Origin of the sequence: Helicobacter pylori, assembly GCF_021062735.1 — a bacterium.
In the GTDB taxonomy this organism is placed as follows: domain Bacteria; phylum Campylobacterota; class Campylobacteria; order Campylobacterales; family Helicobacteraceae; genus Helicobacter; species Helicobacter pylori_DN.
The window spans coordinates 1-109,298 of the sequence record NZ_JAHXLB010000007.1; the positions used below are offsets into that span (position 1 = coordinate 1).

The window sequence follows — 109,298 nt, forward strand, 5'->3', positions numbered from 1 at the left end:
GCTTAGTTTTCAAAGATCGTTTGCTTTTAATCAGCTATCCTTGTAAGGTATCAAGCGGCTTTTTAAAAGCCCTTGCTGAAACAAGGAAATGAAAGTATAGTCATACAAAGCTTAAGGTTTGCTTAAACTATAAAAATTTTTGACAGAGTAAGTTAAAATTTTAAAATAATTGGGTTTTGAGAAATCTAAATACCGCCAAAAACACGCGCACATTCCCCATAAAACCACTATTATAAGTGCTAATTTATCTCTGTTTTCAAAAATCACTCCATAATAGAGAGCAAAAAGTGAAATCATGGATTAGAAAAATCCGCTTAAGCTAACCCTTTTAAATTGGGTGCTTTTTTGTCCCCTTGGTGGGGGAAATACGTTAGTTCTTCTTAAAGAGTTGGTCTTTAAATGGGTTGTTGAAAGGCTCGTTGGGGGAAAAATTCTTTTTCTTGGGGGTGTACTGATTTTTTGGCAAGTTATCTACAATGTCAGCGACACTGTGCTCTCTCACATTGCAAGACTTCTTCAAGTCTGAAGGGACAGAATTGGGACTTTCTTGAATGTTGGCGATGAAGACTTCAAAGCCTTTCTCCCAAGCGGCTTCTAACACAGGCACAAAATCAGTATCCCTACTGAACAGCAAAATACACCCTCCTTGTTTGGTGCAATACAGCTTGGTAATATCGTGCGCCAACAGCGCATCAACTTGTTTTTGACGCAACTTTAAGTAAGGTATGAAAATCTTGGCTTCTAGACCATTATAGACTTCTTTGTCTTCGAACTTATAAACGAATTTGAACTTTATCCGCCCGACTCGTAATTTCACTTGATTTTGTTGGGCGATCGCATGGTTGAAAGATTGGATAATCCCTGATTTATTCACTTTTTCCTCATATTCTTTAGGATTCTTCTCTTTATACTCCTCAAGTTCTTCGTTTTTATTGCCCTTGATTCTAGGTTCAACTTCTGTGAAAGACTCAGATACATAAAATAGATCCGCTTCAATTTCTCTTCAGGCTCCAAAAACGAACGGATTAGCGCTAAGAGTTGATCGGGATTGTTGAAATTAAAATTAGGCTCTTTTAAACGCTCATCCGTTTCTTGGATTGCTTTCAAATCGGCGAGAAGATTTTCCCAATCCACAAAAATCGTGGTTTCAGTTTTTTCCATGCTTTCTCCCAAAATATGAATTTTGCCATAAGGGTTGAGTATAGCATGGGGATTTAAACATGCCTTGTTTTTTAAAATAAAATAAAGGTTCTGTTCTCATCAAGCAGACACTCAAAGCCTTAATTAATTTCTTTCATTTTTTAAAAACTTTATAGTAAAACTTTCTTGAGAATATGAGGGGATATTTCGCACTTTAATGTTCTTTCAAACCCTTTAAATCCCCTAACCCAATCGCTTTTTCAAGGAGTTATCGTTTAACTTGCGTCAAGCTTTTTGTATTTTAATGGTAAAAAACGCTTTTTAACCTTTTTTAAAATTTGACAACCAACGCCCCATTAAAAAACAGAGCCAAAAATTCAGTTTAACAAACAGCAAGCTAGAAAAGAAGCGATTAAAGCTTTGCCTTGAAAAAAAAACGAACACCAACGCTAAAAAGAGTTTAGAGTTTTAAAAAAGTCGGTGGTAAAACTAAAAAGGGATTAAAAAACTCTTTTTCAAGCCAATCCAATCCATTTAAAAAGTTCTACACTAATTTTAAGAGAAGCGGTTAAAAAACGGATTTCAACCCCTAAAGAGCGTTCTACCCATCGGCATTGATTGAAGCATGACTGATAAAAAGCCTTGAAGTTAATGGCGGACTTCTTTAATCCTTGCTGCCTTACCTCTCCTATCGCGCAAGTAGTAGAGCTTCGCGCGGCGCACCCTGCCCACGCGCAACACCTCAACGCTCGCCAAACTTTCGCTATAGAAAGGGAAAATTTTCTCCACGCCGATATTGTTAGCCCCTATTTTACGCACGCAAAAAGTCTTATCCACGCCATTGCCTCTAATCGCAATGCACGCGCCCTCAAAATACTGAGTTCGTGTTTTTTCGCCTTCTTTAATGGTGATACCCAATCTCAAAGTATCGCCGGCTTTAAATGCTGGCATGGTCTTGCCTTTTAATTGAGCGTCTTCAAACTGCTGAATGTAGCGGTTTTTCATGTGTTTTCCTTAATGTCAATTTCATGATTTGTGCTGTTTGAATAAATCAAGGCGGTAGAATTTCGTCCTTAATTTTGACAAATCAAGTTTTAGTTGCTTGATTTTAGCATGATTTCCTTTAGAATATTCTAAAGGGGCAGGGATTTTATTGATTTCTTTGGATTTAAAAACAGCGTTAGCGAAATTAGGGGCTTCCAAATAATGGTTTTCAAAGCTCTCATTTTCTAAAGATCGGGCGTTACCCAAAACCCCTTGAATGTAGCGAGCGATACTATCTATCAAGCACAACGCCCCAAGCTCGCCCCCTGTTAAAATAAAATCGCCTATACAAAAAACCTCATCAGCGTCAAGTTCAATAGAGCGTTCATCAAATCCCTCATAACGCCCGCACACCAAAACGACATGCTTTTTTTGAGCCAAACGCATCGCATCTATTTGCTTGAAAGGCTTACCCACCGCGCTTAAAAAAATCGTGTGTTTAGGGTTTTTAACAGAATGGAGCGCGTTTTCTATCATCTCAGGGTCTAAAATTTGCCCCGCACCCCCACCAATGAGCGTGTGATCCGCTTTTTGATATTTATTGGCGCTAAAATCCCTAAGGTTTAACACTTCCAATTCAAAAAGATTTTTTTCTAACGCTCTTTTTAAAATAGAATCTTCAAAATAAGGCCATACGAGTTGCGGGAAAAGGGTTAAAACGCTGAATTTCACTCAACTATTCTCTAAAAGCGTTTTAGCGTTATGGGTGGTTATTTTTTTGTCTTGCAAAAGGATTTCTTTGATATAAAAATCCCTATAAGGGATTAAAAAAATCTTAGCCAAACCTTTTTCAACCAAACTTCTCGTGGTTTCAACCATGAAATAATCTGTTTGAGAAATCCTTTGGATTTCTATGACTTTCCCTAGAATCTCGTTTTCTTCCACCACGCTAAGCCCTACTAAATCGCAATAAAAAAACTCCCCCTCTTTTAAAACACAGAGTTTCTTGCTCTCTGCTTCGCTCATAAAAAGCCCTAAATTAGTCAGCTCTTTAGCCTTTTCGGGCGTGTGGATAGTTTCTAAAAACAACAAATTTTTGGCATGCTCATAAGAATGGATCACATAGTCTTTAAAAGAAGAAACACAAGAGAAAGCGTTGATTGGAGCGACACTCACCTTAACGCCCTTTTTTAAGCACTCCGGAAAATCGCTCTCTAAATGAAGCTTTAACCCCCCATTAAGCCCCACGCTTTTACCAATTCTACCCACTAAAAGCATAGAAACCATTCAAGGCGTTTGATCGCCTAAAACATGGGGATTTTTACCGCCGTTTTTACTAGCAAAAACAACAATCTTATAAGAAAATCCGTCTTTGGCTTTCACACCAGAAACAAACGCCTTAATCGCGCTCACCATTTTGCCCTCTTTACCGATCACATGCCCCATGTCTGATGGGTGGGTATAAATAGTGATTTGTTTGACTTTATCTTCTAAAAGCGTGTGCTCTACGCTCAAAGCTTGAGGAAAAGAAACAACCTTTTTTAAATATTTTTCTAAAAAAGTTGCCACGCAATACGAATAGTCCTTACACTCAGCTTGAGAAAAAGGCGTGTTCAAAGGATCTAATTCGCACATTTAGCCTCACAAAACCTTAGATTTTTTGAGAAAGTTTTTCCACCCTCTCGCTCATTTTAGCCCCCACGCCTTTCCAGTAATTCAAGCGCTCCTTATCAATTTTAATATCTTTAGGCTCGCTTAAAGGGTTGTAATACCCAATGGATTCAATCCAACCTCCATCCCTTCTTTTCCTAGAATCGGTTACCACCACTCTGTAAAAAGGCTTTTTCTTTCTCCCAATGCGCGTGAGTCTGATGACTGTCATTACAAAAATCTCCTAAAATATTCATATTAAATTTGAGATTATACAACAAAAGCGCCTAAAACATGCTTAAAAATCAGTGCATTTTAGGGGGTGTTTGATTTTTAGCCTGACTCATTAGATTCATCAAATCGCTAATGCCCTTTTTATTCGTTAAGCGTTTCGCCATTTTACTCGCTTGATCAAAGCGTTTGATGATGCGATTGATTTCAGACACTTCTAAGCCGCTCCCTAAAGCGATCCTTTTTCTTCGGCTGCCGTTTAAAATCTCGGGATTTTCTTGCTCTTTTTTGGTCATGGAATTGACCATAGCCTTGATTTTTTTCACTTCTAAAGAGCTTTCTAAATCCGTGTCTTTCAGCGCGCTTGCCATATTCCCTAAACCTGGAATCATAGAGATTAGAGAACTCATAGAGCCTAATTTTTTCACCTTTTCAATTTGGTTTAAAAAATCGTTGAAAGTGAATTGCCCTTTTTTGAGCTTTTTGCTTAAATCTTTGGCTTCATTAGGGTTTAAAACGCTGGCGGTTTTTTCAGCGAGCGAGACAATATCTCCAGCCCCCATCAAACGCCCCACAATCCTTTCAGGCACAAACACATCTAAATCAGGGATTTTTTCCCCGCTCCCAATAAACCGCAAGGGTAAGCCCAATTGATAAGTAATGCCTAAAGCGATACCCCCTTTAGAATCGCTATCAAATTTGCTTAACACCACCCCACTCACACCTATTTCTTCATTAAAGGTGTTCGCGCTTTTGACCCCATCTTGCCCGCTCAATGCGTCTGCAACATACAGCACTTCATGGGGGTTTAAGACTTCTTTGACTTCTTTTAATTCTTGCATAAGCTCTTTATCAATGGCTAAACGCCCCGCGCTATCCACGAGCAAAACATCAAATTGCGCTTCTTTAGCCCTTTTTAAAGCGTTGTTGGCGATTTCTTTCACGCTTTTATTTTCTTCATAAAACACTTCCACGCCCACCTGTTCGCCCAAAACCTTTAATTGCTCCACTGCCGCTAAGCGTTGCAAATCGCATGCGCATAAAAGCACTTTTTTATTTTTGGTTTTTAAATAATGAGCGAGTTTAGCGGTGGTGGTTGTCTTACCGCTCCCTTGCAAACCGGCCATTAAAACCACGGTGGGGGGCGTTTGAGCGAAAGTGAAACCACTGCTCCCTTTAGCGCTTAAGATTTCTAACAAACTCTTTTCTAAAGCGTCTAAAAATTGCTGCTTGCCAATGCCACTCGCTTTAGTCTGGCTTTCCACTTTTTTGAGCAATTCTCTAGCCACTTTATGATGCACATCGTTTTTTAAAAGCGTTTTTTTCAATTCGTCTAACGCTCTGTCTAGCGCTTTTTCATCATCTTGAAAGCGGATTTTATTGAGCGCGTTTTTAAACCCATCGCCTAATGCTTGAAACATTTTTTATCCTTTTATTATGGTTGTTCTAACAAATCCAATTCTTGCTTAATTTTACTTTCTTTTTCTAAAAGCGTTTTTAAACTCTCTTTGGCTTTTTCTAGCACGCTTTTAGGCGCGTTTTTGACAAAATTTTCATTGTGCAAATTGAGTTTTAGTTTTTCTTTTTCCAATTTTTCCAACTGCTTTTTTAAACGAGCAATGAGCGGGCTTAAATCAAGATTTTCTAAATCCGCATAAGTTTGGCAAAATTCCCCCACATCGCTCACGCTTTTTAAAGGCTTATAAGTTATCACGCTGACTTTTTCTAATTTCGCTAATTTTTGGGCGTAAGTTTGCAAACGCTCTGTATTTTCTATTTTCTCCCTTAATCCCACGCTCGCTTCTTTTAAAACAATCGGTGGGGTTTCTAGCATGATTTTCAAACGCCTTAAAGACACAATGCAATCTTTGATCACTTCAAATTCATGCTCTAATTTTTCATCTTGCGCCAAATCTTTAGGGTAAGGCATGACCATGATAGATTCAGTGCTTTCTAGATCCGTGTTACTGAGCTTGTGGTATAAAGATTCGCTGATAAAGGGCATGAAAGGGTGCAAGAGTTTTAAGGCCTCTTTTAACACGCTCCCTAATTCGTCTATCGCTTCATTTTCCACTTTAGAAAATTCAATGAACCAGTCGCAAAATTCCCCCCACAAAAAGCGGTACAATAAAGTCGTGGCGTCATTAAAACGATAATTATCTAAAGCGTTACGAACCTCTTTAGTAACAAGATTCAAGCGCGATTTCGCATAACGCCCCAAAGGCGTTTGGTATTCGTTCAAACGCTCTTTATCTTTGAAAGATTCTTGTTTGAGCTTCAAGTAACTCACCGCATTGAAAATCTTGTTGGCAAAATTCTTGTTATTTTCTAAATGCGTAGTAGAAAGCTTAATGTCTCTGCCCGTAGCGCACAAATTGGCTAAAGTGAAACGCAAACTATCTGCACCGTATTTTTCTATCATCTCTAAAGGATCGATCACATTGCCTTTAGATTTGCTCATTTTTTCACCCTTTTCGTCCCTAACCAAGGCGTGCAAGTAAATATCTTTAAAAGGCAATTCGCCTAAAAGCGACTCGCTGCAAAAAAGCATTCTGGCCACCCAAAAAAAGAGGATGTCAAACCCAGTAATGAGCGTTGTGTTAGGGTAGAAATCTTTCAAATCGTTTTCATTAAACAAATCGCTTTTTTCTTGCCCCCACCCCAAAGTAGAGAACGCCCATAGCCCTGAACTAAACCATGTGTCTAGCACATCTTTATCTTGCTCTAGTTTTTCACTCTTACAAGTAGGGCAGCTTAAGGGGGTGTCTAGGCTTACAAACTGGTGGTTATTTTCACAAGTAAATACCGGTATTTGATGCCCCCAAAACAATTGCCTGCTGATACACCAAGGGCGTAATTCTCTCATCCAAGCGTTATAATTATTGATCCAATTAGAAGGGTAGAATCGCGCCAAACCCTGTTGGATTTTTTCAATAGAACTTTGAGCGATCTCAGGCTTGACAAACCATTGCTTAGACACATAAGGCTCTACCACATTATGACAGCGATAGCAATGCCCCACTTGATGCGTGTGCTCTTCTATCTTTTCCAATAAGGCGTTTTCTTTTAATTTTTCTATGACCTTATCTCTGGCTTTTAATCGTTCTAAATTTTCAAACTCCCCGCAATGCGCGTTTAAAATCCCCTTTTCATCAAAGATTTTAATCATCTCCAAATGGTGGCGTTTGCCCACTTCATAATCGTTAAAATCATGCCCAGGGGTAACCTTCACACACCCTGTGCCAAACTCCATTTCCACATGCAAATCAGCGATAATAGGGATCTTGCGATTAATTAAGGGCAAGATCACTTTTTGCCCCACTAAATGCTTGTATCTCTCATCATTAGGATTGACCATGAGCGCGCTATCGCCAAACAAGGTTTCAGGGCGTGTGGTAGCCACCACTAAATAATCTTTTTGATTTTCTAAATAATATTTAATATAATACAACGCCCCCTTACGCTCTTCATACTCCACTTCAATATCGCTTAACGCCCCATCTTTAGTGCACCAATTCACCATGTAATTATCTTGAATGATTAAGCCTTTTTCATACCATTTCAAAAACGCCAATTTAACCGCTCTTTGCAAGCCCTTATCCATCGTGAAACGAGTTCTAGAAAAGGCCGCGCTCACGCCTAAACGCTTCATTTGCTCTAAAATCGCTCCCCCGCTCTTTTCTTTCCATTCCCACACTTTTTGAACGAACGCTTCACGCCCTAGATCTTCTTTTTTAATCCCTTGATTTAAAAGTTGCTTTTCTACGACATTTTGCGTCGCAATGCCGGCGTGATCCAACCCTGGCTGATACAAAGTCTTATACCCGTCCATGCGTTTGTAGCGCACTAAAATATCTTGCAAACTTAAAGTTAGGGCATGCCCTATGTGTAAGATGCCAGTCACATTAGGAGGGGGCATCATCAAGCAAAATCGTTTGTTTTTTTCTTGGATCGCTTCATTGCCATCAATTTCAAAATACCCCCTATGAGAGCAAATTTCATAAATCTTTTTTTCTATCTCTTCTGGTTGGTAGGTGGTGGGTTCTTGTTTCATTATTATCATTATCCTAAAATAGAGCGTTCCTTAAAAAATGGTTGGATTTGGAACGCCTTTTGCTTTTACGCTTTTAATTGTTGCGTATTTTTTAAAAATTATACAACAAAGCATTTAAATTAAAAAGGATAGTCCAGTGAATTACTTTTTAAAAGCCCCTATTTTAGGATTTGAACATATCCATGAAGTGCGTTTGGAAAAAATTGATTCCTTATTCAGCCGATTAATTGGCCAAACCAATTCCCCCATGGCGTTGGATATGGTCTTAGTGAATCCTTATTGTTTGAGAGAATACAGCTTTGTGATACCCAAATACATAGAATTACTGCTAGAATTAGATTCTCATTCCAAAGTTGAGGTGTATTGCGTGGTCGTGTTGCAAAAAAATTTGGAAGATTCTATGGTTAATTTCTTAGCCCCTTTGGTGTTTAATTCCAAAAATGGCTTTGGCGCTCAAATCGCACTTTCTATGATGGATTATCCGGATTTTGGCTTTAGAGATCCTTTAAAAAGCTTTGTGATTCAAGAAAGAGAACGAGCTTAAGGGTTTTTAGCATGAAATTCGCTCTCACAGGGGGAGGCACAGGCGGGCATCTCTCTATCGCTAAAGCCTTAGCCATAGAATTAGAAAAACAAGGCATAGAGGCTATTTATTTAGGCTCAACTTATGGGCAAGATAAAGAATGGTTTGAAAATAGCCCCCTGTTTAGCGAACGCTATTTTTTCAACACGCAAGGCGTGGTCAATAAAAGCTTTTTTAAAAAAATAGGCTCTTTATTCTTGCAAGCTAAAGCCACATTTAAGGCTAAAGAAATCTTAAAAAAACACCAGATCACGCACACCATTAGCGTGGGAGGGTTTAGCGCAGGGCCGGCGAGTTTTGCAAGCTTACTCAATAAAATACCCCTTTATATCCATGAGCAAAATGCGATTAAAGGCTCTCTTAATCGCTACCTTTCCCCTAAAGCTAAGGCGGTGTTTTCAAGCTATACCTTTAAAGATAAGGGAAATCATGTTTTAACCTCCTATCCCGTGCAAAACGCTTTTTTTGATTTTGCTAGGACTCGCACTGAAATCAAGCATATTTTATTTTTAGGCGGTTCGCAAGGGGCAAAAGCGATCAATGAATTCGCTTTATTAAACGCTCCTAAACTCACCAAACAAGGGATTAAAATCACGCATATTTGCGGCTCAGACGCTCATGAAAGAATGCGTTTTTTTTACCAGGAATTGGGGCTGTTGGATAAGGTAGAATTGTTTGCTTTCCACAATAACATCACAGAAGTCATGCACAGGGCGGATTTGTGTGTGAGCCGAGCGGGTGCTAGCAGCGTGTGGGAATTGTGCGCCAATGGCTTACCCACGATTTTTATCCCCTACCCTTTTGCGAGCAATAACCACCAGTATTACAATGTCTTAGAATTTGAAGAAGAAAACTTATGCTATGTCGTGCCTCAAAATGAATTATTGCCTAAAAAACTCTTTGAAGTCATTAGAAAACTCAACCAAAAAGATGATCAAGGCAATAAAAACCTCACCACTATCAGCAACAAATTGCAACAAAAAATCGCTAAAAACGGCGCAAAAACCATCATTGAAACGATTTTGAGCGCCTAAAATAGCCCATTTTAATCAACAATTAAGCGACCAACCATTAAACTTAAGCGACAAATAAGATAAAATTTAGGATAGCTCAAATCTTTTAAAGAGAAAAGGATAACCCCTTGCAAGACTTTATTTTTAATAAAAAATGGCTTATCTGTTCTAGCCTACTCCCCTTATTTTTTCTTAATCCCTTAGCGGCTGAAGATGATGAGTTTTTTATGGGGGTGAGTTATCAAACTTCTCTAGCCATTCAAAGGGTGGATAACTCAGGGCTTAACGCTAGTCAAGACGCATCCACCTACATCCGCCAAAACGCTATCGCTCTAGAATCTGCGGCAGTGCCTTTAGCCTATTATTTAGAAGCGATGGGGCAACAAACTAGAGTTTTAATGCAAATGCTCTGCCCTGATCCTTCTAAAAGATGTCTGCTCTATGCGGGGGGCTATCCTAAAGAAAATAGTGGCGATACAGGCAACAACCCCCCAAGAGGCAATGTCAATGCCACCTTTGATATGCAATCTCTGGTCAATAATTTAAACAAGCTCACCCAACTCATCGGCGAAACTTTAATCCGTAACCCTGAAAATCTTTCTAACGCCAAAGTCTTTAATGTCAAATTCGGCAATCAAAGCACTGTTATTGCATTGCCTGAAGGTCTAGCTAGTGTCATGAACGCTTTAAACAATGATATTACCAACGCTTTAACCACGCTCTGGTATAACCAAACCTTAACGAATAAATCTTTTAGCACCCCTGATGGCAGTCCTGTAAATTTTAGCCCTAAAGTCTTGCAACACCTTTTACAAGACGGCTTAGCCACAGCAAGCGGTAATCAAACCATTTGCAGCACTCAAAACCAATGCATGGCTACTAATGAAGCTAACTCTATCGCTCAAAACGCCCAAAACATCTTCCAGGCTTTAATGCAAGCAGGGATTTTAGGGGGCTTAGCCAATGAAAAGCAATTTGGATTCACTTACAACAAAGCCCCTAATGGCAGCAATTCCCAACAAGGCTACCAAAGCTTTAGCGGCCCAGGTTATTACACCAAAAACGGCACTAACACCACGCAAGCGCCCTTAAAAGTATTACCCGCTGGAGCGACAATTGGATCAGGCAATGGCCAATACACCTACCACCCTAGCTCGGCAGTCTATTATTTAGCGGATAGCGTCATCGCTAATGGCATCACCGCTTCTATGATTTTTTCAGGCATACAAAATTTCGCCAATAAAGCCGCTAAACTGACAAGCACTTCAAGATATAGCCAGATTCAAGAAGCGATCAACTATGGGGAAAGCTTACTTAATAACACCGTAGCGTATGGGGATTTCATCACCAATTGGGTCGCCCCCTATTTGGATTTAAACAATAAAGGTTTGAATTTCTTGCCTAATTATGGAGGGCAATTGAATGGCACTAATAATCAAACCCCACAAAATCATTTAACCCCACAACAAGCCCAACAAGAGCAAAAAGTCATCATGAACCAGCTAGAGCAAGCCACAAACGCCCCCACCCCCGCGCAAATAGACAAGATCTTAGCCAACCCCTATTCCCCCACGGCAAAAACTTTAATGGCTTATGGGCTTTATCGCTCTAAAGAAGTGATTCATGGAGTGATTGATGAAATGCAAACTAAAATAAATCAAGTCTATCAAATGGGCTTTGCTAGGAATTTTTTGGAGCATAACTCTAATTCTAATAACATGAACGGCTTTGGCGTGAAAATGGGCTATAAGCAATTCTTTGGCAAAAAGCGCATGTTTGGGCTTAGGTATTATGGCTTTTATGATTTTGGTTACGCGCAATTTGGCACAGGACCTTCTTTGGTGAAAGCCACTCTCTCTAGCTATGGGGCAGGCACAGACTTTCTTTATAATGTTTTTACCCGAAAAAGGGGGACTGAAGCGATAGATATAGGTTTTTTTGCCGGTATCCAACTTGCAGGGCAAACCTGGAAAACGAATTTTTTAGATCAAGTGGATGGCAACCATCTTAAGCCCAAAGACACTTCTTTCCAATTGCTTTTTGATTTAGGCATAAGGACTAATTTTTCCAAAATCGCTCATCAAAAAAGATCCCGTTTTTCTCAAGGGATAGAATTTGGCGTTAAAATACCGGTGCTTTATCACACCTATTACCAATCAGAAGGCGTTACAGCGAAGTATAGAAGAGCCTTTAGTTTTTATGTGGGCTACAACATAGGCTTTTGATTAAACAAAATAAGGGAAAAATATGATAAAAAAAGCTAGAAAATTTATACCATTCTTTTTAATTGGCTCCCTCTTAGCTGAAGACAATGGCTGGTATATGTCTGTAGGCTATCAAATCGGCGGCACGCAACAATTCATCAATAACAAACAACTTTTAGAAAATCAAAACATCATCAACAGCATAACCCAAAGCGCGATCAATATTGCAGGGCCTACTACCGGCCTTATCACTTTAAGCTCTCAAAGCGTCATTGACGCTTTAGGCTATGGCGTGAGTAACACCGTGGGCAACCAATTAGAGGGCATTTCTAATATCTTGAATCAAATTGGCAAAAGAAAAGACTTTTATTCTAGCCATCAAATCTCTAGCATTTCTCAGCAAATCATAGGGCTTAAAGGGAGCTCTGATCCCTTAAAAGCCCACTCTTCACAAATCACAGCCAAACTCCTTTCCAACACCCAAAGCACCTTTAATCAGGGCATAGCCCTAAGCTCTAATATTATTAGTGCAGTCAATAGCCTAAACCCTAGCAACAACTCCCAAGAAGTTAAAAAACAGCTCCAAAACACCGCGCAATCCATGGCAGAATTGTTGCAACAAGTTGAACACAGCATCACTAAAACCACTAGCACCACTTACGCGCAATCCTTACTCTCCAATCTGACCGATGCGGTGAATGCCTCTAGCAATAATACCGCTTATGTGAGCGCTTTAAAAAATGCTTTAACCACTCTTGGGGTGGGGTATTTCCCTACGACAACCACAACGCATGTGGTGCTAAACCCACCGGGACAAATCGTATTTTATCCCACTAATTCCATTTTAGGCTCTACTTCTTCAAACAGCAATAACCAACAACAATACAACAATACCCTTTTAATGAACACCTTACAAGGGGAATTAAGCACTAATAATCAAAATAACCCCAATGGTTGCGCCAATCAAGTCCAATGCTTAGAGCAATTCATCCAAAATTTAGCCCCTTTAGCCGCAACCCCCACTTCAAATAACCAAGCCAACCAACAAGTCCAAGCCATCGCTCAAAAGCTTCAAAGCGTTGCTATCAACACTTTAGACAACAATGCGATCAACAACACTACCTATAATTTAAACAACTTGCACAACGCTTTGAATTTCCAAGCCTATGAAAGCACGATAGAACAATACAATAACGCTTTAAAACAAATTTCTTGGATTAGTTTTACTGAGCCTAAAAACTTGCTCAAAAACACTTCTAATAACTACCAAATCGGCACCGTTACCAACGCTCAAGGGCAAAATATCAGCACCTATGATTGCACAAGCGCTACCGGGAGTCTTTCTGGCGATACTTCTAATGGGATTTCATGCTCAGCCACAAGCTCCACAAACAACACAAATAGCTTTGACAATTCTTTAGTCGCTACCTCCAAAGTCCAAACCATAGGGGGCAAAGAGCAGATCGGCGTGAATTCTTTTAACCTTGTTTCTCAAGTGTGGAGCGTTTATAACTCTTTAAAAACTTCAGAAGCCAATTTGCAAAAAAACGCTCAGATACTATGCCCAAGTGGCAGTAACGGATCGCAAGGTACATGCAATAACAACAATTCTTCGGGGGGTTTGAGCATCAGCGGGAACTCCCAATTGCAAAATATTTTAAGCTCTACTAGTGGGACTAGCACTACCACTCAAGCTAAAAGCAACGCTCCCAAACTAAAAGCGATGGTGGTGGTGAATAATGAAGAAGAAGCTAAAACGACCAATTTAGCTCAAAGCAGTGGGCCAACCACTCAATCCCCTAACAGCACGGTGATGGGCGCTTTAAACACCGTATTGCAAAATGTCAGCAATTTCCAACAAAGCATTCAAAGCGCTTTTCAAAACCAAGAAAGTAATATCCAAGCTTGGGCGAATGCGATTTATAACACTAATGGGAGTCAGTCGCAAGAGACGACACCTAACACTAACCAAGATTTACGCATCCAATTAAGAGCGAATTTCTACCAACTCATCAATACCATTAACCAGCAAGTGCCTACAGGCATGAGCACTTTAATCGCTCAGAGCCAAGCGCAAGCGAGTGCAACAAGTGGATCAGCAAGCACCACAAATAACGCATGCGCGAGCGGAATGAGTGGGAGTGGTAATAACTGGTGCTATCAGCAATGGTCCGATTCTAAGGCTTATTACAGCGGGTTACAAAGTGCTTTAGGGTATCAAACACAAGCGACAACTCAAAGCGGGAGCAGTGATTGGAACAGCATCACCTACAATGTCCAACAAATCACGCTCACTAGCGGTGGTTTGCTCAATCAAATCATCACAAATCTTAAGGGTGTTAATGGGGGCAATGGAGGAAGCAATGGAAACGGAAATGGCACTAATCAAATCAACACAGCCTACCAAATGCTCACAGACGCCAGCGATGGGAAATTAGGGACTTATAGTAGTAGCAATAGTGGCAGTAATAACGGCTATACGCCATGCAATAGCACTAACGGGAGCAATGGAACGAGCAATTGTTATGAACCCAACAAACAACAAAACGCCACCACCGCAACCACCGCAACCACTAGCGAAACCAACTTGCAAAAAGTCTATAATGACGCCCAAAAAATAGCCAACATTATCGCTAGCTCTGGGAATAATAAAGGCGTTGAAAACGGCTTAAAACAATTCTTTGAAGCGTTAAAAAATAATAGCAGCAGTCTCAGTAATTTGTGTAATGGTAGTAGCGGTAGTAGTGGTGCTACTTGCTCCGGTGAGCTTATCAACCTTTTAGGGGCAATCCCCACAAATGGGGTGAGCGATACGAACAATTTAATTAATTTGCTCACTGAATTTATTAAAACCGCCGGGTTTATCCAAAATAATGATAGTAATGTATCTACTAGTCTTATAAGCGCTTTTCAAGCCATTACGAGCGCTATTTCTCAAGGGTTTCAAGCCTTACAAAACGACATTAGCCCTAATGCGATTTTAACCTTGCTCCAAGAAATCACTTCTAACACCACCACCATTCAGTCATTCTCGCAAACCTTACGGCAGCTTTTAGGGGATAAAACATTCTTTATGGTGCAACAAAAACTCATTGATGCGATGATTAACGCTAGAAATCAGGTTCAAAACGTGCAAAATCAAGCCAATAACTACGGCTCTCAACCCATTTTAAGCCAGTATGTGGCCGCTAAAAGCACCCAACACGGCATGAGCAATGGCTTAGGGGTTGGTTTGGGCTATAAATATTTCTTTGGTAAAGCGAGAAAATTAGGTCTTAGGCATTATTTTTTCTTTGATTACGGCTTTAGTGAAATAGGCTTAGCCAATCAAAGCGTGAAAGCGAATATCTTTGCTTATGGGGTAGGCACGGATTTTTTATGGAACTTGTTCAGGAGGACTTACAACACTAAAGCGTTGAATTTTGGGCTATTTGCTGGGGTCCAACTGGGCGGTGCAACTTGGCTTAGCTCTCTAAGGCAACAAATCATTGACAACTGGGGGAACGCTAATGACATCCATTCAACGAATTTTCAAGTGGCGCTGAATTTTGGGGTGCGCACCAACTTTGCGGAGTTTAAGCGTTTCGCTAAGAAATTCCACAATCAAGGGGTTATAAGCCAAAAGAGCGTGGAATTTGGGATTAAAGTGCCTCTCATCAATCAAGCGTATTTGAGAAGCACTGGGGCTGATGTGAGTTACAGGAGGCTTTATACTTTCTATATCAATTACATCATGGGGTTTTAAAAAAGGGTGTGTCATGGAAATCTTACAATTCATCGGCTATGGGAATATGGCTCAAGCGATTTTAGAAGGCTCTCATGAAATTTTATCCAAGCGTTTTATTTTAGAAATTACCGGGCGAAACCCTGAAAAGATCGCCCCCTTTTTACAAGAAAAAAACATTCAAGCGCGCATCGTTCCCTATAAAGACGCTATTGACATACACCAAAAATTCGTGTTTTTACTTTTTAAGCCTTATAACCTTAAGGATTTTAATTATCAAGGGCAAGCCAAAAGCGTTTTGAGTGCACTAGCTGGCGTGGGTTTTAAAGCTTTAAGCGATGCGATAGATTCTTTACATTATCTCAAATGCATGCCCAATATTGCGAGCAAGTTCGCCCTTTCTTCTACGGCGGTGTGTGAAAAATCACCCATGCCCTTAATAAGCCAAAAGGCCTTGAGTGTTATTGAGAGTTTTGGGAATTGCGTGCGAGTGGGTAATGAAGAGTTGGTGGATGCCAGCGTGGCGACAAACGGGAGCGCGCTCGCGTTTTTAAGCTTGGTAGCGAGCAGTTTGAAAGATGCCGGTATTAGAGAGGGCTTGAACGCTAGAGATTCTTTAGAATTGGTGAAAATGAGTTTTAAAGGCTTTGCCAAGCTGTTAGAAAAAGAACGCCCAGAAATGATTATAGAGCAAATTTGCACCCCTAAAGGCGCAACGATTGAAGGCTTGAGCGTTTTAGAAAAAAAAGGGGTTAGGGGAGCGTTTATAGAAGCTTGCCATGAAAGCGTGAAAAAAATGCACCTCTAAAAATTACACTCTTAAAAAACAGTGCGATGCATTTAGACAGACAGAGTTTAGAAAAAGCCAAGCATTTGATCCAAAGCGGTCTGATTGACACCATAGAAGTAGGCACGATCAAGGGCTTGCAAGAAATCCATCGGTTTTTGTTTGAAGGGCTGTATGAATTTGCCGGGAAAATCAGGGATAAAAATATTTCTAAAGGAAATTTCAGGTTCGCTAACTGCTTGTATTTGGATTTGATTTTACCCAGAATTGAGAGCATGCCGCAAAATAATTTCAATCAAATCATAGAAAAATATGTGGAAATGAATATCGCTCACCCTTTTTTGGAGGGTAATGGCAGAGCGACTAGAATATGGCTTGATTTGTTGCTTAAAAAGGAATTGAAAAAAATTGTGCTTTGGGATAGGATTGATAAAGCCGCTTATTTGAGTGCAATGGAAAGGAGTCCTGTGAATGATTTGGAAATCAAAACGCTTTTAAAAAAGCATTTGAGTTCTAATACCAACGATCCCTTAACTCTCATTAAAGGCATCACGCAGTCGTATTACTATGAAGGGCTTTGAAAAAATACTAAAATCATTTTTTATAATCCAATACGAAAGAGTTTGACGCTAGTCAAGAGATAGTTTTTTATAATGCGATCTTAGGGGATTAGTGGGATTTAGTTGGGGGTTGTAGGAGGAAATGTTTTATCTCCTATCCCCCCTTTACTATAAAATAAAATTTAAAATATAAGACAAAATAATTAAAGCCCCATTTTAAAAGAAATTAAAAGCTTTATTTGTCAGCATTAAAGCAATCTAAAACTAATCTTGTGCCCGTTCAATCAAACTCAAAGGCAAGTTAAACGCTTTAATGAGTTCGCCCTCTTTTTGACGTTGTTCGCCCTTATCTTTTTCATGGTCATAGCCCAACAAGTGCAACACCCCATGAATGAATAAAAGAGCGATCTCCTCTTCTAATCTATGCCCTAATTTCAGGGCGTTTTCTTGAGCTAATGGCGCATTAATCACCACGCTCCCTAAAGGGGTGTGAGGGATCGCTTCTAAAGGGAAGCTCAAAACATCGGTAGCGTAATCGCAACCCCTTAAATCCCTATTGATTTCTCGCATGGTTTCATCGCTCACTAAAACAAGCTCAATGATTTGAGTGGGGGCTAAAACATCTGCGATTTTTTCTAATAATAAAAAGTCTGATTCTAGTGGGGTTTGGTTGTCTATTTCTAGCATCAATAAGATATAAAAAGAAGTTTAAAAAAGCCCTAAAATTTAGGGCTTATAAAGATTAAGCGAAAGAACCTTTAACTTGTTCTACCCATTTTGAAATCCTCTCATCAGTGAGATCATCTTGATTGTCTTCATCAATCACTAGACCCACGAATTTACCGCCTTCTACCGCTTTAGAAGCTTCAAAATGATAACCATCAGTGGGAGTTTGCCCTACCACTTTGCCGGCTTTAGCTTTTTCATAAATGTGGAAAATGCCTTCTGCAAAAGTTTCGCTGTAAGTGTCTTGATCGCCCAAGCCTACAAGCCCAATGGTTTTATTCGCAAAGTCGCTCGCTTCTAGTGTGCCTAAAAAGTCTTCCCAATCTGTTTGCAAATCGCCCGCACCGGCTGTTGGAGCGACTAAAATAACCTTTGTAAAGCCATTAAATTGCTCTTTAGAAGCTTTAGCCACATCAATCACTTCCGCATTACCAATAGCCTTGCTGATTTTTTCAGCGATAGCTTCAGCGTTCCCGCTGTCTGTCCCAAAAAAGATACCAATTTTTCCCATATTCCAATCCTTGTGTTTAAAGATATTAACACACCCGCTTCATGCGAATGCTTGTGGGCGTAGTCTAGCGCATTTAATTAAACATCTTGCTTAAAAACCCATTTTGCGCGAATATCGTTTCAACAAAAACCATATTAAAAGCACTATAAGAACAAAACTTATGACAAAAAACGAAGTGTAATGAGAAAGCCTTTCATACAGCGTTTTCACCCAATCGCTCGCTTGAAAAGAAACGCTCCCCACGATTAACGCCCACAAAAAACTGGATAAAACATTAAGCCATAAAAATCTTTTTAAAGGGTATTTGCTAAAACCAACCGCCAAAGGCACAACGCTTTTAATCCCATACAAATATTTATTGACAAAAATCATGAGCAAGGCGTAGCGTTTCACCCACAAACTCGCTAAAGCAAGCTTTCTTCGGTGCTTTTGGAAATACTTTAAAAACTCTCTTTTTTGATAGCGGGCAAAGATTACAAGAGCCCCACTCCCTACCATATTCCCTAAAAAAGCGACAAAAATGGTTATTTTTATATCCAAAGCGTGCGTGGTAGCGCTCAAAATGGAAGCGATGACAATCCCCACATACCCACCCCCTAAAGAATATAAAAATAAAATAAGATAACCCCACTCCTTAAAACCCTCTTGAAAACGCAACAACGCTTCTTGCATAAAAACCCTCTTTTTAGTTTTCTCATTTTCATGTTATCCAAACTTATTAACCTGTTGGTGATTTAAACGCTATCTTTTAGTATAATGACAGCATTATCCTAATAACCTAAAAGATATAGAGATGAATACAGAAATTTTAACCATCATGTTAGTTGTCTCAGTGCTTATGGGATTGGTAGGCTTAATAGCGTTTTTATGGGGGGTTAAAAGCGGTCAGTTTGACGACGAAAAACGCATGCTTGAAAGCGTGTTGTATGACAGCACGAGCGATTTGAACGAAGCGATTTTACAAGAAAAACGCCAAAAGAATTAAAAAGAATTAAAATAAAAGGATAGGAATGGACCAAGAAATTTTAGATGTATTGATAGTGGGTGCAGGGCCTGGGGGCATTGCCACGGCCGTAGAATGCGAAATAGCCGGCGTTAAAAAAGTGCTTTTATGCGAAAAAACCGAAAGCCATTCAGGCATGTTGGAAAAGTTTTATAAAGCCGGTAAAAGGATTGATAAAGATTATAAAAAGCAAGTCGTAGAGCTTAAAGGGCATATCCCTTTTAAAGACAGCTTTAAAGAAGAAACTTTAGAGAATTTCACTAACCTTTTAAAAGAGCACCGCATCACGCCAAGCTATAAAACCGATATTGAGAGCGTGAAAAAAGAAGGCGAATACTTTAAAATCACCACCACTTCTAACACAACCTATCATGCTAAATTTGTGGTGGTTGCGATCGGGAAAATGGGCCAGCCAAACCGCCCTACTACTTATAAAATCCCTGTCGCGCTCTCTAAACAAGTGGTTTTTAGCATCAATGATTGTAAGGAAAATGAAAAAACCCTTGTGATCGGCGGAGGCAACTCAGCGGTGGAATACGCTATTGCTTTGTGCAAAACCACCCCTACCACTCTCAATTACCGCAAAAAAGAATTCAGCCGCATCAATGAAGACAACGCTAAAAACTTGCAAGAAGTCCTAAACAACAACACGCTTAAAAGCAAGCTTGGAGTGGATATTGAAAGCCTAGAAGAAGATGGGGCTCAAATTAAGGTTAATTTCACCGATAACACGAGCGAGAGTTTTGATCGCTTGCTGTATGCGATCGGCGGCTCTACCCCTTTAGAGTTTTTTAAACGCTGTTCTTTAGAATTAGATCCTAGCACCAATATCCCTGTGGTGAAGGAAAATTTAGAGAGCAACAATATCCCTAATTTGTTCATCGTGGGCGATATTTTATTCAAATCAGGAGCGAGCATCGCTACCGCATTAAATCATGGCTATGATGTTGCTGTAGAAATCGCTAAAAGGTTACAATCTTAAAGCAAATTCACTCATCAAGTGGCTTAGCCTTATACAAAAAGAAAAAGAGTGCTATAAGCGTAAGGGCAAAATGCATGGTTATGATAGTTAGGGGCGAAAAGTAACGCAGTTCCAGGCTACTGAGCGATAAGATTAGCACAGAGACCACACGCACACAACTTGATAAAAGCGATGAGAGCGATGAAATGTTGTTTTTAGAAACGAATTTGGAAAATTGATACCCCAAGCAATAACTCATGTAAGCAAAAAACGCCACCATGAGTGCATACACCCCTATGAAACAATAAGGGATATTCATAAGCAATAAGGGGCTAACGCTAAGCAACACCAAAAGCGAACTTAGGGCGATTTTTTGGCTGTAATTTGAAGCTTTTAAAAAATGAATGAGGATGGAAATCACTTGAAAAGCGATATAAAACATAAAAAGGTATTGCTCTTTAACGCCTTGTTTTAAAAAATACGCTTGCCACATTTGAAAATGGCTCATAAAAAAGATAGGCGTAATCAAATGCCCCACTAACAAAATTTTAAGCTTGGGGTTATCTTTAAGCTCTTTAAGACTGCCTTTGACTTGCTCTTTAAGGAGTTTCAAACTTTTTTGGCTTTTAAAATCTTCTTCTTTTTCTTTAAAATAAATGATGATCGTTAGCGCACAAAGCATGATTAAAAAAATCCCCACGACATACAGCATCGCATGGACTTTGAGATACAAAAACGACCCCAAAGAACTCCCTATAATCATGCCTAAATAAGCGATTTGATTGTTTTTGGCTAAAAACTTGGACAAATCCTTTTTGTTTTCTTTAATGTCTGTGATGAGTGAAGCTTCAATCGTGCCGCTAGAGCATGCATTATACAAACCATACAGCCCCCACGCTAAAAGCATGAGAATAAAGCTATCAAAAAACAGAACCAACGAAAAACTAGCGATTAAAAAGGCATTAGAAACCAAGAATAAATTTTTTCGGCTCATCAAATCCGCTAAAACGCCGCTTGGGTATTCAGCCACCAGCACGCAAAAGCTAAAAAAGGTTTGCACGAGCAGGATTTCACTCAAACTAAGCCCTTTAGAAAGCAACAAGGGGGTTAAAATCGCATGGGGCAAGCTTTGAGCGATGATCAAGAGAAAATTCGCCCCATAGTAAGCTAAAATGTTTTTCCTTAACATTTGAAAATTGTAATTAAAACTAGCTTATAATACAGCGTTATATCTTTTAATTAAGGGGTATTGATGCTAACCCAATTAAAAACTTATCCAAAATTACTCAAACATTATGAAGAAATCAAAGAAATGCATATGCGCGATTGGTTTTCTAAAGACAAGGAGCGAGCGAGCCGCTATTTTGTGCAATTGGAAAGCTTGAGCTTGGATTATTCCAAAAACCGCTTGAACGATACCACTTTAAAGCTTCTTTTTGAATTAGCAAAGGATTGCTCTTTAAAAGAAAAGATTGAAGCGATGTTTAAGGGCGAAAAAATCAACACCACCGAAAAAAGGGCTGTTTTACACACCGCCTTAAGAAGCTTGAACGACACAGAAATCTTGCTAGACAACATGGAAGTGTTAAAAAGTATTAGGAGCGTTTTAAAACGCATGCGAGCCTTTAGCGATAGCGTGAGGAGCGGTAAAAGACTAGGCTATACCAATCAAGTGATCACCGATATTGTCAATATCGGCATTGGGGGGTCAGATCTGGGCGCTTTAATGGTTTGCACCGCCTTAAAACGCTACGCCCACCCGAGATTAAAAATGCATTTTGTGTCTAATGTGGATGGCACACAGATTTTAGATGTTTTAGAAAAACTCAATCCAGCCAGCACGCTTTTTATCGTGGCTTCTAAGACTTTTTCCACTCAAGAAACCTTAACCAACGCCCTAACCGCTAGAAAATGGTTTGTAGAAAGGAGCGGCGATGAAAAGCATATCGCTAAACACTTTGTAGCGGTATCCACCAACAAAGAAGCCGTGCAACAATTTGGCATTGACGAGCATAACATGTTTGAATTTTGGGATTTTGTAGGGGGGCGCTATAGCTTGTGGTCGGCCATTGGCTTATCCATTATGATCTATTTAGGGAAGAAAAATTTTAACGCTCTTTTGAAGGGGGCGTATTTAATGGATGAGCATTTTAGAAACGCCCCTTTTGAAAGCAATTTGCCCGTTTTAATGGGGCTAATTGGCGTGTGGTATATCAATTTTTTCCAATCCAAAAGCCATTTAATCGCTCCTTACGATCAGTATTTAAGGCACTTCCCTAAATTCATTCAGCAATTAGATATGGAAAGCAATGGCAAACGCATCAGCAAAAAAGGCGAAACCATCCCCTATGACACCTGCCCTGTTGTTTGGGGCGATATGGGCATTAACGCTCAGCACGCCTTTTTCCAGCTCTTGCATCAAGGCACGCATTTAATCCCCATTGATTTTATCGCTTCCTTAGATAAAAAGCCTAACGCTAAAGGCCACCATGAGATTTTATTCAGCAATGTTTTAGCGCAAGCGCAAGCCTTCATGAAAGGCAAGAGTTATGAAGAAGCGCTTGGGGAATTGCTCTTTAAAGGCTTAGACAAAGATGAAGCCAAAGATTTAGCCCACCACAGGGTGTTTTTTGGCAACCGCCCCTCTAATATCCTTTTATTAGAAAAGATTTCACCAAGCAATATTGGGGCGTTAGTGGCTCTTTATGAGCATAAAGTCTTTGTGCAAGGGGTTATTTGGGATATTAACAGCTTTGATCAATGGGGCGTGGAGCTTGGGAAAGAACTGGCCGTGCCGATTTTACAAGAATTAGAAGGGCATAAAAGCAACGCTTATTTTGACAGCTCCACTAAGCATTTAATAGAATTGTATAAGAATTACAACCAGTAGGCTTTGTTTTATAACAAGATAAAACCTAAAAACAATAAAACAAAGCTTAACCCCATTCTCAAGCGATCCATTCAAAATAATCCGTTACTCGTAACGGATTTTAGCACCATATATTAGCCATTTGAATTTAAAGAGAGTAAATTTTCCACAAATTAATCGTTTTTAGCTTTTAAAAGCTTGACTTTCTCATCATACGCATTATTTTACATATTATAATTATTTCAAAGCTAAGAATAATAAAAATCAAAGAATAGATTTATCTTTAAAAATATTTGCATTTATCAATCTCATTTTAGGAGGCATGCATGAAAAAGGCAAGTCAGGTTTTATTCTTTGGGGCATTTTTAAGCTCTTCTTTGCAAGGTTTTGAAGCTAAGCTCAACGGCTTTGTGGATCAATCCAGCACTATCGGTTTTAACCAGCATAAAATCAATAAAGAAAGAGGCATCTACCCTATGCAGCAATTCGCAACGATTGCGGGCTATTTAGGGCTTGGTTTTAGCCTGTTACCCAAAAAGGTTTCAGACCATGTTCTAAAAGGCAAAATAGGGGGCATGGTGGGATCTATTTTCTATGACGGCACGAAGAAATTTGAAGACGGATCTGTAGCTTACAATCTCTTTGGTTATTACGATGGGTTCATGGGGGGCTATACGAATATCTTACAGACCGATAGCCTTGAAACACAGAACATGAAACACAACAAAAATGTCCGCAATTATGTCTTTAGCGATGCGTATTTAGAATACGCTTATAAGAATTATTTTGAAATAAAAGCCGGGCGCTATTTATCCACTATGCCTTATAAAAGCGGTCAAACGCAAGGCTTTCAAATTTCTGGGCAATACAAGAAAGTGCACTTGACTTGGTTTAGCTCTTTTGGGAGGGCGTTCGCTTATGGTTCGTTTTTAATGGATTGGTTTGCCGCACGGACCACTTATAGCGGAGGCTTTACCAAAAACGATAAAGGAGGTTATGATAGCCATGGGCGAAAGGTGCTTTATGGCACGCATGCGGTGCAACTCACCTATAAACCTCATCGTTTCCTCATAGAAGGCTTTTATTACCTTTCGCCTCAAATCTTTAACGCTCCGGGCGTTAAGATTGGTTGGGACTCTAACCCTAATTTTAGCGGCACAGGCTTTCGCTCTGATACAGCTATCATAGGGTTTTTCCCCATTTACTACCCTTGGATGATCGTTAAATCCGACGGGAGTCCGGTCTATAGATACGACACGCCTGCCACTCAAAACGGGCAAAATCTCATTATCCGCCAACGCTTTGACATCAATAATTATAATGTTTCAATCGCTTTTTATAAAGTCTTTCAAAACGCTAATGGTTGGATAGGCAATATGGGGAATCCAAGCGGTGTGATAATGGGGAGTAACAGCGTCTATGCGGGTTTTACAGGCACAGCTCTTAAAAGAGACGCCGCTACCATTCTCCTTTCTTGTGGCGGCACTCATTTTGCCAAAAAATTCACATGGAAATTCGCCACACAATATTCCAATTCAGTGGTCTCTTGGGAAGCGAGAGCGATGATCTCTTTAGGTTATAAATTCACTGAATATTTGAGTGGTAGCGTGGATCTTGCGTATTATGGCGTGTATACTAACAAAGGCTTTAAACCGGGTGAAAACGGGCCTGTGCCTAAAGACTTCCCCGCCCTTTATTCTGACAGGAGCGCGTTATACACGGCCCTAGTAGCATCATTTTGATGCTGTCTCTGTGGCGGGCGTTTTTGACACCGTCTCTCTAATCTCTATCATACAAAACTCAAGTAAAAACTCTTTTTGTAAATCGCATAAGCAAAAATCCATCATCTTTAAAATCTAAAGCATGCTTTTAGCATTTTTATAATCTAATAGTAAAGAGCTTGATTTTAATCAAACAATAACCTCTCTTAAAAGCAGTCTTTGATTAGCGAGATCTTAAGGGGGTTAGAGGGGAGAATGATTTCAAAATACCCCCTATCCCCTTAAGAGTTTTACATAAAAGATTACAAATATAGCAAAAGTTTAAATGATTTTATTGGGTTTGTAGCAAAAGGAGGTTTAAGCCCCCTTTATTCAAGTAGCTTTAATGTAAGGGGTTTCAGCCAGTGGCGGGTAAATTTTGTTTTTAAAATAAGCGTTTGAGCAAATCCTAACGCTCACGATCAGCACTAAAAGCGCTACAAGCATGAAAAACACGCACAAAATCGCATCAATCGCATGGTTAAAAAGGGATTTTTGGAGCGTTTTTAGCGCTTTTTCATCGGTAGTGAGCACGATTTTTTCTTTGATGATTTGCATTTGCGCCACATGCGAAACATTATTAAGCACGCTATCATCACTCTTTGGCATTACTTTTAAAATACCGCTATAAAAAGTGATAAATAAAATCAAAACTGCCGGCAAGGCGCTTATTATCGCCCCCTTAAAACGCCCCATTTTAAACAACACCACCGTAACCAACAACAACGCCATGCCCGCTAACATCTGATTGCTCACGCCAAATAAAGGCCATAGCGTATAAATCCCTCCTTTAGGATCGATCGTGCCTTGATACAAGAAATACCCCCACCCTGCCACGCACAAAAGAGTGGCAAAAATCCCAGCCTTATAAGAGCTAAGATTACCCAAAGGTTTATAAACATTACCGAGCAAATCTTGGATCATGAAACGAGCGGTTCGTGTGCCAGCATCCACAGCGGTTAAAATGAACAAAGCTTCAAACAAAATCGCAAAATGATACCAAAACGCCATCACGCTTGGATCCCCTAAAATGTGATACACAATCATCGCTAAACCGATCGCAAAAGTGGGCGCCCCACCGGTGCGGCTCAAAATAGAGCTTTCGCCGATGTTTTTGGTCATTTCACTGATTTCTTCAGCGCTGATATTAAACCCCCATGAGCTAATCACTGAAGCCGCATCAGCTATATCTTTACCGATGCTCACTTCTGGTGAATTGATAGCGAAATAAAGCCCTGGGTGCAAGATCCCTGCGCACACCAACGCCATAAGAGCCACAACGCTCTCCATCACCATAGAGCCATAGCCCACTAGCCTTGCGTCGCTTTCTTTAGCGAGCATTTTAGGGGTCGTGCCTGAAGAAATTAAAGCATGAAAACCGCTAATCGTCCCGCAAGCCACCGTGATAAACAAGAAAGGGAACACGCTTCCTGCAAACACAGGCCCACTGCCATCTACAAAGGGCGTGATTTTAGGGATTTGTAAAGGCGGAGCGACAAAAACAATAGCCACAACCAACACCCCTATCACGCCAATTTTTAAAAAAGTGCTTAAATAATCTCGTGGAGCGAGTAAAAACCATACCGGTAAAATAGAAGCCACAAACCCATAGCCCATGATCATCCACGCTAAAGAACTGGCATCAAAGGTGAATATTGACGCTAATTTAGGATCTAAAGAAACGTATTTACCCGCATAAATCGCTATAATCAATAGGATAAAGCCGATAACAGAAACTTCTAAAATCTTATGCGGCCTGAAAAACCGCATGTAAAGCCCCATAAGAATCGCAATGGGAATAGTCATTGCGATCGTAAAAAAGCCCCAAGGCGAATGCGCTAAAGCCTTCACCACCACCATCGCTAAAATCGCAATGATAATGAGCATGATCCCTAAAATGCCCAGACTTGCGATCATGCCTACAAATTGACCCATTTCAAGCTTGATCATTTCGCCTAAAGACTTGCCATCGCGCCTAATGGAAGCAAAAAGCACCACAAAATCATGCACGCAACCCCCTAAAACTGAGCCTATCAAAATCCATAAGATAGAGGGCAAGTAACCCATTTGAGCGGCTAGTATCGGGCCTACTAAAGGGCCAGCCCCAGCAATAGCGGCGAAATGATGCCCAAAGGTGATCGCTTTATCGGTTGGCACAAAATCCTTGCCGTCATTCCTTACGCATGCGGGCGTGGCTCTGCTATCATCTAGCTTTAACACCCTATAAGCGATAAAATGGCTATAAAAACGATAGCCTATGCTATAAATGCAAGCGCTCGCTACTACAAGCCATAGCGTGTTAATGCTCTCACCCTTGTGTAAGGCTAACACCCCTAAACAGATCGCCCCTAAAATAGCGACAAAAACCCAAGCCAAAGAAACTAAACTTTTTTGCATGTCCTCTCCATTTAATGATTGTTTAATCATTGTTGTTAATTTCAGCCAGTTTTTTTATTATAATCCAAATTTTCTTTGAATAGTGGCAAAATAGCTCATAAACTTCCCGCTTAAAGGCTTGGGTTTTCCAAACTTCTAACAATTAGGGTGAATAAGAGCTGTTTTTAAACATGATGCTTTAAAGCGTCATTAATTTTAAGGTTTAGCGTTATGGCATTAGATTGGGATTTTATGTTTCACTCCATCCCTATGTTTCTTAAGGGGTTAGAACTCACGCTTTATATTTCTTTTTTTGGGATTTTACTCTCTCTTTTGGTGGGGTTTTTGTGCGCGATCATTTTGTATTTTAAAACGCGCTTTATCTCCCCTATTATCTATATCTATGGCGAAATCGCTAGGAACACGCCCCTACTCATCCAGCTTTTCTTTTTGTATTACGGGTTGAATGAAATCGGTTTGAGCGCTTTAGAGTGCGCGATTTTAGCGTTAGGGTTTTTGGGTGGGGGGTATATGAGTCAGAGTTTTTTGCTTGGGTTTAAAAGCCTAGCTTCCATTCAAAGAGAAAGCGCTTTGAGTTTGGGGTTTGGCCCTTTGAAAATGATGTATTACATCATTCTGCCTCAAAGTTTAAGCGTTTCTATGCCTTCTATAGGGGCGAATGTGATTTTTTTACTCAAAGAAACTTCTGTGGTGGGCGCGATAGCCCTAACCGATATCATGTTTGTGGCGAAAGATTTTATTGGCATTTATTACAAAACGACTGAAAGCCTTTTGATGTTAAGCCTCACTTATTTGATCGCTTTGCTCCCTTTAAGCGTTTTGTTTGTGATCTTAGAGCGCTTCTTTAAAAAGAAAGTGGCTTAAAATGGGAGTTTTGTTAGAATTAGACAACCTTAAGCGTTTGTTAGAAGGGTTTGAGATCACTCTTTTGATCGCTCTTAGCTCTGCAATGATTTCAATCATTGTTGGAATGCTTTTAGGGAGTTTGATGGCGTTTGGCTCTAAAATAATGGTTTTGGCGTGTCGTGTGTATTTAGAAAGCATTCGCATCATCCCGCTTTTAGCATGGCTTTTTATCGTGTATTTTGGGTTAGCGAGCTGGTTTGATTTGCATATTAGCGCGGTTTTGGCGAGCGTTATTGTTTTTAGCTTGTGGGGGGGCGCTGAAATGATGGATTTGACTAGAGGGGTTTTAACTTCCGTGAGCAAACACCAAGTAGAAAGCGCTCTGGCTTTAGGCATGGATTCAAAAAGGGTGATTTTTAATATTATTTTCCCTCAAAGCTTTTTGTCTTTATTACCCTCAAGTCTTAATTTATTCACGCGCATGATTAAAACCACAGCCTTAGTCTCTCTCATTGGAGCGATTGATTTGTTAAAAGTGGGCCAGCAAATCATAGAGCTTAACCTCTTACGCATGCCCAATGCGAGCTTTGTGGTTTATGGCGTTATCTTAATGTTTTATTTTAGTTTATGCTATAGTTTGAGCCTGTATAGTTCCCATTTAGAAAAAAAATTCCAACACATTAGAGGGTAAAATGAGCGCGATTTTAGAAACCAAAGGGTTAAAAAAAACCTATCAAAACCATTTGGTTTTAGACGGCATCAATTTCACTTTAAATAAGGGTGAAGTGGCAGTGATTTTAGGGCCTAGCGGGTGCGGGAAAAGCACTTTTTTAAAGTGTTTGAACGGGCTTGAAAAGATTGATGAAGGTGAAATTCTTTTTGAAAACACTAACCTTAATACGCCAGCCACTAACTGGAATCAAATGCGCCAAAAAATAGGCATGGTGTTTCAAAATTATGAATTGTTCCCGCATTTAAATGTGTTAGATAATATCTTACTCGCTCCTATGAAAGTGCAAAAACGATCCAAAGATGAGGTCATTTCTCAAGCCATAGAGCTTTTAAAACGAGTGGGTTTGGAGCATAAACAACAAGCTTACCCTAAAGAATTGAGCGGCGGGCAAAAACAGCGAGTAGCGATCGTGCGTTCTTTGTGCATGCGGCCAAAAATCATGCTTTTTGATGAAGTAACCGCCTCTTTAGACCCTGAAATGGTTAAAGAAGTTTTAGAAGTGATTTTAGAATTAGCCACAACGGGCATGAGCATGGTGATTGTAACGCATGAAATGAAATTCGCGCAAAAAATCGCTCATAAAATCGTGTTTTTTGATAGCGGTAAAATCGCTGAAGAAAACAGCGCTAAAGAATTTTTTAACCACCCGAAATCTCAAAGAGCGCAAAAATTTTTAGAAACTTTCCATTTTTTAGGGAGCTGTTAAATAAAGTTTGCTAAAAAGATGATTTTAATTTCAAAAAAAAGGTGTTTTTATGAAAACGAACGGGCTTTTTAAAATGTGGGGGCTGTTTTTAGTTTTGATCGCTTTAGTCTTTAACGCATGCTCTGATAGCCATAAAGAAAAAAAGGACGCTTTAGAAGTCATTAAACAAAGAGGGGTTTTAAAAGTGGGGGTTTTTAGCGATAAGCCTCCTTTTGGATCTGTGGATTCTAAAGGGAAATATCAAGGCTATGATGTAGTCATCGCTAAACGCATGGCCCTTGATTTATTGGGCGATGAAAATAAGATTGAGTTTATTCCTGTAGAAGCCTCAGCTAGGGTGGAATTTTTAAAAGCCAATAAAGTGGATATTATCATGGCTAATTTCACGCGCACTAAAGAAAGAGAAAAAGTCGTGGATTTCGCTAAGCCGTATATGAAAGTCGCTTTGGGGGTGATTTCTAAAGATGGGGTCATTAAAAATATAGAAGAGTTGAAGGATAAAGAGTTGATTGTGAATAAAGGCACGACAGCGGATTTTTATTTCACTAAAAATTACCCCAATATCAAACTTTTGAAATTTGAGCAAAACACAGAGACTTTTTTAGCCCTTTTAAATAATAAGGCTACCGCTCTAGCCCATGACAACACTTTATTGCTCGCTTGGGCGAAACAGCACCCTGAGTTTAAATTAGGCATTACAAGCCTTGGCGATAAGGATGTGATCGCTCCAGCGATTAAAAAAGGCAACCCTAAGCTTTTAGAATGGCTGAATAACGAGATGGATTCTCTCATTTCTAGCGACTTCTTAAAAGAAGCTTATAAGGAAACTTTAGAGCCTGTTTATGGCGATGAAATCAAACCGGAAGAAATTATTTTTGAATGATTTCTTTAGGCTTTGAATTCTTGACAGGGTGCGTTTTTGTTGCTAAATTAGCAATTTTGTGATCTTTTTGTTTTTCATTTTGGGATATATTTGTTTGATTTTACATTGAAAGGATTTGTTGATGAGTTGTTTTTATAAGCGTTGTTTGAAATTTTCATTAATTGGGTTGCTAGGGCTTTTGAGCGTTCAGCTTGACGCTAGGAGTTTTGTTGATGGGGATTTAGACATTCAAAAATTCAGTTATGAAGATTCTCTGCTTAAAAAGGGAGATCCTAATGGCGTGCATAAGGTTCAGGTGCGAGATTATAAGGGCAAAATGCAAGAAGCTGAGATCCACTCAGAAATACGCATTGCGCTTAAACCGGGGGTTAAAAAAGAAGTTAAAAAAGGCAAAATTTATAGCGCTCAAATCAATGATGGCATGTGCTATGCTTTTAGAATGCTCCAAACCGGCGATAATACCACAGGCCTTGATTCTAAAGAGTTCCCTAAGCAAAGCCGTGAAAAAAAGGGCCGAGTGATCACTTTAATCGGTAAAGATGAAGTGCCTTATCTTATCTTAGAAACCGATTGTCAAGTGGGTGATATTGCAAAGATCTCTTTAGTGGGTAATTTTGATGGCACTGGGTTTCTTACGGAATATAAATTCAAAGACGCTAAACCCATTTACTAGTCTTTATTCTTCGCTTCATTCTTAAAATCTCTTAATCTTTTGTAATTAGGAGATTTTTTTATTCATTAGCAATGTTTTTGATCGCGTCTTAAAAATTTTAAAAACCCTGTTTGTGTTTTTGCCTCAAGTTGTTAAAAAAAGCTCTGTCCTCATCAAATACTGACAAATAAAACCTTTTATAGAGTGCTTGCTTGATTAAAGTCAAGTTTTTTAATTATTGATTTTTAAAACAAGCTAAAAGAAAGAAAATAAAAGAGAAACCCCCCCTTTTTTAGGAGTTTTCTTATTGCTTATACCCTTTAAGCGCAAAGAAGAGGATATAAAAATAGCACAATAACGGCACACCATAAGCGTAGAGCAAATTTGATTCGGTCGCTGTTAGCATGTCTGTAACCGCACCTTGAATGGGGGGGATTAACGCTCCTCCTACAATCGCCATGCTAATCACTCCAGAAGCCTTAGAAGTGAGATGCCCTAAATTGAGTGTAGCCAAAGAAAAGATGGTAGGGAACATGATAGAGTTGAAAAAGCCCACAAAAGTCAGAGCGAATAAAGCGATCTTGCCTCCAATGAGAATAGCCAAAGCGATAAGCACGATAGAACTTAAGGCGTTGAAAGCCAGGTATTTATTAGGGGCAATTTTATTCATCAAAACACTGCCTAAGAAACGGCCCACCATCGCGCCTCCCCAATAATACACCAAGTAATGCGCGCTTGATTGAGGGTCTAAATTCAAAAGCTTTTCAAAGCTTAGCACCAAGAATGAGCCAATCGCCACTTCTCCCCCCACATAAAAAAAGATCCCCAAAGCCCCAAAAACAAAGTGTTTGTGCGAAAACAGGCTTTTTTGCGTCGTTTCTTTAGGCATTTCTTTTTCCACATCAGGCAATTTCAAAAGATACATGATGAACGCTAAAATGAGCGAAAACACCGCCAAGCCCAAATAAGGCATTTGAACGCTTTTAGCGTCCGCTAATTTGTCTATCAAACTTGCATTATCGCCCATTTTAGTCGTACTAAAAATCAACAAGCTCCCAAAAATAGGCCCTAAAGTCGTGCCAAGCGAATTGAACGCCTGGACTAAAACCAGGTTTCTGGCTTCTTTACCTTTAGAAAGCAAGGTTACAAAGGGATTACCAGCGGTTTGTAAGCACACAATCCCGCTCGCTAAAATAAACAACGCTCCTAAAAAAAACCCATAGGAGCCAAAATGTGCCGCCGGATAAAACAACGCGCACCCCGTCGCTGTGATCACAAAACCAAGCACCACGCCAAAAGGGTAGCCGATTTTACTGATCACATTCCCAAAAACTCCTCCCATGATGAAATACGCCCCAAAAAAGCAAAATTGAATGAGCGAAGCTTCAAAATAGGTCAAGTCAAAAATGGGCTTTAAGTGTGGGATTAAAATGTCGTTTAAAACCGTGATAAAACCCATTAGAAAGAATAGCGCTGTCAAACTCCCCAGCGCCAAAGTGTTAGAAGTTTTTTGCATACCTTCTCCTTTTTTATTGAGTTGATATAATAATAATGATATTACAATTATTTTAAGATAATAATCTGTCTAAATAAAGAAAAAGAGGCATGAAATGAGTAAAAAATGCAAAGCCCCTTAAAAAGAGCTTAACGAAAGATAAATACAGAAACAGAAATGATGCAGAGAATGATAATGCCTGAATTGAGCGCTTTGAAGTCTTTTTGAACCAATTTGATGATACTATAAGACAAAAAGCCAAAGGCTAAGCCATCGGCAATGGAGAAGGTTAAGGGCATCATCACCACGGTTAAAAAAGTGGAAACGCTAATGGCCATGTCTTTAAAATTCACCCCCTCTAACACGCTAAACATCAAAACCCCTACTACCACCAGCACCGGATAAATCGCATTGCTAGGAATAGCTTTTAAAAGAGGTAAGCAAAAGAGCGTTAAAACAAAAAATAATCCGGTAAAAACCGCTGTAAGCCCTGTGCGGCCCCCCTCTTCAACCCCACTCGCGCTCTCTATAAAAGCGGTCGTAGTAGAAACGCCCACCACCGCGCTCCCTAAAGAAGCCACCGCATCCGCTTCTAAAGTCCTTTCTAATTCCTTATTTTTTTCTTCATCATTGAAAAAATCAGTCTTGTGGCCAATCCCTGCAAGCGTGCCTAAAGAATCAAACAAATCGGTTACAAAAAAAGTGATGATGACTGGCACTAACGCTAAAGTGAAAGCCCCACTCGCATCAAAAAAAATGCCCTTAAAGTCTAATTGAAAGGCGATAGGGCCAATGCTAGCGGGCATGGAAAAAAACTCGCTAGGGTAAGGGGCTAGCTTTAAAACCCATGCGAGAATGGAAGTGATTAAGACTGCTATAATGAAAGAACCCCTGATTTTGAGCGTGTAGAGCGCGAAAGTTAGAATGATCCCCACAACCCCCAATAACACATGCGGATCTCCAAAATCGCCTAAAGTTACCAGCGTAGCCTTATGGGTAACGACGATATGCATTTCTTTAAGACCAATAAATGCGATAAAAGCCCCTATCCCCGCGCTCACCGCACGCCTTAAATCGCTAGGAATGCTTCGCATGACCCAACTTCTAAATTTAGTGAAAGACAAAATCACAAAAATCGCTCCCGAGAGCGCTACGATGCCTAAAGCGCTCTGCCAAGGGAGTTTTAGCCCCTGAACTAACCCAAAGCTAAAATAAGCTGATAGCCCTAGACCCACGCTCATAGCAATAGGGGTGTTTGCCCACAATCCGTTAAACACGCTTGATAAGATAGTGATAATGGCCGTTGCGCTCAAAAGGGCTTCATAAGGCATGTTGGCGTGAGAAAGGATAAGAGCGTTTAAGGGCACGATGTAAATCATGGTGATAAAGGTCGTTAAACCCGCTCTAAACTCGGTGGCAATGTTAGTGTTGTGTTCTTTAAGCTTGAAAAACCCCATGTTAGATAACTCCTTACTATTTGGTATAGATTAATTTAATAAGGGGCTTTGGGGTCATGCTAGCACTATTTTATTTTAAATTGCCTTAAGACGCTTGATTGTGTTGTGTAAATCAAGAGAAGTGAGTAAAAAACCCTTGTTTTTAAAACCTCCGCTAAAAAATTTTTTAATGGAAACCACAAAAAAGCTCATCTTGTAAGGTCATTTTACTCTTTAATAGTTTTTAAAGAGAGCATTTTTTAAATTTGAAAAGATTGTTGTAAGACAAACGCCCCCATAAAAGCGGTTATGGGGGTAAATTCTAAAAAGGAGTTTGCCATGGAAAACTAAAAACGAAAAATAAAAATGGCGGAAACATTATACCTTAAAATTTCTTTTTTAGGGTTTAATGATTGTTTTTTGAAAATTTTTAGCTTTAGGGGTTTTTTAGAAGTTTAACCCCCCCTTTTTTTAAAAAGAGAGCTTTTAATAAGCGAACACATAATTGAGATACACGCTATAAAGCCTTCTATATTCTAGTTTGGTGTCTAGAAAAGAATAGTAATTCGTGTTAATGGTAGGGATTTTCACGCCCAATTCCATGCCATGTTGAGCCGCATGATGACTATCTTTTTTCTTAGGTCTAGCGAGATTGGTTCTCAAGCCCAAATTGAATAAAAATTGGAAGTTAGCCGTATTCACTTTAGCGCTATAGACATTGCTGATGGTTTTTAAATTCACGAATTGAGAATTAAGCCATGAAGTCCCTGCTAAGGCGATGCCTCCAAAAAGCCCAAAAGAAATCTGGTTATTCTTGCCTAAAAAGTTGGTGTTTTTATCGTTGATGAAATTAAACAATAAATCGCTGCCCACCCCATAAGTCCAAACATCAGAAGCCGAGTTAAAGAAATTGGATTTGATATAGGCGTGGTTGTAATCAAAGAAACCATAATACCTTAACCCCCATCTTTTCTTTTCTCCAAAAAATTGCTTATAACCCACTTGCACCCCAAGGCCATTCATCGCTCCGTTATTGGTTTGAGAACTAATGATGCCCACCCGTTTGAAAGGGTTATGACCGAGTTCTTGAACAATGGTGTTGGCTAGGGTTTGCGCTTGATTGATTTGAGGCGTTTGGTTGTTAAAATCAGCGGCGCTTGTTTTTAATGAAGACAGAGTTTCTTCCACGTCAGCACACCCGTTCCCCCAATTGTTCTTTTGATTTTGCATTGTCATATTCGCACTGCTTATAGCGCTCGCATCGCATTTCCCTATGTAGTCTTTAAGATGGCCTGAAGAAAGTTTGTTAAAATCGCTCTCCACTTGATTGGCTAGTTTTAAAATTTCTGCTTGAGATTGCACGTTTTTGAGCATTTTTTGAGCTAAAGCCGTAAGACTGCTAGGGGTGTTAAGGTTGAGATTATGGGGTTGTGTGATATTTTTTGGTTGGTTGGTGCTGAGTTGTTGGGTTTCTTGAACGATTTTTTGCGCATTATTAATCATGTCTGAAGCGGCACTAAACTCCGCACCAAAAGTCGCGCATGAATTTTTGCCGCCACCGGCTGTTTGCCATGAAGGGGTGTTTGTAGTAGCTCCGCCACTACTTCCACTACTAGATTTCGCTATCAACATGGGGCAATAATCTTTAAGGGTATTGACAATCGTTTGCGCTTGAGTCAAAAGATTTTGCGCATCATTAGTCGTATCAATAACAGAAGTTGTCGTTTTAGTTTGATTATCTTGTTGATACTTTGATGTGGTTACATGTGCTTCTAATTTTTCCCCTTTGCTATTTAAAGGAGCAAGCCCAGCTTGTTTTAAAGCTTTTGAAAGAATCTGATAAGCTTCATGGATTTTTTCATATTGCTCAATAGATAGAGAAACATTTTTGTCTGCTTTTAATGTATTTGTGCCACTAGAACTATGAGTGCCATTACTATTTGTGCTCCCACCGCAATTGATTGTAGTGCCGTTGCCATTCTCATCGGTGTAGTGGAAATTTTTTTGATTGTTTTCGCCTGGACTTTTGGTATAGCCTCCGCATATGACCGCATAACCCATGCTATTCCATAGCCCTAACACCGATCTCAACGCTAAAAGCGTGGCTTGATAGGCAGGGGAATTGGTTGTCCCACCGGCTAAAGTTTTTGCGCGTTCGTTCAAATTATTAACCGCTTGGTTGATCGCTTGCGCGCTTGTCTTTGAGTTTGTGCCACTATCGTTGGTTAAAAGCCGGCTTAATTGTTCATAAGCGTCTGAAAGTTTTTGCACCTTGTCGGCGTTTTTCACTTTTTGAACCGCTTCACCGATTTGATAGCCCACGCTTAAAAAAACGCCGTTGTCTTCAGCATGCAAGAGTGATGCTGCAAGAGTTAGAGAAAGTAGAATCGTTTTTTTCGTTTTTTTCATAAGATGTTCCTTAAAGTAATGTTTTATTGCAAAAATGTATCAAAATGAGAATTTATTTACAATGCGTTTAATTGTAGCATAAATTTATTGAATTTCAAAAAAAGTTTTAGGGTGTTTTGACATGTTCAATCAAGCTTTATAAGAGTGTTTTTAGAAAGATTGTTGTAGAATAAACACCCCCATAAGTCGGATTATGGGGATAAATCCATAAAAGGAGTTTGTCATGGCTACCAAACATGGCAAAAACTCTTGGAAAACATTATACCTTGAAATTTCGTTTTTGGGGTGTAAAGTTGTTGTTTTATTGAAGCGATAGTTTTGTAAAACGAAGTTTCTGTAAAACGATAGCTTTTGTTTTTCAAAAGTTCCCTTAAGGCTTTTAGCTTTAAGGGTTTTCCTTTAAATTTTATCCTTAACTTATGGGGTTATAAAACTCTTTAAATTAGCCCTAATATTCTTTTTAGCGTTCTTTACTTGGAATACTAGATTTTAAAAAACTCTGCCAAAAAACGATAGATTTCTTATAAAAGATAATCAAAAGCTTATTTCTTAAAAAATAGAAAATAAACACTAACGAAATTATAAAGGTGGATATGATATAATGGACTTAGGAAACGCCAATAAAATTAAAAAGGTTCAAAAATAGTGTTAGCTCTCCCTTTGATAGAAAAACGCCCTTTTTTAAATCACGAACGCATCAAATTACATAGTTTTTCGCAAATTAAAGCGTATTTTGACACACTCAATTTTGACACAAGTCATTTTGTTAATTCTAATGATATTTGCACCCCATTAGATTGTGTGAAAGAAATGATAGACACTATCCCAAGCGATTTTTTTAAACAAGAACATTTAAAAATTTTAGATTGCTGTTGTGGGAATGGGAATTTTTTTGCTTATTTAGAGACTAAGACTTCTTTAAGCAATCTGTATTTTAATGAGATTAACCCTAAACGCATTGAGCATGTTAAAAAATATTTTGGGAACAATATCCATTTAAGCTGTAAGGATTTTTTAAAATTTGATAGGGCTACTCTTTATGACTTAATCGTGGCTAATCCGCCTTTTGCTAAATTTAATGCACTAGGTCGCACTTCTAAAAATCATAATCTGGCAAGAGACTTTATTAAAAAAGCCTTAGAGCTTACAAAAAATGGGGGTTATATTTTATTTATTGTGCCTAATCATTGGATGAGTTTTTCAGATAGGAATGTTTTACCCAACTTACTCTCACAATATCAATTTATCCATCTTAATATTGGTGGAGCTAAAAAATACTTTAAAAAAGTCGGATCATCTTTCACTTGGTTTTTATTACAAAAAATCCCTAATCAAAAAAGTTTTATTGTTGAAAATCATTACACCTTAAAAGACAAACAAAGAGTATCTCTTAAAACTCGTTTGAATTTTATTCCATTATATTTAAATGAATTGGTTTGTAGCATTTTAGATAAGACAATCAATAACACTCATTTACCCACCTACAAAATAGAAACAACAAGCTTTCTACACAGAACAACCAAAAAGGAATTTTTATCGCCCATTCAAAATAAGGACTATCCTTATAAGCTTATCCATACCCCTAGTCAAGTCGTATATAGTAAAATCCCTCACAAATATCAAGAAGGCTATAAAGTCTTTTTATCTTTAACTAATCAATACAGCACATTTATTGATAATTGCGGTATGACACAAAGCATTGCGTTTGTGCGTTGCAAAAACTACGAAGAGGCCTTAAAAATTAAAACCGAATTAGATAATGAAATTTATTTATTTCTTAATAATCTCACTCGTTATGGAAATTTTAATAACATTAGAGTGTTACAGCATTTACCTTTATTGGAAAGTATTGTTCTAAACAAGCAAGAATTAGAATTTATCCAAAAATTTAATGGGGCGTATTATGGCAAAAAGAAAGAGCGATATAATTTTAAAGAGTGTTAATGATTTAAAAGATGAAATTGATTACAAGGACTTTGAATACAAAGAGTATTTTAATTTGTTATGCGAATTAGTCCCCAATAATAGTTTGGAAAAATTAGAAATCAACGCCATTGATGAAAAGAATATGAAAAACAAAGGACTTGTATATGTGTTTGTTATTCAAGGTAAAATTTTTAAAATCGGTCATAGCATTACACCCATCACGAAGCGAGTACAATCTTATAATTGTGGCAAAGTAGAATATCGTAAAAATGGCACTTGCAGCACAACAAATTATTTTGTATTGCAATCGCTCTTAAAGATTAATAAAATCGTACAAGTGTATGCATTTTTTCCAGAACAACCTACCTATACCCTATTTGGTAAAACTTACCAAGATAGTTTTTCAACTTCTAAAAGGGCTGAGAATGTGATTTTAGAAAATTTTATTAAAAATCATAATAAAAAACCTATCGGATACACACAGACTTAAAAAGAATATTTTTATACATTACATATGTTTTTTAAAGTATGGTCAAAAATAATCTCCACACTAAAGCTATAATATAAAGAGCTAAATTTGATGATTTTACTCAGTAGAGCGAATGAGTTTTTGCTCTTTAAACTTATTTTCAATCGTCATTGCGTCATCATCTCTAAAGCCAAAATTATCATGTTATCAAAGCTTTCTACCCTTTCTTTAGGGCTTAAGGCTTCTTTAGTGATTAAGTGATCTGAGACTGAGCACAAGCATAAAGCCCTAGCGTTCAATTCCATCGCCGTGGCGTATAACCCTGCCGCTTCCATTTCAATAGCCAAGTGGTTGTATTGGGCCATCAAATCAAAGGCATGCGTTTCAAAAGAATAGAAAAAATCGCTTGAAAAAATATTACCCACTTTCAAATCAATACCCAAACGCTTTGCTGTTTGATACGCTCTTAAACTCAATTCAAAATCAGGCGTTGCGCTCAAATCGTGGTTTAAAAAACGCACCCGATTGGTTTTAGAATCCGTTGAAGCTCCAGTGGCCATGATAATGTCTTTCAAGCCAACTTTTGGGCTAATCGCCCCGCAAGTGCCAATCCTTAAAAGCTCTTTAACCTGATAGGTTTTAATGAGTTCGGTTACATAAATCGTGCATGACGCAATGCCCATGCCATGCCCCATTAAAGAAATCCCCTTACCCTTATACTTCCCGCTAAAGCCTAGCATGTTACGCACATTCGTGATCTCTTTGGCGTCTTGTAAGAATTTTTTCGCAATGTAGCTCACCCTTAAGGGATCGCCGCATAAAAAGCATTGAGGATAAAAATCGCCGATTTTGGCGTTGATGTGAGGGGTCATGGTTGTCCTTTAAAGTTTAATAAGTTTTTGCCATAATCTAGGGGGCTTAATCCCAAAAAGTGAGCGATACTCTGCCCAATATCCGCAAACGACTCGCTCTTGCCTAAAAAGGCTGGTTGCAAATCTTTGTGATAGAACAAAACAGGAATGTATTCTCGTGTGTGATCGGTGCCTTTAAAGCTGGGATCGCACCCATGATCGGCACAAAGAATGAGCAAATCGTTTTCCCTTAAATTGTCTAAAACCTCTTTTAAACGCGCATCAAAATACTCTAAAGCGTTAGCATACCCGCTAACATCGCGCCTATGCCCATAATCGCTATCAAAATGCACAAAATTCGTAAAAATCAAGCTGTTATTTGGGGCGTTTTTGACTTGCTCTAAAGTAACATCGCATAATTCCATCAAACTACCGGCTTTGAACTTTTGAGTGATCCCCACATGAGCGTAAATATCAGCGATTTTTCCAATGCTGATGACTTCGCCTTGCTTTTCTTCAATGAATTTTTCAAAAAGCAATTTTTTATGGGGCTTTATCGCATAGTCTTTGCGGTTAGCGGTGCGTTTAAAATCCTCTCTATTTGCGCCAATAAAAGGCCTTGCGATCACTCTAGCGATCTTTAAAGGCTCTAGAATGTGAAACGCTTCTTCACAAAGAGTGTAAAGATTATCCAATCCAAACTTTTCTTCATGTGCAGCGATTTGAAACACCGAATCCGCTGAAGTGTAAAAAATGGGGTATAAAGTTTCTAAATGCTTTTCGCCTAAATCTTTAATGATTTCTGTCCCTGATGCGTGGCAATTCCCCAAATAGCCCTTAATCTTAGTTTTACGCGCAATTTCATCTAAAATTTCTTTAGGGAAGGAATTGTTTTTGTCTTTAAAATACCCCCATTCAAAAAGAACGGGCGCACCCATCATCTCCCAATGCCCAGAAATCGTATCCTTAGCGCTAGAAAGTTCTTGCGCGTAAGCGTAAGCCCCTATTAAATTGGGTTGTGGTTGGAAACCCAAAGGCAATTCATTTGCGGCTTTTAAAGCACTCAACCCTAAACCCAAACTCTCTAAATAAGGCAGTTTCAAAGCCCCACTGCGATCGTTAGAATCAGCTAGGTTATTGAAACAAGCCTTAGCGATATTGCCTAAAGTGTTCGCCCCCAAATCGCCAAAATCTTTAGCGTCTTCGCTAGCCCCTATACCAAAAGAATCCAATAATAAGATTACCACTCTTTTTTGCATGTTTTATCCTTTTAATGAGCGTTTAGCCCTATGAATAACCCAGCGATAGTCGCGCTCATGAAATTAGAAAGCGTGCCCACAAGCACCGCTTTTAAAGCAAGCCTTATAATGAGATCCTTCTTTTTAGGCACTAAACTGCCAAGCCCTCCAATGAGCATAGCGACTGAACTTAAGTTAGCAAACCCGCACAACGCAAAAGTGATGATCGCTTTAGTTTTCTCGCTCAAGATTAAAGGAGGGTTATCGCCCAAATAAGGCAAAAATTGCATATAGCCCACAAATTCATTGAGCGCGATTTTAATGCCTATGATTTCTCCGGCAATCCCAGCCTGACTCCAAGGAATGCCTAACATAAAGGCTAAGGGTTTTAAGAGTGCGCCTAGAATCACCCCTAAAGACAAATGCTCCATGCCTAAAAACCCCCCTACAACCCCTAAAAGCCCGTTAATGAGCGCGAGCATCCCCACAAAGGCTAAAAGCATCGCTCCCACATGCAAGGCTAAATTTAGCCCTGTGCTTGCCCCATTAGCGATAGCTTCTATGGCATTGACATGCTTTTCTACCGAAACATCTGCATGGCTAGAAATGGCTTCGTTTTGCGGGTAAATGATTTTAGCGAACAACAACCCCCCAGGAGCGGACATAAACGAAGCGGCGATCAAATAAGGCAAAGGAATGCCCATGCTCGCATACCCGGCTAACACAGGCCCCGCAACGCTAGCCATGCCCACGCACATGACCGCAAAAATCTCTGAATCGCTCATGCTTTTCAAATAAGGTTTAATGACTAGGGGCGCTTCGGTGTGCGCTACAAAAATATTAGCCGCTGCACTCATGCTTTCTGCTTTAGAAGTGCCTAAGCATTTTTGCAACGCCCCACCGATGAGATTGATAAATAAAGGCATGATTTTTAAATAATATAGAAGTGAAATCAAGCTAGCAAAAAAGATAATGATCGCTAAAACATTGATCGCAAAAATAAACCCCCCTATCCCTTGATCGCCTTTAGCGTTTGGAGCGAGATTGCCAAATAAAAAACGCACCCCCTCATAGCCGTAAGAAATCACGCTTTGTATGCCGCTAGCTAAGCCTTGCAACATTTCCCTACCCAAAGGCACATACAAAGCCAACGCCCCCAAAGCCACTTGAATCACAAAGGCGCTGACAATCGTGCGATAATTTATAGCCCTTTTATTGCTAGAAAACACCCAAGCAATAAGAAAAAGCACCGCCATCCCTACAACACTAAAAAGAGAGCTAAAAATCATCGTCAAATCCCTAATGTAAGAAATTAAAAGATGCAAGGTTATTGTAGTTTAGTTTTGCTAAAAAAAAGATTAAACGGATATTAAATGAAGATTAAATCAAATCATGGTGTCAAGAGGGGGACTTGAACCCCCGACCTCCGGCTTATGAGACCAGCGCTCTAAACCAGCTGAGCTACCTTGACAAAAAATAAAAGAATGAGATTATACAAAAAATTTTCTTAAAAATCCATTAAAATTAAACTTTTATTATCAATCCTACTTTCCTAAATTAATGATAAAAATTAGATATTTTCTTGTAAAATAACCCGCATGTTTAAGAAAATTTTTCCATTAGCGTTAGTGTCGTCGTTGCGGTTTTTGGGGCTTTTTATTGTTTTGCCGGTCATTAGTTTGTATGCGGATAGTTTCCATTCAAGCAGTCCCTTACTCGTGGGGTTGGCTGTGGGCGGAGCGTATCTCACGCAAATTGTTTTTCAAACCCCCATGGGCATTCTTAGCGATAAGATAGGCCGTAAAGTGGTCGTTATGGTGTGCTTGCTGTTGTTTTTAGCTGGCTCGTTAGTGTGCTTTATAGCGAATGATATTATTACGCTCGTTATCGGGCGCTTCATTCAAGGCATGGGGGCTTTAGGGGGGGTTGTTAGCGCGATGGTGGCTGATGAAGTGAAAGAAGAAGAGCGCACCAAAGCCATGGCCATCATGGGAGCGTTTATTTTCATTAGCTTCACCATAAGCATGGCGATTGGCCCTGGGGTTGTGGCATTTTTTGGGGGGGCAAAATGGCTCTTTTTACTCACGGCGATCTTAACCTTATTGAGTTTGTTGATGCTTTTAAAAGTCAAAGACGCCCCTAAAATTTCTTACCAAATCAAAAACATAAAAGCTTATCAACCCAACTCTAAAGCCTTGTATCTTTTGTATCTAAGCTCTTTTTTTGAAAAAGCGTTCATGACGCTTATTTTTGTATTAATCCCTTTAGCCTTAGTGAATGAATTTCATAAAGATGAAAGTTTTTTGATCTTGGTGTATGTGCCTGGAGCCTTATTAGGGGTTTTAAGCATGGGAATAGCGAGCGTTATGGCTGAAAAATACAACAAGCCTAAAGGGGTGATGCTTTCTGGCGTGTTGTTGTTTATTATGAGTTATTTGTGCTTGTTTTTAGCCGACTCTAGCTTTTTAGGGAAATATTTATGGCTTTTTATTGTTGGGGTGGCGTTTTTCTTTATTGGCTTTGCCACCTTAGAGCCTATCATGCAATCTTTAGCGTCTAAATTCGCTAAAGCAAACGAAAAAGGCAAGGTTTTAGGGCAATTCACTACTTTTGGCTATTTAGGGAGCTTTGTTGGGGGCGTGAGCGGAGGGTTGAGTTATCATCATTTAGGCGTTTCTAACACAAGCTTAATCGTTGTAGCTTTAGGGCTTATTTGGGGACTATCGCTCTTTTTACTCCATAACCCTTCCAAGCAAAAAAATGTCTATTTCCCCTTAGACGCTTATAATGAGGAACAATTTGAAACTTTAGGAGATAAAATTATTGAATGGTATGTCAATATTAGCGAAGAAATCATTATTGTGAAATATAATTCCGATCACATTAGTGAAGAAGAAATCATTCGCTTAGCGCGAAACTTTAGAAAATAAAACAATCAAGGATCAAAAATGGCCTATGAAATTTCCAAAAAAGTCTTACACATTGTAGGCAAGACAAACGCCACTTACAAACTCATAGAAGAAGGCGATAAAGTCTTATTAGGATTGAGTGGGGGCAAGGATTCTATCATGCTTGCGTGCATCTTAGCCAGGATGCAAAAACATGCCCCTTTCAAATTTGATTTTAAAGCGGTTACCGTGCATTATGGTTTGGGCGAAGATTTGAAATGGTTGAGCGATTTGTGCCAAGAGCAAGGCATTGAGCATGAGATCATTTACACCCAAATCGCTGCCACCATCAACGAAAAACGCCGTGAAAAAAGCTCATTTTGTTCGTTTTGTTCTCGTTTGAGGAGAGGGACTTTGTATTCTAAAGCTTTAGAAGAAGGCTATAATAAAGTCGCTATCGCGCACCATTTAGATGACGCTGTAGAGAGCTTTTTTATGAATTTCACTTATAACGGGAGTTTGAGGAGCATGCCCCCCATTTATAGGGCTGAAAACGGCTTATTGGTGATCCGCCCTTTGATTAAAGTTCGAGAAGCCAGCAGCATTCATTTTGTCACTTCTCAAAATATCCCGGTTGCTCCTGATTGCAACTGCCCAGCCAAGCAGCCCACCTCTGATAAGCCCCCTATCGCGCGATTAGCCACTAAAAATTTCTTAAAAGAAATGCAAAACTTGCACCCTCATTTCTTTGACAGCTTAGAAAACGCATTCAACAATGTTCAAGCGAACAGCTTTAGCGACGCTAAGTATTTAGACGCTTAAGCTTTCATTTAGGCTTTTTTGTTGAGTATTTTGATCGCAATCGTGAATAATACCCCTTCAAAAATAGCCGCCATGAGCAATGCGTAGTAGGTGTTTTGTGAGATCGCTTGCGCTTTTAAGCCTACTGCTGCGGTGGTTACTAAAAAAGTTAAAGGCATAGAAGCCCCTAAAGCGAATGAAAATAAATGCTTAGCTTCTTTAAAGTATTTACGCCACAATAAGGTTGAAGTGATTAAGTGCAAACTCAACATCGCTATGACAATCAATATCCCTTGGAGAATCAAATGCGGGTTTAAAAACACTAATTTTAAGTCTAAAGTAGATCCTACATGGATGAAAAACAAAGGCACAAGAAACCCAAACCCCACATCATTGAGCTTGTGGATCAATTCTGATTTATGAGGGAAAAAAGTAGAAACGACTAACCCTGCTAGAAACGCCCCTAAAACCATTTCTATTTTGAGCCACACCACGATCGCAACCAGTGAAAAAAAGAGCATGAGCGAAAAACGCACATCCTGGTTAAACTGACTGCTTTTAGGCATCACAAAAAGCTTTAAATGCGGGAACCACCAAAACAAAGTCTTAAAGATTTGAAACGCCACGATAATTAAGATTAAAAAAACAATGAGAATGCCTAAATCTTTAATCAAATCCATGCCCAAACCATGCGAATACACCCCATCCACGACCACCAAACCAAAAATGCTTAACAATTCCCCAATAACGCCCACTTTCAAAACCAAATCAAGCCACAAAATCTCTTTACGATAATCTTTGACTAAAGTCATGATCATGCCCAAACTGATAATAGGGAAAATCACCATGAAAATAGGCTCTAAATTAAGGCTAAAAGTAAGGATGAACGAAAGCGTGTATAAAATTAACAGATAAGCAAAAATGCGTTTTAAAAGAGAAACCCCTAATTTTTTAAACAAATAAATTTCCACTTCCAAACCGCATAAAAACATTAAAAATAAAAAGCCAATCTCAGACATGATTTCAAAACCCTTGGTTGGCTCAATAAAACCCACATACGCCCCAACAGACCCAAATAAAATCTCCACAACCGTGATAGGCAAACGAGAGATTCTAGACATATAAGGGGCCATCACAATTAAAAGCATGATGAGCGCGAAAGTGAAAAATTCTGCATGCATGTCTTAATTTTACCTTATTTATTGATTAAGTTTTCAAAGCGATAGGGTTTTTCTCTTTATAAGCGCTAAAAACCCCTTTTTTGATTTCGCAATAAGTTACCCCTAACGCTACTAAAAACGCTAAAAATTGCGCGATAGGGTAAGTTACCCAAACGCCATTAATCCCATAGAAATGGCTTAAAATCGGCAATAAAATAACCATAAACCCTAGCGTGTGCGAAAGGGTGATAATAAACGAACTTTTAGTGCGTTGGATGGATTGGAAAAACACCGCGCACAACAAAGTCATGCCTAAAAAAACATAGCCAACATAATAAATATTCATCGCTCTTTTGGTCTCTTGCATAAAAAGGGGGTCTTGTTCGCTTGGCTGCAAATAAAGCTTGATTAAAAATTCATCTAAGAAATAATAAGCGCCATAGAAAACAATCCCTATACAAAACGCTACTTTCAAACCAAAGACAAACACCTCTTTCACGCGCTCTAAATTTCTAGCCCCATAGCTAAAGCTCGCAATCGGTTGGATGCCTTGAGAAATCGCAAATAAAGTCGTAAAAAAGATAATCGCATTATACATAACGATCCCATACATGCTCACAAATCTTTCCCCTGCAGTGTGCATGATAGCGGTATTAAACAACAAAATCATAACAGAAGCGCTAAATTCTGCCGTGCTTTGAGGCACGCCGCTTTTGGCTGAAGAAATGACTGAAGACAAAGAAAAACGCTTGATGAAATACAATTGCCCTTTTTTGTGCAAAAAATGCTGCATTAAGACTAAAACCCCTATCGCATGCCCTATCACGGTGGCTATCGCACTGCCTTGAACCCCCACTTCCAAAACAAAAATAAACAAGTAATTGAAAAAGATATTCGCTAACGAGCCAATCAGCATCGCTACCATCGCTAAAATGGGGCGTTTGTCATTCACCACAAAAACATCCGCCAAAGGGTGCAAAACCATAAAAACCGCGCCCATTAAAATGATTTCAATGTAGCGTTTGGACATGCTCAATAAAGCGTCATTGCTCCCAAAAAGGCGTGCGATAGTTTCGCTAAAAGGCAATAACGCCATGCTCAAAATAAAGACGCTTATAGCGACAAAATAAAACACGCTGCTAAACACAAGCCTAGCCCTATGGGTTTTATTTTGACCCAAAAAATACCCCACAATACTCGCTGCCCCAAAACCAAAAAGCAATTCATACGCAATGAGCCCTGGAAAAATAGGCCATGCGATATTGACCGCAGCGATAGCTTCTTTACCCAGTTTCTTGCCCACAAACATGCCATCTATCATAGAGTAAGTGGAAAGTGAAATCATAGAAAAAGCTAAAGGGATAAAGTAATAAAAAAAGAGCTTTCTTATAGAATCTTTATGCAAATCAATCTTTTTTTTTAGCATTTAAACCACACATTAAAATTTATGACAAATTTTTCTATTTTAACATAAAAAGAAAGACAATCTGTCCGTTAGCACACTTAGATTTAAGCAGTATCATTAAATTTTAAAAATGGTTTTTAGCGCGAAAGGGATTTCTTTATTGGGCTAAATTGGGCTAATCCTTTTAACGCTCTTTATGTTTTTTTAAACTTTATCGTAATGAATCTAAGCCAAAACAGCGCCAACAACCCTAAAGCCCCACCCACAAAGCCAATATACCCTAGCCCTAATTGGTGGATCACAATACTGCCAAATAACGCTCCTGCCCCAATCCCCACATTATAGCTCCCCGAATAAATCGCGCTCGCAACATCCGTGGCATCTGGTGCGAGCTGTAACACCCTCATTTGCAAGGAAATCCCAAGCGAAGTGATCCCAATCCCCCATAAGAAAATTTGCAAGAAAACCACCCACTCTGAATTTTTAAACACAAAAAGCAAGAGTTGCGGGCAAATGACTAAGATCATTGCAAAAGCGATAAATTTTCTTGAATTTTTCGCATACAAACGGCCGAATAAAAAACTCCCCACCACGCCTGCTAACCCAAACACAAACAACATTAGCGTCGTAATGTCAGGGGAAAACTGGCTGATTTGAATGATAAAAGGCTCAATATAGCTATAAGTGGTGAAATGCCCAGAAATAACCATGATCACAAGCAAATAAATCCCCATTAAAAGCGGTCGTTTGACTAATACAGGAAGGCTAGATAGAGTGCCTGCGTTTTTACTCGGCAAAGGCGGGAGCAATTTATACATCAGCAACGCTATAAGAGTCGCAACGCCCCCAATCACGCCAAAAGTGGAGCGCCAATCTAGCATTTGCCCAATGATCCTCCCAAGCGGCAACCCTAAAATCATCGCCAACGAACTCCCTAGTGCCAATAACCCTAAAGCTTGCTGTTTCCTGCCAATGGGCGCGACACGAATGACTAAAGAAGCCGTGATGGACCAAAACACTGAGTGGGCTAAAGCGATACCAATACGAGAAACCAATAGCACCCAAAAATTCCACGCTAACGCTGAAAGGATATGGCTGAGAATAAAAAGGGCAAAAAGAAAAAGCAATAAGCGTTTCCTTTCAATTTTAGCGCTAAATAGCATCAAGGGCAACGAGCCAAGAGATACCACCCATGCATAAAGAGTGATCATTAGCCCCACGCTTGCACTCTCCATTTCAAAGCTTTTCGCAATGTCTGATAGAAGCGCAACAGGGACAAACTCCGTGGTGTTAAAAATAAACGCCGAAAGCGAAAACACAAAAACCCGCATTAAGGCGAACTTTTGATACGATTGTTTGGTCATCATCATTTAAATCTTAAGGGGTTAAATTTTATTCAATTTGAAAACTTGTAGTATAAGACAAAAATTTTAATCACTTATAAATTGGGGGCTGGTTAAAACAAATATTTCCGCTCCATAGGCGCATTAATTTAAGGGAGTTGTTACTATATAAAACAGAATTTAAAATCGTTAAGAGCTTGCGGTTAAGTCTCATTTTAATAACCCCACTCATTATAATTTGAGCGCTAGAATTAGCCCATTGCTTTTTAATGTTTTAGAATTTTAGAACAAAGGATAATTAAAATGAAAAAAACTTTTTTGATCGCTTTAGCACTGGCAACTTCTCTTATAGGTGCTGAAAATACCAAATGGGATTATAAAAATAAAGAAAATGGCCCGCACCGCTGGGACAAATTGCACAAAGATTTTGAAGTGTGCAAAAGCGGTAAAAGCCAATCGCCCATCAACATTGAGCATTACTACCACACGCAAGATAAAGCCGATTTGCAATTCAAATACGCCGCTTCTAAACCTAAAGCGGTCTTTTTCACCCACCACACTTTAAAGGCTTCGTTTGAGCCGACTAACCACATCAATTATAGAGGGCATGACTATGTGTTGGATAATGTGCATTTCCACGCCCCTATGGAGTTTTTAATCAATAATAAAACCAGGCCTTTGAGCGCGCATTTCGTGCATAAAGACGCTAAAGGGCGTTTGTTAGTGTTAGCGATTGGTTTTGAAGAAGGGAAAGAAAACCCCAACCTTGATCCCATTTTAGAAGGCATTCAAAAGAAACAAAATTTTAAAGAGGTGGCATTAGACGCTTTCTTGCCTAAAAGCATCAATTACTACCATTTTAACGGCTCTCTCACCGCTCCTCCTTGCACAGAAGGGGTGGCATGGTTTGTGATAGAAGAGCCTTTGGAAGTCTCTGCCAAACAATTGGCTGAAATCAAAAAACGCATGAAAAATTCGCCTAACCAACGCCCCGTCCAGCCTGACTACAACACCGTGATTATTAAAAGCTCAGCTGAGACCCGCTAAAATGAAAACTCTCTCTTTATAAAAGAGGGAGATAAAAATTATTCTAATAAAACGCTGCTAAAAATTGCAACCGCTTGTATTTTGTGAAACGCTCAAACGCTAAAGACGATTGGGATTCCTACTAAGGAGTTTAAAAAAGGCTCTGTTCTAATTGGGTAACATAGAGTTTTTAAAATACCATAAATAAGCTAAAAACGATTTTATGGTGTTTTCTTATGCCTACATCCTTTTACTATAACCATAACCCGCTTTTTCTGCTTTCTTTTCAGTATTAGCCGCTGCTTCTATTTCTTTATTAATATCAGCAAATATTTTTTGAACGAACAAAAGGCTTTGAGAGGTTGAAAGGTGGGCTTGTGGGTTTCTCATTTCAAGCATTTTAGCTTGAGCTTTAGAGCGTATTTTTAGATTTTCTTTTTGCCATTTTTCTGTAACCTTAAAATCTCTAGGGTCTAGTTCTAAATAAGCGATAGAACTTGGTTTATAAAAATCCACTTGTTTAGCGATAGCTTTTTGTGAATAGGGCAGAGATTCTAATTCTTTTTGCAAATAAGCTATAAGCTCTTGCGTTTTTGATCCTCTTTGAGAGTGGGGTTGTTTAGAGTTTGGAAGGTGTTTTGGCTGGATAGGGGTTTGGTTTGTTTTTGTAGGTTTAGGGGTTTTGCATTCAGCTTCTATTTCTATAGCAATACCACCCTTAATTCCTAATTTTTTAATAAAGAATTGACTATGATTTTCTTGGCAATTTTGTTCTGCTTTTTTAACCAAATCTTTCTGTGTATTGTTTGTCTTTTGTTGTTCTTGTTCTACTTTTATTTGATTATTAGTCTCTATATTGCTTGTCTTTTGTTTTTCTTGTTCTGTCTTTTGTTTTTCTTGTTCTGTCTTTTGTTTTTCTTGTTCTACTTTTATTTGATTATTAGTCTCTATATTGCTTGTCTTTTGTTTTTCTTGTTCTGTCTTTTGTTGTTCTTGTTCTACTTTTATTTGATTATTAGTCTCTATATTGCTTGTCTTTTGTTTTTCTTGTTCTGTCTTTTGTTTTTCTTGTTCTGTCTTTTGTTTTTCTTGTTCTGTCTTTTGTTTTTCTTGTTCTGTCTTTTGTTTTTCTTGTTCTGTCTTTTGCTCTTCTTGTTCTAGTTCTATCCCACTCTTGTTCGCTCTATCCCTAGCGTTTTCAGCTTCCTTTTGAGCTTGAGCCACTTCTTTTTTGGATTGGTCATCAGCAAAACACACATTCATAAGCATGGTTGTTATCGTTACTACACCTATTGTTGAATTAAGCCATGAGTTAGGATGCGTTTTTAAATAATCATCCGCAGTCTTAACATTCCCACATATCCAATCGCTTTTTTTAATTTGTTTTTTTATTGAGTCTTTTATCGCTTCCCAAAAAGTAATCCCCATTATAGACACTCCCACATTCTTAAAAACTTTCTTTTCTTTTGCCGTTTTCACTAATTTCATCATCATTGTTGCAAGCATTACTAAAACTCTTATAACAGGCATTTAAATCCTTTCAAAAAACAATCTTACCCATCAAAATCTTATTAGTATATATAGTCATATTTAATCGCTATTAAACGATTGGTTTGAAAAAATTGTAAGGGTCAATCCAATCAGATTTTTCTAATCCATTCCAATAAAACTTGATACAAGTTTTCCTTTATACCTTAAACTCACACCCTTTTAAAGGGAATAATAGGCAATAACTCGCTAGCTAAACATTCACTCTCTGCTTGAGTGTAAGCCTTTCATTCCTTTTGACCTACCAAATATTAGCATTTCTCTCAATCAAGCCTTGAGAAATTCAATTACACCCTTGTTTAACATCGCAAGCCTAGTAACTTAAAGCTCTTTTTTAGAGATTGGGTTAGATTGATCCTTATCCTTAATTCAAGTGCATGCGCATTCATCTTTGTTATCTTTGAATAAACTCAAGCGTTCTTAATGTAATGCAGAGCGATTTTGAGCGCATTGGTGGCTGCCCCCACTCTCAATTGATCCGCCACGCAAAAGCCGTGCAAAGTTTTCTTATCAAACAAATCCTTCCTCAAGCGTCCAATAAAGGCGCTATCCGTGTGGCTCGCTTTTAAGGGCGTGGGGTAGAGATTACGGCTAGGATCATCGCAAACAACCACGCTAGGGGCGTTTTTTAAAACTTCATAGACTTCTTTAAGATCGAATTCTTTTTCAAAAGCGATACTCAAACTTTCGCTATGACTCCTCAATACCGGCACGCGCACGCAAGTCGCGCTGATAGGGAAATCCACGCCCATGATCTTATGGGTTTCATGCACCATTTTTAGCTCTTCTTTCGTGTAGCCATTCTCCTTAAAAGTATCAATATGAGCGATCGCATTGAAAGCGATCGGGTAAGGGAAAGCCCCAGCTTGCAAGACTTGGTTTAAATCAATAGCGGGGTCTTTTTCCAAATGTTCTAAAGCGGTTTTTAATTCATTTTTTAAACTCTCTATGCCCTTGTTCCCTGCCCCACTCACGGCTTGATAGGTGCTAACAATAACGCTTTTTATCTTAAAATGAAGGTGTAAGGGGTTTAAAATTTGCGTCATTTGAATGGTGGAGCAATTAGGGTTAGCGATGATATTTAAAGGAGCGTTAAAAATTTCTTTAGCGTTGATTTCAGGAACGACTAAAGGCACATCTTTATGCAATCTAAAAAAGCTCGTGTTATCAACCACTAAGGCCGTTTTTGCAGCGCTTGTAGCAAATTCTTCGCTCACGCTCCCCCCAGCGCTAAAAAAGGCGATGTCTATTCTTTCTTTTTCAAAAATTTCATGCGTGGTTTCTAAAATTTCATAGTCTTTATTGAAAGCTCTGATCTTTTTACCAGTGCTCCTAGTGCTAGCGAGCGGGACAAATTTTTTAATTGGGAAAGAAGAATTTTCTAAACCCTTAATCAGCTCTTGGCCTACTGCCCCACTAGCCCCAACAATGGCGACATTATAAGTCTTCATCGTTTTCTCCAATGATTTCAAGGGCTTTTAAAAAACTCAAACAATTCAACTGCATGCCTGAATGCATGTTCTTCAAACTTAAGGTTTCGCTTTTAAATTCTTCTTCGCCAATAACAGCCACGAACTCATGCCCTTTATGGTTGGCATAAGAAAAGGGTTTTTTGATTTTTTGAGCTTCTGGATAGACTTCGCTAAAAATCCCGCTTTGCCTTAAAGACTCCGCCAAGCGGTTTGCATAAGAAAAATACTCTTCATGCATGCAAGCGATTAAGACTTTAGCTTGGGTGGAGCACTCGTCTAATAATTGCATTTCACTCAAGGCCACAATCAATCGGTCAATCCCAATAGAAGCCCCTACCCCTTGTAAATTCTCTTTAGAAAAATTTTTAGTCAAATGATCGTAACGACCCCCTGAACACACGCTCCCTAAAGACTTCATGCCATTAAGCGTGGTTTCATACACAATCCCTGTATAATACCCTAACCCCCTAGCGATAGAAAAATCAATTTTATACAGGTTTTGAGAAATCTGTAAATCCCCTAGCAACTGGTATAGCCTTTCTAAATCCTGTATGCCCTTTTTCAGATTTTCATTATAGTCTTTCAAATAAGCAATTTTTTCAAAAAATTCCGCATGGCTTAAATCGTTCTGTTTGATTTGAACCATTTCTAAAAGCTCTTTAATGGTGTTTGAATTCAAATCGCACTCTTTCTTTAATTCTTCTTCAACCCCATTTAGGCCAATTTTTTCCAATTTATCCACAATGCGCAGCGCTTCATTCACTTGAGAAATGCCAAAATATTCGCATATCCCATTCAAAATTTTTCTGTGGTTGATAGAGATGCAAAAATCTTCTAAATCCAAGGCTTTTAAAGAAGCGACAATCACTTGAACGATCTCAGCATCGCACACCAAGCTTTCGCTCCCTATAAAATCAAAATCGCATTGAGTAAATTCCCTGTAACGCCCTTTTTGCGCCCTTTCGCCCCTAAAGACATTGCCTATAGCGTAGCGTTTAAAGGGCATGCCTAATATTTGGTGGTGCAAAGAGACAAAGCGGGCTAATGGCACGGTCAAATCAAACCTTAAAGCCACATCCCTATCCCCATGGTCTTTAAAACGATAAATTTCTTTTTGAATATCGCTGCTCGCATCAGGCAATAACGTTTGAGCGTATTCCAAATGAGGGGTTTCAATCGGCACAAAACCAAAACTTTGAAACACGACTGAAACTTTAGAAAGCAACTGGGCTTTTTGTATCGCATCTTTAGGCAAGCGGTCTTTAAACCCGCTCAACACTTTAGGGGTAATCATTCCATTTCCTTGTATTTGTATGCTAAAATTTTAGCTTAAATTCTTTAAAAAAGGGCTATTGATGAGCGTAAATGCGCCCAAACGCATGCGTATTTTATTGCGTTTGCCTAATTGGTTAGGCGATGGGGTGATGGCAAGCTCGCTTTTTTACACCCTTAAAAACCACTACCCTAACGCGCATTTTATCTTAGTGGGCCCACAAATCACTTGCGAACTTTTCAAAAAAGATGAAAAAATAGAAGCCGTTTTTACAGATGACACCAAAAAATCCTTTTTCAGGCTGCTAGCCACTTACAAACTCGCTCAAAAAATAGGGCGTTGCGATATAGCGATCACCTTAAACAACCATTTCTATTCCGCTTTTTTGCTCTATGCGACAAAAACGCCTATTCGCATCGGTTTTGCTCAATTTTTCCGTTCTTTGTTTCTCAGCCATGCGGTAATGGCTGCCCCTAAAGAGTATCATCAAGTGGAAAAGTATTGCTTTTTATTTTCGCAATTTTTAGAAAAAGAATTGGATCAAAAAAGCGTTTTACCCTTAAAACTGGCCTTTAACCTCCCCACTCACACCCCAAACACCCCTAAAAAAATCGGCTTTAACCCTAGTGCAAGCTATGGGAGTGCGAAAAGATGGCCGGCTTCTTATTACGCCAAAGCCGCTGCTACTTTGTTAGAAGAAGGGCATGAAATTTATTTTTTTGGGGCTAAAGAAGACGCTATCGTTTCTGAAGAAATTTTAAAACTCATCAAAGGCTCATTAAAAAACCCCTTATTGTTCCATAACGTTTACAATCTGTGCGGGAAAACAAGCATTGAAGAATTGATACAACGCATCGCTATTTTAGATTTATTCATCACTAACGATAGCGGTCCCATGCATGTGGCTGCTAGTGCGCAAACCCCCTTAATCGCTCTTTTTGGCCCCACTGATGAAAAAGAGACTCGCCCCTATAAAGCTCAAAAAGCGATCGTATTGAACCACCATTTAAGCTGTTCGCCATGCAAGAAACGAGTTTGCCCTTTAAAGAATGAAAAAAACCACTTGTGCATGCGATCTATCACGCCCCTTGAAGTCCTTCAAGCCGCTCACACCCTTTTAGAAAAGCCTTAACGCCCTTCATGGGCTTTTTTTTAAAAACGCAACCATATTGATAAAACTCTGTATATATAAACTTTACTTTTGAAAGCGTGAGAAGAGCGATAAATCCTATCAAGGGTTTTAAAAAATATGGTAAGATAGTATCTAAAAAAGCGTTTTTAAAAACGCTTTTTTAGAGTCAAAGCCATTAGGCCACTGAGTTTTTAGGTTTTTTAGCGTCTTTTTTGTCGTTTTGAGCCACGACTAATTCTGTGCTAAATTTAGGTTTTTTAGCGTCTTTTTTGTCGTTTTGAGCCACGACTAATTCTGTGCTAAATTTAGGTTTTTTAGCGTCTTTTTTGTCGTTTTGAGCCACGACTAATTCTGTGCTAAATTTAGGTTTTTTAGCGTCTTTTTTGTCGTTTTGAGCCACGACTAATTCTGTGCTAAATTTAGGTTTTTTAGCGTCTTTTTTATCTTTGTGAGCGTATGCAGAACTCACTGCCAAAACTGATAATAAAACGCCTGTCAAGATTTGCTTTTTCATACGAAAACTCCTTGTAATGATCTTAAAAGCAAGAGAATTATATTTCTCAAAAGTAAATGAATAGAAACCAATAGGATTTTCACTAAAGAAATTTGCAGATTGCGTTTTGCTATATAAAAAACGCCTGGGAGCAATCAGCCATTTTTCTTAAAAAATAAAAACGCTCAAAAGCGTTTTTTAAGGTTGAATATAAAAAAGCTTGTTATTAGTCAAGCGGAATTTCTTATAGTGTGCTCTTACGGGTGTTAGGGGGAAAAGTTATTTCAAAATACCCTCTATCCCCTAAAAAATAAGTCTTAAATAAACTCAAGAAAATGAACTTTACCATAAAACAAAGCAACCAAAATCCCATTTTTTAAAAAATTAAAAAGTTTTAATTACTCCTATTTGACAAGAATAGAGTCAAAAATCAATTTCATAAGCAAACTAAAAAAGGTCATTAAAAGAGATAAAAAGAGATAAAAACACTCAAGAAGTCTTTTTAAATCCAAAAGAAAAAAGTTTAAATAGCACCTACAACACCCTCTCACAAGAGAGCGTTATGACAAAATCAGCCTTTGCGCTTTTCTACAATTTCCTTAGCGATATTGCTAGGCACTTCGCCATAATGATCAAACTCCATAGAGTAAGTCCCACGCCCTTGAGTGGCTGATCGTAAATCTGTGGAATAGCCAAACATTTCCACCAACGGCACAAAAGCGTTCACGATTTTCAAGCCTAATCGGTCGTCCATAGAATTGATTTGCCCTCTTCTTCTATTCAAATCGCCAATCACATCGCCCATGTATTCTTCAGGGACTTCCACTTCCACTTTCATCATAGGCTCTAGTAAAACCGGGTTAGCCGCGCGACTCGCTTCTTTAAACGCCATAGAGCCAGCGATTTTAAACGCCATTTCTGAAGAATCCACATCATGGTAGCTCCCATCATAAAGGGTAACTTTAAAATCCACCACCGGATAGCCTGCCAAAACGCCATTTTGCATCGCTTCTTGGATACCCTTATCCACCGCAGGAATATATTCTTTAGGGATCACGCCCCCAGAAATTTCATTCACAAATTCATACCCACTGCCAGGCTCTTTAGGCTCAAGCTTGATAAACACATGCCCGTATTGCCCACGACCACCGCTTTGCTTAGCGTATTTATGCTCTTTGCTCACGCTTGAGCGGATAGTCTCTCTAAAGGCGACTTGCGGCTGACCGATTTCAGCTTCCACCTTAAATTCTCTTTTCAACCTATCCACGATGATTTCTAGGTGCAATTCACCCATGCCACCAATAAGGGTTTGCCCGGTTTCTTCTTGAGTCATCACTCTAAAGCTTGGATCTTCTTCAGCGAGCTTGCCTAACGCCACGCCCATTTTTTCTTGGTCTGCTTTCGTTTTAGGCTCTACAGCGATGTGAATGACTGGCTCAGGAAATTCCATCCTCTCTAGAACAACCGCATTCTTTTCATCGCAAAGCGTGTCCCCAGTCAGCGTGTCTTTCAAGCCCACAAACGCACAAATCTCACCCGCATAAACTTCTTTAATGTCTTCTCTCTTGTTGGAGTGCATTTTAAGCAGTCTTCCCACGCGCTCTTTTTTATCTTTGGTGGAGTTATACACATAGCTACCGGACTCTAGCTTGCCACGATACACGCGCACAAAAGTGAGTTGGCCAACAAAAGGATCCGTCATGATTTTAAACGCCAAACCGGCAAACTCGCCATCATCGCTGGATTTCACAAAAACTTCTTCTTCGGTTTTTGGATCAATCCCCTTAATATCCACAACCTCTGTGGGTGCTGGCAAGTAATCAATGACTGCATCTAATAAAGTCTGCACGCCTTTATTTTTAAAAGAAGAACCACAAAGCATAGGGACAAGGCTCATGTTCAAACAACCTGTTTTAATGCCTTTTTTGATTTCTTCAACGCTTAATTCCTCACCGCCTAAATACTTTTCCATTAAGGCTTCATCTTGCTCAGCTACGGCTTCTACAAGCTTTTCTCGGTATTGTTTAGCCTTTTCTAACAAATCGCTAGGGATTTCTTCCACATCGTATTTGGCTCCCATGGTTTCATTATTCCAAACAATCGCTTTCATTTGGACTAAATCAATCACGCCAATGAAAGTGTCTTCAGCCCCAATAGGGATATTAATAGGCACAGGATTAGCTTTCAAGCGAAGCTTAATCTGGTTTTCTACATTATAGAAATTCGCCCCAATCCTATCCATTTTATTGACAAAAACAATTCTAGGCACGCCGTATTTGTTCGCTTGACGCCACACGGTCTCGCTTTGAGGCTGCACGCCCCCAACTGAGCAAAACACCGAAACCGCGCCATCTAGCACGCGCATGGATCGTTCTACTTCAATAGTGAAATCCACATGCCCTGGAGTGTCAATCAAATTGATTTGGTGATCCTTCCAAAAACAAGTCGTTGCTGCAGAAGTGATAGTGATCCCTCTTTCTTTTTCTTGCTCCATCCAATCCATTGTCGCCGCGCCGTCATGCACTTCGCCAATCTTATGACTCACGCCTGTATAGAATAAAATCCTTTCAGAAGTGGTGGTTTTCCCGGCATCAATGTGAGCGGCGATACCGATATTCCTGATCCTATTTAATGGGGTTTTTCTAGCCATTCTAACTCCAATTACCAGCGGTAGTGCGCGAACGCTTTATTCGCTTCTGCCATTTTATGCACATCTTCTTTTTTCTTAAAAGCCGCACCCTTATCGCTAGCCGCATCCATAAGCTCGTTAGCCAATCTATCCACCATCATTCTTTCATTGCGTTTTCTGGTTGCTTCTAAAATCCAACGGATAGATAGCGACTGCTGGCGGCTCGCCCTCACTTCTACCGGCACTTGATAGGTAGCCCCACCCACTCTTCTGCTGCGCACTTCCACTAAAGGACGCACTCTTTCTAGGGCCTTTTCAAACACTTCAATCCCTTTTTCACCGCTTTTTTCTTCAATCTTATTAAAAGCTTTGTAGATGATTTTTTCCGCCACGCTTTTCTTGCCGTCGAACATCATCTTATTGATAAACTTGGTAACCACTTTGTTCCCATAAACAGGATCGCCCAAAACCTCCCTAACGGGTGCTTTTCTTCTTCTCATGTTTTTGTTTTCCTCTTATTTTTTCTTGTTGTCTGTTGTTTTCTTGTCGGTCGCTTTAGCTTTTTTAGTCCCATATTTAGAGCGTGAAACCGTTCTTTTATTAACCCCTGCAGTGTCTAAAGCACCACGAACGATGTGGTATTTCACACCGGGCAAATCCTTAACCCTACCCCCACGCACTAACACAATGGAGTGTTCTTGCAAGTTATGCCCTTCACCAGGGATGTAACTGATCACTTCAAATTTACTGGTCAAACGGACCTTAGCGACCTTTCTTAAAGCCGAGTTAGGCTTTTTAGGGGTAGTCGTATAAACCCTAGTACAAACCCCTCTTCTTTGAGGGCATTCCACTAATGCAGGTGATTTCGTTTTTTTAACCACCTTTTTCCTTTCTTTTCTAATCAACTGATTGATAGTAGGCACTATTTTTCCTTATTCTAAAAATTTAAAACTAAAAGTTCTCCCATTTTACCCTAATTTTTCTTTTAAAAATCTTAACCGATTTTTTATATCAAAATTTAGGGTCATCTTCAAGCACTCTCATCACGATTTTTTTATTTTTATACATGCCCGTTCCCACAGGGATCATCCTCCCCAACACCACATTCTCTTTCAAGTCTTCTAAAAAGTCTTTTTTCATAGCGATACTGGCTTCTGTTAAAACTTTAGTCGTTTCTTGGAAAGAGGCCGCTGAAATGATACTATCGCTCCCGATAGCCGCTCTAGTGATCCCTAAAAGCACCGGTTCAGCAATCGCTGGCTCGCCTTTTAAAGCGATCACACGAGCGTTTTCTTCTTTGAAGAGTTTTTTACTGACTAAATCCCCTTCAATAAACTTGCTATCCCCGCTGTCTAAAATGCGCACTTGCCTTAGCATTTGAGAGACAATGATTTCAATGTGCTTGTCCGCAATGCTCACCCCCTGCCTGCGATACACTTGCTGGACTTCGCTCACAATGTATTTATAAAGCTCTTTTTCGCCGCTGATCCTTAAAATATCATGGCTTGAAATTACTCCATCCGTCATCGCCTCTCCCGCATGCACAAATTCATCAGCATGCACTAGAATTTGCTTGCCTTTATCCACAAAATAATCCATAGAACGGCCATCTTTAGAAGTTACGATGATGTGTTCTTTATTGCGAATGGGTTTGCCAAAACTCACTATCCCATCAACTTCAGAAAGGATCGCCACATCTTTAGGCTTGGGTTTTCTCGCTTCAAACAATTCCGAAACCCTTGGGAGACCCCCGGTAATATCCCTAGATTTAACGGTCGCTTTAGGGATTTTCGCTAACACTTCAGCCTGCTCCACGCTAGAGCCATCGCTAATAGCGATAGAAGTTTTTGGCTCTAGGAAATAACGCGCTTCTTCGCCATTAGCCCCTTCTAAAAACAAGCTTGGTTTGTATCCGCTTGGAATGTAATCATTCACCACTAAGCTTGTGATACCGGTATTTTCGTCTTCTTTTTCAGCGACCGTAACCCCTGCGATAACATCCACAAAACTCACCTTACCTTTAAAGTCCGCAATGATAGGGGTGTTGTAAGGATCCCATGTGGCAATCGTTTTAAAAGTGTTAGTCGTGGGTTTAGAAATCACGCTATTAGCGCTCACTTCACTATTGTCATCAATCAAGATCTCAGAACCCCTAGCGATATAATGGCGAGCGGCTTCCCTACCATTATCATCAGCTATCACCGCAAACAAGCCTTTTTCACTCACAATATCGCCCTTTTTGATCCCATGGGTGCGCTCTAAATGGTTAGTCTCTAAAACATAGTATTTGATTATGCCTTTTTCTTTGGCATACGCATCTTGCACAATAGGGTCATTATCCTTGACTAGCAATTCGCTCGCGTAAGGGATGCGATTAGGCACATTCCAGCCCTCTTGGATAATATCAGCGATACTTCCCCCCTTATGCACCTTATGCCCACTAGCATAAGGCAAATACACTTTCCCCTCAATCTTACCGCCAACGCCGGCCAATTCGCTTGGCTTGACAATATCGCTTCTTCTTAAAACAAATTTAGCTTCTTGATCGCCATTTTTCACGCTCACAACGACTTCTTCATAGACCATTTCAATGCGTAATTCCCCATCAAAAGGCGCTTTAATCTTAGGCTCTACCACTAAAATAGAAGCGTTGCGGCGGTTAGCGATAATGTTTTTACCCTCTTTATTCGTGTAAGTCCTAAGGTTGTAGAAACGCACAAAACCTTCTTTGCTCGCTACAATTTCGCGCTCATCCTGACTCCTGCTCGCTGTCCCGCCCACATGGAAAGTCCTTAAAGTGAGCTGAGTTCCAGGCTCCCCGATAGATTGCGCGGCTACCACGCCCACCGCTTCACCCGGATAACTCATCTTGCCTTCGCCCAAATTCAGACCATAGCATTTCGCACACACGCCCTTTGGCGCTTTACAAGTTACTGGGGTGCGGATCGTAATGGATTTAATCCCGGCTTCAACCACCTTTTTAGCGCCCTCTTCATCAATCAAAGTGTCCGCATAAAGCAAGATTTCATTCGTAATGGGATCGATCACATCTTCTAATAAAACGCGCCCAAAAATACGCTCTTCTAAAGGTTCAATCAGCTCACTCCCCACCGCAATATCCGTGATTTCAATCCCTTCATGCGTGCCGCAATCATCAGACACCACCTTGACATTTTGCGAAACATCAATGAGTTTTCTTGTCAAATACCCCGCATTGGCTGTTTTTAGCGCCGTATCCGCTAAGCCCTTTCTAGCGCCATGCGTGGAGTTAAAGTATTCTAAGACATTCAACCCCTCTTTAAAGTTAGAAATAATGGGCGTTTCAATGATGCTGCCGTCCGGCTTTGTCATAAGACCTCTCATCGCTGAAAGCTGACGGATTTGCGCCGCGCTACCCCTTGCGCCGCTATCAGCCATCATATAAATAGAGTTAAAGCCCTCTTTATCTTTTGCGATAGCGGTCATCATTTCTTTACTCATTTTGTCATTGACTTCAGTCCAAGTGTCAATGATCTTATTGTAACGCTCTTGGTCAGTGAGCAACCCTTGATCGTATTGTTGCTGGATTTTTTTAACCTCTACTTTGGCTTTTTCCACCATTTTTTGCTTGTCTTTTGGCGTGATAATATCCTCCATAGAGATAGAAATACCAGCCTTAGTCGCATACCTAAAGCCAAGCGTTTTTAAATTATCCAAAAAGGTTGCGGTAATACCGATACCACCGACTTTATGCACATAATCCACAAGCACGCCAATATCTTTTTTCTTCATGGGTCTGTTCCACAAATCAGTAGGGATAAAATCAGGCAAAATGGACTTAATGATCATGCGCCCCGCGCTCGTAGCGATAATATTCCCTTGATCTAAAACCCTAATCTTTGCGTGGATGTCTAATTCTTTCGTATCAATAGCGGTGATGATTTCATTCACGCTAGAAAAAAGTTTATGCTCGCCCTTGACCCCGCTCTTTTCTAAAGAAAGATAATAAAGCCCTAAAACCATATCCTGGCTAGGAATGGCTACGGCTTTACCGCTAGCGGGCAGAAGGATATTCATAGAGCTTAGCATCAGCACCTTGCATTCAGCGATCGCTTCCTGGCTTAAAGGCACATGCACCGCCATTTGATCCCCGTCAAAATCGGCGTTGAACGCTGAACACACTAACGGGTGCAATTGGATCGCCTTGCCGTCAATCAGCTTTGGATGGAACGCTTGAATGGATTGCTTGTGCAAGGTAGGAGCGCGGTTGAGCAACACCGGATACCCTTCTGTGATTTCTTGCAAGCACTCCCACACTTCATTGCTTTTTTGTTCAATCATGCGTTTAGCTTGTTTGAGCGTGGTGGCATAACCTCTCTCTTCAAGCTTGGATAACAAATGCGGCTTGAAGAGTTCTAACGCCATGTTTTTGGGCAACCCGCATTCATCCATTTTAAGATTAGGCCCAACCACAATCACGCTTCTGCCTGAAAAATCCACGCGCTTACCTAAAAGGTTTTGCCTGAAACGCCCTTGCTTGCCTTTAATGATTTCGCTGAGCGATTTTAAAGGGCGTTTGTTAGCCCCTTTAACCGCATTGGTGCTGCGGCCGTTATCAAAAAGCACATCCACGGCTTCTTGCAACATCCTTTTTTCGTTGCGCACAATGATTTCTGGCGCCCCAAGCTCCATTAGGCGTTTCAAGCGTTGGTTACGATTGATGACACGACGATACAATTCATTCACATCGCTGACCGCAAACTTCCCGCCATCTAGCGCGACTAAAGGCCTTAAATCCGGTGGCAATACCGGTAAAACCGTGAGCATCATCCATTCAGGCCTGTTGCCGGAATTTAAAAAGCTTTCTACCACTTTCAAACGCTTAATGAGTTTTTTCTTTTTCGCATCCGAATTAGTGTCTTTCACTTCTTCTTTCAAACTCTGCAACAAGGTGATCAAATCAATTTCTTCTAACAAATCCTTGATCGCTTCGCCGCCCATTTGCGCTACAAAGCCCCTGTCTTCGTATCTTCGTGAGATATTTTGATACTGCTCTTCATTCAAAATATCGTATTTCATCACAAGCTTAGCGCCTTCATTGTCATAAGCGGCTTCGCCTGGTTCTTTAACGATATAAGCTTCATAATACAACACGCGCTCTAAGTCTTTCATCTTAACGCCTAAAAGCGTGCCGATACGGCTGGGCAAGGAATTGACATACCAAATATGCGCTACAGGAGTGGCCAATTCAATATGCCCCATTCTAAAACGCCTGACTTTGGAATGCGTGATCGCCACGCCGCATTTTTCGCATGTGCCAATGTCTTTGAAGCGAGGCTTTTTGTATTTACCGCACAAGCATTCATAATCTTTAGTGGGGCCAAAGATTTTCATGCAAAACAAGCCGTCTCGTTCAGGCTTTAGGGTGCGATAATTGATCGTTTCTGGCTTTTTAACTTCCCCATAACTCCAAGAATGGATCTTTTCAGGGCTAGCTAGTGTGAGTTGGAAAGAGCTAAAGTCTTTAGGCCTGTCATCTTCTTTAATGACAATGGGTTTAGGCGCTCCATCTTCATCCACATCGTCCCCAAAAATATTAATATCCAAAGCGAGCGATTGCAATTCTTTAGTCAAAACATAGAAAGTCTCAGGGATTTCACTCTCACCCACTTGCTCACCTTTAGCGATAGCCCTATAAGCGTTCTCTCTGCCTCTAATATCATCGGATTTAATGGTGAGCATTTCTTTTAGAGTGTGCGCTGCGCCATAAGCTTCTAGAGCCCACACTTCCATTTCCCCAAACCTTTGACCCCCAAAAAGCGCTTTACCCCCAACAGGCTGGTGCGTTACCAAGCTATAAGGGCCTGTGCTTCTGGCATGGACTTTTTCATCCACTAAATGGTGGAGTTTGATCATATACATATAGCCCACATTCACGTGCTCCCTCATTTTTTCGCCTGTGCGCCCATCATACAGATCCATTTTGCCATCCATAGCGATCTTGGCTAATTCAAATAGCTTATAAAATTTTTCTTGCGAGATGCCTTCAAACACAGGGATAGCCATCTTAACGCCCTTGCTCCAATCTTTAGCGTATTCCAAAAGCTCTTCATCAGAGCAATTCTCAAGAACATGGATTGTCAAGGGGTCTTTTTCATTAATGGCGTTAGCAATTTCTAGCATTTTAGCGCGCAATTCTTTGGCAAAATCTTTGGTTTTATCCTCTAACATGCGAGCGATTTGTTTCCCAAATTCTTTCCCCACTAAGCCTAAATGCATTTCTAAAATCTGCCCGATATTCATGCGGCTTGGCACGCCTAAAGGGTTTAAGACAATATCTACAGGTTCGCCATCAGCGGTATAAGGCATATCCGCAACCGGCACGATATTAGACACAATCCCTTTATTCCCATGCCTTCCTGCCATTTTATCGCCCACTTTAAGCTTCCGTTTTGTAGCGATATAGAGCTTGACTTTTTTGATCACGCCATTAGGCAAAATATCATCTTTTTCTAAAATAGAGAGCTTTTCTTCATGCTCTTCACCCAAAACTTTCTTTTGCTCTAAGAAATTGTTTTTAGTGATTTCATAGTGGTTTTGCACTTCTTTAGAATACTTTTTGACCAAACTAGCCAAAGTGAAGCGGTTGATGGAAGCGATTTCTTCTTTAGGGATTTGATCGCCTTCTTTATAGTTCTTACCATTGTGGCTGAAAGGCTCTTCTAAAATCGCTTGAGAAAGGAGCGAGCTAACGCGCAACAATTCTTCTCTATTGAGCATGATCAAGCGGTCAAAATGCTCCATATCAAGCTTGGCTTTTTCTTCTTCATACGCGCTCAAACCCCGCGCGTCTTTCTCATAGCCTTTTTTAGTGAAGACTTTCACATCAATCACCGTGCCTTCCAAACTGGGGGGGCAATACAAACTCTTATTGACCACATGCCCGGCTTTATCCCCAAAAATAGCCCTTAAAAGCCGCTCTTCAGGCGTGCTTTTAATCTCGCCTTTAGGAGAAGTCTTGCCCACTAAAATCATGCCAGCGCTCACATAAGTGCCGACTTTAACGATCCCGCTTTCATCAAGATGAGCGAGCACTTCTTCTTTCACATCAGGAATATCAGCGGTAAATTCTTCCACGCCATGCTTAAGCTCCCTAGCGTCCACTTCTTTTTCATAAATGTGGGTGGAAGTGAAAACATCATCTTTAGTGATGCGCTCACTCACCACGATGGCGTCTTCAAAGTTATAGCCATTCCAAGGCATGAACGCCACGCGCACATTTTTCCCTAACGCTAACTCGCCCCTATCCATGCTAGGGCCATCAGCGATGATTTGCCCGGCTTCCACTTTATCGCCCACTTTAACGATAGGGACCTGATTGAAGCTGGTGTTTTGGTTGGTGCGCAAGTTTTTTTGCAAAGAATACGCATCAATATAGGCTTCTTCTTTGCCTTCGCCTAAAATGTAAATGTTTTTAGAATCAATTTTTTCTACAACGCCTGCACGATTGGCTTTGATCGCTCCCCAAGAATCCCTAGCGATAATTTTTTCAATCCCCGTGCCTACAATGGGAGCGTCGCTTCTTAATAAGGGCACCGCTTGGCGCTGCATGTTAGTCCCCATTAAGGCACGGTTGGCGTCATCATGCTCTAAGAAAGGAATGAGCGATGCGGCGACCCCTACTAGCATGCTAGAGCTTAAATCCATTAAGGTAACTTTGCTTTTTTCGTTTAAAACGATCTCGCCTTCCACGCGCGTTTCAATCAAATCGCCCAAAATATTACCCTCTTCATCAATAGGGGTACTTGCGGGAGCGATGATGTGGCTGTCTTCTTGAATAGCGGTCAAATAAATCGTCTCACCCACTACCTTGCCATCCACAACCTTTTTATAAGGGGCTTCAATAAAGCCTAAATCATTCACCCTCGTGAAAGTGGAAAGGGTGTTGATCAGGCCGATATTTTGACCTTCTGGGGTCTCAATGGGACAAATTCGGCCATAATGCGTGGGGTGCACATCCCTGGCTTCAAACCCTACCCTGTCTTTCACCAATCCCCCTTCACCGAGTGCTGAAAGGCGTCGTTTGTGCGTAACCTCACTCAAGGGGTTAGTTTGATCCATAAATTGCGAGAGCTGACCGCCCATGAAAAATTCCATGATGGTGCTGGTGATCATTTTAGAATTGACCAAGTCATGGGGCATGAGCGAATCAAAAGCCCCGCTCATGGTAGTGAGCTTGTCTTTAATGGTTTTTTGCATTTTCACTAAGCCTGAATGCAATTCATTAGCCAATAATTCCCCTACCGCTCTGATCCTACGATTGCCCAAGTGATCCCTATCATCAATCTTGCCCTGATTGTTTTTGATTTTCATGAGGTATTTAACGGTGGTGATAATATCTTCATGCGTTAAAGTCGTAATGTAATCAGGCACATGCAAGCCTAACTTGTGATTCATTTTCATACGCCCTACCATGGTCAAATCATAGCGTTCTGGATCAAAGAAAAGTTTTTTGACAAATTGCTTAGCCACTTCAGTCGTAACAGGATCGCCTGGTTTCATAATCTTATGGATACGAATCGCCGCTAGAGCGTTTTCATCATCAATTTTTTCAGTTTGCTTGAGCAATTTCAAAGACTCATAATCGGCCAAAAAAGAATGGATAATGGAAGCGTCATGCCCTAACGCTAGATCGTTGATGATCACAAATTCTTGCACGCCTAGATCGTGGATTTTTTCTAATTTGTTTTTATCTAGCTGAGTGAGCATGTCCAATAAGACTTCTTTCCCCACCATAACAGGCTCAGCTAAATGGCGATTGAGTAAAATATCCATAGGGTATTCCACCCATTCTAGATGGTTTTCTTTAAGCTCTTTAATCTTTCTTGAAGTGAGCTTTTTACCCGCTAAAAGAATGATCTTGCCTTGAGGATCTTTCAAGTCAAATTCCATTCTTTGATTGGCGTCTAATGAAGCAAACGGGATCAAATATTTATCGTTTTCATAACGCACTTTAACAAGCGGGTAGAACATTTTAATGATGTCTTGTTTTTGATAATCCATCGCCCTGAATAAAATGGTAACAGGCACTTTACGGCGTTTATTGATACGAGCATACAAAACATCTTTAGAATCGTATTCAAAATACAGCCACGAACCCCTATCAGGAATGATTTGCCCTGTGTAAATGAGCTTGTTTAAAGAAGTGCTGGACTCTTCTTCTTTGAAAATCACACCGGGGCTTCTGTGGAGCTGATTGACCACCACGCGCTCCACCCCATTAATAATAAACGAAGTGCGTTCTGTCATCAAAGGGATCTCACGAATGAAAATGCTTTGTTCTTTAATATCCTTAATGCCGTTCTTTTCGCCACTCTTGGTGTCTTTTTCCCACAAGATCAAACGCACTTTAATTTTGAGGGGGATAGAGTAGGTAATGCCCCTCTCCATCGCTTCTCTAACAGTGTATTTAGACTTGCCAAATTCGCAACCCGCGTATTCTAAAGTGATACGGTTATGCTCATCTTGGATAGGGAAAATGGATTTAAAAACCTTTTCAATCCCGCTCTCTTTACCCTCTTTGGAATACAAGAAAGAATCATAGCTGTCTCGTTGTAATAATAATAAATTAGGAACTTCTAAATCTGTCGGGGTTTTTGTAAAATCAGCTCTCAAGCGGTTTTTTAGGGGAATTTTTTTTGACATATTTCAAGCCTTTGATCAAAAATTTTGAGTTATTTAATGCATTAATTCAAGTAAGCATTGCAAAAGGATCTTTAAACTTTAGAACCATCCATGATAAAAATACCAAAACCCACCTGCAATACTAACCACTTTAGGCCACACGCTCACAAACAAAATCATGGAGCAAAATCATCTGCCACGCTAGAGCAGAGAAAGGCGCAAAGGCCTTTCTGTTTTTAAGTCTTACTTGACTTCAACCTTAGCACCCACTTCTTCAAGTTTCTTCTTGATGGTTTCAGCTTCTTCTTTATTCACGCCCTCTTTAAGCACATGAGGGGTTTTTTCGGTAGCGTCTTTAGCTTCTTTCAGGCCAAGTCCAGTGATTTCACGAACCACTTTAATCACCTTAATTTTTTCAGCACCGCTATCGGCTAAAATCACATTAAATTCGGTTTTTTCTTCACTCTCAGCCGCTGCACCGCCAGCTACAGCCGCACCCGCTACGACCGTTGGAGTCGCACTCACGCCAAATTTTTCCTCAAACATTTTAACCAATTCAGCAAGCTCTAAAACGCTCAATGAACCAATATACTCTAACACTTCTTCTTTTGAAATTGCCATAATCCAATCCTTCAAATTTTTTTTAATTAAAGCCATCATAGGCTCTTAGTTTTCTTCTTTCGCTTTACGCAAATTGTCTAAACCGGTCACAAAATAACGCGCCGGAGCCGTCCAAACAGAAAGCAACATTCCCATAAGCTCTTCTTTGCTTGGGAGTTTTGAAACCGCTTCCACATGAGCTACGCTAACGCTTTCTTTATCAAACAAGCCCGCTTTCAACACAAAGTGATCTTTATGCTCTTTTTGGAAATCAAACACGAGTTTAGAGAGAGCGATTTGATCACCGCCCCACAAAAACACATTGGTTTCTTTCAAATCCAAATCAGAATAGCCAGCCTCTTTCATGGCAATATGAGCGAGAGTGTTCTTAATCACTTGCACTTTAATGCCTTGATTGCGAGCCTTATTCCTTAAAGCTTCCAACTTTTTCACGCTAAGACCCTTATAATCGCAAATTAAAAGGGCTTTGGCATCTGCAAATTGCGATTTTAAGTTAGCGACTAGCTCTACTTTATGCTGCCTTTGATGTTGTTTTTGCATCTTTTCCTCCTTTCTAGACTAGACCTCTGCAAGATTATCTTTTTAAAAAAGAAATTTTAAGCTTTTTAGCTCTTACGATCTTCAGCCTAAGATTAAAAACTCCCCTAACGCTATTTAATATCCATCAATTCCTGCGCGTCCAAACTCACTGAAGGCGACATGGTGAGCGAGAGAGCGGCGTTTCTAATATACTTGCCTTTCGCGCTACTGGGTTTTAGGCGGTTGATCGTTTTAACCAACTCAAGCATGTTTTCTTTGATTTTTTCTTCGGGAAAACTCGCCTTGCCAATAGGGGCATGAACATTGCCCTTTTTATCCACCCTGAAATTCACTTGACCGCTTTTAGCGTTAGTAACCGCTTTAGCAATATCCATCGTAACGGTTCCGGTTTTAGGGTTTGGCATCAAACCCTTAGGACCTAAAATCCTACCCACTTTACCGACAACCGCCATCATATCAGGCGTTGCGATCACCATGTCAAAATCAATACGACCATTTTTGATTTCTTCAGCCAAATCGTCTCCGCCAACGACATCAGCCCCAGCGTTCTTGGCTTCATCTTGCTTAATGTCTTTTGCAAAAACAGCCACTCTTACTTTTTTCCCTGTTCCATGAGGAAGCACCACCGCACCGCGTACCATTTGATCCGCATGCCTTGGATCAACCCCTAGCCTTAACGCTACTTCCACGGTTTCATCAAATTTGGCTGAAGCGAGAGATTTAACCACCTCTACGCCTTGCTCTACGCCATATACTTTATCGTTTTGAATTTTAGAAAAAAGTTTTTCCAATCTTTTAAATACTTTTTTTGCCACGATTCTAATCCTTAAAAATTTCTTTCAATTCCAACAAAACCCAATCAATCCACAACTTCTACGCCCATGCTCCTAGCGCTGCCCATAACGATTTTTTTGGCCGCTTCCATGGTGCTTGTGTTTAAATCTTCCATTTTCAATTGCGCGATCTCTTCCACTTGCTTGTGGGTGAGCTTTGCAATTTTATTTTTGAGTGGGTTGTCAGAACCTTTTTCAACCCCAGAAGCTTTTTTGATCAAATCCGTTACCGGAGGCTTTTTAGTGATAAAGGTAAAACTCTTGTCTTGATAAACCGTGATAATCACCGGGATATTAAAACTCCCCATGTCTTTAGTTCTCTCATTAAAAGCCTTACAAAATTCCATGATATTAACCCCTCTTTGACCCAACGCTGGCCCTACGGGAGGTGAAGGGTTTGCCTTACCGGCAGGGATTTGAAGTTTGATTTCTCCGACTACTTTTTTAGCCATGTTTTCTCCTTAAAAAGTTATATAATTTTTTCCACTTGCGAATGCAAAATCTCTATTGGAGTGTTCCTACCAAAAATAGAAACATTGAGCTTGAGTTTGCGGTGCTCCACATCATACTCTTCCACCGTAGCGGTAAAGTTCGCAAAAGGGCCTTCCACCACGCGCACCACTTCGCCTTGCTCAAAAAAGATTTTGGGCTTGGGGGCCGCTCGGTTATTCATTTTTTCTAAAATATGCCCAATATCCGCTTCACTCAATGGGGTTGGCTTTTTATTTTCTCCAATAAAACGGCTCACTCTTGGCAAAGATTGTATCTTATGCCACAAAACCGTATCTAAATCCACCTTAATAAAAACATACCCAGGATAAAGGCTTCGTTCCGTTACTTTCGTCTTGCTTTTTTTAGAAACCTCTATAATATCTTCAGTAGGCACAATGATCTCTTGTATCCTATCTCTTATATTATGATCGTTCGCTAGATTCTCAATCGCTTTCTTAACGGACTGCTCGCTCCCTGAATAAGTTTGTATAGCATACCAATCCATCATTATTCTCCTTATTTAAAGCCACCAACCTATAGAACACTAGAGATAAAAGCCCCCAGAGAAAAATCCAACAAAGCTAAAAACAGCGTGATAGCACTCACCACCACCAAAACAGAAACAAGCGCATTGCGTATCTGCTCCTTAATAGGAAATATCACTTTAGAAAGCTCTTCTCTAGCTAATTTATATTGCATGAGCCATTTATCCATAGTTTCTTTTCGCCCTCACTTAAACTTAATACATTTATACATTAAAAGAATTTTCAATTTTATCCAAAATAGCTTAAACTAAAATTAAAAAATTCAAAAACAATCCAATTGAAACAAAAATTTGATAGAATAAATTAGTAGATGGCAGGTCAGGAGGGACTCGAACCCCCAACAACCGGTTTTGGAGACCGACGCTCTACCATTGGAGCTACTGACCTAACCTCCCCTCCTTTTAAATCACAACACAAAAGAAAGAGCTAGCTCTTCAATTTGATTTCTTTATGAAGAGTGTGCTTATTTTCCCTTGGGCAGAACTTCTTAAGCTCCAGTTTTTCAGTGTTAGTTTTAGCGTTCTTGGTTGTGCTGTAATTGATGTCTTCACAATCAGAACACTTCAACCCTATTTTAACTTTCATAATGACCCTTTATGGTAACTCTTTTTGCTAATATTATTCAATAATATTGCTCACAACACCAGCACCAACAGTCCTACCGCCTTCACGAATCGCAAATTTAGTTCCCAACTCTAACGCAACAGGGCTAATCAATTCTACAGTAATTTTCACATTATCGCCAGGCATAACCATTTCTACGCCTTCAGGAAGGGTGATAGAGCCAGTCACATCAGTTGTGCGCACATAGAATTGCGGGCGGTAATTGGTGAAGAATGGAGTGTGTCTCCCGCCTTCTTCTTTAGAAAGGACATAAATTTCTCCCTCAAATTTCTTGTGCGGAGTGATAGAACCTGGTTTGCATAGAACCATACCGCGTTCTACTTCTTCTTTTTTAGTTCCTCTTAAAAGCACGCCCACATTATCGCCGGCTTCACCTTTTTCCAACTCTTTCCTAAACATTTCTACACCGGTTACAGTCGTTTTTTGTGTAGGTCTGATACCAACGATTTCCACTTCATCGCCTACTTTCACCACACCTCTTTCAATCCTGCCTGTAACCACAGTCCCTCTACCCGCAATAGAGAACACATCTTCAACCGGCATCAAGAAAGTTTTTTCAGTGTCTCTTTCTGGAGTAGGGATATAGGCATCCACTTCAGCCATGAGCTTAAGCACTTTTTCGCCCCATTCACCCACATTGCCGGCCTTCGCTTCTTCTAAAGCCCTTAAAGCTGAACCCGCTATGATAGGAGTGTCATCGCCAGGGAATTCATACGCACTCAACAATTCGCGCACTTCCATTTCCACAAGCTCTAACAATTCTTGGTCATCTACCATGTCTTGTTTGTTTAAGAAAACAACAATGTGAGGCACGCCTACTTGACGAGACAATAAGATATGCTCTCTGGTTTGAGGCATAGGGCCATCAGCTGCAGAAACAACCAAAATCGCTCCGTCCATTTGCGCCGCACCGGTGATCATGTTTTTTACATAGTCAGCATGTCCTGGGCAATCCACATGCGCATAGTGTCTGTTTTCAGTCTCATATTCAATGTGAGAAGTAGCGATAGTGATCCCTCTTTCTTTTTCTTCAGGGGCGTTATCAATATTATCATAGTCTTTCATTTCTGCAAGACCTTTCAAAGAAAGCACCGCTGAAATCGCTGCACTCAAAGTCGTTTTACCATGGTCTACATGCCCAATGGTTCCAATATTAACATGCGGCTTAGTTCTGTTAAACTTTTCTTTTGCCATTTGATTTCTCCTTAATTTTTTGAAATGGATTTTAGAATTATACTAAACAAAATCCTAAGTATTCCTAAATGCTACCACAAAATTTAAGACATTTTTGTCTTATCGCCATTCAAGAGATTATAAACTGGAGCCTATAAGCGGAATTGAACCGCCGACCTCTTCCTTACCAAGGAAGTGCTCTGCCTCTGAGCTATATAGGCGTCTCAAAAACTAAAATGTTATCCTAAAAATGGAGCGGGAAACGGGACTCGAACCCGCGACCCTCAGCTTGGAAGGCTGATGCTCTAGCCAACTGAGCTATTCCCGCATCTATAAAACAAAATGGTGGTGAGACGTGGATTCGAACCACGGAAGACATAGTCAGCAGATTTACAGTCTGCCCTCGTTGGCCACTTGAGTATCTCACCAAAAACTTTGCAAAATAACATTTCAACTGGAGCTGGCTAAGGGACTTGAACCCCCGACCTGCTGCTTACAAGGCAGCTGCTCTACCAACTGAGCTAAGCCAGCAACTAAAATAATCAAAGACTTGGGATTATAGCAGTTTTATACTTGACTTGTCAAGAAATGATGACAGAAAGCTAAATTATTCGTATGGCACAGAGCATGGTTAAAATTTTAGCTATAATCTAGCTCAATTTGGCTTAACACAGCTCAAAGCTCATTACATATAAAAGAATTTATGGACACTTAAATTATGGCGAAAAAAAAACATAAAATTTCTACTTTAAAATACTTTTTACGCTCTTTAAAGCAAATCTACATGCTCATCACTTTCAAGGAAAAAATGGTTTTTTTCCTGCTTGTGCTGATGGCGGTTTTTTCTTCTTTTGTGGAAGTGATGTCCCTAACCCTCCTGATGCCTTTTATCACTCTCGCTTCCGATCCTAGTAGGGCTTTAGACGATAAAGATTGGAAAATGGTCTATGATTTTTTCCATTTTTCATCTCCCGTTCGCCTTATGTATTTCTTTAGTTTTTGCTTGGTGGGGATTTATTTGTTCAGGATGTTTTATGGGGTGTCTTTCACTTATTTGAAAGGGCGTTTTTCCAATAAAAAAGCTTATCAAATCAAGCAACAACTTTTTTTACAGCACATTAAAAGCAACTACCTCTCCCACCTTAACCACAACTTGGATTCTTTAAGAGATATTATCAATAATAAAGCGGATGGCATGTTTATGAGCTTTAACGCTTTTTTGAATCTACTCACTGAATTAACCGTGATCGTTTTTTTCTATTCCACGCTATTAATCACTAACTGGAAGCTAACGCTTATATTCACTCTAATCATCTCTATACAAATTTTTATCATCACTAAAAAAATCACCATTCTTATTCAAAAAAAGGGCGAGATAGCGGCAAAATCTAGGGCGCAAACGCTTAAAGTTTTTTCCAAATTTTTCAGCAATTTCAAAATCACTAAACTCAAAGACAACCACGAAGAAGCCCACAAGCTTTTTGGAGAAAATAGCCGTAAAGCCCATGACACCGAGATTATTTATTCTACTTTGCAAGTAGTCCCCAGGTATTCATTAGAAACGGTGGGCTTTAGCTTGTTGATTTTAGCGGTCGCTTACATTTTATTCAAATACGGCGAAGCTAAAATGGTGCTTCCTACCATTTCTATGTATGCTCTAGCGCTTTATCGCACGCTCCCTTCTGTTACTGGCGTTTTGAATCAGTATAATGAAATCGCTTACAACCAGCTTGCGACTAACATTGTGTTTAAAAGCCTTACTAAAACCATCGTTGAAGAGGATTTAGTCCCTTTAGACTTTAATAAAAAAATCACTCTCCAAAACATTTCGTTCGCTTATAAGTCAAAACACCCGGTTTTAAAGAATTTTAACCTCACCATTCAAAAAGGTCAAAAAGTCGCTCTCATAGGCCATAGCGGGTGCGGAAAATCCACGCTGGCGGATATTATTATGGGGCTTACCTACCCTAAAAGTGGGGAAATTTTTATTGATAACACCCTTTTAACCAACGAAAACAGGCGCTCATGGCGTAAAAAAATAGGCTATATCCCCCAAAATATTTACCTTTTTGATGGCACTGTAGGGGATAATATCGCTTTTGGGAGCGCCATAGATGAAAAACGCTTGATTAAGGTGTGCAAAATGGCTCATATTTATGATTTTTTATGCGAGCATGAGGGCCTTAAAACCCAAGTGGGCGAAGGGGGCGCTAAGCTTAGCGGCGGTCAAAAACAGCGCATAGGCATTGCAAGAGCCTTATACGATAACCCTGAAATTTTGGTTTTAGATGAAGCCACTTCGGCCCTAGACAACGAAACCGAGAGTAAAATCATGGATGAAATCTATCAAATCGCCAAAGATAAAACCCTAATCGTTATCGCCCACCGCTTAAGCACGATTGAACGCTGTGAAGTCATCATTGACATGAGCCAGCACAAAGACAAGCTTGGCTAATCAAGCAGCTTCACTCTTTCATGAAATTTTGCAAATCAAACCTCTTAAAGCTCTGCAAATACTTCCCTTGATAGCCGTTTTGACCCACTAAATTTTTCAAAACCTTGCTGTTGTAACCCAAAAACGCCACTTCATTAGCCTTAGCACTTTCATAGTCATTGACGCTATCGCCTATCATTAGCATGCGGCTTGGGTTATAGGCGTATTTTTGAATGATATTAGCGATGATTTTAGGTTTATTGGGCGGACTCCCTTCAACGCTCTTAAAATACTTAGTAATCCCTAAAAACTCGCACAACACTTGCAATTCGCTATGCAAGGCCGCTGAAGCGATATGGAAAATATAATTTTGATAATGCTCATCAATAAACGCCATCACTTCGCTATTCAAATGCCCCCTATCAAAAAGCTTTTGTTCTATGATAGTGCCAAATTCTAGGGCTAATTTATCCACTTTTTCTTGAGCGATAGGGGTTTTTAAAATCTCGTTATAAAAATATTGGATTTTTTCATTCCTTGAAATCCCCCCACTTTGATAATGATAAACTTCAAATTGCTTCAAATCCTCTTGATTCTTGTTGCCATGCTTTTGAAACAACGCCTTAAACCCTTCATATTTTAAATGCATGCTGTCAAAAATCACGCCATCAAAATCCCATAAAACCACTTCAAGTGCCATGATTTCCCCTTTTTTATAGGCTTATTTTGGTTTCATTTTACCTTATTTAAGCGGTATTTAAGCGATTATTTTTGCCATTTAAAGGTTGGGCTATTTTGACTCTTATTTGACAAGAATATGCAAACACTCTTTGGTGTGCGCGGCTTTATGGGCGCGTTTGTTATCCGCTTTAAAACGCATGTAAGTTGTGGTAGTTAAGGAGTAAGCACCGTATTTTTTTAAGATATTTTTAATCTCTGTCTCGCTCATAAGCCCTTCATTGTTATAGCTTAAAAAGATATATTTGAATCGCGATTTTTTGATCAAGTTTTCAAAAGCGTTTAAGATTTGAGAACGAGAGCAAAAAGAGGATTTCTGGTAACTGGGCAAGCCGGTTTTACCTTTTGGAGTAAAGGGCGTATAAATAGCAATCGTGTTCAATAAATGGTAATTCGCCCCGTATTGCCTCGCATTGTAAGGGGGGTCTAAATACAAAATATCCCCTGAAATCTTTCCAATCAAATCATTAGAATCCTGCTGATACACTTCATTAGCGTTTAAACTCACATCAAAATGAGCGCCTTTTAAGATGAGTTCTTTTTGAGCGCTTTTTTTAAGGCGTTTTAAAAAAGCCCCATAAACTGAAGCGGTGTTAGCCACCTTGTCTGCGCTCTCTAATAGTGATGCAAGCAAAAAATAATACGCGCAATTATCAATGTTTTGAGAAAGTTTAAGCTCTTCAATTTTTAGACGCATCGCATCAATTTTTTGAGCGTTTGTTTCGCTAAAATACTGCCTTGAACCCCCCCCTAAAGAATAATGCGAATGGATAAAGCCCTTTTTTAAAGCAACGCTATTGAGCCTATCAATAAGCTCTTCTTTATTGGGGATTTCTTGAATGTTGCCGATATAATTTTGATTCAAAACAAAGCTATAATATTCCAAATCATTAGAAATAACCTTATTAACGGCTTTTTTAAACGCGCGCCCCACAATGCCCGTCCCAGCGAACAGATCACAAAAAATCGCACCAGAGAGATCATGGCCTACAACCGCATGGATATTTTCTTTAATAAAGGGAATGAGCTTGTATTTAGAGCCGATGTAGTTCATTGATCTGTGTTTGTATGCTTCTTTAAAATAAGTATGGCTATTATTAAAATTAAATTTTATGTATTGTAACATAACTTGATTATGAATAAGTCTTAAACCCCACGATTAAAATAATCTTAAAACCAACTAATCAATCCTATGTGAAACGATGATCGTTTTTTAACACCGCACGCCCTACCAATCGCTTCATTAAAACAACGAAACAACCCCCCTATTGCCAATAAAGACTTTTTCTATCGCAACTGCTCATTAAAATACCGCCAAAAAAACAGCGACACCCCCCACTAGCTGAATGCATCAAAGCTTTTGTCGCTATTACCCTATTTTCTAGTAGGTTCTTTTATAACTACCATTTTTATATTCTTCCACTTTACCTTTTGATGTGGTTACAGCCACTACACCACCTGAAACTTGCACATTAATAGCGTTACTACCATAAGTTCTCTTATAGTTACCATTCTCATATTCTTCTACCTTACCCTTTGCAGTAACAGCAGCAACAATATGCCCATCAGTATCTGCAGCTACGATATTACTACCATAAGTTCTCTTATAGTTACCATTCTCATATTCCTGTATTTTGCCATTAACGACTTTAACTACAATCGCCATTATAAACCTCCTAAAATATAAATTGTGATATACCCAACATCAAACTACCAGTCTAGTCTATAGCACAACTAACAGATAAACCTTAATTTGAGTATTTGAGTATTTGAGTATTTGAGTATTTGAGTATTTGAGTATTTGAGTATTTTATCACAAAATCCCTAAAAAATAGCTTAATAACAAACCCGCTTAACTCTCATAAAATCAGTCTCATTGATCAATTTATCTCAAAATAACCCGCATCGCGCAAATTAGCTCAACCGCTTGTCTAGAATTAACGATCTTTTGTGATGGTTTTAGCTTTAGCGCCTACAGCCGTAGAACCCGTGGGTAAATCTGAAAGCACCACCGCATTAGTCCCAATCCTCACATCATCGCCCACGCAAATCGCGCCCAAGACCTTAGCCCCTGCCCCCACTACCACTCGGTTGCCTAAAGTAGGGTGGCGCTTGCCCTTAAACTTGCCCGTGCCCCCTAGAGTTACGCCATGATAAATGGTAACATCATCTCCAATCTCTGTGGTCTCGCCAATCACCACACCCATGCCATGATCAATAAAAAGCCCTCTCCCAATCTTAGCACCCGGATGGATTTCTATCCCAGTGATAAAACGCGCCAACTGAGAAAGCGCGCGCGCAGTAAAATAAAACCCTTTCTTGTGCAACGCATGCGCTAGGCGGTGGCAAAGTAATGCATGAATGCCCGGATAAAGCAAAAGAACCTCCCACTTATTCCTAGCTGCCGGGTCTTCTTGCAAGACACGCTCCAGGCTATAAGACAAATCTAGCATGATAGAGTCTCCGGTTAAAATATATTTGGATCAACATGACTTAAGCAGATTTTTTCTCATCCATTCCAATAAAACTTGATAAATTTTTCTTGCCATTATACACAAACTCACACTTCTTTTAATGGAGTAAAATCAATAGAGTAAAACGCTCTCTTTTTTAATTTTTTCAAATTCTATTAACAACCCTTTAAAAAAGGTTTAAAGAACCCACTAATCCACATTGATTTGGCATTTATTTGGGATAAAACTATTTTAAACGAAAAAGATAAAAAGCAGATTGAAAAAAATTACTAGTAGTGGTGCCGAAGGTCGGACTCGAACCGACACGGGATTGCTCCCACCAGATTTTGAGTCTAGCGTGTCTACCAATTCCACCACTTCGGCGTTATCAGAACAAAGAGTGAGATTATACCCACTTATTCCTTAAAAAAACTTAATGGTGCACTGGGCGAGACTCGAACTCGCACGAGATTGCTCCCACCACCCCCTCAAGATGGCGTGTCTACCAATTCCACCACCAGTGCTAAAAATTTAAAACAGACATTATAGCTAAATCATGCTTTTTAAGCAATAATTTAGCCCATCAAAAAACCCTTAACTTAAGAATGGGTTACTATAAATAGCGATAATAGCAAACACTAGAGTATAAATCACTTGCGCTTCAATCATCGCCATGGCTACGAACATGGTTGTGAGCAATTTACCGCCCACTCCTGGGTTTCTCGCTGTGCCTGTAATGGTCGCTGCAGCCGCATTCCCCATGCCGATCGCCCCACCAAAAGCGGCAATCCCTAAACCAATCATCGCCCCTAAGATAGAATAAGATTTAATCATATCCATCCCACCCATTCCACCATCATGAGCGAAAGCAACGCCCGCTAAAGCCAGAAAAAATAACGCTAAAAATTTCATTTTCGCACTCCGTTTCAAAAATTAGGCTTGATTTTCATTTCGAATCGTTCCTCTACTTTCAAAAATACAAGCAAGAATTTATTTTAATACAAACTAGCTTAAAAACGCTTTTAAAAAACGCTTTTTAAAATTTTAAGCCAAATCCAAGGCGATTTTACCCTTATTGAAACTAATCACCCTACACCTGATGCTATCGCCTTCTTTTAAAACCACTTGACACCTGTCCATGTTTTGTTTTCTTAACAAGCCTTCGCCCCCCTTAGGCAAGCTTAAAAACGCCCCAAAATCCACGATTCGTTTCACTTGAGCTTCTAACACCTCATCAATAGCGTATTGCTCCAATTCTTGATCTAAAGAATGCAAGTAGTTTAAAATAAATTCCTTAGTCTTCAAAACGCGCTCTTTATTCCCCATGATTTTCACTTCACCGCTCGGTTTATTCAAATCAATTTTAACTTCAAACTTTTCCACTATCTCTTTAATCACACGCCCCCCTTGACCGATAATTTCTACAATTTTATCGGGCGCGACATTAAAAATTTCAGTTGTGGGCAAGTTAGAAAAATTGATCACAATCTTTTCTTTCGCTTCATGCATGATTTTTAAAATATGTTTCCGCGCTTCTTTGGCTTGGAGCAAGGCTTGGTATAAAATTTCTAGCTGGATACCGCTCATTTTGGTATCCATTTGCATGGCCGTAATGCCTTCTAAATTCCCAGCAATCTTAAAATCCATATCGCCTTCTGCGTCTTCTAAGCCGCTAATATCGCTTAAAATAGCGTGATCTTGCCCTTCGCTCACCATGCCCATAGCCACCCCAGCGACTAAATCATAAATTTCCACACCGCTTGCATAAAGGGCTAAAGACCCTGCGCACACGCTCGCCATTGAGCTTGAACCATTGCTTTCTAAAATCTCAGAAACCAATCGTATCACCTGCTCTTTATTTTTAATGCTCGTTTCTAAGGCTCTTTTAGCCAAATTCCCATGCCCTAATTCACGCCTTGAAGCCGCGCCAATAGAACTCGCTTCGCCCACGCAAAAAGGAGGGAAATTGTAATGAAACATGAAGCGCTCTTTAATGGGAGCTTTATGCTCCAAACTCTCATGGGTTTGAGCGTCATTATCCGTTCCTAAAACCCCTACCACTAAGCTTTGAGTTTGCCCCCTAGTGAATAAAATGGAGCTATGCGCCATAGGGAGCAAATCGCTCTCTATCAAAATGGGCCGCACTTCTTCTAACGCGCGCTTATCCGGGCGGATTTTATCCTTAATGATCATGCGTCTTATCTCAGTTTTTTTCACTTTTTCTAAAGACGATTCAATTTCTTCTAAACTGAATTCTGAGTGGGCTTCACTGATTTTTCTGGCAATTTCATTGAAAACGTTTTCTCGCTCGCTCAAAGCAGAACTTTCAATGCCTTTGATGATTTCATCAAAATACTGATTTTTCAATAAATCTAACAGCCTTTCATTAAAAATTATTCCTTGGCTCTCTTTAAAAAGTAGCTCGTTTTGGTGGGGCGTGAAAATCTCTTCATAAAGCGTGCAAGTTTCTTTCAAACTTTTTTGAGCCAATTCTAAAGCTTTTAGCATTAAAGGCTCTTCTAAAGCGTTTAATTTTTGCCCCAAAGAGCGCATTTCTATCATGTTCAAACTCTCTTTCGTGCCGGACACGAACAAATCCAAACTGGATTGATTCAAAAGGCTTGTGTTAGGGTTGATGATAAATTCGTCATCAATCCTAGCGATCCTGCAAGCGCTCACGCTTTTAATGGGAGCGATATGGGATAAAAAGAGAGCGGCTGAAGCGGCGTTTAAAGCAGAAACCTGCAAATCGTTTTCAATATCATGGCTTAAAACCATTAAAGTGATCTGTGTAGGGTAGCGGTAATCTTTAGGGAATAAAGGGCGTAAAGTCCTGTCTATGAGCCTAGAGGTTAAGATTTCAAAATCTTGCGCTCTGCCTTCTCTTTTAACAAAACCGCCTGGGATTTTACCGGCTGCATACGATTTTTCTAAAAATTGCACCACTAAAGGCAGAAAATCTTCACTCACAGGCTCTCTTTCTATGCACACGCTCGCTAAAATAATGGTTTTTCCTAAGCGATATAAAAGAGAGCTGGTGGCTTGTTTGGCCACTTGTTTGAGAGCGAACTCTTCGTTTTTGTTACTAGAATTGATGGTGATAAAATCCATATTTAATGTTCCTTTTTTAAATTAGGCGCGTTGTTAGCGCCCAAGTATTTTTCAATTTCTTCATTGCTTAATCGCTTGAGTTCTTTATAATGATGCTCCACAGAGACAAAACATTCAGGGCGATACACGCTAATCACCCCATCGCACAAACTTTCTAAGCCTTGAGCGACATTTTGCTCGAGAATGGGGGTTAAAATATAAATGTCTTGGCATTCTTTTTTCAAACAAGTTTGCACGCCTAACCCTGCTCTAAACCCGGTCTCAATCCCCCTATCTACGATAAAAATATTTTTATCTTTTAAGCTTTTGATCGCATTGCCTTTGCGATACTGATAGATGTGAGACAAAATGTCTTCTTCATAAGCTCGCTTGGCTTCCCCATAAACATAGTCTAAAGTGATGTCAAAGGAATTGATCAAACTTTCATTCATCACTATATCCATGCTCTCACTCACTAAAGCGATCTCGCATTTTGAGTTTAAAGGGGCTAGGATAGGTTCTAAAAAAAGTATATCATAAGTCGCTCCAAATTTTTGCGCTAAAGCGTGAGCTAAATACAGAGCGTTAAAACTCAAAGCGAGCATGATGGAATCTTTTAAATCAATGTGGCGCGTGTGGATTTCATTAATTAATTTGTTTAAAGCGTCTTCTTCATTGATAAAACGCATGCCCTCTATATCGGTGATATGACTAAAGTCCGTATTCAAATCTATTCCTTTTTTACTTACGCTGTAAAGAGCGGTAAGTTACATTGGTTTTAGTGATCGGTGAAAAGTCTAATTCTAGCTTAACATAGTTATTTTCAAACACTCTTATAGGTTGGTTGGGATCGCCGGTGAGAATGGGGCGTCGTTGGTTGACGAATTGAAAGCCAATCCCAAAACAACGGATCTTTTTATAAATCCCCACATTCCAATTTAAAACCACATTGTTTCTAATATCATAACCCACATCCGCGCTCATGGAAAAATAGCCAAAGTCGTTGCTAAAGCCCGCCTTTAAATAATCCGCAGGATTTTCTACAATGCTATTAATCCCACTGCTAAAATTGTTCCTTAAAAAATAAGAGAGGTTAAAGCTTAAAAACTTGCGTTGGTAATTGGCGTTCACAGAGATTTCTTCTAAGCGGTTTTGATAAAACGAATAAAAGACATTCCCAAAAATATTCAATCCCGTTAAGGGCGAAAACCCGATCTTGCTCTCTAGTGGCATTCTAAAGGGCGAAACTTTATCGTCAAGATTGATGAGTTGCGATATTTTAAAATACAATAACTCCTGCCCCCCTAAGCCATAAAGGTATTGCGTTAGGGTTAAATCCACCGTCTTGTTGCTCGCATTGCTAGGTAAAATGCTGCTAGGATTCCACACGGAGTCATACAAACGCCCTTGATAATCATAATCTCTCAATAAAGGCGAAGTGTAGCTGTTTAAGGCTTGCACGCTTAAAGCATACATGTTTTGAGAAAACAAGCCGTTTTTAAAGGTGTAATAAGGGATGTTGAAAATCGCTTCTAGTTGGATCGTGTGGAAAAGTTTGTTGTATTCTCTGGCTAAATCCGTATTGACATACATGGAAAAATTTGAAGACACAAAGTTCCCAAATTCCCTTGATTCATTAGGGATCGTAGGCACGAAGGAATTTTTAGATTGCATTAAAGCCACATTAGATAGTTGGAGATCGTTCCAAAGCCCTAAAGACAAATACTTTTTAAACAAAGAAAATTGCAAGCCCACCGGCACATTCAAAGCGTTTTGCACATAGCCATAACCAATCTCTCTTGCGGTGTTTCTAAACTGATAATCCACCGAATACAATAAATTTCTAAAATACAAAGAATTTAAATATTTATGGTATTGCAAATTAGGGACAGATTGGAAAGTGCGGTTATTGTTGATTTTATTCAGGTTTAAAAAATACTTGATATTCAAGCCGTAATAATTGTTTTCTGTTTGCAAGTAGTAATTCGCCCTAGACATGTGCGTGGCGTCTGTGATACGCTTATTAACCTTTTCAAAACGCACATAGTCCAAATCGTTCATGTATAAAAAGTCAATGTAATGCCCGTTGTCAATATTAGACTTAAGATGGAAGTATTTTTGTAAAGTGTCCCTGCTAGAGCTTAAAAATTCAAACCCGTAGATATTTTGATTCCTCAAATCATAGCGTTTGACGTATTGGGTGTAATTCCTAAAATAGCGCGCATTGAATAAAAACCTGTCGTTTTTAGAGTTAATGTAGCGCGCTTCAAAATTCAAGCCAAAACCCCTTTTATAGCGGATTTGTGGGGTAAAGGTCATATCCCATGAGTTTTTGGGGGCTAAATAAAAGGGTTGCAAATAAATAAAGCCGTCTAAGTTGGAAGTGCCAAACTCAGGGTATAAAAACCCGGTAGTTCTTTTATTGCTAGTGGACATGAAAATATAGGGCAAATACAATACAGGAATATCACCGACATAGATCTTAGGATTCCACATAGACAAATGCGATTTTTGCATGTTGAATGAGCCTGAAGTCGCATTGACATGCCAAATGGGGTTATCAATGCTGCACCCTGAAGCACTCATGTTTTTCACCTTATATTTTTGATCCTTCCCGCTAGCAATATCCGCGCTCACCCAAATCCCGCTCACGCTGTCTTGGACATAAAAGGGGAAAATGATTTCATATTTTTCATTCAAACTCAATTTCACGTAATCGGTTTTAACGAGCAAACCCTCGCCCCTATAAACCTTGATATTCCCCTCTAATAACGCTTCTTTAGTCTTGGTATCATAACGCACCTTGTCCGCTAAAATATACACATCATAATTCAATAAGATCGCATTCCCTGATGCGGTTATCACATTGTCTTTAGTGCTCACTTTATCCGCAAGGATTTCAAAAATCTTATGGTTTTGTTTGTCAAATCGTTGCATGGCGATTTCTTTAGCCTCTAATGCGCTCAACAAAAAAAAGACCGCCAAATACAACCAATAAATCATGATTAAAACAACACCAAAAGACTTTTGCTTTTTTCTTCATGCCACGCCCTATGATAGGGATTTTTAAACACTACAAACCATAAAAAGGGGCATAGAAAAACCACGATCTTTAACCCTAAACGCTTCAATAAAATAGCCCTACTGGGGCAATCCGCTAAATAAATATCAATAATCTTAATCCTAAAAACCAATTTAGCCAAACTCATCTTGCACAAACACACAAAAAAGATTTCATAAACGCCATACAAGATGATAAAACTCACCGCAACAAACGTGCTGTGATAAATGGGGTTAGTCAGCCAATATAAAGAATGCAAGAAATCGCACGCGCCTAAAAGATCGCTCAATAAAAACGCCACTAACAAACTATCGGTTAAAAACGCTAAGATGCGCCAATACAAGGGGCATAAACGCATTTTTTCACGCATAAGGAGTGTTTCTATGATTTCAGTTTCTTCTTTTTCTAAATTTGGAGAGCGCATTCAAAAACAAACAAGACAAACTCTTTGGATTGTCTTAAACTTTAAGAATATTCTTTCAAATCTAACACCTTAAAACCAATATCCTTGCGATAAAACATGCCTTCAAAATGCACCTTTTGAGCGATTTCATAAGCATGGTTTCTGGCTTCTAATAAGGATTTTCCTCTGCCAATGGCAAAGATCACCCTCCCCCCACTGCTTTCAAACACGCCATTATCCTGCTCCACCTCCCCTAAAATCAAATGACCCTTTTTTTCATCAACCGGATCAATATAAAGGGTTTGCTTGGGCGAAGAGCTAGTGGGGTAATTCCTAGAAACAAGTGCGACACTCATCACAAATTCTTTAGAAAACACCAATTCAAGAGAATGTAATTCCCCTTTGGCTGTAGCCAAACACAAATCTAAAAGCGAGCTTTCTAAAAGGGGTAAAATCGTTTGGCATTCAATGTCTTTAAAACGCACGCTAAAATCCAATAAATACGGCTCTAAAACACCCTTTTCTTCTATGATTACAATTTCAGCGAGTAAAACCCCTTTAAAAGGCGTGTTGTCAGCCTGAAGTTTCTCTAAAGTGGGTTTAAAGATATGATTTTTTATTTTCTCTTCTAATTCATTAGAGAAAAAGTTTGCAGGAGCGATGGCCCCCATACCTCCTGTATTGACTCCATTATCCCCTTCTAATAAGCGTTTGTAGTTTTGGCAAAAGGGCAACAAGATAAAATCATCGTTGGCTATGAGCGCTGTAACTGAAAGCTCAAACCCCTCTAAAAAAGGCTCTATGATCACAGGCTCATTGCTTTGTTTGAAAGCGTCTTCAAGGATTTTTAACGTCTCTTCTTGTTGATGGACAATGCTTGTGTTTTTATTCAACGCTTTAATGACTAAGGGGAAAGAAGCGTTTTGAATGTAACTCAAAGCTTCTTTTAAGTCGTTTGTTTCAAAGTAAGACGCACTTTTGATACCGCATTCTTTAACAAAAGCTTTCATATAGCTTTTAGAAGCCTCTAACTTAGCCGCTTCTTTAGAAGCCCCAAACACTAAAATACCCGCTTTTTCTAGCATCTCTGTAAGCCCTAAAATCAAAGGCTCTTCTTCTGAAATGATGGCTAAATGGATCTGTTTTTTAAGGGCCAATTCCACGATATGCTCGTAATGTTCGCATTCCAGATTCTCGCCTAAATCTTGAGTGCCACCATTACCCAAACAAAAATACAAAGCATTCACTCGCTCATCTTGCTGAAGCCTTTGAGCCAAAGCATACTCTCGCCCCTTATTCCCCACAATTAAAACATTATAGTTATTGTTATCTTTCATGTCTTTCCTAAAATGTGGTTGTTTTTAAACCCAGATGACCGCTACTTTTACATGCGCATAAGTTCAACAAACCTACACTAATAAGGCTAGGAGGATTTTCTTAGGGGCAGATTTAAAAAATGCCATCACACAAAAACCACTACCTTAGCCTAACTTATTTTTTCAACGAACTTGCCATCAATAAGAAACACGAATCATCCAGGCGATTCTTACAATTATACTTAAATTTTAAAGAAATTCCATGCAAAACTATACAGCATAAAAAACACAATCAAAAGATAGAAAACGAGAGAAGTTATAGTCGTGGGTATGGGCGGTAAGATTTCAATTGCGTTCGAATTTCTAATTTTTTGCTCTTAATCTTTTAGAAAAGATTCAAATTCTAAGGATTCACCTTTTCGTTAGGGTTTAGAGCGATTTGGTTCATCACATTCAAATGAAAAATTTTTTCCGTCAAACGCTCTAAGGACAAGACCTGATTGTTTGCACAATTCCAATGCTTTGTTAAGCTTTTGATTTCTTATCTCTTCCAATTGTTTAATATTCGTATCAAGATAGGCTTCATAGGTTTCTTCTGTCATTATAATTACTCCAAATGTTAAAATGCTATAGCCTTTATTTTGATAATAGGTTTTAAGTGCAACAAAGATCACTAAAGCATAAACACCTAGAAGCGCCAATAACCAAAGAGTTATTTTGCTTGTTATGTATAATGCTTTTTTCACTTCAATACCTAAACATAGGATTATCAAAATAATCAAACATTTTAGTATTGTTTTGTGGCTGTGTATTTTGATGATTGGAGTTAAGAATGTTGTTTGTAGGGTTTTCTAAGGGCTTTTTTGTAGCCGGCTCATCGCATTCAAACGAAAAATTGGTGTTATCAAATTTTTTAAGAACACGATTTTGTTGTTTGCAAAATTCTAAAAACTTTTGAAAATTCTCTTGAGATTTTTTTTCTTGCTCTTCTTTTTGCCTACGCTGTTCTTTAAGATTTTTTTCTCTTAAAATTTCAGTATCTCTTTTAACTTCTGCTTCTTTTAATCCAATATTGCTAAGTTTTTTAAACTTAATACAATTTTCAAGAGATTTGAATAAAGAAAGACATAAAGAATCTTCAATTTCTAATTCATCTAGTTGCTTGCCAATTTTATACTGAAACCAAATATTATTCATGTGTAATTCCTTGTAAAAAGTTATATTCTACCAAAATAGAATAAGACAAAAATTCTAACCATCTCTAATTTTAATACCCCATTAAACTTAATGAAACCTAAACTTAATGAAACCTAAACTCAACATAAATATTACTAAAAAGATTTTTTCTAAAGATCTCACCACCAACAAAGCGATAACTCGCAATTCAATCTTAGGCTTCATCTGCAACAATACAATCTTTAGCAATCAAGCCATCTGTTATGATTAGACATGACTTTAGATTTTATTTTTAATAGTAAAACTCATTCCCCCTACAACCCCAAACTAAACCCCATAACCCTAAAGAGCGCTTTTTTAAGAAGTTATCATTTAACTAGCGTCAAAATCTTTTATATTATTATAAAAAACGCTTTTAGTATTTCTTAAAATATTATCACTCAATAGGAAATCCTTTACTGATTTATTTCAACCTTTCTTTATACGCCGCTTCCAAACTGCTATACCCTTTTTTCAATTCTCCCACACCCCCAAAAGCCACTACTTTGGCTTCTTTTAAAAAAATCGCACTGTCTAAATACTTTTCCACATCCACCACCAAATGCGTAGAGACTAGCAAGCTTGCGTTTTGGCTAAACTCCTTAGCGATTAACTCAAAAATCTCTTCTCTTGCAATAGGGTCAATCCCAGCCACCGGCTCATCAAAAAGATACAAAGAAGCGTTTCGTGATAGGGTTAAAATCAGCTGTAATTTTTCCCTCATGCCTTTTGAAAGGGCTTTAAACTCTCTTTTTAAAGGCACGCTGAAGCGTTTTAGCAAATTTAGGGCTTTTGATTCATCAAAATCGCTAAAAAAATCCTTATAAAAAGCGATCGCTTTTAAAGGCGTTAATTTAGGATCTAAAAAATCGCCATCGCTTAAAAACGCCACGCTTTTTTTCGTCTCTATGCCGATCTTTTGATCTAAAATTTTCACTTCCCCCTGATAATTCAAATTCAATCCGGCTAAAATTTTTAACAGAGTGGTTTTACCCGCCCCATTAGGCCCTAAAAGCCCTATAAATTGCTGTTTGGGTAGTTTTAAATTGATATTGTCTAGCGCTTTTAAACTCCCATAAGTTTTAGTCAAATTCTCTATTTCTACTAGCATTTTAATTCCCCGAATTTGCGCACTCTTTTGTAAAAATCGCTAATGATATTTTCTAAATCTTTAGGGGTGAAATCAGGCCATAAAATCGGCGTGAAAAACAATTCCGCATAGCTGGACTGCCACAATAAAAAATTAGACAAGCGCATTTCCCCCCCTGTTCGTAACAACAAATCCACTTCCGGCAAATCATGCGTGTCTAAACGATTAGAAATTTCATTTTCTAAGCTTTCTAAAGGGTTTATATGGCTAGGCGGGTTTTCTAATAAGCTTTTAAACGCCCTTGAAAGCTCGTTTTTAGATCCGTAATTGAGGGCTAAAACTTGCGTAAAATCCTTAAAATGCCTGGTATCGTTTTCAAGCCGTAAAATCGTATCTCGTAATTCTTTAGAAAAGCCCTCTAAATCCCCTATCGCCCTGAAGCGTATGTTATTATCCAAGTAAGTGGATCGCTCATCTTTAAGGTATTTTTTAAGCATTTTCATCAAAAAATCCACTTCACTTTTGGGGCGTTTCCAATTTTCCGTAGAAAAAGCGTATAAAGTCAAGCACTCTAATTTATGGTTAGCGCACCAGATCGTAATGTCTTTAAGGGTTTTTACGCCTTTTTTATGCCCATAAGCCCTAGCTTTATTCTTTAATTTAGCCCACCTGCCATTACCATCCATAATAATGGCAAGGTGTTTGAGAGTGTTATCCAATGCCTTTACCCTTTAAAGAAAGTCTTTAATTATACACCATTTAAAGCGTGCAAGCATCCACTAAATAAGCGATATGCTGCCAAGCGAATTGGGTTTTTTCACTCAAACCAATTTCACAAGTGCTAGAAGTGGAAAAGCCCCTTTTAAGATCATAGGATTGATAAAATTCTTGAAAGCCGTTTAAAGCGCTCTCGTTTAGTTCAGGGGTGAAAAAGCCCTTATTCCCCGCAAAGCCACAACAACCCGTCTCTTTATGGATAACAATCTCGCCCAAAGTGCATTTTTTAGCCAAATTGAATAACAACTCTTCTTTATTTTCTAACTTTAAAGCGCACATCGTGTATAACCCTATGTCTTCGTTAATGGGGTTGAATTTTAATTTATGGCTTAGAACTTCTTCAATATAGACGCTCAAATCATAGACTTTCAAATCCTTATAAGCTTTCATTTGCTTGAAAAAATGCGTCGAACATGCGCTATGGTCTAAAACAATGGGTATCTTGCCGTTATCGCTTAATTGTAAAAAGATCGCATGGTTTTTTTCGTTGTTTTGTTTGGTTAAGTCGGTGTAATTGATAAAGGCTTTCCCGCAACAAAGTGCATCCAATCCATTAGGATACATTACCGAAACTTTGGCTTTTTGGCATAAGGATTCAAACACTTCTTGAATACTCCTTTGATCCGCCATTTCTTTTGATGGAGCGAACGAGCGGTTGATGCAAGTGCTGAAATAAATGACTTTTTCTTCGCTCTTAAGCGTTTTATTTTCTAAAGGATAGGCGTTGTTTTTAGGCATGTAATTAAAGGCTTTAGGGAAGGGCTTGATGAATTTTTTAATCCCTTTTGTTAGGCTTACTAAGTTGTGAGAGCCTATGAGATTTTGAACTAAGCGAGCGCTTTTTAAAGAAAAACGAGCCATGCTTGTGGTTGTTTGCATGTTATTAAGGATCTTTGAAGCGATCTTTTCGCCTTTAGGGTTTTTTTGATAATAATTTAGGGCGATGCTTCCGGTATCAATTCCTAAAGGGCATAGCATAGAGCACATATGGCACACCGCGCAAGTGGCGTGCGCTAAATATTCGGACTCTTTTAAAAGCTCATCTAATAAAACCTGATCTTCATTATGACCATGACTGACCCTTTCTTTTAAACGCTCTATCTCTCTGTGGATAACGATTCGTTGTCGTGGCGTTAAAGATAAATCTTTGCTAGGGCAAACCCTTTCACAAAACCCGCATTCCATGCACATGTCCAAATACTCTTCAATAGGGTGAATGCTCTTTAAATTTTTAGTGTGGATTTCTTTATCGTTTGTGATGATCACATCAGGGTTTAAAATGCCGTTAGGATCAAACAATTCTTTGATTTGCTTGTGGATTTTATAGGCTTTTTCTCCCCACTCCATTTCCACAAAGGGGGCTACCATCCTGCCTGTGCCGTGTTCGGCTTTAATAGAGCCAAAGCTTTCGCTCACCATTAAAAACATGTCAGAAACTAAATTTTCAAACGCTTTTCTTTCAGTTTCATTTTCTAAAATCGGCGTAACGACAAAATGCAAATTCCCGCTTAATGCATGCCCAAAAATAATGCCATTATCCTTAAAGCCATGTTTTTTCAAAAGCCCTTCAATCGCTTTTGTCCCCTCTACAAAATTTTCTTGACTGAAGCACACATCTTCAATGATCACAGAGCTTTGGCTTTTTCTTTGAGACGCTGCGATAGGGAAAATGCCTTTTCTGATCTTCCACCATGATTGATAAACATTAGGATCACTGCTGATTTGAGAATCTAAAACGACCGGTATCGCATTCAAGGCGTTTAAAATCGTTTGCATGTTGTTTTCTAAAATTAAAGGATCATCGCTTTCGCTTTGAATGAGTAAGCATGCGTTAGGCTCTTTGATTTCTAAAATCGCTCTAGGCATGCCCTCCAAACCTTTCACGCTTTTTAAGCACGCATAATCCATAAGCTCTGCTGAAGAAATCATTTCAGGCTGTTTGGCTTTTAAAGCGGCTAAAATTTGAGCGGCCTTGGCGCATCGCTCTAAATTTTCATAAAACAATAACGCGCAAGTTTTATAAGCGTAGTCTTTCACGCATTCTAATTCCACGCTTGAAATAAAGCCTAAAGTCCCCTCAGAGCCTATGAATAAATGGCTAATGATTTCAATCGGATCTTCAAAATCAATGAGAGCGTTTAAGCTATAGCCGGTGGTGTTTTTGATCTCGTATTTTTTCTTAATTAAAGCATGCAATTCTTTATCTTTTAAAATCTCTTTTCTTAAATCCAAAACCCCTTCAATCAAATCTTTACGTGCGTTTTTGAAATTCTCAACGCTCTCTTGATTGGCGGTGTCTAAAAGAGTGCCATCAGCTAAGATCACTCTTAAGGATTTTAGGGTTTTGTAGCTGTTTTGCTCCACCCCGCAACACATTCCGCTAGCGTTATTAGCAACAATCCCCCCTATCATAGCGACGTTTATCGTAGAGGGATCCGGGCCTATTTTTTTATGGTAAGGTTTCAATAAAGCGTTTGCGTTGCTTCCTATGACTCCGCATGAGAGCTGGATGCTTGTAGCGTTATTTAAAATTTTAGCATCTTTGAAAAAATGCGTAGCCATCACTAACACCCCATCACAGATCGCTTGCCCTGATAAGGAACTCCCAGCCGCTCTAAAAGTCAATGAAACGCCATGCTTTTTGGCTAAAACACAAAGCTTTTGGACTTCTTCTTCATCTTTCACCCAAGCGACTATTTTAGGGATATAACGATAACATGACGCATCAATGCCATAAGCCAAACGGCGTAAATAATCCTTAAAGATCCGCTCGTTTAAAAACCCACTCGCTTCGGTAAAAAAAGCATGATAATTTTCTTGCACACACACTCCTTAAACATTCCTATTTATCAAATCATTGTAACATAACCTTACTTTAATAATTAAGGATAAACATGCTTGAAGATTATGCAATCAGTTTAGAAGAAGTCAATTTCAATGATTTTATCGTCGTAGATGTGCGCGAATTGGACGAATATGAAGAATTGCATTTGCCTAACGCTACGCTCATTAGCGTCAATGACCAAGAAAAGCTCGCTGATTTTTTAGCCCAACACAAAGATCAAAAAGTGTTGCTCCATTGCAGAGCTGGCCGCAGGGCTTTAGATGCGGCTAAAAGCATGCATGAATTAGGCTATACGCCCTATTATTTAGAGGGCAATGTCTATGATTTTGAAAAATACGGCTTTAGAATGGTCTATGATGACACTTGCACTAAAAAAAACTAGACATGAGGGAGATTGTATGGGTGCATTCTCAAAGAATCGCCCCTTATAAGACTCTCATTTTAAATGAATTTTGCTACTATCCTTTAGGATTGGATTTAACCCCTTTTAACGCTCTTATTTTTACTTCTAAAAATGCGGTGTTTTCCTTGCTAGAAACTCTAAAAGACAGCCCCAAACTCAAAATTTTACAAAACATTCCTGCTTACGCTTTGAGCGAACCCACCGCCAAAACCTTACAAGATCACCATTTTAAAGTCGCCTTTATAGGGGAAAAAGCCCATGGCAAGGAGTTTGTTCAAGAAATCATTCCTTTATTGGAAAAAAAAAGCGTTTTGTATCTCAGGGCAAAAGAGATTGCCTCTTCTTTAGACACCATTCTTTTAGAGCATGGCATTAATCTTAAACAAGCCGTTGTTTATGAAAACAAGCTCAAACATTTGACTTTAAGCGAACAAAACGCCCTAAAACCTAAAGAAAAGAGCGTTCTTATTTTTACCGCCATAAGCCATGCGAAAGCCTTCTTGCACTATTTTGAATTTTTAGAAAATTACACCGCTATCAGCATTGGCAACACGACCGCTTCTTACCTACAAGAGCGAGGCATTCAAAGCTATATTGCCCAAAAGCCCTCCTTAGAATCGTGTTTAGAACTGGCTTTAAGTTTGAGGGTTAAGGAATGTTAAAAACACCTCATTATAATACTCTCCATTGATTTTTAAAGGATGATGCATGAATTTTGTCTTTTTATGGGCCGCTTTAGGGGGGGCTATAGGGAGTTCGTTAAGGTATTTTGTGGGCAAAATAATGCCCAGTAAATTTTTAATGTTTGAAAGTTTCCCTTTAGGGACTTTTAGCGTGAATCTCATAGGGTGTTTTGTCATCGGCTTTATGGGGCATTTGGCTGTCAAAAAAGTTTTTGGCGATGATTTTGGGATTTTCTTTGTAACTGGGGTTTTAGGAGGTTTTACGACCTTTTCTTCTTATGGGTTAGACACTTTAAAACTCTTGCAAAAATCCCAATACATTGAAGCCGTTTCTTATGTTTTAGGCACTAACATTTTAGGGCTTATTGGGGTGGCTATCGGTTGGTTTTTGGCTAAAAATTTTGTAGGCATTAATTAAAAAACGCTTTTTGGCGTTTTTATTGACGCTTGATTGAAGCAGAGCCTTATAACAGCCACAAAGCCATTTCATCAGCCATGAAAAAATCGCTCGCTATCAATCGGTTATTTTTAATGAAAGCCTTGTTCTCTTCAATCAAAAACTTTACTTTATTTCCATCTAACAAACTAAGTTCAACCCCCAGCACGCATCTCAAGCCTAAAAACAGCTTTTCTAAGCGCTTGTCTTGTTTATTAAGCGTCTCAACTTGGCGTTTTAGGGGGTCTTTGATGTAGTTTTCTATGAGTTTTTTCGCAAAAAAGCGCTCATTCGCCACGCAGCCCACAGCCCCAGCCCCGCACCCTAAATAATCTTTAGCCCCCCAGTAAGCTAGGTTGTGTTTGACTTGATAATTTCTAGCGTAATTAGACACTTCGTATTGCTTGAAAGAAAAGCCCTCTAAAGCCTCTTTTATCACATTGTCAAAATTAGCGCATGAGGGTTTTTTGGCGTTTTTTTCTAAATTCGTGTTTTTTTCAATACTCAAAGCATAAGCGCTCAAGTGGTTGATGGGGAGTTCTTTAGCGAGCTTTAATTCTTCTTTTAAAGAGTTTTCATTGTCTAATGGGGTGTTATAAATCAAATCAATGCTGACATTTTCAATCCCGCTTTTTAAAATAGTTTCTATCACAGGAGCGATATTTTTGGAATGCTGGCGCTCTAAAAACAATAATTTATCTTCCCTAAAACTTTGCACCCCTAAACTCAAGCGGTTGATCCCTAAATCTTTTAAGCCTTGACACCAAGCTTTAGAAATCAATTCGGGGTTAGCTTCAGTGGTGATCTCACAATCCATGCTCAAGTTTGCATTGCGATGGATGCTTTCAAAAATCCTTTCAAAAGACTTTACGCTTAAAGTGTTAGGCGTGCCGCCGCCAATAAAAACGCTTTCAATTGGTTCATCAGTTTGATTTAAGGCATGCTTTAAATCCAGGCATAGCGCTTGAGTGTATTCTTCTTTTAGCCCATGCTTATTTTCATAGGAATTGAAAGCGCAATAACCGCATTTATTTTCACAAAAGGGGATATGAATGTATAAAATCATATTTATTTCTCTCATTTTCATTTCATTTTAAGCGAAACTTAAACTTGTAATTGTATCATTTTAAGATTATTTTGATAAGCATGAGGAGACAAACGATGAAAAAGGTTATTATGGCTTTAGGCGTTTTAGCGTTCGCAAACACTTTAATGGCAACAGATGTTAAGGCTCTTGCAAAAAGTTGTGCCGCTTGCCATGGGGTTAAGTTTGAAAAGAAAGCTTTAGGCAAAAGCAAAATCGTCAACATGATGAGTGAAGCAGAAATTGAAAAAGATCTTATGGATTTTAAAAGCGGTGCCAACAAGAATCCTGTCATGACCGCGCAAGCTAAAAAATTAAGCGATGAAGACATCAAAGCTTTAGCCAAATACATCCCCACTCTCAAATAAATTCTCTTAGTTTTAATAGCGCTGTTTGGGCGCTATTAAAATGAGTTTCAAGCCCTTTTTTTTAATTTTTGATTTTAATGGCGTTCTTAACCCTACTTAAAGCCAGCATGCACTATAATACCATCTTAATCAAACAAGAAAGAGCTAAAATAAAGACCTATGCTACATAAAAAATATCGTCCTAATGTTGCGGCTATCATTGTGTCGCCAGATTACCCTAATACATGCGAAATTTTTATCGCTGAGCGCATAGATATTGAAGGGGCATGGCAATTCCCCCAAGGGGGCATTGATGAGGGCGAAACCCCTTTAGAAGCGCTCCATAGAGAATTATTAGAAGAAATTGGCACGAATGAAATAGAGATTTTGGCGCAATACCCCAGATGGATCGCCTATGATTTCCCAAGCAATATAGAGCATAAATTCTATTCGTTTGACGGGCAAAAGCAACGCTATTTTTTAGTGCGCCTAAAGCATGCTAACAACATTGATTTGAACAAACACACGCCAGAATTTAGAGCTTATCAATTCATTCACCTTAAGGATTTGCTTAAAAAAATCGTTCCCTTTAAACGCCAAGTGTATCGCCAAGTCATTGCTTATTTCAGAAAAGAGGGGTATTTAGGGTGTTAATCGTTCAAAAATACGGCGGCACGAGCATGGGCAGCGTGGAAAGGATCCACAATGTCGCTCAAAGAGTTTTAGAAAGCGTTAAATTAGGGCATCAGGTGGTGGTGGTGGTTTCGGCGATGAGCGGCGAAACCGATAGGCTTTTAGAATTTGGCAAGAATTTCAGCCATAACCCTAACAAGCGAGAAATGGATAGGATTGTAAGCGTGGGGGAATTGATTTCAAGCGCGGCTTTAAGCATGGCGTTAGAGAGGTATGGGCATAGAGCCATTTCATTGAGCGGGAAAGAAGCTGGCATTTTAACCAGCTCGCATTTTCAAAACGCCGTGATCCAATCCATTGACACCAAACGCATCACAGAGCTTTTAGAAAAAAACTACATTGTGGTGATCGCTGGGTTTCAAGGCGCTGATATTCAAGGCGAAACAACGACTTTAGGGCGTGGGGGGAGCGATTTGAGCGCGGTCGCTTTGGCCGGGGCTTTAAAGGCGCATTTGTGCGAAATCTATACGGATGTGGATGGCGTTTATACCACCGATCCGCGCATTGAAGAAAAGGCTCAAAAAATCGTGCAAATCAGCTATGATGAAATGCTTGAACTGGCTTCTATGGGGGCTAAAGTGTTGTTAAACCGCTCGGTAGAATTAGCCAAAAAACTCAGCGTGAAATTAGTGACTCGCAATTCGTTTAACCATAGCGAAGGCACGCTCATTGTGGCTGAAAAAGATTTTAAAGGAGAACGCATGGAAACCCCTATAGTGAGTGGGATCGCATTGGATAAGAATCAGGCTCGTGTGAGCATGGAGGGCGTGGAAGATCGGCCTGGCATTGCCGCTGAAATCTTTGGCGCTTTAGCGGAGTATCGCATTAATGTGGATATGATAGTCCAAACGATCGGCAGAGACGGCAAAACCGACTTGGATTTTACGATCGTTAAAACCCAAATAGAAGAAACCAAGCAAGCCTTAAAGCCCTTTTTAGCGCAAATGGATTCCATTGATTATGATGAAAATATCGCTAAAGTTTCCATAGTGGGCGTGGGCATGAAGTCGCATTCTGGGGTAGCGAGCATCGCTTTTAAAGCCCTAGCCAAAGACAATATTAATATCATGATGATTTCTACAAGCGAGATTAAAATTTCGGTTTTGATTGACATTAAATACGCTGAATTAGCGGTTAGAACTTTGCATGCGGTGTATCAATTAGATCAATGAAAAATTTCTACGACTGGATCAAAGAATTTGTGCGTGATCAAGGGGAGTTTATCGCGCAACAAAGCGGGTGGTTGGAATTAGAGCGATCAAGCTATGCCAAACTCATCGCACAAACCATCTCGCATGTGCTTAATGGCGGATCGCTGTTGGTGAGCGCGGATTCTTCTAGGCACTGGTTTTTAAACTACATCCTTTCTAACCTAAACCCCAAAGATTTAAAAGAGCGCCCCTTATTGTCCGTCATTGATTTTAACGCTTCTTCTTTCTACCCCAAAAACGATGCGAATCTCTCTCTAGCCACCATAGAGCTGACTTATCAAAATCCCATGTTTTGGCATGTTGGGAAAATTGAAAATGAAGGCTTAAAAACCTTACTACTGAGTAAAATCCCTAGTTTTTTATGGCTTTTTGAAGAGCTTAAAGAAGATTGCTTGCTTTTAAAAGAGCATGATAGCTTGCTAGATTATAAATTATTGCAACTCTTCAAACTCTTTGAAAACGCGCTTTTTAGCGTGCTATACAATAAGGTTACTTTGTGAAAAACTCCAACCGCCTTATTTATACGGACAATCTTGAAGAGAGCCTAGAAGAGACTGCAAGCCTTTTTGAACACCACATTAAATTCTACACCGAGATTATTGAAAAAGACAAAAAGGTGATCAAAACTTTTAACAAGGATTTTAAAATAGAGCATGCCAAAGAAGTCCTATCCAAGGCCAACCTCAAACACAGCGAATTAAACGCTTTTTTAATCGCCGCTCCTAGCTATGGCACAGAAGCCCAAAACGCGCTTTTAAAAATCTTAGAAGAACCTCCGAATAATGTTTGTTTTATCATGTTCGCTAAAAGCCCAAACCATGTTTTAGCCACCATTAAATCCCGCCTGATCAAAGAAGACAAACGCCAAAAAATCCCTCTAAAACCTTTAGATTTGGATTTATCCAAGCTGGATTTGAAAGATATTTATGCGTTTTTAAAAAATTTAGACAAAGAAAATTTTGATTCCAGAGAAAATCAGAGGGAAAAAATTGAAAGCCTGTTAGAGAGTGTTAACAGGCATAAGATCCCCTTAAACGAGCAAGAATTGCAAGCCTTTGATTTAGCGATCAAGGCTAACAGCTCTTATTACAAGCTCAGCTATAATCTTTTACCCCTGCTTTTAAGCCTTTTATCTAAAAAGAAAACGCCATGATTGTAAAACGCCTTAACCCTGATGCGCTCAAAAACGCTCTGCAAAAAATAGGCCCAGAAAAGATCGCACAAGATCGCATGCGCCAAAAAGGCGTTAGCTTTGTTTTTGAGATCCAACACCTGCCCCTAAGTGCAACGCTGATTTTAAAACAAGAAGCCATAAGCGTTGGGGGCGATTTTGCCACGCCAAGAGATTGTATTTTAGCTAAAGAGCCTTTTTATGATGGGGTGTTGATTGTGAGCGCTAACCAATTAGAACGCCTTATTGTTAAGTGCCATTCCCAACCCTTTGGGCTTAAACATTTAGCGCAAGAATTAAAAAGCCACCTCAAAGCTAAAAAGCCTAACGCCCCACAGATCATGGCAATCTTGAATCTCACGCCGGATAGCTTCTATGAAAAGAGCCGGTTTAGTAGCAAAAAAGCGCTTGAAGAAATCTATCAATTACTAGAAAAGGGTATCACGCTCATTGATATAGGCGCGGCCAGTTCAAGGCCAGAGAGTGAAATCATTGATCCAAAAACAGAGCAAGATCGCTTAAAAGAAGTTTTATTAGAAATCAAATCTCAAAAACTCTACCAGTGCGCTCAATTCAGCATAGACACCTACCATGCCACAACCGCTAAAATGGCTTTGGAGCATTGTTTTTCCATCCTTAATGATGTGAGCGGTTTTAATAGCATTGAAATGCTAGAAGTCACAAGAGATTACAAGCCCACTTGCGTTTTAATGCACGCTCAAAAAACCCCCAAAGACATGCAAGAAAATGTTTTTTACCACAATCTGTTTGATGAAATGGATCGCTTCTTTAAGGAAAAACTAGAGGTTTTAGAAAAATACGCACTCCAAGATGTTATTTTAGATATAGGGTTTGGATTCGCTAAATTAAAAGAGCATAATTTAGCTTTAATCAAGCATTTAAGCCACTTTCTCAAATTCAAAAAACCCTTATTGGTGGGAGCGAGTCGTAAAAACACGATCGGGCTTATCACTGGGCGTGAAGTTCAAGACCGGCTCGCCGGCACTTTGAGTTTGCATTTAATGGCGCTGCAAAATGGAGCGAGCATTTTAAGAGCGCATGATATTGATGAGCATATCGATCTCATCAAGGTGTTTAAGAGTTTGGAAGAGACGGATTGAACCAAAATTTTTAGCTTTGATCCCACTGGGCGTTGGTCATCATCAAAACGCTATTTTTGATGATCAATCCTTGATTAATCTTTAAAGAATCACATCCATAGAGGAAGGGTTGTTGTAAGCGTTTTGATAGCGTTGCAAAAAAGCGTTATGGTTGGTGGCGTTAAAGGTTTGTAGGGCTTTTTTGTGCAAGCCATTCACCGGTTGTTTGGGGGCGTTTTCCACTTCTTTAGAGAATTTCCCGTTATAAAAATCCGTCAAACTATAGAGCGACTGAGCGGCCAAGCGTTTCTGGCTCTCATCCATCCCGGCCGTAGCCCTTAAAAAAGCCTCATACTCTCTATCGCTCATCAATTCTAAAACCAAAAAGCCGTAAGTCTCTCGCTTGTCAGGGTCAAAGGGGAGGTTTTCTGTTGGAGCGTCTTTTTTTTCTCGCTCTACTTTTTCTGTGCTTTCAATAGGAGCTAGGTCTTCTTTAGGAGCGCTTTTAGCGTTTAAAAGCCCATAGAGGTTAGAATCAAACTGGTTGATAGAAGAAACAGCCATGCGAATTTCCTAAAATTGAATTTTACGCTGATATTAAGCAAAATCCATTCCCTAATGAGATTAAAAAATTTAAAAAGCTTAAAAGAGTTTTCTTAGTGGCATTCAAACCCTTTAAAAAGGGTCTAGGAGTTTATTTTCAAAAAGGATTCGTGTTTTTATGTTTTCATATTTCTATAAGGAGTTTGAAATGCTGAAGCTTCTAGAATGATTCTAGACAAAACAAAAGGTAAAACTCCTAGAACATTGTTATAACATGATTTTACCAATCAATGCAATTTTTATGCTTTTAGAGCTTAAAAACTTAAGTCTTAATTAGAGATTTTAGGTTAAACTACCCTAAAAATCTTTAATCTATGAGCAAAAAGCATGCGTAATACCATTTTATTTGGCGTTTCAATGATACTCTTGGCGAATTTATGCTTTGGGATCATGAGCGCGTTTGTTAAAATCACAGCGGATTATTTTTCCCCTATGGAGAATGTGTTTTACCGCTCCATTACCATGACGCTCTTACTCTTATTTATTTATCCTTTCAAACCCTACCGCTTGAAGAGTTACAAACAAGGCGGTTTTAAAAAGCTCGCTTTTAGGGTCGTTGTGGGGGGTTTAGCCATGCTGGCGTTTTTTTATAATATTGAAAAAATTTCGCTCGCTACAGCGACGGCTTTCTCGCAATGCGCGCCTATTTATACGGTGCTTCTTTCCCCTTTTCTTTTGAAAGAAAAGCTCAAAAGAAGCGTGTTAATTTCTGCATGCATCGGACTAGTGGGGGTGGTGTTGATTTCAGATCCTAGCGTGGAAAATGTGGGGCCGGTTGAAATTTTTATGGGCATATTGAGCGGAATCTTTGTGTCTTTAGCGTATATCACTTTAAGGGATTTGAGGGAATATTATGACAAGCAAGCCGTGATTTTAGCGTTCGCTTTTGGCATGAGCCTTCTTGGATTAGTGGGCATGTTCATTGATATTCCTTTTTTATCCACAGGCATTCATGTCCCTAGAAAAGAAGACATTTTGTGGATTTCTTTAATAGGGATTAGCGGGACTTTAGGGCAGTATTTCTTAACTTATGCTTACATGAACGCGCCCGCTGGGATCATTGCCCCCATTGAATACACCCGCATTGTTTGGGGGCTGTTGTTTGGGCTGTATTTGGGCGATAAATTCTTGGATCTTAAAAGCTCTTTGGGGGTGGCTTTGATTTTATGTTCAGGCTTACTCATTGCTTTGCCCGCTCTTTTAAAAGAATTAAAAAAAATTTAAGTCATGCAACTAAGCCCCTTACAAAGCACTCTGTTATACTTTAGCTATTTTATTTATCCAGAGAAAAAAACAAGAAGCTTTGATTTAAGCGATTTAGTCTTTATCATCATGGTTTTTTTAGTCCTAGCTTTGGGGCTGTTGATGAGTAAAGAAATTTCTATCAGCTACAATGAAGCGAAGGATTTTTTTTATAGCAATGCATGGTTTGTTCAAATCGCTCAAAAAAGCACTGAAATTTTGGGTCAAAACGATTTGGCTTTAAGATTGCCTTTTTTGATCGCTCATCTCATTAACATGTTTTTATTTTATTTGATAGGGCGAAAGATTTTAAAAAAGCCTAAAGACGCCCTTTATGTGGTATTGACTTACGCTTTATTGCCTGGGGTGAATCTCTTTGCGATTTTATTGGCTAAAAGCGTGCTGGTGTTAAGCCTTGGGCTTTTGATTAGCTATTTATATATCAAAACCCAAAAAATCCCTTATTTAACCCTCAGCGCTTGCGCGTTTTTAGACGGCGCGTTTATCCCGCTTTTACTAGGGGTTTTTGCCTACGCTTTAAGGAGACGCTACTTTAAGAGCGCGATCTTTATTTTGGTGGGTTTAGGCGTGAATATCGCTCTTTTTAGCGGGAGTTTCAATAAGGGCTTGCCTAGTGGGTATTTTATAGACACATGCTTAGAACTCATGCTTTTATATTCGCCCTTATTCTTCCTCTACTACCCTTATACGATCTATAAAGCCCTTTTGGATAAAAAGCCATCGCTACTAGCCTTTATGAGCGCGAGCGGTTGGCTTTTCCCTTTGCTTTTGAGCATGCGCCAAGAGATAGATTTAAAAACTTTCGCCCCCTTAGCGTTAATCGGTTTGCCTTTGTTTGTTAAAAGCGTTTTAAATAGCCTTAGGGTGCGTTTAAAGGAATTTAGGGGGCAGTATTATTTGCGCGTTTTTAGTTTGTATCTTTTAATGCTCACTGAAACGCTTTTTTTATGGGGGAGTAAAATTTCTGGTGCTAATGAAAAATTATTAAACCGGCATTTCTTAGCCAAAGAAGTCGCCACAGCCTTGCAATTAAGGGGCATTCATCAAATCCGCACTAACGATAAACAGCTCGCTTTAAGGCTTCAATTCTATGGCATTAAAGAAGGGGGGAGGTTAAGACTGATTAACACTAAGATTTCTAAAAAACGCCCTGATATTACAATCATCTACGCTGATAAGATTCTACAATCCTATAGTTTGGTGCACCATTAAACCCATTCTTTAAAAAGCATTTTATCTAAAGAATGATAAAATACACTCTAAAAATAAATAAAATATGCGAGAAAAATCATGAGACTCAAACTAACCCATATAAACCATATCAGCCATAAGATTGCCAATGACTTTATCCATTCAAAACTATTAGAATTAAAAGCCCCTAGAGAATTATTGTGTGAATTGATAGAAGGGATTTTGGAAAAAAGCGTTAAAAAAGAAAACGCCATAGATGAGCAAGCCAGAGAGCTTTTAGAAGAAAACACCGATGAGATAGAATTCATGCGAATGGATGAAAGGCAGCTTTTTTGGATGATTAAAAGACAGATCGCTCAAAAAGAGGGCTTTCATTTGTTTTGGGAGGAAAGGTGCAACGATTTGTCGCACCAGATTTTGAATAAAATCCTAGATGAAGATTTGATCATGTTTAGCGTGTCTGAAAATTTGATAAGAAACTTGATTTACAAATCCATTGACACCTATTCTAAAGCGTATGAAAGCATTGAAAATGAAGTGCATGAAAAAATCAAGCATTACAAACGCAAACTCCCCGTAGGGAGCGATGAATACGAGTTGGTGTTTGAAAGGCTCTATGAAGAAGAATTAAGACGCAAAGGCTTTTTATAATGGTCTCTCTTTATTTAGAAAACGGGCTTTTTTTACAGGCTCAAAGTTTTGGGGCTAGCGGCACGCAAGTGGGCGAGCTTGTTTTTAACACTTCTATGAGCGGCTATCAAGAAGTCATTAGCGACCCTAGCTATAAGGGGCAATTTGTGGTTTTTAGCATGCCTGAAATTGGGGTTGTGGGCGCTAATTCTAAAGATGATGAATCCTTTTTTTCATGCGCAGGGGTTTTAGCGCGCCATTACAACGAATTTTTTTCTAACTCAAGGGCGGATTTTAGCTTGAGCGCTTATTTGAAAGAGCGTGGCGTTTTAGGGATTTGTGGCGTTGATACCAGGAGTTTGATTAAAACCCTACGCCATCATGGGTGCTTGATGATGGTCGCTTCCACGATAGAGCATGACAAAAACAAGCTTGAAGAAATTTTAAAAAACGCCCCTAAAATTTCCCACTCCCCCTTAGTGTCTAGCGTTTCCACGCCAAAAATCATCACGCACCAGCGTGCTACTTTTGATTTCAAAACCCTAGATTACAAGCCTTTTGATGAAAAAACCTCTCATAAAATTATCGCTGTGTTAGATTTTGGGGCTAAGGGCAATATTTTAAACGAGCTTCAAAATGTGGGGTTAAAAGCCCTTATTTACCCGCACCACACTAAGGCTAGCGAGCTGATTAAAGCCTATGAAAAAAAAGAAATTAGCGGGATTTTTCTCTCTAATGGGCCTGGCGATCCTTTGAGCTTGCAGCAAGAAATTAAAGAAATCAAGCAGCTCATTAACGCTAAAATCCCCATGTTTGGCATTTGCTTAGGGCATCAATTGCTCTCTATCGCGCAAGGCTACCCTACTTACAAACTCAAATTTGGCCATCATGGGAGCAACCACCCGGTTAAAAACCTAGAAACAAACGCCGTGGAAATCACCGCGCAAAACCACAACTATTGCGTCCCTGAAGAAATTGAAGAAATCGCTACTATCACGCACCGCAATCTTTTTGACAACACCATTGAGGGCGTGCACTATAAAAACGCTCCCATTATTTCTGTCCAACACCACCCAGAAAGCAGCCCCGGCCCCAAAGAAAGCCACTATATTTTTAAGGAATTTGTGGAATTGTTAAAGGGTTTTTAGGGGTTTTTAAAGTAGCGCTTATAGAGGCTGAAAAGCGCTTTAAAAATAGATTTAAATCTTTTTATCAAAAAATCTCGCATTTACTCTAAATTAGTTCTCTTGCAATACTATTCTCCCGCAATAATTGTTATTGTTATTGCGACAAAACTTTTAGAAGGAGTTATTATGGGAAGTATCGGTAGTATGGGCAAACCTATTGAAGGGTTTTTAGTGGCAGCCATTCAGTTTCCTGTGCCAATTGTCAACAGCCGTAAGGATATTGATCACAATATTGAAAGCATTATTAGAACCTTGCATGCGACTAAAGCGGGGTATCCGGGAGTGGAACTTATCATTTTCCCTGAGTATAGCACGCAAGGTTTGAATACCGCTAAGTGGCTTAGCGAAGAGTTTTTATTAGATGTCCCGGGTAAAGAGACAGAAGCTTACGCCAAAGCGTGTAAAGAGGCGAAAGTTTATGGTGTTTTTTCAATCATGGAACGCAATCCTGATTCTAACAAAAACCCCTACAACACCGCCATTATCATCAATCCGCAAGGTAAAATCATTTTAAAATACCGCAAACTATTCCCATGGAATCCTATTGAGCCATGGTATCCTGGGGATTTAGGAATGCCTGTGTGTGAAGGTCCGGGCGGATCAAAATTAGCCGTGTGCATTTGCCATGACGGCATGATTCCAGAGCTCGCTAGAGAAGCGGCTTATAAAGGGTGCAATGTGTATATCCGCATTTCAGGCTATAGCACTCAAGTCAATGATCAATGGATTTTGACCAACCGCTCCAACGCATGGCACAATTTGATGTATACCGTGAGCGTGAATTTAGCCGGCTATGATAATGTCTTTTACTACTTTGGTGAAGGGCAAATCTGTAACTTTGATGGCACGACTCTTGTTCAAGGGCACCGCAACCCTTGGGAGATTGTAACCGGGGAAATCTATCCTAAAATGGCAGACAACGCTCGCTTAAGCTGGGGCTTAGAAAACAACATTTACAACCTAGGCCATAGAGGGTATGTGGCTAAACCGGGCGGAGAACATGACGCAGGCTTAACCTACATCAAAGACTTAGCCGCTGGTAAATACAAATTGCCTTGGGAAGATCACATGAAAATCAAAGATGGCTCTATTTATGGCTACCCTACCACCGGTGGGCGTTTTGGGAAATAATCCCTAACCTTATATTTTTGCTAGAACCTGTTTTTAAAGGTTCTAGTTTCTCCCCTATTTTAATTTTTTCAATCAATTTTTACGAATAGTCTTCTATCACAGAGCATGTAAGAAAACCCATAATAAGCGCGAGCGACCAAAAAAGCGCATAACCTATGCAAAACCATGTTATTTTTGATAAAGACCACCACCCCATTGCGGCTGATAGAGCGTTAAAATCTGTAATAATGCCATAGCCACAATAGATCATTCCCGCTAAACATGCCAATTTAAGAGCATGGTAGTAAGCGCTAATCCCAAAACCACCACCAAGATTGATAAAAGAATACGAAACCAAGACCCCATGACAACTCCTTAAACATCAAATGCTAGAGTATATCGTTTTTTTGTTTGTCAAGGGGGTTTATCAGTTAGATAGAGTGTTTTTAATGTTTATAAAATGATAGCGTTTATAACGATGAAAGTTTAGCCCCTAATTGTAGTGCCCCTAACAAGCCTTCCACATTCAGCCCCAACCCCACGCTCAAATTCTTGCTTGAGCTTTTAATATAGGGCCTATGAAAGTCTTCTAACCGCACACAGCCCGCGCTTTCTTGCCACAATCCGCTCTCTAAATATTTTTCTATCTCGCTAGGATCAAACGCCTTTAAACGCGCTCTAAAAACCGACAGATCCAGCCATTCCAACACAGGAGAAATCAATGCAGAGCAGGTTAAAACCTCTATTTCATTGCCATTTTGGCGTTTTAAAAATTCAAGGGCTTCTCGCTTGTTTTGAGCTTTTCGTTGCATGCGATTACCCACGCTCACCACGCTATCAGCCACCACAATAACGCAATTATTCGCAAGTAACTCTTTAGCTTTTTCTAATTTCCCCTTGCACGCCAAATAGACAAACTCCCTAGGATCTGTGGTTTTTAGGCTTTCTTCATCAAAATAGAGCGCTTTTTGTTCAAACTTAATCCCATGCTCTTTTAAAAGATTCGCCCTAGCGCTAGATTGAGAGCCTAAAATAAGCTCCATGCTATCCCTCTAAAGCTTTAAGAGCGGTATTTTTCGCTAAATTGAGCGCCGCTTGCAAATTTTCAATATCCTTGCCTCCAGCGCTCGCAAAATCACCTCTCCCGCCCCCTTTGCCCCCTAAAATTTGCGCCACTTCATTAGCCCATGCGTTCGCTTTTATGGGCGCGTTTTTCACCCCGCATGCGAGAGTGATTCGCTCATTTTCTTTTTTAAACACCATAGCGAGCAATTTTTCATGCTTACCTTTCAATCGGTCAATCATTTCTTTAATGTCGCCTTGTTCCACTACGCCCACCACCAAACTCACGCCATGGATTTTTTCAACCGGTAAATCCATAGAAACGGGGGCTTTTTGGCTGTTTTTCACGCTCTCTTTAAGCTTGTTGATGCCGGCGATCACATCGTTATTTTTCAATAAAGTCTTAGCGTTTTTAAGCTCTTTATTTTCTTCTTTAGCCAGTTGGTAAAAGGCTTTCCCGCACACCGCTTCAATGCGTCTGACCCCACTACTCACCCCGCTTTCTTTTACAATCCTAAACCCCCCAATAAGCCCGGTATTTTCCACATGAATGCCCCCACACAATTCAATGGACGCTTCTTTAAAGCTCACCACGCGCACATTTTCAGCGTATTTTTCACTGAATAACGCTAACGCTCCCTTATCTTTGGCTTGGTTTAAAGGCATATGCTCCACCTGGCTATTTAGGTGCTTGAAAATTTGAGCATTAACTAAATCTTCTACTTTTTCTAGCTCTTCATCATTGAGCGCTTTAGGGTGCGAGAAATCAAAGCGCAATCGTTTGGATTCCACTAAACTCCCCGCTTGACTCACATGCGAGCCTAAAACTTCTCTTAAAGCGCTCTGCAATAAATGCGTCGCGCTATGGTGTTTGGCGATTTCTAAGCGCTCATCGCTCACTTGCGCGATCACTTGATCGCCTTTTTTTAGCGCTTTTTTGATTTCAAGAAGCGAAAAATTAAGCCCAAAAAAGTTTTTTGTGTCTAACACTAGAGCCGCTTCTTCATTGTCTTTAAAAAGCGCGCCCCTATCGCCTATAGCCCCCCCACCTTCTGCATAAAAAGGGGTTTTTTCTAATAAGACCCAGACTTCTTGGTTAGGATTTGCTTCTGTTATTTCTTTAAAACCGCTATCAAAAAATCCTAAAGCTTTAGCAGGACATTCTGTCGTTTCATACCCCACAAATTCATTAGGCGCATAAGCGTTTAAAATAGCGCTAAAATCAGCGTTATTTTGTTTGCCTTTCCATGAAGCTTTAGAGCGTTTCACTTGCTCTTGCATGCAATTTTCAAAGCCTTGCATGTCCACGCGTGCCCCATGGCTTCTTAGCATGTCGTTTGTTAAATCCAAAGGAAAACCAAAAGTGTCATAAAGCTTGAAAGCGATCTTGCCATCAAAAATTTTATTTTCATTCAAATGCGTTAAAGACAAATTAAACAATTCCATGCCAGATTCCAAAGTCTCTAAAAAGCGCTCTTCTTCTTCAAAACATTCTTTCATCACCATTTCTTTAGACTCTTTCAAATACGCATGCGTGTTAGAAAATTGCTCGCACACCACGCCCACGACTTTGTATAAAAACGCTTCTTTCAAGCCCATTAAATACCCATGCCTTAAGGTCCGCCTTAAAATGCGCCTCAAAACATAGCCACGGCCCTCCTTATTGAAATGCACCCCTTGAGCGAGCAAGAACGCTACCGCTCTTGCATGATCGGCCACTACCCTAAAACTTGGCTGGAACTCGCTCGCATAATCCAAACCTGTAAGCTCGCTGATTTCTCCCATTAAGGGTGCAAATAATGAAGAATCAAAATTATTGAGCTTACATTCTAATAGTGCTTGCACCCTTTCTAATCCCATGCCTGTATCAATGCTAGGCTTTGGCAAGGGGGATAAAACGCCATCATTAGAGCGTTCGTATTGCATGAACACCAAATTCCAAATTTCTAAAAACCTATCGCCCTCGCCCCCGAAATAATCCTCGCTCCCCTTAAAGTGTTTTTCGCCCTGATCAATATAAATTTCACTGCAAGGCCCGCAAGGCCCGCTATCGCCCATTTGCCAGAAATTATCTTTATCGCCCATTTTTTTAATCCTGTCAAAAGGCACAAACTTTTCCCATAGCTTAACGGCTTCATCGTCTTTTTCATGCACGCTGATATACAAATCTTTAGGCTTAAACCCTAAATTCTTGGTTACAAATTCCCACGCAAACAAAATCGCTTCTTCTTTGAAATAATCCCCAAAAGAGAAATTCCCTAGCATTTCAAAAAGCGTGTGGTGTCTTGCGGTATAACCGACATTTTCTAAATCGTTATGCTTGCCGCCTGCGCGCATGCACAATTGCGAGCTTGTCGCTCTGGGAATGCTAGGGCGTGGCACCATCCCGGTAAAAATATCTTTAAATTGCACCATGCCAGCGTTGGTAAAAAGCAAGGTGGCGTCATTAGGCACTAAAGGCATGCTGGGATAAATCTCATGCCCTTTATTTTGAAAAAATTGTAAAAATTCGTTGCGAATATCCATGGGTATTCCTTTTTGTCGTTTTATCGCGCACTTTAAAGCTATTTTATAGCTCTTTTAAGTTGTTTTTTTAAAAAGATAGTTTATTATACTTTAAACATCCAAACTTAAAGGAGAAAACCATGTTCCATGAATTTAGAGACGAAATCAGCGTGTTAAAAGCGAATAATCCGCATTTTGATAAGATTTTTGAGAAACACAACCAGCTTGATGACGACATCAAAACCGCTGAGCAACAAAACGCTAGCGACGCTGAAATCAGCCACATGAAAAAACAAAAATTAAAATTAAAAGATGAAATCCACGGCATGATCATAGAGTATAGAGAAAAGCAAAAATCTGAACGTGCTTAAGGTTTAGCCATCTTTGTGGAAACACGCTAAAACGCTTTTTAAGGAGCGTTTTCGCTTTACCGCTTAGTTAGATTTAACGCTTTGATTTTGATTAAAGCGTTAGGTTACTTTCAGCTTTATTCCCACCATAAGCTTTATTTCTTAATGTTCTTTACATTTTTAAAAAATGGGGTTTTGAAACTTTGTTTTATCGTTTTAGCTTCCGTTTTATCGTAAAAACTCATTTTCTTAAAGTTCTTAAAGTTTTATTTTATTTTCTTGATAATATAGGAAGTATTTTGGAATAACTATCCCCCTTTTAACCCTACTAAATCCCCCTATAAAAAAGCGCTTTTTTAAAAACTATCGCTTAAATTAGCGTCAA

General features: G+C 39.5%; 94 protein-coding genes, 8 tRNA genes and 2 pseudogenes. 37 read left to right on the forward strand and 67 right to left on the reverse strand.

Annotated elements, in window-relative coordinates:
• Window positions 1-370: 370 nt before the first annotated feature.
• The 8 genes and pseudogenes from KX581_RS04030 to valS form a co-directional block, all read right to left on the reverse strand.
• Window positions 371-1,161, reverse strand: a pseudogene (locus KX581_RS04030) (NYN domain-containing protein).
• 627 nt (window positions 1,162-1,788) lie between these two features.
• The gene (gene rplS, locus KX581_RS04035) at window positions 1,789-2,145 is read right to left on the reverse strand and encodes a 50S ribosomal protein L19 (RefSeq protein WP_120873096.1); all 357 of its coding nucleotides are present in this window, start codon (window positions 2,143-2,145) and stop codon (window positions 1,789-1,791) included.
• 21 nt (window positions 2,146-2,166) lie between these two features.
• Window positions 2,167-2,856 carry a tRNA (guanosine(37)-N1)-methyltransferase TrmD gene (gene trmD, locus KX581_RS04040; RefSeq protein WP_120896333.1) on the reverse strand — a complete coding sequence of 230 codons (690 nt, stop codon included), beginning with the start codon at window positions 2,854-2,856 and terminating at the stop codon, window positions 2,167-2,169.
• Window positions 2,857-3,411 carry a ribosome maturation factor RimM gene (gene rimM, locus KX581_RS04045; protein WP_180510949.1) on the reverse strand — a complete coding sequence of 185 codons (555 nt, stop codon included), beginning with the start codon at window positions 3,409-3,411 and terminating at the stop codon, window positions 2,857-2,859. It lies immediately after the preceding gene.
• The gene (locus tag KX581_RS04050) at window positions 3,412-3,759 is read right to left on the reverse strand and encodes a KH domain-containing protein (protein ID WP_180510947.1); all 348 of its coding nucleotides are present in this window, start codon (window positions 3,757-3,759) and stop codon (window positions 3,412-3,414) included.
• 16 nt (window positions 3,760-3,775) lie between these two features.
• Window positions 3,776-4,006 carry a 30S ribosomal protein S16 gene (rpsP, locus tag KX581_RS04055; RefSeq protein ID WP_000216126.1) on the reverse strand — a complete coding sequence of 77 codons (231 nt, stop codon included), beginning with the start codon at window positions 4,004-4,006 and terminating at the stop codon, window positions 3,776-3,778.
• Between the two features lie 73 nt (window positions 4,007-4,079).
• Complete coding sequence (gene ffh / locus KX581_RS04060) at window positions 4,080-5,426, reverse strand: signal recognition particle protein (protein WP_231175660.1); 1,347 nt, start codon at window positions 5,424-5,426, stop codon at window positions 4,080-4,082.
• A 14-nt stretch (window positions 5,427-5,440) separates the two neighbouring features.
• Complete coding sequence (valS, locus tag KX581_RS04065) at window positions 5,441-8,059, reverse strand: valine--tRNA ligase (RefSeq protein WP_231175661.1); 2,619 nt, start codon at window positions 8,057-8,059, stop codon at window positions 5,441-5,443.
• A gap of 136 nt (window positions 8,060-8,195) precedes the next feature.
• Between valS and fliW the strand changes: the two genes are divergently transcribed.
• The 6 genes from fliW to fic all read left to right on the forward strand — a co-directional run bounded on the left by fliW (window position 8,196) and on the right by fic (window position 16,951).
• Window positions 8,196-8,603, forward strand: coding sequence for a flagellar assembly protein FliW (fliW, locus tag KX581_RS04070; RefSeq protein ID WP_001105840.1), 408 nt, complete (start codon window positions 8,196-8,198; stop codon window positions 8,601-8,603).
• Between the two features lie 11 nt (window positions 8,604-8,614).
• A complete protein-coding gene (gene murG, locus KX581_RS04075; protein ID WP_231175662.1) occupies window positions 8,615-9,676 on the forward strand; it encodes an undecaprenyldiphospho-muramoylpentapeptide beta-N-acetylglucosaminyltransferase in 1,062 nt (353 codons plus the stop codon).
• Between the two features lie 107 nt (window positions 9,677-9,783).
• Window positions 9,784-11,880, forward strand: coding sequence for a Hop family outer membrane protein HopI (gene hopI, locus KX581_RS04080; RefSeq protein WP_231175663.1), 2,097 nt, complete (start codon window positions 9,784-9,786; stop codon window positions 11,878-11,880).
• A 22-nt stretch (window positions 11,881-11,902) separates the two neighbouring features.
• Window positions 11,903-15,604 carry a Hop family outer membrane protein HopL gene (hopL, locus tag KX581_RS04085; protein ID WP_231175664.1) on the forward strand — a complete coding sequence of 1,234 codons (3,702 nt, stop codon included), beginning with the start codon at window positions 11,903-11,905 and terminating at the stop codon, window positions 15,602-15,604.
• A gap of 13 nt (window positions 15,605-15,617) precedes the next feature.
• Window positions 15,618-16,391 carry a pyrroline-5-carboxylate reductase gene (proC, locus tag KX581_RS04090; protein WP_231175665.1) on the forward strand — a complete coding sequence of 258 codons (774 nt, stop codon included), beginning with the start codon at window positions 15,618-15,620 and terminating at the stop codon, window positions 16,389-16,391.
• A gap of 26 nt (window positions 16,392-16,417) precedes the next feature.
• On the forward strand, window positions 16,418-16,951 hold the full coding sequence (gene fic, locus KX581_RS04095) for a protein adenylyltransferase Fic (protein WP_000549892.1): 534 nt from the start codon (window positions 16,418-16,420) through the stop codon (window positions 16,949-16,951).
• Window positions 16,952-17,194: 243 nt separating this feature from the next.
• Here fic and ybeY read toward each other — a convergent pair whose 3' ends face one another.
• The 3 genes from ybeY to KX581_RS04110 form a co-directional block, all read right to left on the reverse strand.
• A complete protein-coding gene (ybeY, locus tag KX581_RS04100; RefSeq protein ID WP_231175666.1) occupies window positions 17,195-17,617 on the reverse strand; it encodes an rRNA maturation RNase YbeY in 423 nt (140 codons plus the stop codon).
• A 55-nt stretch (window positions 17,618-17,672) separates the two neighbouring features.
• On the reverse strand, window positions 17,673-18,167 hold the full coding sequence (locus tag KX581_RS04105) for a flavodoxin (RefSeq protein WP_000516050.1): 495 nt from the start codon (window positions 18,165-18,167) through the stop codon (window positions 17,673-17,675).
• Between the two features lie 90 nt (window positions 18,168-18,257).
• Complete coding sequence (locus KX581_RS04110; protein WP_231175667.1) at window positions 18,258-18,839, reverse strand: DedA family protein; 582 nt, start codon at window positions 18,837-18,839, stop codon at window positions 18,258-18,260.
• A gap of 121 nt (window positions 18,840-18,960) precedes the next feature.
• Here KX581_RS04110 and ccoS point away from each other — a divergent pair, with 121 nt between their 5' ends.
• Window positions 18,961-19,152 carry a cbb3-type cytochrome oxidase assembly protein CcoS gene (gene ccoS, locus KX581_RS04115; protein WP_001090958.1) on the forward strand — a complete coding sequence of 64 codons (192 nt, stop codon included), beginning with the start codon at window positions 18,961-18,963 and terminating at the stop codon, window positions 19,150-19,152.
• A 25-nt stretch (window positions 19,153-19,177) separates the two neighbouring features.
• Entirely contained in the window at window positions 19,178-20,152 is a 975-nt protein-coding gene (locus KX581_RS04120; RefSeq protein WP_231175668.1) for an NAD(P)-binding domain-containing protein, read from the forward strand.
• Window positions 20,153-20,159: 7 nt separating this feature from the next.
• Here KX581_RS04120 and KX581_RS04125 read toward each other — a convergent pair whose 3' ends face one another.
• Window positions 20,160-21,320, reverse strand: a complete 1,161-nt coding sequence (locus KX581_RS04125; RefSeq protein WP_231175669.1) for an HP1165 family MFS efflux transporter — start codon at window positions 21,318-21,320, stop codon at window positions 20,160-20,162.
• Window positions 21,321-21,383: 63 nt separating this feature from the next.
• Here KX581_RS04125 and pgi point away from each other — a divergent pair, with 63 nt between their 5' ends.
• Both pgi and hofH read left to right on the forward strand, forming a co-directional pair.
• Complete coding sequence (pgi, locus tag KX581_RS04130) at window positions 21,384-23,021, forward strand: glucose-6-phosphate isomerase (protein ID WP_231175670.1); 1,638 nt, start codon at window positions 21,384-21,386, stop codon at window positions 23,019-23,021.
• A gap of 305 nt (window positions 23,022-23,326) precedes the next feature.
• The gene (gene hofH, locus KX581_RS04135; protein WP_231175671.1) at window positions 23,327-24,742 is read left to right on the forward strand and encodes an outer membrane beta-barrel protein HofH; all 1,416 of its coding nucleotides are present in this window, start codon (window positions 23,327-23,329) and stop codon (window positions 24,740-24,742) included.
• A gap of 351 nt (window positions 24,743-25,093) precedes the next feature.
• Here the strand turns inward: hofH and KX581_RS04140 are convergent, their stop codons facing one another.
• Window positions 25,094-27,187 (reverse strand): carbon starvation CstA family protein, encoded by a 2,094-nt coding sequence (locus tag KX581_RS04140; protein ID WP_231175672.1) that lies wholly within the window; start codon window positions 27,185-27,187, stop codon window positions 25,094-25,096.
• A 180-nt stretch (window positions 27,188-27,367) separates the two neighbouring features.
• Between KX581_RS04140 and KX581_RS04145 the strand changes: the two genes are divergently transcribed.
• The 5 genes from KX581_RS04145 (at window position 27,368) to KX581_RS04165 (ending at window position 30,998) form a co-directional block, all read left to right on the forward strand.
• Window positions 27,368-28,021 carry an amino acid ABC transporter permease gene (locus KX581_RS04145; RefSeq protein ID WP_231175673.1) on the forward strand — a complete coding sequence of 218 codons (654 nt, stop codon included), beginning with the start codon at window positions 27,368-27,370 and terminating at the stop codon, window positions 28,019-28,021.
• 1 nt (window position 28,022) lies between these two features.
• The gene (locus KX581_RS04150; RefSeq protein ID WP_219026251.1) at window positions 28,023-28,694 is read left to right on the forward strand and encodes an amino acid ABC transporter permease; all 672 of its coding nucleotides are present in this window, start codon (window positions 28,023-28,025) and stop codon (window positions 28,692-28,694) included.
• Window position 28,695: 1 nt separating this feature from the next.
• A complete protein-coding gene (locus KX581_RS04155; RefSeq protein ID WP_231175674.1) occupies window positions 28,696-29,442 on the forward strand; it encodes an amino acid ABC transporter ATP-binding protein in 747 nt (248 codons plus the stop codon).
• Window positions 29,443-29,491: 49 nt separating this feature from the next.
• A complete protein-coding gene (locus KX581_RS04160) occupies window positions 29,492-30,325 on the forward strand; it encodes a transporter substrate-binding domain-containing protein (RefSeq protein WP_078247787.1) in 834 nt (277 codons plus the stop codon).
• Between the two features lie 121 nt (window positions 30,326-30,446).
• The gene (locus KX581_RS04165) at window positions 30,447-30,998 is read left to right on the forward strand and encodes a hypothetical protein (RefSeq protein WP_033588567.1); all 552 of its coding nucleotides are present in this window, start codon (window positions 30,447-30,449) and stop codon (window positions 30,996-30,998) included.
• A 283-nt stretch (window positions 30,999-31,281) separates the two neighbouring features.
• On the opposite strand, the gene KX581_RS04170 is transcribed toward KX581_RS04165, so the two are convergent.
• The 4 genes and pseudogenes from KX581_RS04170 to KX581_RS08330 form a co-directional block, all read right to left on the reverse strand.
• A complete protein-coding gene (locus KX581_RS04170; RefSeq protein ID WP_100950386.1) occupies window positions 31,282-32,493 on the reverse strand; it encodes a sugar MFS transporter in 1,212 nt (403 codons plus the stop codon).
• Window positions 32,494-32,621: 128 nt separating this feature from the next.
• A complete protein-coding gene (locus tag KX581_RS04175) occupies window positions 32,622-33,929 on the reverse strand; it encodes an NCS2 family permease (protein WP_000505431.1) in 1,308 nt (435 codons plus the stop codon).
• 465 nt (window positions 33,930-34,394) lie between these two features.
• The gene (gene hopQ, locus KX581_RS04180; protein WP_231175675.1) at window positions 34,395-36,317 is read right to left on the reverse strand and encodes a Hop family adhesin HopQ; all 1,923 of its coding nucleotides are present in this window, start codon (window positions 36,315-36,317) and stop codon (window positions 34,395-34,397) included.
• A gap of 136 nt (window positions 36,318-36,453) precedes the next feature.
• Window positions 36,454-36,679 (reverse strand): annotated as a pseudogene (locus KX581_RS08330) (hypothetical protein).
• A 283-nt stretch (window positions 36,680-36,962) separates the two neighbouring features.
• Here KX581_RS08330 and KX581_RS04185 point away from each other — a divergent pair.
• Both KX581_RS04185 and KX581_RS04190 read left to right on the forward strand, forming a co-directional pair.
• The gene (locus tag KX581_RS04185; RefSeq protein WP_180629419.1) at window positions 36,963-38,261 is read left to right on the forward strand and encodes an Eco57I restriction-modification methylase domain-containing protein; all 1,299 of its coding nucleotides are present in this window, start codon (window positions 36,963-36,965) and stop codon (window positions 38,259-38,261) included.
• On the forward strand, window positions 38,221-38,733 hold the full coding sequence (locus KX581_RS04190; protein ID WP_120873273.1) for a GIY-YIG nuclease family protein: 513 nt from the start codon (window positions 38,221-38,223) through the stop codon (window positions 38,731-38,733). The genes KX581_RS04185 and KX581_RS04190 overlap by 41 nt, the downstream gene beginning before the upstream one ends.
• 146 nt (window positions 38,734-38,879) lie before the next feature.
• Here the strand turns inward: KX581_RS04190 and deoD are convergent, their stop codons facing one another.
• From deoD to KX581_RS04210, 4 genes are all read right to left on the reverse strand, one after another.
• Entirely contained in the window at window positions 38,880-39,584 is a 705-nt protein-coding gene (gene deoD / locus KX581_RS04195) for a purine-nucleoside phosphorylase (protein ID WP_120873272.1), read from the reverse strand.
• Window positions 39,581-40,822: a phosphopentomutase gene (locus tag KX581_RS04200; RefSeq protein WP_231175676.1), complete on the reverse strand. Its 1,242-nt coding sequence runs from the start codon at window positions 40,820-40,822 to the stop codon at window positions 39,581-39,583. Before KX581_RS04200 ends, deoD begins: the two co-directional genes overlap by 4 nt.
• A gap of 11 nt (window positions 40,823-40,833) precedes the next feature.
• On the reverse strand, window positions 40,834-42,090 hold the full coding sequence (locus KX581_RS04205) for a NupC/NupG family nucleoside CNT transporter (RefSeq protein ID WP_231175677.1): 1,257 nt from the start codon (window positions 42,088-42,090) through the stop codon (window positions 40,834-40,836).
• Window positions 42,091-42,194: 104 nt separating this feature from the next.
• Window positions 42,195-42,272, reverse strand: a tRNA-Met gene (locus KX581_RS04210).
• A gap of 166 nt (window positions 42,273-42,438) precedes the next feature.
• On the opposite strand from KX581_RS04210, the gene KX581_RS04215 reads away from it, so the two are divergent.
• Together KX581_RS04215 and KX581_RS04220 are read left to right on the forward strand one after the other, a co-directional pair.
• A complete protein-coding gene (locus KX581_RS04215; protein WP_331273824.1) occupies window positions 42,439-43,731 on the forward strand; it encodes an MFS transporter in 1,293 nt (430 codons plus the stop codon).
• Window positions 43,732-43,749: 18 nt separating this feature from the next.
• A complete protein-coding gene (locus tag KX581_RS04220; RefSeq protein WP_000312892.1) occupies window positions 43,750-44,511 on the forward strand; it encodes a tRNA 2-thiocytidine(32) synthetase TtcA in 762 nt (253 codons plus the stop codon).
• 8 nt (window positions 44,512-44,519) lie between these two features.
• Here the strand turns inward: KX581_RS04220 and KX581_RS04225 are convergent, their stop codons facing one another.
• The 3 genes from KX581_RS04225 to KX581_RS04235 form a co-directional block, all read right to left on the reverse strand.
• Window positions 44,520-45,671, reverse strand: a complete 1,152-nt coding sequence (locus KX581_RS04225; RefSeq protein WP_231175679.1) for a cation:proton antiporter — start codon at window positions 45,669-45,671, stop codon at window positions 44,520-44,522.
• Window positions 45,672-45,696: 25 nt separating this feature from the next.
• A complete protein-coding gene (locus KX581_RS04230; protein WP_231175680.1) occupies window positions 45,697-47,055 on the reverse strand; it encodes an HP1184 family multidrug efflux MATE transporter in 1,359 nt (452 codons plus the stop codon).
• A 194-nt stretch (window positions 47,056-47,249) separates the two neighbouring features.
• Window positions 47,250-48,425: a sugar transporter gene (locus KX581_RS04235; protein WP_231175681.1), complete on the reverse strand. Its 1,176-nt coding sequence runs from the start codon at window positions 48,423-48,425 to the stop codon at window positions 47,250-47,252.
• Between the two features lie 276 nt (window positions 48,426-48,701).
• Here KX581_RS04235 and KX581_RS04240 point away from each other — a divergent pair, with 276 nt between their 5' ends.
• The gene (locus tag KX581_RS04240) at window positions 48,702-49,445 is read left to right on the forward strand and encodes a carbonic anhydrase (RefSeq protein WP_002203616.1); all 744 of its coding nucleotides are present in this window, start codon (window positions 48,702-48,704) and stop codon (window positions 49,443-49,445) included.
• 219 nt (window positions 49,446-49,664) lie between these two features.
• Here KX581_RS04240 and KX581_RS04245 read toward each other — a convergent pair whose 3' ends face one another.
• The 3 genes from KX581_RS04245 to hisS all read right to left on the reverse strand — a co-directional run bounded on the left by KX581_RS04245 (window position 49,665) and on the right by hisS (window position 53,738).
• A complete protein-coding gene (locus tag KX581_RS04245) occupies window positions 49,665-50,954 on the reverse strand; it encodes a DUF874 family protein (RefSeq protein WP_231175682.1) in 1,290 nt (429 codons plus the stop codon).
• A gap of 428 nt (window positions 50,955-51,382) precedes the next feature.
• Entirely contained in the window at window positions 51,383-52,423 is a 1,041-nt protein-coding gene (gene asd, locus KX581_RS04250) for an aspartate-semialdehyde dehydrogenase (RefSeq protein WP_231175683.1), read from the reverse strand.
• Window positions 52,410-53,738: a histidine--tRNA ligase gene (gene hisS / locus KX581_RS04255; protein ID WP_231175684.1), complete on the reverse strand. Its 1,329-nt coding sequence runs from the start codon at window positions 53,736-53,738 to the stop codon at window positions 52,410-52,412. Before hisS ends, asd begins: the two co-directional genes overlap by 14 nt.
• A gap of 61 nt (window positions 53,739-53,799) precedes the next feature.
• Between hisS and waaF the strand changes: the two genes are divergently transcribed.
• Entirely contained in the window at window positions 53,800-54,849 is a 1,050-nt protein-coding gene (gene waaF / locus KX581_RS04260) for a lipopolysaccharide heptosyltransferase II (RefSeq protein WP_231175685.1), read from the forward strand.
• Between the two features lie 175 nt (window positions 54,850-55,024).
• On the opposite strand, the gene KX581_RS04265 is transcribed toward waaF, so the two are convergent.
• The 18 genes from KX581_RS04265 to KX581_RS04350 form a co-directional block, all read right to left on the reverse strand.
• Entirely contained in the window at window positions 55,025-55,363 is a 339-nt protein-coding gene (locus KX581_RS04265) for a hypothetical protein (protein ID WP_000744183.1), read from the reverse strand.
• A gap of 550 nt (window positions 55,364-55,913) precedes the next feature.
• The gene (fusA, locus tag KX581_RS04270; protein ID WP_000101840.1) at window positions 55,914-57,992 is read right to left on the reverse strand and encodes an elongation factor G; all 2,079 of its coding nucleotides are present in this window, start codon (window positions 57,990-57,992) and stop codon (window positions 55,914-55,916) included.
• An 11-nt stretch (window positions 57,993-58,003) separates the two neighbouring features.
• Window positions 58,004-58,471, reverse strand: a complete 468-nt coding sequence (rpsG, locus tag KX581_RS04275; RefSeq protein WP_001254357.1) for a 30S ribosomal protein S7 — start codon at window positions 58,469-58,471, stop codon at window positions 58,004-58,006.
• A gap of 15 nt (window positions 58,472-58,486) precedes the next feature.
• Window positions 58,487-58,894, reverse strand: coding sequence for a 30S ribosomal protein S12 (gene rpsL, locus KX581_RS04280; protein ID WP_127989717.1), 408 nt, complete (start codon window positions 58,892-58,894; stop codon window positions 58,487-58,489).
• Between the two features lie 88 nt (window positions 58,895-58,982).
• Window positions 58,983-67,655 (reverse strand): DNA-directed RNA polymerase subunit beta/beta', encoded by an 8,673-nt coding sequence (locus KX581_RS04285; protein WP_231175686.1) that lies wholly within the window; start codon window positions 67,653-67,655, stop codon window positions 58,983-58,985.
• A 222-nt stretch (window positions 67,656-67,877) separates the two neighbouring features.
• The gene (gene rplL / locus KX581_RS04290; protein ID WP_001018219.1) at window positions 67,878-68,255 is read right to left on the reverse strand and encodes a 50S ribosomal protein L7/L12; all 378 of its coding nucleotides are present in this window, start codon (window positions 68,253-68,255) and stop codon (window positions 67,878-67,880) included.
• Window positions 68,256-68,300: 45 nt separating this feature from the next.
• Window positions 68,301-68,795 (reverse strand): 50S ribosomal protein L10, encoded by a 495-nt coding sequence (gene rplJ / locus KX581_RS04295; protein WP_001171718.1) that lies wholly within the window; start codon window positions 68,793-68,795, stop codon window positions 68,301-68,303.
• Window positions 68,796-68,905: 110 nt separating this feature from the next.
• Complete coding sequence (gene rplA / locus KX581_RS04300) at window positions 68,906-69,610, reverse strand: 50S ribosomal protein L1 (protein WP_079341477.1); 705 nt, start codon at window positions 69,608-69,610, stop codon at window positions 68,906-68,908.
• 44 nt (window positions 69,611-69,654) lie between these two features.
• Entirely contained in the window at window positions 69,655-70,080 is a 426-nt protein-coding gene (gene rplK / locus KX581_RS04305; protein ID WP_001085997.1) for a 50S ribosomal protein L11, read from the reverse strand.
• A 17-nt stretch (window positions 70,081-70,097) separates the two neighbouring features.
• Window positions 70,098-70,625, reverse strand: a complete 528-nt coding sequence (gene nusG / locus KX581_RS04310) for a transcription termination/antitermination protein NusG (RefSeq protein WP_001846772.1) — start codon at window positions 70,623-70,625, stop codon at window positions 70,098-70,100.
• Between the two features lie 29 nt (window positions 70,626-70,654).
• Window positions 70,655-70,834, reverse strand: coding sequence for a preprotein translocase subunit SecE (gene secE, locus KX581_RS04315; RefSeq protein ID WP_000362123.1), 180 nt, complete (start codon window positions 70,832-70,834; stop codon window positions 70,655-70,657).
• A gap of 142 nt (window positions 70,835-70,976) precedes the next feature.
• Window positions 70,977-71,052, reverse strand: a tRNA-Trp gene (locus KX581_RS04320).
• 39 nt (window positions 71,053-71,091) lie between these two features.
• On the reverse strand, window positions 71,092-71,250 hold the full coding sequence (rpmG, locus tag KX581_RS04325; RefSeq protein WP_000865159.1) for a 50S ribosomal protein L33: 159 nt from the start codon (window positions 71,248-71,250) through the stop codon (window positions 71,092-71,094).
• Between the two features lie 33 nt (window positions 71,251-71,283).
• Window positions 71,284-72,483, reverse strand: a complete 1,200-nt coding sequence (tuf, locus tag KX581_RS04330) for an elongation factor Tu (protein ID WP_001040574.1) — start codon at window positions 72,481-72,483, stop codon at window positions 71,284-71,286.
• A gap of 125 nt (window positions 72,484-72,608) precedes the next feature.
• Window positions 72,609-72,683 (reverse strand) — tRNA-Thr (locus KX581_RS04335).
• A 30-nt stretch (window positions 72,684-72,713) separates the two neighbouring features.
• Window positions 72,714-72,790: transfer RNA gene (locus KX581_RS04340), tRNA-Gly, on the reverse strand.
• Window positions 72,791-72,805: 15 nt separating this feature from the next.
• Window positions 72,806-72,890, reverse strand: a tRNA-Tyr gene (locus KX581_RS04345).
• 27 nt (window positions 72,891-72,917) lie between these two features.
• Window positions 72,918-72,993, reverse strand: a tRNA-Thr gene (locus tag KX581_RS04350).
• Window positions 72,994-73,180: 187 nt separating this feature from the next.
• Here KX581_RS04350 and KX581_RS04355 point away from each other — a divergent pair.
• Window positions 73,181-74,917, forward strand: a complete 1,737-nt coding sequence (locus KX581_RS04355) for an ABC transporter ATP-binding protein/permease (protein WP_120976698.1) — start codon at window positions 73,181-73,183, stop codon at window positions 74,915-74,917.
• A gap of 10 nt (window positions 74,918-74,927) precedes the next feature.
• Here the strand turns inward: KX581_RS04355 and KX581_RS04360 are convergent, their stop codons facing one another.
• The 17 genes from KX581_RS04360 to KX581_RS04440 form a co-directional block, all read right to left on the reverse strand.
• Window positions 74,928-75,596: an HAD family hydrolase gene (locus tag KX581_RS04360; RefSeq protein WP_231175687.1), complete on the reverse strand. Its 669-nt coding sequence runs from the start codon at window positions 75,594-75,596 to the stop codon at window positions 74,928-74,930.
• A gap of 102 nt (window positions 75,597-75,698) precedes the next feature.
• A complete protein-coding gene (locus KX581_RS04365; protein ID WP_120872687.1) occupies window positions 75,699-76,688 on the reverse strand; it encodes a DNA adenine methylase in 990 nt (329 codons plus the stop codon).
• 327 nt (window positions 76,689-77,015) lie between these two features.
• Window positions 77,016-77,300, reverse strand: coding sequence for an IceA2 protein (locus tag KX581_RS04370; RefSeq protein ID WP_120872689.1), 285 nt, complete (start codon window positions 77,298-77,300; stop codon window positions 77,016-77,018).
• A 271-nt stretch (window positions 77,301-77,571) separates the two neighbouring features.
• Window positions 77,572-78,087 carry a serine O-acetyltransferase gene (gene cysE / locus KX581_RS04375; protein WP_231175688.1) on the reverse strand — a complete coding sequence of 172 codons (516 nt, stop codon included), beginning with the start codon at window positions 78,085-78,087 and terminating at the stop codon, window positions 77,572-77,574.
• 297 nt (window positions 78,088-78,384) lie between these two features.
• A tRNA-Leu gene (locus KX581_RS04380) sits at window positions 78,385-78,471 on the reverse strand.
• Window positions 78,472-78,524: 53 nt separating this feature from the next.
• Window positions 78,525-78,611, reverse strand: a tRNA-Leu gene (locus tag KX581_RS04385).
• A 70-nt stretch (window positions 78,612-78,681) separates the two neighbouring features.
• Window positions 78,682-78,999 carry a F0F1 ATP synthase subunit C gene (locus tag KX581_RS04390; protein WP_000669961.1) on the reverse strand — a complete coding sequence of 106 codons (318 nt, stop codon included), beginning with the start codon at window positions 78,997-78,999 and terminating at the stop codon, window positions 78,682-78,684.
• Between the two features lie 132 nt (window positions 79,000-79,131).
• On the reverse strand, window positions 79,132-81,198 hold the full coding sequence (locus tag KX581_RS04395) for a polyribonucleotide nucleotidyltransferase (RefSeq protein WP_231175689.1): 2,067 nt from the start codon (window positions 81,196-81,198) through the stop codon (window positions 79,132-79,134).
• Window positions 81,199-81,200: 2 nt separating this feature from the next.
• Window positions 81,201-81,905, reverse strand: a complete 705-nt coding sequence (locus KX581_RS04400) for a phosphoribosyltransferase (RefSeq protein ID WP_180629404.1) — start codon at window positions 81,903-81,905, stop codon at window positions 81,201-81,203.
• Between the two features lie 13 nt (window positions 81,906-81,918).
• Window positions 81,919-84,180 carry an LPS-assembly protein LptD gene (locus tag KX581_RS04405; protein WP_231175690.1) on the reverse strand — a complete coding sequence of 754 codons (2,262 nt, stop codon included), beginning with the start codon at window positions 84,178-84,180 and terminating at the stop codon, window positions 81,919-81,921.
• Between the two features lie 2 nt (window positions 84,181-84,182).
• Entirely contained in the window at window positions 84,183-84,662 is a 480-nt protein-coding gene (locus KX581_RS04410; protein ID WP_180514489.1) for an RDD family protein, read from the reverse strand.
• Window positions 84,663-84,703: 41 nt separating this feature from the next.
• Window positions 84,704-85,978, reverse strand: a complete 1,275-nt coding sequence (purD, locus tag KX581_RS04415) for a phosphoribosylamine--glycine ligase (RefSeq protein ID WP_180599563.1) — start codon at window positions 85,976-85,978, stop codon at window positions 84,704-84,706.
• 401 nt (window positions 85,979-86,379) lie between these two features.
• The gene (locus KX581_RS04420; RefSeq protein ID WP_042636186.1) at window positions 86,380-86,703 is read right to left on the reverse strand and encodes a hypothetical protein; all 324 of its coding nucleotides are present in this window, start codon (window positions 86,701-86,703) and stop codon (window positions 86,380-86,382) included.
• 1 nt (window position 86,704) lies between these two features.
• Window positions 86,705-87,154, reverse strand: a complete 450-nt coding sequence (locus KX581_RS04425) for a hypothetical protein (RefSeq protein ID WP_001942543.1) — start codon at window positions 87,152-87,154, stop codon at window positions 86,705-86,707.
• 442 nt (window positions 87,155-87,596) lie between these two features.
• Window positions 87,597-88,283, reverse strand: coding sequence for an ABC transporter ATP-binding protein (locus tag KX581_RS04430; protein WP_078248698.1), 687 nt, complete (start codon window positions 88,281-88,283; stop codon window positions 87,597-87,599).
• A complete protein-coding gene (locus KX581_RS04435; RefSeq protein WP_000370660.1) occupies window positions 88,277-88,981 on the reverse strand; it encodes a di-trans,poly-cis-decaprenylcistransferase in 705 nt (234 codons plus the stop codon). Before KX581_RS04435 ends, KX581_RS04430 begins: the two co-directional genes overlap by 7 nt.
• Window positions 88,982-89,021: 40 nt before the next feature.
• On the reverse strand, window positions 89,022-91,862 hold the full coding sequence (locus KX581_RS04440) for an FAD-binding and (Fe-S)-binding domain-containing protein (protein WP_231175691.1): 2,841 nt from the start codon (window positions 91,860-91,862) through the stop codon (window positions 89,022-89,024).
• A 71-nt stretch (window positions 91,863-91,933) separates the two neighbouring features.
• Here KX581_RS04440 and KX581_RS04445 point away from each other — a divergent pair, with 71 nt between their 5' ends.
• Genes KX581_RS04445 through crcB form a run of 3 tightly spaced genes read left to right on the forward strand, consistent with a single transcriptional unit; the run spans window position 91,934 to window position 93,388 of the window.
• Window positions 91,934-92,266, forward strand: coding sequence for a rhodanese-like domain-containing protein (locus tag KX581_RS04445; RefSeq protein ID WP_120862703.1), 333 nt, complete (start codon window positions 91,934-91,936; stop codon window positions 92,264-92,266).
• Window positions 92,267-92,268: 2 nt separating this feature from the next.
• Window positions 92,269-92,949: a uroporphyrinogen-III synthase gene (locus KX581_RS04450; protein WP_231175692.1), complete on the forward strand. Its 681-nt coding sequence runs from the start codon at window positions 92,269-92,271 to the stop codon at window positions 92,947-92,949.
• A gap of 46 nt (window positions 92,950-92,995) precedes the next feature.
• A complete protein-coding gene (gene crcB, locus KX581_RS04455; protein WP_231175693.1) occupies window positions 92,996-93,388 on the forward strand; it encodes a fluoride efflux transporter CrcB in 393 nt (130 codons plus the stop codon).
• 46 nt (window positions 93,389-93,434) lie between these two features.
• Here crcB and hemW read toward each other — a convergent pair whose 3' ends face one another.
• Complete coding sequence (gene hemW, locus KX581_RS04460) at window positions 93,435-94,472, reverse strand: radical SAM family heme chaperone HemW (protein WP_231175700.1); 1,038 nt, start codon at window positions 94,470-94,472, stop codon at window positions 93,435-93,437.
• Window positions 94,473-94,567: 95 nt separating this feature from the next.
• On the opposite strand from hemW, the gene KX581_RS04465 reads away from it, so the two are divergent.
• The 6 genes from KX581_RS04465 to folP all read left to right on the forward strand — a co-directional run bounded on the left by KX581_RS04465 (window position 94,568) and on the right by folP (window position 99,033).
• On the forward strand, window positions 94,568-94,858 hold the full coding sequence (locus tag KX581_RS04465; protein WP_096470370.1) for a c-type cytochrome: 291 nt from the start codon (window positions 94,568-94,570) through the stop codon (window positions 94,856-94,858).
• A gap of 159 nt (window positions 94,859-95,017) precedes the next feature.
• Entirely contained in the window at window positions 95,018-95,491 is a 474-nt protein-coding gene (locus KX581_RS04470; protein WP_231175694.1) for an RNA pyrophosphohydrolase, read from the forward strand.
• Window positions 95,485-96,702: an aspartate kinase gene (locus KX581_RS04475; RefSeq protein WP_120836349.1), complete on the forward strand. Its 1,218-nt coding sequence runs from the start codon at window positions 95,485-95,487 to the stop codon at window positions 96,700-96,702. Before KX581_RS04470 ends, KX581_RS04475 begins: the two co-directional genes overlap by 7 nt.
• The gene (locus KX581_RS04480; RefSeq protein WP_000788228.1) at window positions 96,699-97,241 is read left to right on the forward strand and encodes a HobA family DNA replication regulator; all 543 of its coding nucleotides are present in this window, start codon (window positions 96,699-96,701) and stop codon (window positions 97,239-97,241) included. Before KX581_RS04475 ends, KX581_RS04480 begins: the two co-directional genes overlap by 4 nt.
• On the forward strand, window positions 97,238-97,894 hold the full coding sequence (locus KX581_RS04485; RefSeq protein WP_033757199.1) for a DNA polymerase III subunit delta': 657 nt from the start codon (window positions 97,238-97,240) through the stop codon (window positions 97,892-97,894). Before KX581_RS04480 ends, KX581_RS04485 begins: the two co-directional genes overlap by 4 nt.
• Window positions 97,891-99,033, forward strand: a complete 1,143-nt coding sequence (gene folP / locus KX581_RS04490) for a dihydropteroate synthase (protein WP_120872713.1) — start codon at window positions 97,891-97,893, stop codon at window positions 99,031-99,033. The genes KX581_RS04485 and folP overlap by 4 nt, the downstream gene beginning before the upstream one ends.
• 81 nt (window positions 99,034-99,114) lie before the next feature.
• On the opposite strand, the gene KX581_RS04495 is transcribed toward folP, so the two are convergent.
• Window positions 99,115-99,576, reverse strand: coding sequence for a hypothetical protein (locus KX581_RS04495; protein ID WP_120872714.1), 462 nt, complete (start codon window positions 99,574-99,576; stop codon window positions 99,115-99,117).
• A gap of 366 nt (window positions 99,577-99,942) precedes the next feature.
• Here KX581_RS04495 and KX581_RS04500 point away from each other — a divergent pair, with 366 nt between their 5' ends.
• The 5 genes from KX581_RS04500 to KX581_RS04520 all read left to right on the forward strand — a co-directional run bounded on the left by KX581_RS04500 (window position 99,943) and on the right by KX581_RS04520 (window position 105,017).
• On the forward strand, window positions 99,943-100,839 hold the full coding sequence (locus KX581_RS04500) for a DMT family transporter (RefSeq protein WP_231175695.1): 897 nt from the start codon (window positions 99,943-99,945) through the stop codon (window positions 100,837-100,839).
• A 3-nt stretch (window positions 100,840-100,842) separates the two neighbouring features.
• Window positions 100,843-102,090, forward strand: a complete 1,248-nt coding sequence (locus KX581_RS04505) for a glycosyltransferase family 39 protein (RefSeq protein ID WP_231175696.1) — start codon at window positions 100,843-100,845, stop codon at window positions 102,088-102,090.
• Between the two features lie 78 nt (window positions 102,091-102,168).
• Entirely contained in the window at window positions 102,169-102,720 is a 552-nt protein-coding gene (locus KX581_RS04510) for a DUF507 family protein (protein ID WP_001237418.1), read from the forward strand.
• On the forward strand, window positions 102,720-103,847 hold the full coding sequence (gene carA / locus KX581_RS04515; RefSeq protein WP_231175697.1) for a glutamine-hydrolyzing carbamoyl-phosphate synthase small subunit: 1,128 nt from the start codon (window positions 102,720-102,722) through the stop codon (window positions 103,845-103,847). The genes KX581_RS04510 and carA overlap by 1 nt, the downstream gene beginning before the upstream one ends.
• A 165-nt stretch (window positions 103,848-104,012) precedes the next feature.
• Window positions 104,013-105,017 carry a formamidase gene (locus KX581_RS04520; protein WP_097707013.1) on the forward strand — a complete coding sequence of 335 codons (1,005 nt, stop codon included), beginning with the start codon at window positions 104,013-104,015 and terminating at the stop codon, window positions 105,015-105,017.
• A gap of 79 nt (window positions 105,018-105,096) precedes the next feature.
• Here KX581_RS04520 and KX581_RS04525 read toward each other — a convergent pair whose 3' ends face one another.
• The 3 genes from KX581_RS04525 to alaS all read right to left on the reverse strand — a co-directional run bounded on the left by KX581_RS04525 (window position 105,097) and on the right by alaS (window position 108,584).
• Window positions 105,097-105,354: a hypothetical protein gene (locus tag KX581_RS04525; protein WP_024118323.1), complete on the reverse strand. Its 258-nt coding sequence runs from the start codon at window positions 105,352-105,354 to the stop codon at window positions 105,097-105,099.
• A 112-nt stretch (window positions 105,355-105,466) separates the two neighbouring features.
• Window positions 105,467-106,039, reverse strand: a complete 573-nt coding sequence (gene maf / locus KX581_RS04530; RefSeq protein ID WP_231175698.1) for a septum formation inhibitor Maf — start codon at window positions 106,037-106,039, stop codon at window positions 105,467-105,469.
• 1 nt (window position 106,040) lies between these two features.
• Window positions 106,041-108,584 carry an alanine--tRNA ligase gene (gene alaS / locus KX581_RS04535; RefSeq protein WP_231175699.1) on the reverse strand — a complete coding sequence of 848 codons (2,544 nt, stop codon included), beginning with the start codon at window positions 108,582-108,584 and terminating at the stop codon, window positions 106,041-106,043.
• Window positions 108,585-108,703: 119 nt separating this feature from the next.
• Between alaS and KX581_RS04540 the strand changes: the two genes are divergently transcribed.
• Window positions 108,704-108,934 (forward strand): YdcH family protein, encoded by a 231-nt coding sequence (locus tag KX581_RS04540; RefSeq protein WP_000468322.1) that lies wholly within the window; start codon window positions 108,704-108,706, stop codon window positions 108,932-108,934.
• Window positions 108,935-109,298 lie beyond the last annotated feature (364 nt).

Excerpts from the sequence above, each read along its gene's own strand:
- rimM (WP_180510949.1), bottom strand. The coding sequence starts at position 3,411 with ATGGTTTCTATGCTTTTAGTGGGTAGAATTGGTAAAAGCGTGGGGCTT.
- KX581_RS04170 (WP_100950386.1), bottom strand. The coding sequence starts at position 32,493 with ATGCAAAAAACTTCTAACACTTTGGCGCTGGGGAGTTTGACAGCGCTA.
- KX581_RS04445 (WP_120862703.1), top strand. The coding sequence starts at position 91,934 with ATGCTTGAAGATTATGCAATCAGTTTAGAAGAAGTCAATTTCAATGAT.
- KX581_RS04240 (WP_002203616.1), top strand. The coding sequence starts at position 48,702 with ATGAAAAAAACTTTTTTGATCGCTTTAGCACTGGCAACTTCTCTTATA.
- KX581_RS04105 (WP_000516050.1), bottom strand. The coding sequence starts at position 18,167 with ATGGGAAAAATTGGTATCTTTTTTGGGACAGACAGCGGGAACGCTGAA.
- KX581_RS04220 (WP_000312892.1), top strand. The coding sequence starts at position 43,750 with ATGGCCTATGAAATTTCCAAAAAAGTCTTACACATTGTAGGCAAGACA.
- murG (WP_231175662.1), top strand. The coding sequence starts at position 8,615 with ATGAAATTCGCTCTCACAGGGGGAGGCACAGGCGGGCATCTCTCTATC.
- KX581_RS04235 (WP_231175681.1), bottom strand. The coding sequence starts at position 48,425 with ATGATGATGACCAAACAATCGTATCAAAAGTTCGCCTTAATGCGGGTT.
- KX581_RS04265 (WP_000744183.1), bottom strand. The coding sequence starts at position 55,363 with ATGAAAAAGCAAATCTTGACAGGCGTTTTATTATCAGTTTTGGCAGTG.
- KX581_RS04360 (WP_231175687.1), bottom strand. The coding sequence starts at position 75,596 with ATGGCACTTGAAGTGGTTTTATGGGATTTTGATGGCGTGATTTTTGAC.
- KX581_RS04470 (WP_231175694.1), top strand. The coding sequence starts at position 95,018 with ATGCTACATAAAAAATATCGTCCTAATGTTGCGGCTATCATTGTGTCG.
- KX581_RS04120 (WP_231175668.1), top strand. The coding sequence starts at position 19,178 with ATGGACCAAGAAATTTTAGATGTATTGATAGTGGGTGCAGGGCCTGGG.
- KX581_RS04495 (WP_120872714.1), bottom strand. The coding sequence starts at position 99,576 with ATGGCTGTTTCTTCTATCAACCAGTTTGATTCTAACCTCTATGGGCTT.
- KX581_RS04510 (WP_001237418.1), top strand. The coding sequence starts at position 102,169 with ATGAGACTCAAACTAACCCATATAAACCATATCAGCCATAAGATTGCC.
- waaF (WP_231175685.1), top strand. The coding sequence starts at position 53,800 with ATGAGCGTAAATGCGCCCAAACGCATGCGTATTTTATTGCGTTTGCCT.
- KX581_RS04505 (WP_231175696.1), top strand. The coding sequence starts at position 100,843 with ATGCAACTAAGCCCCTTACAAAGCACTCTGTTATACTTTAGCTATTTT.
- KX581_RS04155 (WP_231175674.1), top strand. The coding sequence starts at position 28,696 with ATGAGCGCGATTTTAGAAACCAAAGGGTTAAAAAAAACCTATCAAAAC.
- maf (WP_231175698.1), bottom strand. The coding sequence starts at position 106,039 with ATGGAGCTTATTTTAGGCTCTCAATCTAGCGCTAGGGCGAATCTTTTA.
- cysE (WP_231175688.1), bottom strand. The coding sequence starts at position 78,087 with ATGCTAGATTTGTCTTATAGCCTGGAGCGTGTCTTGCAAGAAGACCCG.
- hemW (WP_231175700.1), bottom strand. The coding sequence starts at position 94,472 with ATGATTTTATACATTCATATCCCCTTTTGTGAAAATAAATGCGGTTAT.
- ccoS (WP_001090958.1), top strand. The coding sequence starts at position 18,961 with ATGAATACAGAAATTTTAACCATCATGTTAGTTGTCTCAGTGCTTATG.
- hofH (WP_231175671.1), top strand. The coding sequence starts at position 23,327 with ATGAAAAAGGCAAGTCAGGTTTTATTCTTTGGGGCATTTTTAAGCTCT.
- rplL (WP_001018219.1), bottom strand. The coding sequence starts at position 68,255 with ATGGCAATTTCAAAAGAAGAAGTGTTAGAGTATATTGGTTCATTGAGC.
- carA (WP_231175697.1), top strand. The coding sequence starts at position 102,720 with ATGGTCTCTCTTTATTTAGAAAACGGGCTTTTTTTACAGGCTCAAAGT.
- tuf (WP_001040574.1), bottom strand. The coding sequence starts at position 72,483 with ATGGCAAAAGAAAAGTTTAACAGAACTAAGCCGCATGTTAATATTGGA.
- deoD (WP_120873272.1), bottom strand. The coding sequence starts at position 39,584 with ATGACCCCTCACATCAACGCCAAAATCGGCGATTTTTATCCTCAATGC.
- KX581_RS04190 (WP_120873273.1), top strand. The coding sequence starts at position 38,221 with ATGGCAAAAAGAAAGAGCGATATAATTTTAAAGAGTGTTAATGATTTA.
- KX581_RS04160 (WP_078247787.1), top strand. The coding sequence starts at position 29,492 with ATGAAAACGAACGGGCTTTTTAAAATGTGGGGGCTGTTTTTAGTTTTG.
- KX581_RS04405 (WP_231175690.1), bottom strand. The coding sequence starts at position 84,180 with ATGATTTATTGGTTGTATTTGGCGGTCTTTTTTTTGTTGAGCGCATTA.
- KX581_RS04480 (WP_000788228.1), top strand. The coding sequence starts at position 96,699 with ATGAAAAATTTCTACGACTGGATCAAAGAATTTGTGCGTGATCAAGGG.
- alaS (WP_231175699.1), bottom strand. The coding sequence starts at position 108,584 with ATGGATATTCGCAACGAATTTTTACAATTTTTTCAAAATAAAGGGCAT.
- rplK (WP_001085997.1), bottom strand. The coding sequence starts at position 70,080 with ATGGCTAAAAAAGTAGTCGGAGAAATCAAACTTCAAATCCCTGCCGGT.
- KX581_RS04110 (WP_231175667.1), bottom strand. The coding sequence starts at position 18,839 with ATGCAAGAAGCGTTGTTGCGTTTTCAAGAGGGTTTTAAGGAGTGGGGT.
- rpmG (WP_000865159.1), bottom strand. The coding sequence starts at position 71,250 with ATGAAAGTTAAAATAGGGTTGAAGTGTTCTGATTGTGAAGACATCAAT.
- crcB (WP_231175693.1), top strand. The coding sequence starts at position 92,996 with ATGAATTTTGTCTTTTTATGGGCCGCTTTAGGGGGGGCTATAGGGAGT.
- rpsG (WP_001254357.1), bottom strand. The coding sequence starts at position 58,471 with ATGAGAAGAAGAAAAGCACCCGTTAGGGAGGTTTTGGGCGATCCTGTT.
- KX581_RS04520 (WP_097707013.1), top strand. The coding sequence starts at position 104,013 with ATGGGAAGTATCGGTAGTATGGGCAAACCTATTGAAGGGTTTTTAGTG.
- pgi (WP_231175670.1), top strand. The coding sequence starts at position 21,384 with ATGCTAACCCAATTAAAAACTTATCCAAAATTACTCAAACATTATGAA.
- fic (WP_000549892.1), top strand. The coding sequence starts at position 16,418 with ATGCATTTAGACAGACAGAGTTTAGAAAAAGCCAAGCATTTGATCCAA.
- KX581_RS04430 (WP_078248698.1), bottom strand. The coding sequence starts at position 88,283 with ATGCTAGTAGAAATAGAGAATTTGACTAAAACTTATGGGAGTTTAAAA.
- asd (WP_231175683.1), bottom strand. The coding sequence starts at position 52,423 with ATGAAGACTTATAATGTCGCCATTGTTGGGGCTAGTGGGGCAGTAGGC.
- valS (WP_231175661.1), bottom strand. The coding sequence starts at position 8,059 with ATGAAACAAGAACCCACCACCTACCAACCAGAAGAGATAGAAAAAAAG.
- KX581_RS04205 (WP_231175677.1), bottom strand. The coding sequence starts at position 42,090 with ATGATTTTTAGCTCTCTTTTTAGTGTTGTAGGGATGGCGGTGCTTTTT.
- folP (WP_120872713.1), top strand. The coding sequence starts at position 97,891 with ATGATTGTAAAACGCCTTAACCCTGATGCGCTCAAAAACGCTCTGCAA.
- rpsP (WP_000216126.1), bottom strand. The coding sequence starts at position 4,006 with ATGACAGTCATCAGACTCACGCGCATTGGGAGAAAGAAAAAGCCTTTT.
- hopQ (WP_231175675.1), bottom strand. The coding sequence starts at position 36,317 with ATGAAAAAAACGAAAAAAACGATTCTACTTTCTCTAACTCTTGCAGCA.
- KX581_RS04150 (WP_219026251.1), top strand. The coding sequence starts at position 28,023 with ATGGGAGTTTTGTTAGAATTAGACAACCTTAAGCGTTTGTTAGAAGGG.
- KX581_RS04500 (WP_231175695.1), top strand. The coding sequence starts at position 99,943 with ATGCGTAATACCATTTTATTTGGCGTTTCAATGATACTCTTGGCGAAT.
- KX581_RS04395 (WP_231175689.1), bottom strand. The coding sequence starts at position 81,198 with ATGGATTTTATCACCATCAATTCTAGTAACAAAAACGAAGAGTTCGCT.
- KX581_RS04370 (WP_120872689.1), bottom strand. The coding sequence starts at position 77,300 with ATGGCGATTGTAGTTAAAGTCGTTAATGGCAAAATACAGGAATATGAG.
- KX581_RS04175 (WP_000505431.1), bottom strand. The coding sequence starts at position 33,929 with ATGGGGTTTTTCAAGCTTAAAGAACACAACACTAACATTGCCACCGAG.
- secE (WP_000362123.1), bottom strand. The coding sequence starts at position 70,834 with ATGGATAAATGGCTCATGCAATATAAATTAGCTAGAGAAGAGCTTTCT.
- KX581_RS04145 (WP_231175673.1), top strand. The coding sequence starts at position 27,368 with ATGGCATTAGATTGGGATTTTATGTTTCACTCCATCCCTATGTTTCTT.
- hopL (WP_231175664.1), top strand. The coding sequence starts at position 11,903 with ATGATAAAAAAAGCTAGAAAATTTATACCATTCTTTTTAATTGGCTCC.
- hisS (WP_231175684.1), bottom strand. The coding sequence starts at position 53,738 with ATGATTACCCCTAAAGTGTTGAGCGGGTTTAAAGACCGCTTGCCTAAA.
- KX581_RS04200 (WP_231175676.1), bottom strand. The coding sequence starts at position 40,822 with ATGCAAAAAAGAGTGGTAATCTTATTATTGGATTCTTTTGGTATAGGG.
- KX581_RS04450 (WP_231175692.1), top strand. The coding sequence starts at position 92,269 with ATGAGGGAGATTGTATGGGTGCATTCTCAAAGAATCGCCCCTTATAAG.
- KX581_RS04365 (WP_120872687.1), bottom strand. The coding sequence starts at position 76,688 with ATGAACTACATCGGCTCTAAATACAAGCTCATTCCCTTTATTAAAGAA.
- KX581_RS04425 (WP_001942543.1), bottom strand. The coding sequence starts at position 87,154 with ATGAATAATATTTGGTTTCAGTATAAAATTGGCAAGCAACTAGATGAA.
- KX581_RS04390 (WP_000669961.1), bottom strand. The coding sequence starts at position 78,999 with ATGAAATTTTTAGCGTTATTTTTTCTGGCTTTAGCGGGCGTTGCTTTC.
- fusA (WP_000101840.1), bottom strand. The coding sequence starts at position 57,992 with ATGGCTAGAAAAACCCCATTAAATAGGATCAGGAATATCGGTATCGCC.
- KX581_RS04410 (WP_180514489.1), bottom strand. The coding sequence starts at position 84,662 with ATGCGCTCTCCAAATTTAGAAAAAGAAGAAACTGAAATCATAGAAACA.
- ffh (WP_231175660.1), bottom strand. The coding sequence starts at position 5,426 with ATGTTTCAAGCATTAGGCGATGGGTTTAAAAACGCGCTCAATAAAATC.
- KX581_RS04165 (WP_033588567.1), top strand. The coding sequence starts at position 30,447 with ATGAGTTGTTTTTATAAGCGTTGTTTGAAATTTTCATTAATTGGGTTG.
- KX581_RS04465 (WP_096470370.1), top strand. The coding sequence starts at position 94,568 with ATGAAAAAGGTTATTATGGCTTTAGGCGTTTTAGCGTTCGCAAACACT.
- KX581_RS04355 (WP_120976698.1), top strand. The coding sequence starts at position 73,181 with ATGGCGAAAAAAAAACATAAAATTTCTACTTTAAAATACTTTTTACGC.
- KX581_RS04140 (WP_231175672.1), bottom strand. The coding sequence starts at position 27,187 with ATGATTAAACAATCATTAAATGGAGAGGACATGCAAAAAAGTTTAGTT.
- KX581_RS04225 (WP_231175679.1), bottom strand. The coding sequence starts at position 45,671 with ATGCATGCAGAATTTTTCACTTTCGCGCTCATCATGCTTTTAATTGTG.
- rplJ (WP_001171718.1), bottom strand. The coding sequence starts at position 68,795 with ATGCAAAAACAACATCAAAGGCAGCATAAAGTAGAGCTAGTCGCTAAC.
- KX581_RS04540 (WP_000468322.1), top strand. The coding sequence starts at position 108,704 with ATGTTCCATGAATTTAGAGACGAAATCAGCGTGTTAAAAGCGAATAAT.
- ybeY (WP_231175666.1), bottom strand. The coding sequence starts at position 17,617 with ATGCTAGAAATAGACAACCAAACCCCACTAGAATCAGACTTTTTATTA.
- rplS (WP_120873096.1), bottom strand. The coding sequence starts at position 2,145 with ATGAAAAACCGCTACATTCAGCAGTTTGAAGACGCTCAATTAAAAGGC.
- KX581_RS04050 (WP_180510947.1), bottom strand. The coding sequence starts at position 3,759 with ATGTGCGAATTAGATCCTTTGAACACGCCTTTTTCTCAAGCTGAGTGT.
- KX581_RS04245 (WP_231175682.1), bottom strand. The coding sequence starts at position 50,954 with ATGCCTGTTATAAGAGTTTTAGTAATGCTTGCAACAATGATGATGAAA.
- KX581_RS04125 (WP_231175669.1), bottom strand. The coding sequence starts at position 21,320 with ATGTTAAGGAAAAACATTTTAGCTTACTATGGGGCGAATTTTCTCTTG.
- purD (WP_180599563.1), bottom strand. The coding sequence starts at position 85,978 with ATGAAAGATAACAATAACTATAATGTTTTAATTGTGGGGAATAAGGGG.
- KX581_RS04285 (WP_231175686.1), bottom strand. The coding sequence starts at position 67,655 with ATGTCAAAAAAAATTCCCCTAAAAAACCGCTTGAGAGCTGATTTTACA.
- proC (WP_231175665.1), top strand. The coding sequence starts at position 15,618 with ATGGAAATCTTACAATTCATCGGCTATGGGAATATGGCTCAAGCGATT.
- nusG (WP_001846772.1), bottom strand. The coding sequence starts at position 70,625 with ATGGATTGGTATGCTATACAAACTTATTCAGGGAGCGAGCAGTCCGTT.